The sequence below is a fragment of the Micromonospora sp. NPDC047548 genome, from assembly GCF_040642975.1.
Lineage (GTDB): Bacteria > Actinomycetota > Actinomycetes > Mycobacteriales > Micromonosporaceae > Micromonospora.
Genome location: NZ_JBEYTI010000002.1, coordinates 114,075 through 226,056, shown reverse-complemented (window position 1 = coordinate 226,056; position 111,982 = coordinate 114,075). Strand labels below are relative to the sequence as shown.

Here is a 111,982-nt window from a genome sequence, read left to right as displayed (position 1 = left end):
CAGCGCCCGGGTGATCCGGGGCAGCACCAGGTACGTCATCAGCGGGGTCAGGCAGAGCGTGATGCCCAGCGTCCGCACCGCCAGCGGCAGCCCGCCGACGAACCGGGCGGTGAGCAGGGTGGCGGCCAGGCTCAGCGGGAAGAACGCCAGCCAGATCGTCACCGCCTGTTTCCAGCGCGGCGGGGACGGCGGCGCGGCCGGCTCGCCGGCGGCCGGCACCAGGGTCTCGACCACGTGGTCGACCGGCGGGTCGAACCACCCCTCGATCCCGGTGCGCCGCTCGACCCGGGTGTGCTCGACGATGCCCTGCGCCGAGGTGAGCCACCAGTGCCGCTGCGGGGACTCCTCCCAGCGGCGCAGCGTCTCGTGGTCGGCGAAGCGGTAGAGCATGTGCCACTCCGGTGAGCCGGGGCCGCTCTGCACCCAGCCCACCCCGAGGAATCCCGGGAAGCTCTCGGCCAGCGCGCTGCCGGCCCGCATCCAGGCGACCATCTCGTGGGCCCGCGCGGGGTCGGCTCGTCGGGCGATGGCGACGGTCACCGGCACCGCGTGGGTCATGGTCATGCCCCCATCCTTCCCGCCCTCGCCGGTGTCGGCCCGGTGGCTCCGCACCGGTGTAACGCAACCCACCGCCGCCTGCACGGCATACCCGCCCCGTGGCCGTGCTCACCGCCCCGTGCTCACCGCCCCGTGCTCACCGCCCCGTGCTCACCGCCCCGTGCTCACCGCCCCGTGCTCACCGCCCCGCGCTCGTCGGCCCGCGCGGTTTGCGGCATGTCGCGGTGACGTGGCGGCGGGAGAGCGCGACATGCCGCAAACGGTGGCCGGGCGGCGGTCGGGCGGTGGTCGGGCGGTGGCCGGGCGGCGGTGGGGTGGCGGCCGGTGGCCGCGACGGCCGGTTAGGGCCGGTCCTGCGGGGGTAGCCCGGAGGAATGACGAGATCGCAGCCCCGGCGCGCCCGTGGCACGGTCGGCCACGCGTACAGCGCGCTGAACCTCCGGCTCGCGCTGGCCGTGTTCGGCCTGATCAGCATGACCGTCTTCGCGGTGCTGGCCTTCCTGGCCGACGTGATCTGGCTGGGCGTGGCGTGCGCGGTCTTCGCCGCGGTCGCCGTGGTCGACCTGGCCGTCATCCAGCGCCGCCGCGCCGCGCGCCACCGTGAGGAGCCGGGCGCGCGGCACTCACTCTTCGAGTGACAGGAGTACGAGATGCCCATCGCCACCACCAGTCCCGCCACCGGCCAGGTGCTCAAGTCGTACGACCCGATGTCGGCCGAGCAGATCGACGCCGCGATCGAACGCGCCGACGTGGCGTTCCGGGACCTGCACGGCACCACGCTCGCCCAGCGGGTGCAGTGGATGAACAAGGCGGCCGACCTGCTCGACGCCGACCGGGACTCCACCGCCCGGCTGATGACCACCGAGATGGGCAAGACGTACGCGGCGGCGAAGGCCGAGGTGACCAAGTGCGCCACCGCCTGCCGGTTCTACGCGGCCAACGCGGAGCGGATGCTCGCCGACGAGCCCGCCGACGCCGGCGCGGTCAAGGCGAAGCGCGCGTTCGTGCGGTACCAGCCGATCGGGCCGGTGCTCGCGGTGATGCCGTGGAACTTCCCGCTCTGGCAGGTGATGCGGTTCGCCGCTCCGGCGCTGATGGCCGGCAACACCGGCCTGCTCAAGCACGCCTCAAACGTGCCGCAGACCGCCCTGTACCTGGAGGAGTTGTTCCGCCGCGCCGGCTTCCCCGAGGGCGCCTTCACCACCCTGCTGGTCGGCTCCGAGGCGGTGGACCGGATCCTCAGTGACCCGCGGGTACGCGCCGCCACACTGACCGGCAGCGAGGGGGCGGGCCGCTCGATCGCCCAGATCGCCGGCCGGGAGCTGAAGAAGACGGTGCTGGAACTCGGTGGCAGCGACCCGTTCGTGGTGATGCCCTCCGCCGACCTGGACCGCGCCGCCGAGGTCGCCACCACCGCCCGGTGCCAGAACAACGGCCAGTCCTGCATCGCCGCCAAGCGGTTCATCGTGCACACCGACGTCTTCGACGCCTTCGCCGAGAAGTTCGCCGTCGCCATGTCGGCGCTGCGGGTCGGCGACCCGATGGACGCCGACACCGACGTCGGGCCGCTGGCCAGCGAGCGCGGCCGGGACGACATCCACGCCCAGGTGCAGGACGCGATGGACCACGGCGCCACCGTGCTCTGCGGCGGTGAGAAGCCCGCCGGCGATGGCTGGTACTACCCGCCCACCGTGGTGACCGACCTGAACCCGCAGATGCGGATGTGGTCGGAGGAGGTCTTCGGGCCGGTCGCCGGCCTCTACCGGGTCTCGTCGTACGCCGAGGCGATCGAGGTGGCCAACGGCACCGCCTTCGGCCTCGGCTCGAACGCCTGGACCACGGACCCGCAGGAGCAGGAGCGCTTCGCCACCGACCTGGACGCCGGCAGCGTGTTCATCAACGGGATGACGACGTCCTATCCCGAACTGCCGTTCGGCGGGGTGAAGAACTCCGGGTACGGCCGCGAGCTGTCCGCGGTCGGCATGCGGGAGTTCTGCAACACCAAGACCGTCTGGGTGGGGGAGGGCGCGGCGTCGGCCGGCGCGGGCGCGCACGCCGAGTAGTGCGGCCCTTGACCGGGCGCTGACCTCGTCCCGCCGGCGCGCCCCATAGGCTCGTACCCCATGGAGCCTCTGTTCGAGGTCGTGGTCATCCTCGCGATCGCGACGTTCGGCGCGGCGCTGGCCCGGCGGCTGGGCCTGCTCGCGCCGATCCTGCTGGTCGTCCTCGGTCTCGCCCTGTCCTTCCTGCCTGGCTTCCCGCAGGTGCGTCTCGACCCGAACCTGGTCCTGGTCGGCATCCTGCCGCCGCTGCTCTACGTCGCGGCCCTGGAGACGTCGGTGCCGGCGTTCCGGCTCAACCTGCGGCCGATCCTGCTGCTCGCGGTGGGGCTGGTGCTGTTCACCGCGTTCGTGGTGGGCACCGTCGTGCACCTGCTCCTGCCGCACCTGCCGTACGCGATCTGCCTGGCCCTCGGCGCGGTGGTGGCGCCGCCCGACGCGATCGCCGCCACCGCGGTGGCCCGGCGGGTCGGGCTGCCCCGCCGGATCGTCACCATCCTGGAGGGCGAGAGCCTGGTCAACGACGCGACCGCGCTGGTGCTGCTCCGCGTCTCGATCATCGCCGCCACCGCGAGCGGCGGCCGGGTGGAGTTCGGTGAGGTGGCCCGGGAGGTGCTGGTCGCCACGGGCGGCGGCGTCCTGGTCGGCCTGCTCGGCGTGCTGGTCTTCGGCTACCTGCACAAGCGGATCACCGACGCGGTACTCGACAACGCGCTGTCGCTGATCGTACCGTTCGCGGTGGTCTTCGCCGCCGAGGAGATCCACGCCTCCGGGGTGGTCGCCGTCGTGGTGACGGGGCTCGGCATCGGCCACCGGATGCCGCTGCTGATGTCGGCGGCCTCCCGGCTCCAGATCGGCGCGTTCTGGCGGCTGGCCCGGTTCCTGCTGGAGGGGCTGGTCTTCCTGTTGGTCGGCCTGCAACTGCGCGACGTGGTCCGCTCCCTCGACGAGCCGCTCGGCTGGCTGGTCGGCGTCACCGTCGCGGTGCTGCTCGCCGTCGTCCTGTCCCGGTTCGTCTGGCTCTTCCCCGCCACCTACCTGGCCCGGCTGGTGCCCCGGGTGCGGCTTCGCGAACCGGCGCCGCCGGTGCGGGTGCCCATCGTCATCGGCTGGGCCGGGATGCGCGGGGTGGTGACCCTGGCCGCCGCGCTGGCCCTGCCGCTGACCCTGGCCGGCGGCCGGTCGTACCAGCGGGAGCTGTTCATCTGGCTGGCCTTCGCGGTGATCGTGGTGACCCTGGTGGTGCAGGGCGCCACCCTGCCGCTGGTGGCCCGCCGGCTCAAGCTGCCGCCGGACGACCCGGTGCAGGACGCGCTCTCCGCTGCGGCGGTGCAGCAGCAGGCCAGCAAGGCGGCCCGGGACCGCCTGTACGAGCTGGCGCCGAGCGCGCCGACGACGGTGGTGGAGCGGTTGCGCGGGCTGCTGGAGGCGCGCACCAACCTGGCCTGGGAGCGGTTGGGTGGCGCCGACCAGGAAACCCCCTCGCAGGCGTACGGCCGGTTGCGGCAGGAGATGATCGACGCGGAGCGGGAGGTGTTCCGGAACGCGCGCGATTCCGGGCGGATTCCGCAGGAGGTGCTGGTGCGGGCATATCGTGACCTGGATCTGGAGGAGTCGTTGCTGAGCCGGGAGGCCGACGAATGAGTTGCCAGCACCTCGCCGAGGCGGGTGACGCCGAGCCGCAGACCCGGGATGCCTGCCCGGACTGCGTCGCCGTCGGCAACGACTACTGGGTGCACCTGCGCGCCTGCCTGACCTGCGGGCGCGTCGGCTGCTGCGACTCCTCGCCGTACCAGCACGCGACGAAGCACTTCGAGTCCAGCGGCCACCCGGTGATGCGCTCGATTCAGCCGGGGGAGGCCTGGCGCTGGTGCTTCGTCGACGAGGAGATCGGCTGAGTCGCCGGGCTACCGCAGGCGGCGGGCGAGCACCTGGCCGGGCCACGGCTCGCGGCCGGGGCGCTGCACCGTGAACGGGTCGGTGGCGGTGAAGCCGCAGCTCTCGTAGAAGCGGACCAGCGCCCGGTCCGCCCCGGCGTAGCAGTCCACCCGCAGCAGGTCCAGGCCGCGTTGGCGGGCCAGTTCCGCCGCGTGCGCCAGCAGCCGGGCCCCGATCCCCCGACCGGCGTACGTCCGGTCGGTGACCAGCAGGTTGACGTACAGTTCCGGCTCGGTGGGCGGTGGAACGTAGTCGGTGGCCGCGCCGACCACCAGCGCGCCGACCGGGGTGTCGCCGAGCCGGGCCAGGTGGAGTCCCCCGCCCGCCGCCCAGCTCTCGGCCTGGGCGATCCGGCGGCGATCGGCGGAAGCGGGCTCGGTGCCCCACTGGCCGGTGCGGCCCCGGGCCGCCAGCCAGGCGGTCGCGGTGTCGAGCAGCCGCAGCACGGTGGTCGCGTCGGCCGGACCGCCGGGCCGGACAGTGAGGGTCTCCTGATCGGTCATGGTCGACATGCTGCTACAGCGACGCGGGTCGATGCGCGGCGTGCCCGCTGGCACCGGGGACCGCTCGACGGTCCCGGGTGGCGACCGCCCACTGCGTCAGCGCCGGGACGAGCAGCCCGACGGCGGCGAACAGGGCGGCCACGCCGATCCACCCGGCGACCCCGCCGTCCAGGACCGCCCAGGTCAGCAACGCCGGGCCGGCGGCCCGGGCGAGACCGGCGAACACCCCGTCCACCCCCTGGTATGCCCCGATCGCGTCCGGCGCGGCCAGGCCGTACGCGAGGCCCGCCCCGGCGGTGCCGTGCCACAGGTCGCCGAAGGTGTAGACGGCGGTGGCGAACAGCAGCAGCCCGGTCGCCGCCACGGCCGGGAGGCCGGCGGTGGCCGCGTACAGCAGCATCGCCGCGGCCAGGACCAGGCCGGCGCGGCGCATCGCCCGCGCGGCCGGGGCGGCGGCCTCCGCGCCCCGGCCGAGCCGCACCGCCAGCAGCACGGTGAGCGCGGTGTTGGTCAGCAGCACCGCCGACACGACGACCGGCGGGGCGCCGGTGCGGCTGACTGTCCACAGCGGCACGATCAGGGTGAGCACCGTCCAGTGCAGGGCCAGCACGGCAGAGGCCCCGCTGACCGCCAGGAACGGCCCGTCCCGCAGCGCCCGCGTCCGGCGCGGCGCCGCCGCCTGCGTCCCGGCGGCCGCGGGCGGGTAGGCCGGCAGCCGCAGCAGCAGCGCGGCGGACACCAGGTAGGTGGTCGTGTTCCCGACCACCAGCACCTGGTACGCCAGGTGCGTGTCGGCCGCCAGGGCGAACCCGGCGAGCCCGGCCCCGGCCGCGATACCCAGATTGGCTACCGCGCGCAGGGTGGCGAACGCGGGTATCCGCCCCTCGGGTCCGCCGACGGCGGCGACCAGGGCGGCGCGGACCGCCAGGTTGCCGGAGGTCAGCAGCGCGTCCAGCACCGCCACCGCGAGAAACCCCGGGAACGAACCGACCAGCAGGTACGACGCGGCGACCGCGGCCTGAAGCAGTTGCAGCAGCGCGCGCAGGGTGCGCGGGTCGCGCCGGTCGGCCAGGCCGCCGAGCGGTACGGCGGCGGTCAGCCCCAGCAGCCCGGCCACGGTCAACCCGAGTCCGACCGAGGAGGCGCTGAGACCGATGTCCTGGGTCAGGTAGATGGGTGCGCCGGCCAGCCAGAGCCCCGAGCCGAGCGTGTTGGCGAGGGTGGCCATGGCCAGGGTGCGCAGCCGGCCGGGTGGCGGCAGCGGCGACCAGCGGGTGAAAGAGGCCATCGGGTCGACCGTATGGGCCGGGGCGTTGTCCCAGGGTCCCGGCGCGGGCGACGCCGGTCACACCTACGCCCACCAACTGACGATTCCACTATTCCACCGACAGTCATCGATATGTTCCGCCCCGTACGCCCGGCAACGTCACCGTCTACGTCGACGACGGCTGGCCGCGCGCGCAGCCGACCGGGCTCGGCTCCGGCCGGGTGTGGATGGGGTGGTAGGCGGTGGACCAGGGCTATGACCGGACCCGGATCGCCACCCACGAGATGGGCCACATCCTCGGCCTGCCCGACAAGCGCACCGGGCTCTGCTCCGACCTGATGTCCGGCAGCAGCGCGCCGGTGTCCCTGCAAGAACGCGTACCCGAGCGCGGCCGAGGCCTCCCGGGTCATGCGTCGCCCGGTCTGACCGGCCCGCGCCGGCGGAAACTGGACGTGGCGCGCACTCGCTGCCGCTGTCGTCCAGTCGTGCCCGCCACTCTCCTCCGTGCCGGTGGCCCGCAGGGCTCCTTGCCGGTGGCCCGCAGGGCAACGGGAAGTGATGGCACGTGGGTCCAACCAAGATCGGTTACGCTGCGGCGATGTCGTTTGAGCCGGGACAGGTCATCACACGCCGATATCTGCGCGGGCGATGGTGCACGTGGGTGCAGCCGATGCGGGTGGTTGCCGATGACGAGGAAGGTCTGCTGCTCTGGCATCCGGCCGGGAGCGACTTCGCGCGGCTCGTCGACGCCGATGGCAACACCCAGCACGAGGTCACCGTCGATCAGATGCGCGATCCGAAGCTGACCGTGCTGACCTGGCAGGGATACGACATCCTGGTGCTCATGCCGCCGCAGGCGGCCTACTCGGTGTGGTGGTTCTTCCAGGAGGGCCTCTTCGCCGGGTGGTACGTCAACCTGGAAGAGCCGTACGTCCGGCGACCCGACGGCGTGGACACCAACGATCTCATCCTCGACATCGTCGTGACGCCGCAGCGGCAGTGGGAGTGGAAGGACACCGACGAGTTCGACGAGCGCATCGGAAATCCGCTCTACTTCGACAGCGTCACCGCTGCCGCCGTCCGGGCTGAGGGCGAACGGCTGATCAAGCTGGTCGAAGCGGGGGACTTCCCGTTCGACGGCAGGTACACCGACTTTCGTCCGGATCAGCGTTGGCCGGTACTACGGCTGCCGGCAGACCTCGACCGATAGTCAGGCCCGATGGCGCTGGGGATCCGGTCGACCTTCCGCCGGGTCGGGAGCGGGTCGCCCGGGGACGTCAACGGCAGTGAGATTCGCCGCGCCACGACCCGCGGTCCTGATCTCCTAGAGACAACAGCGCCCTCGGCCTGGCAGGCTGCCTCCCATGACCCTGAAGCTTCGTTCCGTCGGGACGAGCGACCGTGGGCTGATCCGCAGCGGAAACCAGGACGCCCTGCACGCCGGTGCCTGGCTCGTCGCCGTCGCCGATGGCATGGGCGGGATGGCGGCCGGCGACCTGGCCAGCCGGATCGCCATCGACGCGATCGCCCCCCTGGACGTCGAGACCCCCGAGGACGCCCTGGTGGCGGCGCTGCAGAGCGGCATCGAGCTGGCCACCGCGCGGATCCGCCAGGCGGTCGCCGAGGATCCGGAACGGCAGGGCATGGGCACCACCCTGACCGCCCTGCTCTTCGCCCGCACCGGCAGCTGCCTGGCCCTGGCCCACGTCGGCGACTCCCGGGCCTACCTGTTCCGCGAGGGCACGCTCAAGCAGGTCACCCGGGACGACACCTTCGTGCAGATGCTCGTCGACCAGGGCCTGATCAGCCCCGAGGAGGCCGCCAGCCACCCCCGGCGGGCGGTGGTCACCCAGGCCCTGCAGGGCGAGGACGTCTCCCCGGCGTACGCGACCATGGTCCCCTGGGCCGGCGACCGCTGGCTGCTGTGCAGCGACGGCCTCTCCAACGTGGTCCGGCCGGACACCCTCGCCGAGGTGCTCGCCGAGACCCCGGACCGGGAGCTGTGCGCGCGCCGCCTGATCGACCTGGCGCTGCGGGCCGGCGGGCCGGACAACGTCACCGTGCTGATCGCCGACATCGTCGAGGAGTGAGCCGGGCTCAGCGTCGCCGGGGTGTGGCGTGCCGGGTGGGCGCGGCGCTGCCCGGGTCCTCCGGCCACGGGTGACGCGGGTAGCGGCCGCGCAGCTCCGCGCGGACCTGCGGGTACCCGGTGCGCCAGAACGACGCCAGGTCGGCGGTGACCGCCACCGGCCGGCCGGCCGGGGAGAGCAGGTGCAGCAGCACCGGCACCCGGCCGTCGGCGATCCGCGGCGCCGCCGGCCAACCGAAGGTCTCCTGGAGCTTCACCGCCAGCACCGGCGTCGCCGGGTCCGCGTAGTCCACCCGGATCTTCGAGCCGCTGGGCACCTCGATCCGCTCCGGGGCCAGCTCGTCGAGCCGGGCCGCCTGCCGCCACGGCAGCAGCCGGCGCAGCGCGGCGGTCACGTCGACCCGGGTCAGGTCGGCCCGGCGCCGGGCGGCGGCCAGCTCCGGGCCCAGCCAGTCGTCGGCGGCGTCGAGCAGCGCGGCGTCGCTGACCTCGGGCCAGTCCCCGCCGAGCGCCCGCCGGCAGAACGCCATCCGCTCGCGTAGCGCCCGGGCCTGCGGCGTCCAGCTCAGCATTGCCAGCCCCTCCTGGCGCAGCCCGTCGCGCAGCGCCGCCGCCAGCAGCGCCGGCTCCGGCCGGGTCAGCGGGCGGGTCAGCAGCTCGATCGCGCCGAGCCGGACCACCTCCCGGGCCACCACGTCACCGTCGCTCCAGCCGACCTCCCGCGCCTGGCGCAGCAGCGGACCGCCCGCCTCCCGGGCGGTCGCCTCGTCCAGCCCGGCGGCGAGCCGTACCCGGGCGGCCGGCGCGCCGGGGGAACGGTCGGCCGCCGCGACGGCCAGCCAGTCGAGGCCCGCCAGCCCCGACCCGGGCGCCAGCTCCGCCGCGGTCCCGCCGGCCATCAGGTACGACGTCCCGCCGGCCCGGCGCACCCGGGCCAGCCGCTCCGGGTACGCCAGCCCCACCAGCAGCCCGGCGGCCAGGTCGTCGGGCAGGTGGTCCCGGCCCCCCGCCCGGCGGTCGGCGGCGCCCTGTCGTGCGGTGCCGGTCGGGCCGATCCGGGCCCCGGACGGCCTCGCGCCGGCCGGGTCGCCGGCGGTCCCGGCCCCGCCGGTGGGCAGGGCGCTGTGCAGCCGGCGCGCCTCGGCCCGCCAGCGGGCGGTCATACCCGGGTCAACGCCGCCGCGCAGCCGCCGCCAGCCGGCGACCAGGTCGTCGTCCCGGCCGGTCAGGCCATCTTCGGCCAGCAGCGCGACCAGCTCCGCCGCCCGGTCCGCACCGATCCGTGCCGCGCCGTCGAGCAGGGCCCGGCCCAGCCGGGGATGGGCGCCGGTGGTGGCGATCGCCCGGCCGCGGGCGGTGATCCGGCCATCGGCGTCGACCGTGCCGAGGCTGGCCAGGGTCTCCCGGGCCACCGCCAGCGCCGCCGGCGGCGGCGGATCGGGCAGCGCCAGCCCAGCGCCGTCCGGGCTGCCCCAGGCGGCCAGCTCCAGGGCGAAGCCGGTCAGGTCGGCGGTGGCGATCTGCGGCTCCGGCTGCGGGGCCAGCCGCTCGTGGGTGGCAGCCGACCAGCAGCGGTAGACGTGGCCGGCGGCCTCCCGCCCGGCCCGGCCGGCGCGCTGCGTGGCGGCGGCCCGGGAGACCGGGACGGTGACCAGGGCGCCCAGCCCCCGGGACAGGTCGGTGCGGGCCACCCGGCTCAGCCCCGCGTCCACCACCACCCGCACGCCGGGCACGGTGAGGCTGCTCTCGGCCACCGCGGTGGCCAGCACCACCCGGCGGCGGTCGGCCGGGCGCAGCGCGGCGTCCTGCGCGGGGCCGGGCAGCCTCCCGTGCAGCGGCAGGACGGCCACCCGATCGGTCAGGTCCGCCAGCCGCCGGGCCACGCCGGCGATCTCGCCGGCTCCCGGCAGGAAGACCAGCAAATCCCCGTCGCGTTCGTGCAGCGCCCGCCGGACGGTGGCCGCCACGTGGTCGAGCAGGGCCGGGTCTACCCGGCCCGCGCCGGGAGGCGTCACCGGCCGGGGCGGGGGCGCCCAGATCCGGGTGACCGGGTGCAGCGCCGCCTCGGCCCGGACCACCGGGGCCGGCCGGTCGGCGCCGAGCAGCGCGGCGAACCGGTCCGCCTCCGGCGTCGCGGACATCGCCAGCAGCCACAGGTCGGGGCGGAGGGTGGCCCGGGACTCCACCGCGAAGGCCAGCGCCAGGTCCGCGTCGAGCTGCCGCTCGTGGACCTCGTCGAGCAGCACCGCGTCGACCCCCGGCAGCTCCGGGTCGTGGTGCAGGCGGCGGACCAGCAGGCCGGTGGTCACCACCTCCACCCGGGTGGCCGGACCGACCCGCCGCTCGCCGCGCACCGCGTACCCCACCCGCCCGCCCACCCGTTCGCCGAGCAGGTCGGCCATCCGGCGGGCCGCGGCGCGGGCGGCCACCCGGCGCGGCTGGGCGACCACCACCCGGCCGTCGACCTCGTCGGCCACCGCGAGGGGCGCGAGCGTGGTCTTGCCGGTGCCGGGCGGCGCGACCAGCACCGCGCTGCCGGCCTCCGCCAGCGCCGCGACCAGCGCCGGCAGCACCGGACTGACCGGCAGTTCGAGGGGTACGTCGGAGAGCATGGTGCCCACTGTGGCACCCGGCGGTCAGCCGGGGCGTACCGCGTCGACGCCGGTGACGAAGGCGGCCCAGGTCTCGGACGGGAACACCAGCACCGGCCCGCCCCGGTCCTTGCTGTCGCGGACGGCGACCCGATCGTCGACGGTGGCGACCTCCACGCAGTTGCTGGTGACCGAGATCGCGGTGATCCTCGTCTACGACCTCGGCCAGCTCACCCATCCGGCCGGCGGTGAGGTCAGCGTGTCCGCGCTGTCGCCGGAGAACTTCCTCGTCCCCGGCGCCGGGGCGGTGCTCGTGCTCGCCATCACCGGCTTCGTCGGCTTCGAGTCCTCGGTGGTCTTCAGCGAGGAGAGCAAGGACCCGCGCCGGACGGTGCCGATGGCCACCTACCTCTCGGTCGCGATCATCGCCGGGCTCTACGCGCTGTCGTCCTGGACGATGACGGTGGCCACCGGACCGGACCGGATCGCCGAGCGGGCCGGCCAGGACAGCGTCCTGCTGATCTTCAACCTGGCCGAGCAGCGAGCGCTGCCGCGACCTGTACGCCCGGTACGGCTACCGGGGCACCGAGCCGTTCCGCCTGCCCGACGGCACCCCGTTCTTCCCGATGTGGCGGGAGCCGGCGGGCCGCTGAGCACGCGCGACAGGGGCCCGGGCCGGTGCCCGGGCCCCGGTCCGTCACCTCACCTCGACGGCCTCGTGGCGACGCTGCGCCGGGCGGCGGACACACCCGCCGCTGCCTAGTACGTTCCGTCGAGCTGACCCCGCAGCTTGGTCAGCGCCCGGGCCAGCAGCCGCGAGACGTGCATCTGCGAGACGCCGATTTGCTCGGCGATCTGCGACTGGGTCAGGTTGCCGTAGAAGCGCAGCGTAAGGATCTTCTGCTCGCGCTCGTCGAGCGTGGCCAGCGCCGGGCCGAGGGCGACCCTCAGCTCGGCCAGCTCGAACTCGCTGTCCTCGCCGCCGAGCATGTCGCCCAGCTCGGTCGCCCGGTCGCCGTCGCCGGTCGGGGTGGACAGCGAGACCGCGTTGTACGCGCGGGCGCCCTCCAGGCCCTCCAGGACCTCCTCCTCGGTGAGCTCGAGGTGGGCGGCGATGTCGGCGACCGTCGGCGAGCGGCCGAGGGTCTGCAGCAGCGAGCTGTTGGCGTCGGAGATGGCCAGCCGCAGCTCCTGGAGGCGGCGGGGCACCCGGATGTCCCACGTGCGGTCGCGGAAGTGGCGCTTGAGCTCGCCGATGATGGTCGGGATGGCGTAGCCGGCGAAGTCGACGCCGCGGGAGGGGTCGAACTTGTCGGTCGCCTTGATGAGGCCGACGGCGGCGGTCTGCGCCAGGTCGTCGGTGGGTTCACCGCGGCCGCTGTAGCGGTGGGCGAGGTGGTTGGCGAGTGGCAGCCACGCCTCGATCGCCCGGTCGCGCATCGCGGCCCGGGACGGGTGGTTGGCGGGCAGCGCGGCCATCGCGTTGAGCAGGTCGGCGGCGCTGTCGGTGAGCGCGCGCGGGTCCAGCTTCTCGGTGGTCGCGGTGGTGGCCGGCTGCTCGGTGGTCGCTGGCGCGGTCATGGGTGGCCCTCCCTGCACCTCGTCCGCGGATAAAGAGACGTGACGCTTTGGTTTAGCTCCAGATGGTCCGTTCGGGACTCACCCTAGCCTGATCGGCTCGGCGAAATCTAGCCGAAAGTACGATGTGCTTAAGTGATTTTGAGTCATGAATCCCGTAATAGCGAACATGACGCTGGCCGGTTTGTGATCCGCATGCCGGGTCGCTCGTCCGATGGGCCGTCGGACGCACGCCCCCATCGCCCGGTCCGGTCGGCCACCCCGGCCCGACCGACCGGTCAATCGCCGACCCGACACGGCGAAGGACTCTCGGCTTTCCGTCCTTGTCCCGTTGACAGGACCGCACGTACCGTCGCCCTAGACCCATCGGTACGGAGGCGTCGTGCTGGACCCCGCGGATCCGCAACTCGTCGTCGACAGTCCCACGCTGCACTTCAGCTGGCTGCCGGCGGATCCGGACGCCGTCGCCGCGCTCGTGCCGCCCGGGCTGCGACCGCGCCCGGACCGGCAGGTCTTCATGAACCAGCACGTGGTGGAGGACGACGCCCAGACCTCCGGCTTCGGCGCCTACTCGCTGACCTACCTCGGCGTGGGCCTGGACGGGGTGGACGCGCCGGACGGGGTGACGCCGGGCGGCTGGTGGACCCACTACGTCACCTCCAGCCCCCGGATGCGGGAGTACGCGGTCGTCCGCGGCGCCCCCGCGGTGCTCGGCCGGACCACCATCGACGTCCGGGGCGAGGCGCTGGTCGCCGAGACCGTGGCCGACGGGGTGCCCCTGATCCGGGCCCGCGCGCGGGTCGGCGCGACCGGGCACGTGGTCCGCGCCGGGCACCACCGCTACTTCACCCACTGCGCCGGGCAGCTGCTCAGCGCCGTCTACCCGTTCATCGCGGAGCCGGTCGACCCGTTCGAGATCGAGTCGGTGGAGTTCCTGGAGCCCGGGCACCCCGCCTACGCGCTGCGCCCGCAGAACCCGCTACTGATCAACTGGGGCTTCTACGCCCCGCGCACCTCGTTCGCCTACCCGGGTGGGCTGACACCGTACCCTGGCGGGCAGCAGGCCCGGGCGGAGCACGTGGCCACCCCTCACCAGGTGCCGGTGCGCCGGGCCCGCAGCGGCCTGCCGTCGTAGCCGAAGTACGCGGAACCGTGAATCAACGGCTCGGCGGGGTTTCCGGTCGTCCAGACGGGTAACTCTGACACCGGGTTGGCGCGTTCCTCAGCGGTCAGGAACCAATCCTGCATCGCCCAGCCCCCAGAGGTCGTCGACAACGCCCTCTCGGTAGGTGCCCCGCCACCGGTCCGCACGTCGGGTCCGTCCCGAGTGCCCTGGTGGCGGCCCAGCGCACCCGAGACGCGAACACACGAGGAGGCCACAGCATGCCCGCCGAGACGACGAACACCGTGACCGAATACCGCGAGCAGGCGGTGGAGGGGGAGCGGGGTGCGCTGTTGGCGGTCCTGTTGATGGTGATCCTCGGCGTGGCCGGCATCTTCGCCGTCTCCTGAATCGTCGGTGGGCGCCCCGGATGTGCCCGGGACGCCCACCGCGTACGGGACCGGTCAGGGCTGGGCGCCCTCGCCGCCGGTGTGCGGCAGCGGCCCGGCCGGGATCACGCCGAGCCGGCCGGCCTCGAAGTCCTCGACCGCCTGGATCAGCTCGTCCCGGGTGTTCATCACGAACGGGCCGTAGTGCGCCACCGGCTCCCGGATCGGCTGCCCACCCATGATGTAGAGCTCCAGGGCGGGAGTGTTGCCGTCCTGCCTCGCGTCCGCGGTGACCCGCAGCGCGTCGCCCGGGCCGTGCACGGCGAGCTGACCGAGGTGGATCGGCCGCCGGTCAGTGCCCACCGTGCCCCGGCCCGCCAGCACGTAGACCAGCGCGTTGTAGTCCGGCCGCCAGGGCAGGCTCAGCTCCGCGCCGGGCTGGAGCGTCACGTGGGCGATGGTGATCGGGGTGTGGGTCGAGCCCGGGCCCTGGTGCCCGGCGACCTCCCCGGCGATCACCCGGATCAGCGCGCCGCCGTCGGGCGTGGTCAGCAGCGCCGACTCCCGGCCGCGGATGTCCTGGTAACGCGGCGGATTCATCTTCGCCACCCGGGGCAGGTTGACCCAGAGCTGGAGGCCGTGGAAGAGGCCGCCGCTCACCACCAGGTGCTCCGGCGGCGCCTCGATGTGGAGCAGGCCGCTGCCGGCCGTCATCCACTGCGTGTCGCCGTCGGTGATGGTCCCGCCGCCACCCTGCGAGTCCTGGTGGTCCATGATCCCGTCGATCATGTAGGTCACCGTCTCGAAGCCGCGGTGCGGGTGCCACGGGGTGCCCTTCGGCTCGCCCGGGGCGTAGTCGACCTCGCCCATCTGGTCGAGGTGGATGAACGGGTCCAGCTCGGTCAGCGGGACGCCGGCGAAGGCCCGGCGGACCGGGAAGCCCTCGCCCTCGAAACCGCTCGGCGCGGTGGTCAGCCGGCGGATCGGACGGAAGGTGGTGGACTCGTCCAGCTGCGGCAGGCGGGGCAGGACGAGGACGTCGTCGACGGTGATGGCGGGCATCTCGGGCTCCTTACTTGTTGTCCGGGGTGGACGACGCGTCGCGGTCGGCGCGCAGGCGCCGGCCGAGCCGCTCGAAGACCCGGGTGAGGCAGGCGACCTCGGCGTCGTCGAGGTCGTCCATCAGGTGGGTGCGCACGGAGCGCAGGTGGTGCGGCGCGGCCTCGCGCAGCGTCAGCAGGCCGGCGGCGGTCAGCACGGCCTCGCTGCCGCGCCGGTCTTCCGGGCAGGGCTGTCGGGCGACCAGGCCGCGCCTCTGCATCGAGGAGATCTGGTAGGTCAGCCGGCTCGGCAAGAACACCAGCCGGCTGGCCAGCTCGCCCATCCGCAGCCGCTGCCCCGGTGCCTCGGAGAGCAGGACCAGCAGGTGGTAGTCGGCGAAGGTGAGGCCTGTCTCGGCACGCAGGTCCTCCTCCAACTGTATGAACAGCCGCTGACTGGCCTCGATGTACGCGCGCCAGGAGGCCATCCGCTCGCTGTCCAGACTCTCCGTCACGACTGCGACAGTACCACTCTTTCAAATTTCAACAAAGCGCCCGTTGTCCTGGCGGTGCCTATGGTGGGGAGGAGCGCCGGGTTCATCATTTCGATTTGAACGACCGCCGGGAGCAAAAAGCACGGGCGTGCCGCGCCGCCCCGTGGCAGACTCCGGCCCGTGGATCTCGTCGAGCTCACCGCCACCGGCCTGCTGCTGCGTCCATGGCGGGCGGAGGACGCCCCTGCCGTGCTGACGGCATTGTGCGAGTCCGCGGTGGAACAGTGGAACCCGCAGGGCGTACGGGACGAGGCGGGGGCCCGCGAATGGCTGCGCCGGCGGGCGGACCGCACGGCGGTGGGCCAGCTGTCGCTGGCGGTGACCGACGCGGCCGAGGGCACCCTGCTCGGCGGGGCCTCGCTCTTCCAGATCCACGACGGCAATGCCTCGATCGGCTACTGGACGGCCGCCCCCGCCCGTGGCCGCGGCGTGGCATCCCGGGCCGTCACCGCGCTGACCGCCTGGGCCTTCACCGACCTCGAACTGCACCGGATCGAGCTCTGCCACGCGGTCGCCAACCCCGCGTCGTGCCGGGTCGCGGCCCGCGCCGGATATCCCGACGAGGGCACCCTGCGGGAGTCGCACCGGTACGGCGACGGCCGCCGGTACGACGAGCACCTGCACGCCCGGCTGGCCACCGACGCCTGATCCGCACCCCGGTTAGGCTCGGCGGGTGGACGATCTCGACCTGCTCGACTGGCGGGAGCGGGTGGCCCGGCTCCACCTCTCCGACCTGGACCTGGCCGGCTTCCGGGCGGCCCGCGACGAGCTGTTCGCCGGGCACCCGGCCAGCCCCGTCCCGGCCGCCGACCGGGCGGCCTTTCCCGGGCTCGGCTGGTTCCCGCCCAACCCGGACGCCGTCGTGGAGGCGCCGCTGCGCCCGGCCTCGGGCACCGCGAGCATCGACACCGGCGGCCCCGACGGCGTCGTGACCTACCGGCGGGTGGCCGTGGCGCAGACCCCGTGGGGCCCGCTCACCCTCTGGTGGATCGAGGCGTACGGGGGCGGGCTCTTCGTGCCGCTGCACGACGGCACCAGCGGCCGGGAGAGCTACGGCGGCGGGCGGTACCTGACCGACACCGTCAAGGGGACGCACGGCCGCGGGCTCAGCGTGCTCCCCAGCGGGCGGGTACGTCTGGACGCCAACTACCTCTACAACCCCAGCTGTGCCTACGACGACCGGTGGGCCTGCCCGCTCGCCCTGCCCGAGAACCGGGTGGACGTGCCGATCCGGGCTGGCGAACTGGCGTACCGGCGGCCCTGACACCCGCCGCGACGCCCCGGCGCGCGGTGCGCCGGGGCGTCGGGGGACCGGTTCAGCGGGCGGTCGTGCCGGTCGGGGTGAGATGCATCCGACCCAGCAGTTGGCGCGCCTGGTCGGCGAGGTTGGCGTCCACGATCACCGCGTACTGGCCGGCGCGCAGCGAACTGGCCGAGGTGAAGTCGCGCTGGCCGCCGGACATGGCGTGCGCGACCGCGCCGAAGACGGCACCCCAGATCGCGCCGATGACCAGCCCGACCAGGATCACCGCCACCCAGTTGCCGGCCGTGAAGATGCCGAACAGCAGGCCGATGAAGAGCCCGAACCAGGCGCCGGTGCCAGCGCCGAGCAACGCGGCCCGCCCGGTGGTCAGCCGACCGAGCACCGTCTCCACCAGGGTCAGATTCGTGCCCACGATCGCGGTGTGCTCCACCGGGAACCGGTTGTCCGCCAGGTAGTCCACCACCCGCTGCGCGGACGGATAGTCCGGGTACGACCCGATCGTCACGGTGGGCGCCCCGGCCTCCGGTCCGTGCCCGTCGCCGCCGGGCATGGCCGGCCGGCCGGCCGGGCCGGACGGGAGGTTGCCGCCGCCCGGCATCCCGGGTCGCCAGGCCGCAGCCGGGTTCGAGGGTCTGGTCATCGCTTCCTCCTTCGTCGACCATCCGTCTTCCCGGCGGTCCCCACCGGTAACGCCCATCCGCCGCCGGCGTCGAGGAATGCTGCCGTCCCGGCCCGGGTAGGCATCGGCGTGCAGAGCGGACGGATCAGTGAGCATGGGTTCCTGGCCGACGGTCGCAGCGCGGTGCTGGTGGACCGTGCCGGCTCGGTGAACTGGTGGTGCCCCGCCCGGTTCGACGGGCCGTCGGTGTTCGGGCGGCTGCTCGACGATCGGGCGGGGCACTGGTCGATCCGGCCGGAGGGCGGGCACACGACCGATCGCTCCTACCTGGACGACACGCTGGTGCTGCGTACCGTCTTCACCACGGCGAGCGGCGTGGTGGCCGTCACCGACGCCCTGGCGCTGGAGCCCGGGGCGCGTGGGCACGACATCGGTCGGCGCTCCCCACAGATGCTCGGCCGGGTGGTCGAGGGACTCTCCGGCGAGGTGCCGGTGCTGGTGGACTACCAGCCCCGGTTCGAGTACGGGCTGGTCACGGGGTACCTGATGGACTCCGGCGGGGTGATCACCGCGGCCGGTGGCGGCTGCCGGCTGCGGCTGCGCGCCGACGTCCCGCTGACCTGCGGGCAGGGCCGCGCCACCGCCCGGGTCACCGTCCGAGCCGGGGAGACCTACCGCTTCACCCTCGGATACGCCCCCGCCTCGGAGGACGAGGGGCCGGCGCTACCGGACGCCGACCGGGTGGTCGCCGACGCCGTGGCCGGCTGGCGCTCCTGGGCCGCGCTGCACGACTACCGGGGCCGCTACCGGGACGCGGTGCGACGCAGCGCGATGGTGGTGCAGGGCATGACCTACCAGCCCAGCGGGGCGGTGGTGGCCGCGGCGACCACCTCGCTGCCCGAGCTGCTGGGTGGCGATCGCAACTACGACTACCGCTTCGTCTGGGTCCGCGACTTCAGCCTGACCCTCCAGGCGCTCTGGCTGGCGGCCTGCCCCGACGAGGCGAACCGGCAGTTCTCCTGGGTGAGCCGGGCGATGGGCCGGATCGACGACGAGCCGGTGCCGATCATGTACGGCGTCGAGGGCGAGCGGGACCTCACCGAGCACACTCTTGGCCACCTCGCCGGGTATGCCGGCAGCCGGCCGGTTCTTGTCGGCAACGACGCCTGGCGGCAGCGGCAGAACGACGTGCTGGGGGAGATCCTCGACGCGGCCTGGCTGATGCGCGACTACCTGGACCCGATGTCGCCAGACGTACGCCACCTGCTGCGCGCGCTCGCCGACCGGGCGGTGGTGGACTGGCGACGGCCGGACGCCGGGATGTGGGAGGCGCGCGACGCGGAGCGGCACTACGTCTCCTCCAAGGTGCAGTGCTGGACGGCGCTGGACCGGGCGGTCCGCTTCGGCTCCCGGCTGGGCGATCCGTCGGACGTGGCGCGCTGGGTGGCGGCCCGCGACGAGGTGCGGGAGGTGGTGCTGGCGCGCGGCTGGAACGAGCGGCTCGGTGCGTACACCGGGGCCTTCGACTCCGACGAGTTGGACGCCTCGGTGCTGATCATGCCGCTGGTCGGCTTCCTGCCGGCGGCTGACCCCCGGATGCGCTCCACGATGGACGTGGTGGAGCGGCGGCTGTCCCACGACGGCCTGCTACGCCGCTGGGACGACGACCCGGCCGGCTTCGTCATCTGCTCGTTCTGGCTGGTCGGCTGCCTCGCGCAGGCGGGGGAGCGGGAGCGGGCGGGCAAGCTGTTCGAGCAGCTCGCCGCCCGGGTCAACGACCTCGGGCTGTACGCCGAGCAGATCGACCAGGCGACCGGCGAGCACCTGGGCAACTTCCCGCAGGCCTTCTCGCACATCGGTCTGATCAACGCGGCGGGCCACCTCACCGACGCCGACGAGCGGGCCCGGCAGACCACGGAACGCGACCGACAGCCCGTGCCGGCCGGTGCGGGACCGACGGAGGGAGCACGCTGATGACCGGACGACTGGCGGGCAGGACCGCCCTGATCACCGGCTCGGACTCGGGGATCGGACAGGCCACGGCGATCGAGTTCGGCCGGGAGGGCGCCGACGTGGTGGTGCACTACCTCCAGGACCACGCCGGCGCCAACCACACCAGGGCCGAGGTGGAGAAGGCCGGCCAGCGGGCCGTGGTGGTGCAGGGCGACATCAGCGTTGAGCACCAGGTGGAGGCGATGTTCGACGAGGCCCTCGCCGAGTTCGGCGCGCTGGACATCCTGATGAACGACGCGGGGGTGGACGCCTCCGGCATCCCCGTCGCCGACCTGGACACCGAGACCTGGGACCGGTGCATCCGCACCAACGTCTACGGGACGTTCTTCTGCTCCCGGCGGTTCGTGCGGCACCGCCGCGACCAGGGCGGACACGGGAAGATCATCAACATCACCTCGATCCACCAGGAGGTGGCCCGGGCCGGCGGGGCGGACTACGACTCCAGCAAGGGCGCCATGCTGGAGTTCGCCAAGAGCCTCGCCCTCGAGGTGGCGCCGATGCGCATGAACGTCAACAACATCGGACCTGGGATGGTGCTCACCCCGTTCAACCAGCGGGCCATCGACGACCCGCAGTACCTGGAGGAACAGGTGCAGTCCATTCCGTGGAAGCGGGCCGCCCAGCCCGGCGAGATCGCCAAGTTGGCCGTCTTCCTGGCCAGCGACGACGCCGAGTACGTTACCGGGTCGACGTACTTCATGGACGGCGGCCTGATGCAGAACCAGGGCCAGGGGGCCTGACCGCCCCGGCCGCGCCGGTCACCCGCCGGCCGCAGTGGCACCTGCGATCACCGAGTGGACTCGTACGATCACCGGGTGGAGGCGACGCGTTCGGCCGGCCCCGGGTGCAGAGCGCCTGGCGCTCCGGGCGGGACCTGGGCCGGGCCCTGGCCGAGCGGGTGCTCGCCGGGCCGCGCCGACGCCCGCGCTCACCCCGCCGGGATGAGGATCTCGAACCAGACCGTCGAACCACGGACCGTGGGGTCGGTCCCCCAGGCGTCGGAGAGCTGCTCGATCAGACCGATCCCTCGACCCCGGCTGCTCAACATGTCGGTCTGCGCGCGGGTGACGGTGCCCCGGGTGCCCGAGTCGGCGACCGACACCAGCAGGCGCTCCGGGCTCAGGTCGATCTCCACCCGGGCGGCCGTGCCGGCGTGCAGCAGCGCGTTGGTGGTCAGCTCGCTGGTGCAGAGCACCGCCGCGCCGATCACCGCGTCCGGCACCCGCCAGTCGGTCAGCTGCGCGGTCATCCAGTGCCGCACCCGGCTCGGTGCGGTCGGCTCGGCCGGCATCTCCATGCTCACCGAGCGGCTCGGCTTCAGCGCGTGCTCCACCGCCAGCACCGCCACGTCGTCCTCGGTCGCCCCGGCCACCGCACCGGTGGCCACCGCGCAGAGCGCGCGCGGGTCCCCGCTGGCCGCGCCGGCAACCGCCGTGGCCAGCCCGTCCAGCCCCGCGGTGAGGCTCTGCCGTCGCCGCTCGACCACCCCGTCGCTGTACAGCAGCAGGGTGTCCCCAGGGTGGAACGGCACGGTGGCGGTACGCGGCCGGCAGCCCAGCCCGAGCGGGGCGGCCGCCGGCAGCTCGACGAAGGTGGCCGTCACCGAGCCGTCGGGCAGGCAGCGCCGGACCAGTGGCGGCGGGTGCCCGGCGCTGGCCAGCGTGATCTCGCCCCGGCCCGCGTCCACCAGACCGAAGACCACGGTGACGAAGAGCTCCTGGGTGCCGGTCTCGGTGCCGAGGCTGGCCACCAGCCGGTCCAGCCCGGCCAGGACCGCGTCCGGGCGCGGGTCGGTCAGCGCCAGGGCGCGCAGCGCCGCCCGTACCTGCCCCATCCGGGCCGCCGCCTGCACGTCGTGGCCGGCGACGTCGCCGAGCACCACCCCCAGGTCGCCGGTGGGCAGCAGGAAGGCGTCGTAGAAGTCACCACCGGCGGCGTTGCCGTCGACACCGGGGTCGTACCGGGCGGCGATGCGCAGCCGGGGCGGCGCCGGCAGCCGCTCCGGCAGCATGCTGCGCTGCAGCAGCTGGGCCGTGCCGTGCTGGGTTTCGAACCGGCGGGCCCGCTCGGCCGCCTGGCCGACCAGCTCCGCCGAGGCGGCCAGCAGTGCCCGCTCCGCGGCGGACCAGCCGTGCGGCGTCTGGTGGCCGACGGCGAGCCCGCCCCGGATCACCGAGGAGCGCAGCTGCAGCGCCGCCAGCGCGCGGATCTTCTGGTCGTGCCGGTCCACCGCGCTCGCCCGCAGCGGCTGGCCGTCACCGACGAAGTACGGCACTCCGCTGCGGGCGGTCACCACCACCGGGGCGGGGGAGTCTGCGGGGATCGGCCGCCACAGCGGGGGCAGCCGCTCGTCGGCCTCGTCCAGCAGTTCGCCGCGGATGCGCCGGACCATCCGCCAGCCCGCGCCGTCGTCGACCGCGAAGGACACCCGGTCGGCGTCGAAGGAGTGCAGCGCGTACCGCAGGGTCACCCGGGCCACGTCGTCGAGGGTGAGCGTGCCGGAGAGCGCGGCGGCGAAGTCGCTGAGGCTCTGCAACTGCCGGGTGAGCTGGGCGGTCTGCGCGGCGACGGTGAGCACGCCGACGATCCGGCCGGCGCTGTCCCGCACCGGGGAATTGCCGCGGGTGAAGACCGCCTGGTCGCCGCTGGCCGCGAGGTGCGGGTCCAGCGGCAGCGCGGACTCCCGCTGGAGGAAGGACTCGCCCCGCCGGTACGCCCGCTCGATCACGTCGCCGGCCCCCGGCGTGTGCCAGAGGTCTGCGAAGACCTGGGCGGCCGGCCGGCCGAGGGCGTCCGGGTGCCGGTCCCCGATCAGTTCGGAGTAGCCCTGGTTGTAGAGCAGGACGAACTCGTCGCCGTAGTAGAGCGCCATCGGCACCGGGGAGGAGAGGATCACGTCAACCAGGGCGCGTACCGCCGGGTCCCACTGCTGCGGCGGCCCGAGTGGCGTGCCCGCCCAGGGGTGGGCGAGCACGGTCGCCGCCACCGGCGAGACCGGGGCCGGTCCGGGGGCGGCGGCTGCTGGCGTGGGGACTCGCCCGACCGTGCCTGGCATGTCACGCAGCCTAGCCGGAGCATCCCGCAGTCGTTTGGATCATGCCCTCCGGGCCGCTGCGAGCGGTTCGTCGACGATGGTGTTACGGCAGCTCAGGGCTCTTTCCGAGGACATGTCGGGAAATTGACCCCGCGTCGCGCGGCGTGCTGCCGGACCGACCGGGTACGCGGAAGGCGCAGTCCAGGCGACAGGAGGGACATCATGCCGGAAACCCTTGCGGTCAGGCAGGTCAGCATCGGCGACGCCCTGACCGACATGTGGAGGTCGGTGCTGCTCTTCATCCCGAGGGCGATCGCGTTCATCGCGATCCTCGTGGTGGGCTGGCTCATCGCCCGAGCGGTACTCAAAATCGTGGATACCGTACTCGAACGGGTGGGCTTCGACCGGGCGGTCGAACGGGGTGGCGTCAAACGCGCGCTCGAACGCACGAAGTACGACGCCAGTGACATCCTGGCGAGGCTCGCGTACTACGCGGTCCTGCTGTTCACCCTGCAGTTCGCCTTCGGGGTGTGGGGACCCAACGCGATCAGTGACCTGATCCGGGGCGTGGTGGCCTGGCTGCCCCGCGCGTTCGTGGCGATCATCATCGTGGTCGTGGCGGCCGCGATCGCCAACGCGGTCCGGGACCTGGTCACCGGCGCGCTGGGGGGCCTCTCGTACGGCAAGATCCTGGCCGACCTGGCGGCCATCTTCATCGTGGCGCTCGGTGTCATCGCCGCGCTGAACCAGGTGGGCATCGCCACCACGGTGACCACGCCCGTGCTGATCGCGGTGCTCGCCACGGTGGCCGGCATCCTGATCGTCGGCGTCGGCGGTGGTCTGGTGAAGCCGATGCAGAGCCGCTGGGACCGCTGGCTGGACCGGGCGGCCCAGGAGTCGCGGGCCATCCAGGAGCGCCGTCAGGCGCAGGCGGCCGGGCGGGGCGACATGAACCGGCAGATGGCCGACCGGGCCGGCGAGCGGACGCAGGCCATGCCGCGCGCCGAGGAGGCCCGGACGGCGGCCGGGGGCCGGGGGACGTACCAGTCCGGGAACGTGGGCGAGGAGACCCAGCAGTTCCCGCGTCCGGGCAGCTGAGTCTGAGGCGTACCGGTGGAGGGGGTCCGCGCACGGCGCGGGCACCCCTCCGTCGCGTCCCGCGTGCGGGACGGGTGTCTCGGGGGCGTTACGCTGCTTCGAGGTGGCGCGGGTCGAGCGTGCGGGCCAGCGCGCAGACCGCCAGCAGGCGGATGAGCAGCCAGTCCGGCTCCGTCCAGTCGACCGCGCGGGTCGGCGGGACCAGGCCGTGCTCTAGCGCGGCTGCCCGGAGGCCGTCGGCGTACCCGACCAGCGCCGCCGGGGACAGCGGACGCCGGTCTCCGTCGAGGCTGTCGCGTACCGCCGCGGCGTGCTGGTCGACCATGGCGAGCAGGCCGGGGTCGGCGGCGGCCGCGGCGAGGCCGGAGGCGCCCACCGAGGCGGAGAGCAGCGCGAGGGCGGACCGCGCCGCGCTCGCGGCGGTCCGGGTCGCGACCTGGGAATACGGCACACGCATGGGGACCCACGTTAATTCCCCGACGGCCCGACGGCCTCGGCCGCTCGGTCGGTCCCGGGTCCTCATCGGGTCGGCCACTCTCCGCCGCGGGGATTGACCCGGGCCAGGCCGGGCAGAGGGAGAACCGGGCGCAACCGGGCGCAGCCAGCACCACGGAGGGACGGATGGGACAGCACGAGGACGGCCCGGATCGGCGGCACCGCCGGCCGAACGGGGTGACCGACGAGACGGTGGCCGCGCTGGGCAAGCTCAGCGAGGCGCTGGAGACGGTGGAGCGGGCGCGCGGGCACCTCTACTCGCTGCACCAGATGATTGGGCACGCCGACCTGATGCTCGACGACGCGGTGGCCCGGTTCCGGGCCGCCGGCCACGACGACATCGCGGAGCGGGTCGCCATCGAGCTGCTCGGCCGCAACGTGATCGCCGGTCGCTGGACGTTCCAGATCGTTGAGGACTTCGACGACAACTACTACGCGCTCTTCCGCGAGTTGGACCGCGCCGCCCGGGACCAACTGGTCGACGGCCGGCGGCACCTGTACGAGGCGGAGATGAAGGAGCGGCGGCGCACCCCGGGCCGATCCGGGCACGAGGCCCGTCCCGGCGAGCCGGGCTCACGATGCGACTGAGCTGAGGCGGGCAGCACGGTCCCGGCGTCGGGGGGAGGGTGGCGAGGTGGGCGTCAGTCGGCGGAGGGCGGGTTCGCCGGTCGACGCCGGCCGGCGTCGCCCGGCGATGATCACCGTGGCCACCATGGGCCGACTCCGACGTGCCCACCCACCCGACGCCACGGCGGCGACCACGCGGCGTCGCCGCGGCCGGGAGTGGATCCACGTCGGGGTCGGCCAGGTGGGTGGGCGTCAGGTGTCGGGGCCGGTCCGGCCGGTGGTGGAGGGGCGGTACGTCCGCTCCGAGTCGGTCATCTCGCGCCGTTCGGCCTCCGGCCCGGCGCCCCGGTCCACCGCCTCGGGGCCGTGCCCGAAGGCGGCCTCCTCGCCGGCGTCGTTGCCGGTGACGTCGTCGCCCTGCCCGTCGATGGTCGACCGGGCGATCGCCCGGTCCAATTCCTCCAGCGGGGTCTTCTGCTCGTCCCGCCACATTCTGTCGTCGTTCTCCGTCATCCCCTTGCCGTACCCGGGGCTGATGATCGCAAACGGCCGCTGGGCGCGGGGCCCGGACGCGGCGATGGCCGCCGGGGTGCCGGCGGCCATCGGGATGCGTGAGTTCCGGGGGAATGGGTCACGGCTGCGGGCGGTCCACCTTGCCCCGCCAGGCGCCGGTCTCCTGACCGCGGCGCTCGATGAACTGCTTGAACCGCTCCAGGTCGCCCTTGGCGCGACGGTCGACCACGCCCAGCCTGTCGCCGGCCTGCTCGACCACGCCGTGCGGCTCGAAGTCCATCTGCAGGGTGATCCGGGTCTTGCCCTCGTCGAGCCGGTGGAAGGTGACCACGCCGGCCTGCTGGGTGCCGCCGGTCGACTTCCAGGCCACCCGCTCGTCGGGGAGCTGCTCGGTGATCTGGGCGTCGAACTCACGCTTGACCCCGGCGATCTCGACGGTCCAGTGGGTCATCGTGTCCGACAGTTGCCGGACCTCCTGCACCCCCTCCATGAAGTGGGGGAACTCCTCGAACTGGGTCCACTGGTCGTACGCGGTGCGGATCGGGACGGAGACGTCCACGTGCTCGGTAACGCCGCTCATGAAGATTCCTCCTCTGGCCGCCGGTGCTCGTCCGGATCGTGGATCGATCCGGTCACCAGCGCGTCGTCTCGTTCTTGTGACCGAGTGCGGCCCACACCTCGGAAACCGTGCGGTACCGCGTGCCGTCGGGCAGTCGCTCCAGCTCCGCGATCAGGTCGGCGGGCGCCGTGTTCTCGCGGGCGTTGGCGATCAGCGCCTCGCGGTCGCCGGGCAGGGCCGTCATGGTGATGTACCGCCCCAGCCGGCTGCGTTGCTCCACGTCCTGCGAGCTCATCCCCTGCGGGTTGCCGCTGCGCAGCGCGCCCCCCGGCGCCGTGGTGGCGCCCGGCTGGTCCTCGCCGGCCGGCTCCGCCTCGCGGAACTCCTCGACGCGTGAGCCACCGGTGCCCGGCCCCTGGACCAGGCCGGCGACCTCCCGGCTCATCTGCTCGTCGACCCTCGGTCCGTGTTTGCTGCTGCCACGTTCCATGCCTTGTGTGCTACCCCCGCCGGCCCTCGGGAAACACCGAACCCGGCACGTGGTCACGAATCGGCGCGCGAGTTTGCCGGCGGAGCCCCAGGGAACCGTCCGTGTGGAGGACATCGACGCGGAGGAGGACGAGATGCCCGGGCGCGAGGTACTGCCCAGCACGCTGCGGCGCTCCCCGGAGAAGGCGCAGCGCACCTGGGAGAAGACGCACGACTCGGCAGTGGAGACGTACGGCGAGGGGGAGCGGGCGCACCGCACCGCGTTCGCCGCGGTCAAGCACGAGTACGAGAAGGTCGGCGACCACTGGGAGCCGAAGGGACGCAAGGGACCCAGCGACCTGCAGGCGCAGGGCGGCGGGCCGGCCCGACGGGCCCCCACCGCGGGCGGGGTGGACGCCAACGCCACCAAGGACCACCTGATGGAGGTGGCCCGCAAGCTGGACGTGCCCGGCCGGTCCCGGATGACCAAGCCGGAACTGGTCAAGGCGATCGAGAAGGCCAACGACCGGGAGACCCGCCGCGCCCGCGGCGACTGACCGGGTACGCATGTGACCGGGGGCCGTCCCGTCCGGGACGGCCCCCGTCCGTGGCCGGTCACCAGTGGCCGCCGCCCGGGGCCTCGATGTGCACCGTCTTCACCGTGCTGAACTCGTCGAGCAGCTCCGGTCCGTACCCGAAGCCCTGGCCGCTGCCGCGGCGCGGCTGCGCGGCCCCGCCCGGGGCGCCGCCGAACACCGCGTTGACCTTGACCGTGCCCACCGGCAACTCCCGCCAGGCCCGCTGCGCGTGGCTCATCGACGCGGTGAGCACCGTGCCGGCCAGCCCGTACGGCGAGTCGGCGGCGCAGCGCAACGCCTCGCTGAACGAGTCCACCACCACCACGGGCGCCACCGGCCCGAATGTCTCCTCGCGGACCAGTGTCATCTCGTGCCGGCAGCCGGAAACCACCGTCGCCGGGTAGAACGCCCCCGGCCCCTCCGGCAGCACACCCCCGGTACGCAGCGTCGCCCCCTCGGCCACCGCCGCGGTCACCTGGCCGTGCACGTGGTCGCGGTGCCGCCGGTCCACGAGGGGGCCCAGCTCGGTCTCCGGGTCCCGGCCCGGCCCGGCCCGCAGCGCCCGGGCCCGCTCGACCAGCGCGTCGACGAAGTCCTCCGCCACGTCCCGGTGCGCGTAGATCCGCTCCACCGCGACACAGATCTGCCCGGCGTTGGCGAACGAGCCGATCGCCGCCTGCCCGGCCGCCCACACCGGGTCCACCCCGGCGTCGACGATCAGCGGGTCGCTGCCGCCGTTCTCCAGCAGCGCCTTCGCGCCGGTCCGGGCGCAGGCCGCCGCGATGGCCCGGCCGGTGGCGGTGGAGCCCACGTGGGCCACCATGTCCACCTCCTGCGCGGCCAGCGCCGCGCCCACCTCGCCACCGCCGGTCAGCAGGGAGAGGACCCCGGCGGGCAGTACGCCGTCGAGGATCCGGGCCAGCAGCCAGCCGGTGGCCGGGGTCCGCTCGCTCGGCTTGTAGAGCACCACGTTGCCGGTGACCAGGGCCGCCCCGAGCAGGCCGCAGGAGACCGCCACCGGGTCGTTCCACGGGGTGATCGCGGCGACCACCCCGTGCGGCTCCGGCGCCATGAAGTCGATGGAGTCCGTGCCGCCGTGCAGGGTCCGCCCACCCCGCACCGGACCCAACTCGGCGTACTGTCGCAGCGTGCCGATGCCCGCCTCCACACCGCCCCGGGCGTCGTCGAGCGGCTTGCCCATCTCCGCCGTCGTCGCCCCGGCCAGTTCGTCGGCCGCCCCGGCCAGCGCGTCCGCGGCCCGGTCCAGCACCGCCGCCCGATCCGCCGGGGCGGTCGCCGCCCAGTCCGCCGCCGCGCCCCGGGCCGCCTCGACCGCCTTGGCCACCTCGTCCGCCGTCGCCACCGGGACGGTGCTGACCGGCGTGCCGTCGGCGGGATCGTGCACGACCAGTTCACCGCCCGCGCCGCCCGCGCCCCACACTCCACCGATGAGCTGTTCAACCCTGTACATGCGGCGGTGGATGCCCCGGTCCCCGCGAGGCAAACGCGTTTCGCCCGGTTGGTGGCCGGGTAGGCGGATCGGATGATCGCGACCGGTACGGAGAGCGCCGACGCCGTCGTCATCGGCGCCGGGCACAACGGACTGGTGGCCGCCAACCTGCTCGCCGACGCCGGCTGGGACGTGCTGGTGCTGGAGGCCACCGGCGCCCCCGGCGGAGCGGTGCGGTCCGCCGAGGTGACCGCCCCCGGCTACCTGAGCGACCTCTACAGCTCCTTCTACCCTCTCGGGTACGCCTCACCGGTGCTACGCCGGCTGGGCCTCGACGCGTACGGGCTGGGCTGGACGCACGCCCCCGACGTGCTGGCGCACCTGATGCCGGACGGCCGGGCGGCGGTGCTCAACCGTGACCCCGACCGCAGCGCCGCGTCGGTGGAGGCGTTCGCGCCCGGCGACGGGCAGCGCTGGCTCGACACGTACGGCGAGTGGCGGGCCATCTCCCGGCCAATGCTGAACGCCCTGTTCACCCCGTTCCCGCCGGTCCGGGACGGGCTGGAGCTGCTGGCTCGGCTCCGCACCGCGGGCGCGCTGCGGCTGGCCCGCCGGCTGGTGCTGCCGAGCCGGCAGTTCGGGCGCGAGGTGTTCCGGGGCGCGGGTGCGCCCGCGCTGATCTCCGGCTGCGCCCTGCACACCGACCTGTCGCCGGACGACGCCGGGTCGGGCATCTACGGCTGGCTGCTCGCCATGCTGGGGCAGGAGATCGGCTGGCCGGTGCCGGTGGGCGGCGCGCAGCGGATCACCGACGCGCTGGTGGCGCGGCTGACCGCCCGGGGCGGCCGGATCACCTACTCCGCCCGGGTCGACCGGGTACTGGTGGCCGGGGGCCGGGCGATGGGCGTACGGACCGAGGGCGGGGCCACCTGGCGGGCCCGCCGGGCGGTGCTGGCCGACGTGCCGGCGCCCGCGCTCTACCTGGACCTGGTCGGCGCGGCCTGGCTGCCGCCCCGGCTGGTCGAGGACCTCGCCCACTTCCGTTGGGACGGCTCGACGGTCAAGGTCGACTGGGCGCTGGACGGGCCGATGCCGTGGACCAACCCGCAGGTCGCCGGGGCCGGCACCGTGCACCTGGCCACGGACGTCGACGGGCTCACCCGCTACGCCGCGGAGCTGGCCTGCGGGCAGGTGCCCCAGGACCCGTTCCTGCTGGTCGGTCAGATGACCACCGCCGACCCGACCCGGTCACCGGCCGGTACGGAGACGCTCTGGTCGTACACCCATCTGCCGTTCCGGCGGGACTGGCGGGCCGAGGACGTGGCCGCGCACGTGGACCGGATGGAGGCGGTGCTGGAGCGCTTCGCCCCCGGCTTCAAGGGGCTGGTCCGGGGCCGTTTCGTGGCCGGGCCCGCCGACCTGGAGGACCGCAACCCGAGCCTGGTCGGCGGCGCCGTGGGTGGCGGCACGTCCGCCGCGTACCAGCAGCTCTTCCTGCGCCCGGTGCCCGGACTCGGCCGGCCGGACACCCCGGTCGACCGGCTCTACCTGGCCAGCGCCTCGGCGAACCCGGGCGGCGGGGTGCACGGCGCGCCGGGCGCGAACGCGGCGCAGGCGGCGCTGAGCCGCAACCGCGCCCTGACCGGCGGCCTGTACGCCCGGGCGATCGGCGCCGCACACCGGGCGATCTATCGCTGACCTGGCCCGGTGCGCCGGCGTGCCAGGTCCGCAGAGCGGTCTGTCGGTGCGGCATTGTCATTCCGCACCGGCATGTTGCTCGGCCGGGTGTCCGCCGCCGTGGCTGTCACCTCATGTGACGGCCGGGCGCGGGAGACCGTCAGCGCTCCAGGTTGCGGTGTCGGGTACGCAGCTTGAACGGCATCAGGGCGCTCTCCACCTTGGTGGCCGTGGTCATCTTCGAGGCGCCGTCACGGCGCTCCTCGAAGCGGATCGGCACCTCCAGGATGGTGTGCCCGAGCTTGGTGGCGAGGTAGTGCATCTCGACCTGGAAGCTGTACCCGTTGGACTGCACCCGCTCCAGGCCGATGTCGCGCAGCGCGTCCGCCCGCCAGATCTTGAAGCCGGCGGTGAGGTCACGGATCCGCACCCGCAGCAGGGTGTGTACGTAGAGGTTGGCCCAGCCGCTGAGCGCGCGGCGGTAGAGCGGCCAGTTCTCGTCGAGCTCCCCGCCGGGTACGTAGCGTGAGCCGATGACCACGCCGGCCTGGGTGGAGAGCAGCGCGCCGAGCATGCCGGGCAGCGCCTCCGGCGGGTGGGACAGGTCGCCGTCCATCTGCGCGACGTAGTCGGCGCCGCCGTCGAGCGCCCGGCCGATCCCGTCGACGTACGCCCGGCCCAGGCCCTCCTTGCCGGCCCGGTGCACGACCTGGATCCGGTCAGGGTGTTCGATGGCGAGCTTGTCGGCCACCTCGCCGGTGCCGTCCGGGGAGTTGTCGTCCGCCACCAGCACCTTCAGGCCGGGCAGCGGCAGGGCGAGGAGCCGCTCGACCAGCACCGGGAGGTTGCCCGCCTCGTTGTAGGTCGGGACCACGACGGTCAAACGTGCTTCCCGCCACGGCGATGGCAGCTCCACGGGTTCGATCATGACGGACATCCTCTGGTTGCCGACGGTTTTCCCCCAAAGGGTAGCCAGTGCCCCCGCCGGGCCCCGTCGAGGTCCCCGTCCCTCAGCGCTGTCCCCGCTCGGCCGCCTGCTGGCGGGTCGCGATGTCGGAGAGCTGATTCAGGGTCTTCCTGTTCCGCTGGTGCAGCACCAGGTCGCTGAGCTTGTTGCGGACCCGGCGCAGCGGCCGGAGGCGAAGTCCTCGCCGATTTCTCCACAATCGCCACCGCGAGGCAGTACCCCGGTGGGCGACGTGCTGACTCCGGCGGCGGCACTCCGCGTTAGCTTCTCCGGGGCGACGGGTAAGGCCCGGGCGGCGACCTGTGGCACGGCCCGGACGGCGACCAGCCGTACCGCGGGTAGATGATGTTTACTCCCCAGGGCTCCGGGAACCCGCCGCCCGTGCGACGGGACCAGGTGGAGCCGGATCAGCGCAGGTCAGGCCGGGTTGACCCGGCTGTCGACCGGCCCCTGATCCGGCCGGTCCTGTTCGACGCGGTGCTGTTGGACCGGGACGGCACGTTGGTCGAGGACGTGCCGTACAACGGGGACCCGGAGAAGGTGCGTCCGGCGCCGGGTGCGCGGGAGGCCCTCGACCGGTTGCGGGCGGCGGGGCTGCGGTTGGGTGTGGTGACCAACCAGTCCGGCCTGGCGAAGGGGTTGTTCACCGCCGCGCAGATGCGGGCGGTCCACGCCCGGATCGAGGAACTGCTCGGCCCGTTCGACACCTGGCAGATCTGCCCGCACGACGACGGCGACGGCTGCGCCTGCCGCAAGCCCGCCCCGGGCCTGGTCCACCGGGCTGCCGCCGCGTTGGGCACCACTCCCGGCCGCTGTGTGATGGTGGGGGACATCGGCCGGGACATGACCGCCGCGCTCGCCGCCGGCGCCACCGGCCTCCTCGTCCCCACCCCGGTCACCCGGCCCGAGGAGGTGGCCGCCGCCCCGCACGTCGCCCGCGACCTGCCGGCGGCCATCGAGGGGATCCTGCGCCGCCAGGCCGCCCTGCGCCCCGCGGCACCCCGACGCACCGGCACCGTCCTCGTCGTGCGCAGCGACTCCGCCGGCGACGTCCTCGTCACCGGCCCCGCCATCCGCGCCGTCGCCGCCGGCGCACAGCGGGTCGTCATGCTCTGCGGCCCCCGCGGCCGCGACGCCGCCGCCCTGCTGCCCGGCGTCGACGAACTCATCGAATGGCCCCTGCCCTGGATCGACGGAAATCCCCACCCCGTCGACCCCGACGACATCCACCGCCTCACCGACCGCCTCACCGGGGTCCACGCCGACGAGGCCGTCATCTTCACCTCCTTCCACCAGACCCCCCTGCCCCTCGCCCTGCTCCTGCGCCTCGCCGGCATCCGGAGGATCAGCGCCATCAGCGACGACTACCCCGGCTCCCTGCTCGACATCCGACACCGGGTGCCCGACGGGCTGCCCGAGCCGGACCGGGCGCTCTCGCTGGCCGCCGCGGCCGGCTTCCCGCTCCCGGCCGCCGACGATCCGGCGCTGCGCATCCGGACCGACGGACTGCCGCCCCCACCGGCCCGGCTCGGTGCTCCCGGCTACGTGGTGCTGCACCCCGGCTCGGCGGTGGAGACCCGGGCCTGCCCGCCCGACCTGGCCGCCCGGATCGTCCAGGTGCTCACCGCCGCCGGGCACCGGGTGGCGGTCACCGGCGGCCCGGACGAGACGGAGCTGACCGCCCGGGTGGCCGGGGACGCGGGCGTCGACCTCGGCGGCCGGACCGGTCTCGCCGACCTCGCCGCCGTGCTCGCCGGCGCCGGCGCGCTGGTGGTCGGCAACACCGGCCCCGCGCACCTGGCCGCCGCGTTGGGCGTACCGGTGGTGAGCCTCTTCGCCCCCACCGTCCCGTTCGGACAGTGGGGGCCCTACCGGGTGCCGACCGTACGCCTCGGCGACGCCGCCGCGCCCTGCCGGGACACCCGGGCCACCCGCTGCCCGGTGCCCGGCCACCCCTGCCTGTCGGCCGTCGAGCCGGGCCGCGTCCTGGCGGCGGTACGCCTGCTCGGCGTACCCGCCGACCCGCCCCCGCCGGGCGGCGTGCCGGCCACCCCCGGCGCGGATCCGGTGGCAACCGGCGGCGGGAGCGCCCGATGAACATCCTGGTGTGGCACGTGCACGGCTCCTGGACCACGTCCTTCGTGCACGGCAAGCACCGGTATCTGGTGCCGGTCACCCCGGACCGCGGCCCGTACGGGCTGGGTCGGGCCCGCACCTACCCGTGGCCGGACAGCGCCGTCGAGGTGACCCCGCAGCAGCTGCGCCGGGAGGAGGTCGACGTGGTGCTGCTGCAACGGCCCGAGGAACTCGACCTGGCCTGCGACTGGCTCGGCCGGCGGGTCGGACGGGACGTGCCGGCGATCTACGTCGAGCACAACACCCCCAAGGGCGACGTGCCGAACACCCGCCACCCGATGGCCGACCGCGACGACCTGCTGCTCACCCACGTCACCGGATTCAACGAGCTGTTCTGGGACAACGGCGCCACCCGCACCGCCGTCGTCGAGCACGGGGTGGTCCCGCCGGCGGTGGAGTGGACCGGCGAACTGGACCGGCTCGCCGTCGTCATCAACGAGCCGGTGCGCCGCTGGCGGGTCACCGGCACCGACCTGCTGCCCCGCTTCGCCGAGATCGCCCCGCTGGACGTGTTCGGCATGAAGGTCGCCGGGCTCGCGGAGCACCTCGGCCTCCCCGCCGACCGGCTGACCAGCCACGACGACGTGCCGCAGCACCGGATGCACGCCGAGCTGGCGCGGCGGCGGGCGTACCTGCACCTGTGCCGGTGGACGTCGCTCGGGCTCAGCCTCGTCGAGGCCATGACGATGGGCATGCCGGTCGTCGCGCTGGCCACCACCGAGGCGGTCGAGGCCGTGCCGCCCGGGTCGGGTGCCCTCTCCACCCGGGTCGACACGCTGCTGGAGGCCGCGCGGCGGTTCGTCGCGCAGCCCGCCGAGGCCCGCCGCGCCGGCGCCGAGGCGCGCACCGCCGCCCGGGCCCGCTACGGCCTGGACCGTTTCCTCGCCGACTGGGACCGCCTGCTGGAGGAGGAAGTATGCGCATCGCGATGATCTCCGAGCACGCCAGTCCGCTCGCCATCCTGGGCGGTGAGGACGCCGGTGGGCAGAACACCCACGTCGCGGAGCTCTCCGCCGCGCTGGCGGCCGCCGGGCACGACGTCCGGGTCTACACCCGACGCGACGCCGTGGACCTGCCGGTCACGGTCCGCGTCCCGGACGGGTACGAGGTGGTGCACGTGCCGGCCGGCCCGGCCGAGCCGTTGGCCAAGGACGCCCTGCTGCCACACATGAAGGAGTTCAGCCACTGGCTGGTGCAGCGGTGGCGCGGCGGCGACTGGGCGCCCGAGGTGATCCACGCGCACTTCTGGATGAGCGGGCTCGCCGCGCTGGCCGCCAGCCGGCAGACCGGGGTGCCGGTGGTGCAGACGTACCACGCGCTCGGCACGGTCAAGCGGCGCTACCAGGGAGTGCAGGACACCAGTCCGGCGCGGCGGATCGCCTACGAGCGGGAGCTGGGGCACTCGGTCGACCGGGTGGTCGCGCAGTGCCAGGACGAGGTGGGCGAGCTGGTCCGGCTGGGCGTCCCGCGTTCCCGGATGACGGTCGTCCCGTCCGGGGTCAACCTCGCCAGCTTCGCCCCGCTCGGCCCGGCCGCCCAGCGGGAGCCCGATCGGCCCCGGATACTCACCGTCGGGCGGCTGGTGGAACGCAAGGGGTTCCAGACGGTGATCCGGGCGATGGCGCTGGTGCCCGACGCCGAGTGCGTGGTGGTGGGCGGCCCGCCGGCCGGCCTGCTGGAGAGCGACCCGTACGCCCGCCGGCTGCGCGCCCTCGCCGTCACCTGCGGGGTGGCCGACCGGGTCAGGCTGGTCGGCGCGGTGCCGCGGGAGGAGATGGGCCGCTGGTACCGCTCCGCCGACGTGCTGGTCGCCGCCCCCTGGTACGAGCCGTTCGGGCTCACCCCGCTGGAGGCGATGGCCTGCGGCGTGCCCGTCGTCGGCACCGCCGTGGGCGGGATCAAGGACACCGTGGTCGACGGGGTTACCGGGGACCTGGTCCCGGCCCGGGACCCGCAGGCCCTGGGCGCGGCGATCCGACGCCTGCTCGACGACCGGATCCGCCGGTTCGGGTACGCCACGGCGGCGCTGCAACGAGCCCGGCGCAGCTACTCCTGGGCGACCACCGCCGAGCGGCTGGCGGAGCTGTACGGCGAGGTGGCGGCGGTGCGCCGGCCGACCCGGGTGGTCGCCTGATGACGACGGCGACCGAGGGCCTGCTGGACGCGCACCTGACCCTGCTGGCCGAGGCACTGCTGCCGTACCGGTCCTCGGAGCAGCTGCTGGCCCGCTGGGGCACCGAACTGGCCGGCACCCTGGCCGGCGGGGGCCGGCTGCTGGTCGCCGGCAACGGCGGCAGCGCGGCCGAGGCCCAGCATCTCACCGCCGAGCTGGTCGGCAAGCTCCGCGACGACCGGCAGCCGCTGTCGGCGATCGCGCTGCACGCGGAGACCTCCGCGATGACCGCGATCGGCAACGACTACGGCTACGACGAGGTCTTCGCCCGCCAGGTGCGCGCCCACGGCCGGCGCGACGACGTCCTGCTGCTGATGTCCACCAGCGGCGCCAGCGCCAACCTGCTGGCCGCCGCCCGCGCCGGCCGGGAGGCCGGGCTGCGCTGCTGGGCGTTCACCGGCCCGGCGCCCAACCCGCTCGCCGACGCCTGCCACGAGGTGCTCGCCGTCGCCTCGCCCGAGAGCCAGGTGGTGCAGGAGCTGCACCTGGTCTCCACCCACGTGCTCTGCGAGTACGTCGACCGGGCCCTGCCGGCGGCGCTGGCGGTGGCCGGCGCGGCCACCGTCGGGCGGCCCACCGCGCCGGTCCGCGCCGGCGTCGAGGTGGTGCTCGACGGCGGCGACCGGCGGGTCGAGGCGGGATGAGGAGGCCGGCCGTGCGGGGACCCCTGGTGGTCATCGGCGACACCCTGCTGGACCGCGACGTCGAGGGCGTGGTGAACCGGCTCTGCCCGGACTCGCCCGTCCCGGTGCTGGACGAGACGACGCACGCCGACCGCCCCGGCGGCGCCGGCCTGGCCGCGGTCTTCGCCGCCGCCCAGAGCGCCGGGGAGGTGGCGCTGGTGACGGCGCTCGCGGACGATGCCGGCGGGGCCCGGCTCAGCTGCCTGCTCACCGCCGCCGGCGTGCAGGTGTACGCGCTGCCCCTGGCGGGGGCCACCCCGGAGAAGATCCGGTTGCGGGCCCGCGGCCGGGTGCTGCTGCGGCACGACCGGGGCGGCTCGGCGGCCGACCCGGGGCAGCCGAGCGAGGCGGTGCTCCAGTTGATCGCCGGGGCGTCCGCCGTGCTGGTCAGCGACTACGGCCGGGGCGTGGCCCGGCAGCCCGCGTTGCGCGCCGCGCTCGCCGCGACCCGCGCGCCGGTGGTCTGGGACCCGCACCCGCGCGGGCCGGCGGCGGTGCCCGGGGTCACCCTGGCCACCCCGAACGAGGCGGAGGTACGCGACCTGACCGAGGTCCCGCCCGGCTCGTCCCGGCTGGCCACCGCCTCCCGGGGGGCGCAGGGGCTGCGCGAGCGGTGGCGGGCCGGCGCGGTCGCGGTGACCCTGGGCGGTGACGGCGCGCTGCTCTGCCACGCCGGCGCCACCCCGCTGGTGGTGTCCGCCCCGGTCAACGCCGAGGGGGACACCTGCGGGGCCGGGGACCGGTTCGCCTCGGCGGCCAGCATCGCGCTGGCCCGTGGCGCGCTGGTCTCCGAGGCGGTGCAGGAGGCGGTGGCGGAGGCGTCGGCGTACGTGGCCGGCGGGGGGGTGGCCGCGGCGCTGCCGCCCGAGGTCCGCGCCGCCCCGCCGGTGCCGCTGGGCGGTGGCGGGGAACGGATCGGGGCCGCCGCGACCGGGGCGGTGGTGGCCGCGGTCCGCGCCGCCGGGGGCACCGTGGTCGCCACCGGCGGATGCTTCGACCTGCTGCACGCCGGGCACGTGGCGACCCTGCAGGCCGCCCGGCAGCTCGGCGACTGTCTGATCGTCTGCCTGAACTCCGACGCCAGCGTCGCCGGCCTGAAGGGGCCGGAGCGGCCGGTCGTGCCGCAGGGCGACCGCAGTCGACTGCTCGCGGCGCTGAGCTGTGTCGACGCGGTGCTGGTCTTCGACGAGCCGACCCCGGACGCGGCGCTGAGCTGGCTGCGCCCGGACATCTGGGTCAAGGGTGGCGACTACGCCACCGGCGGTGGCGGCCCGGCGAGCATGCCGGAGGCGGAGGCGCTGCGCCGCTGGGGCGGGCACACGGTGGTGGTGCCGTACCTGGACGGGCGCTCCACCACCGACATGATCGCGGCGGCCCGCGGCGAGCGCCCCGGGGCGTACCGCGCCGCCCCCACCGGAGCCGTCCGGCCAGCCGGTGCGCAGCGTCCGACGGCGGAGGGAACGCGATGACCAGCAGTCCACCCGGTGCCGGCCCGACCGTTCTGGTCACCGGCGGATCGAGCGGGCTCGGCGCGGCGGTGGTCACCGCGGTGGCCCGGGCCGGCGGCCGGCCCCTGGTGCTGGACCGGCACCGCCCCGGCGACGGGGTGCCCTGGATCGAGTGCGACCTGGCCGACACCCGGGCCGCCGAGGAGGCCACCCGGGAGCTGGCCGAGCGCTCTGGCGGCCTCGACGCGGTGGTCACCGCGGCCGGCACGGACGTGCCCGGCAAGCTCGCCGACGTGCCCCGGGATGCCTGGGAGCGGATCGTCACGGTCGACCTGCTCGCCACGGTGGCGGTGGTCCGCGCGGCGCTGCCGTACCTGGAGGCGTCCCGGGGCGGGATCGTCACGGTCGCCTCCACCCTCGGGGTGAAGGCGGTCAGTGACGCCACCGCGTACTGCGCGGCGAAGTTCGGGGTGGTCGGCTTCACCCGCGCGCTCGCCGCCGAGCTCGCCGGCCGGGTCAACGTGACCCTGCTGATCCCCGGCGGGATGCGCACCGCCTTCTTCGACGAGCGCGACCCGCAGTACCGGCCCGGCCCGGACGCCAAGCTCAACGATCCGGCCGACACCGCCGCCGCGGTGATGTTCGCCCTCTCCCAGCCGTCCGGCTGCGCGGTACGGGAGCTGGTGGTCTGCGCCGAGCAGGAGACCTCGTACCCGTGATCCTCGTGCTCCGTGCCCTCGGCGTGGGCGACCTGGCCACGGCGGTGCCGGCGCTGCGGGCGCTGCGGGCCGCGTACCCCGACCGGGAGCTGGCGCTGGCGGCCCCGGCCTGGCTGGGGCCGCTGGTCGACCTGGTCGGCGGCGTCGACCGGCTGCTGCCCACCGACGGCCTCGGCCCGCCGCCGTGGCAGCCCCCGCCGGTCGCGGTCAACCTGCACGGGCGGGGCCCCCACTCGCACCGGCTGCTGGCCGGCGCGGGACGGCTGCTGGCGTTCCGCTGCCCGGAGGCCGGCCACCTGGACGGCCCGCGGTGGCGTGCCGGGGAGCACGAGGTGCACCGCTGGTGCCGGCTGCTGGCCTGGTACGGCGTCCCCGCCGACCCCGGCGACCTGGCCCTGCACCGGCCGGCCGCGGGCCGGACGCCGACCGGTGTCACCGTCGTCCATCCGGGCAGCAAGGTCCCCGAGAAGCGCTGGCCGGCGGCCCGCTTCGCCGCCCTCGCCCGGGTGCTCGCCGAGCGGGGACACCGGGTGGTGGTGACCGGCTCGACCGACGAACGGGAGCTGGCGGAGCGGGTGGCCGCCGGGGCCGGACTGCCCCGGGCCGCTGTCCTGGCCGGCGGGACCGACCTGGGCGAGCTGGCCGCGCTGGTCGCCCACGCCCGCGTGGTGGTCAGCGGCGACACCGGCGTCGGCCACCTCGCCACCGCCTACGCCACCCCGTCCGTGCTGCTCTTCGGCCCGGTCCCGCCGGCTGAGTGGGGCCCGCCGGCGGACCGGCCCCGGCACCGGGTGCTCTGGAGCGGAGCGCGGGACTGGCCCTCGCGGGCCGGGGTAGGAAGTCCCCCGACGTTGGCGGCCCTGCCGGTGGACCGGGTGCTGGCCGCCGTGGACGAGGCCGAAGAGGCGGTGCGGATCTCCGGTGCGATTGCGGCGTAGTGATCCGGGCCGGGCCGGGTACGGGCGCCGCCGGGCCGGCCGGGGCTGGGTGTTCCTCGACGCCCGGGGCGAACCGGTCCGCGACCGCGCCGAGCTGGCCTGGCTGCGCGAGCTGGTCATCCCGCCCGCCTGGCAGGGCGTCTGGATCTCGCCGTACCCGAACGGGCACATCCAGGCGACCGGCGTCGACGCGGCCGGGCGCAAGCAGTACCTCTACCACCCGCAGTGGCGGCGCAAGCGCGACGAGGCGAAGTTCGACCACGTGCTGGAGGTCGCCCACCGGTTGCCGGTGCTACGCGAGCGGGTCGCCGACGACCTGGGCAGGCGCGGCCTGCACCGGGACCGGGTGCTGGCCACCGTCGCCCGGTTGCTGGACATGGGGATGTTCCGGGTCGGCAACGACCAGTACGCGGTCGGCGAGGACGCCACCTTCGGGGTCTCCACCCTGCGCCCCGAGCACGCCCGATTCCGGGGCGGCTGCGTGGTGTTCGAATTCCCCGCCAAGGGCGGCATCGAGCAGGTCCGTCGGATCGAGGACCCGGAGCTGTGCCAGGTGCTGACCAACCTGCGCCGGCGGCGCCGAACGGAGGAACGCCTCTTCGGCTACTGGGACGGGCGGCAGTGGCGCGACGTGCGCAGCGACGAGGTCAACGAGTACCTGCGCGACGCCAGCGGAGGGGAGATGACCGCGAAGGACTTCCGCACCTGGCACGCGACGGTGCTGGCGGCGATCGAGTTGGCCACCGTCGGCGTGCAGCGCTCCGCGACCGCCCGCAAGAGGGCGGTCGCCGGGGTCATGAGGGAGGTGGCGGAGTTGCTGGGCAACACCCCGACCGTGGCCCGAACCTCCTACGTGGACCCGCGCGTGGTCGACCTCTACCACGACGGGGTGGTGGCGCCGGTCCGGCCGGACACCCCGAAGCCCGAGGCCGAGCGGACGGTCCTGGAGTTGCTGAAGGAGGCCTGACCGGCCCCGTCGTCGGTCCTGGGGGGATTGAGCGGCGGGGCCGGGGTCGGCGCGGTCCGGGGGAGAGCCGCAAGGCGGCGCCGCCCGCGCGGCACCGGGGCGGCCGCCCGTGACACGGACGTCACGGGCGCCACGCCGCGGTCCCCCGTTACCGGTGGTCGAACGGGATTGCCGACCGCCGGTCCGCAGTCAGTATGTCGACGTCGAGTTGACGACGGACGCCGCGTCGTTGACGATCCGTGCCTGTTCCCGCCGGGCCGCGCGGTACCCCTGCGGCGTCTCCCCGTAGGCGCCGCGGAAGGCGCGGCTGAAGACCGCCTTGTCGCGGAAGCCCCAGCGGGCGGCGACGGCCTGGATGGGACGGTGCGCCTGCGCCGGGTCGGCGATGTCGCGGCGGCACCGCTCAAGGCGCAGGTCCCGCACGTACGACGCCACGGTCGTCTCCTCCGCCTCGAAGAGCCGGTGCAGGGTACGCACGGAGACGTGGTGCGCGTCGGCGATCGTCTGCGGGCTCAGCGTGGCGTCGCCCAGGTGTCGCTGGACGAAGCCGCGCACCTGGGCGAGCAGCGCCCGCCGGCGTACCTCCCGGGGCACCGTGTCCTCGGCGACCAGGTGCCGGCCGAGCATGGTGGCGATCAGGTCGAGACCGGTCGTGCCGAGCCGGTCGGCGTCCGCCGCGTGGTACTGCTCCGGATGGGTGGTGAGCTGGACCAGGTACTGCGCCAGCAGGGCGCCCACCCCGTCGGTGCCGGACATCCGGCCGGCGAGCAGGGGAGCGAGCCGGTCCGGGGGCAGCGGCAGCGCGCCGTACGGGATCAGGGCCACCACGGACCTGGCGTGCTGCCGCCCGCGCTGCTCACCCTCGTGGCTGACCTGGTGCGGGCGCGACCCGTCGTAGAAGGTGAACTCCCGCGGCCCGATCACGCTCTGCCGCCCGGCCTGCCCGGACGTCCCGGTGCCGGTGGTCGTCAGGGCGAGCAGGAAGTAGTCCACCTCGGTCTGCCGGGCCAGCTTCGCGGTCCGGACGGCGTCCAGCGAGGGGTAGCGGTAGTTCACCAGCTGGATCGGTCCGAGGGGGATGATCTCGGCGCGGGCGATGAAGTCCTCGGCGTGCGCGGACCGCATCCGCAGCGGCGAGGCGGTGCGGGCGACGAGGTCGAGCCACATCCCGAAGCGCTCGCTCGGCGGCAGCGCCTCGGTGTCGATGACGGTCCGGTCCAGCATCTCCCCGCCTCTCCCCGTCGGCCCCCGCGTGTCCGGTCCATTGTCGACGACGCCAGCGGCGACCGGACGAGGGGCCGGAGACGGCGGATCCGCGCGCCCGACGGGCGCGCGGATCCGCCGGCGGTGGGAGTCAGTCGTTGAGCACGTGCGAGAGCCGGTCCCGGAAGCGCCGTTCCGAGTCGCTGACCTGGTCACCGCCGAGGCCGAGGAGCCCGCCGCTGGGAGCGGCGACGACCACCTGCTCGGCGATCTCCACCAGCCAGTGCCGGTACGCCCCGGCCTCGCCCTCGTCCACCCGGGCGGCCAGCAGGGCCGAGGCCTGGCCGGCCCGGGCCAGCACGTCGTCGATCAGGCCCTGCGGGTCGGCCGGCTCGATGACCGGCAGTTCCTCGCCGGCCTCGGGGTCGCCCACCCGGGACACGATCTCCCCGGCGACCGCCGCGACCAGCGGGTTGGCCGACTCGCGGCCGGTGGAGATGGTCTCCAGCCCGGCGGCGTTCTCGGCCCGGGTGCGCCGGGTGCCGTCGGACTCCGCGGCGCTGGCCGCGGTCAGGACCGCCTGCGGCAGGCCGACCAGCAGCCCCCACTCCTCGTCGGAGAACCCGAACCGGGTGTACGCCGGCTGTTCGATCACGACTGAGCTCCTCTCGCCCTGGTCAATGTCTGTTCGGTGGTTGCGCGCGGGGTGCCGGCGCCCGGCCCAGGCTAGTCGAGCTTGAGCAGGCCCTGTTCCGACACCACGGGCACGGAGAGCGTCTGGACCGGGTGCTCGACGTCGGCTGCGGCAACGGGCAGCTGACCCGGCTGCCCGCCGGCCCGGCTGCGCCGGGTCAGCGCAGGCGGGGCAGCACCTCGCGGTGGTAGAGGTCGAACAGGCCCTGGGTGTGCGGGCCGGTGTTGGCCACGTAGACCTCGTCGAAGCCGGCCCTGGCGTACTGGTCGATCATCTCCAGGTGCGCGTCGGCGCTGTTGCCGCAGACGAACGACTCCTTCATCATCTCGGGCCTGACCAGCTGGGCGGCCTGCTCGAAGTGGCGCGGGGAGGGGAGCACCTGGGACAGCTCGCCCGGCATGCCGGAGTTGGGCCACTTCTCGTACGCGAGCCGCGCCCCGGAGTCCTCGCTGTCGGCGTACGCCGCCTTGAAGCCGGCCTGGCACGGTTTGTCACCGCCGCCGTTCTCCCGGAACCGGCGGACCAGCTCGCCGTCGGGCATCGTGCTGACGTAGCCGTCGCCGATTCGGGCAGCCAGGTCCACCGCCTTCGGGCCGAACCCCGAGACGTAGACCGGCGGGGGCGTGTCGGGCAGCGTGTAGACCCGCGCGTGCTCGACGGTGTAGTGCTTGCCGTGGTGGTTGACGAACCCGCCTCGCCACAGCTCGCGCATCACCTCGACCGCCTCCTCCAGCATTTCCAGCCGGACGTCGGCCGGCGGCCAGGCGTCGCCGAGGATGTGCTCGTTGAGCGCCTCGCCGGAGCCGACGCCGAGCACGAAGCGCCCGGCGTGCAGGACCGCGCTGGTGGCCACGGCCTGGGCGAGCACCGCCGGGTGGATGCGGACGGTCGGGCAGGTCACCGCGGTGGTGACGGGCAGTGAGCAGACCTGGCTGAGCGCGCCGACGGTCGACCAGACGAAGGCGCTCTGCCCCTGCGCGTCCACCCACGGGTGGTAGTGGTCCGAGATCCACAGCGCCTCGAACCCGGCCCGTTCGGCGCCGCGCGCCTGCTCCAGCAGTTCCGCCGGGGTGTACTCCTCACTGGACAGGAAGTAGCCGATCCTCATCGTTCCCCCTCGCCGTCGCCCGTCGCCGGTCGCGTCGGGCCGACCGGGGATGCCGTACCCCGGACGAGGACGGATCAGTCTCAGCGGCGGCCGAACATGGCCCGGATGGCGGCGAGCAGCAGCAGGCCCCCGACCACCACGCCGAGCAGGCGTACGCCGGGGATGTCGGCCGGTGAGGTGGCGTCGGCGAGCGGCAGCAGATCCATTCCCGCACTGTCGCACGCCGCCTCCGGCGGCACCAGGCGGTAACAGTAAGGTTTATTGACTATTCCAATGGCCGGTGTGACCATGGGCAGCACCGCGACGGCGACGGGCCGTCGGAGACCACACGGGGGTACGGGAGCCGCATGAGCGACCGGAGCGAGCGAATCATCGGGCACAGCGCCTCGGAGCCTCATGACGCCGCCAGCGTAACGGCTGCGGCGTCATGAGCGAGCGCAACCTGGCGGGCCTGGCGGCCGCCGTCCTGCAACCCGGCTTCGTTGGCACCACCCCGCCCGACTGGGTCAGCCGCTGGCTCGGCGAGGGGCTCGGCGCGGTGGTCCTCTTCGCCCGCAACGTCGTCGACCCCGGCCAGCTAGCCGCGCTCACCGCCACCCTGCGCGCCGAACGCCCCGACGTGCTGGTCGCCATCGACGAGGAAGCCGGCGACGTCACCCGGATCGAGTCGGCGCTGGGCAGCTCCCGCCCGGGCAACTTCGCCCTCGGCGCGGTCGACGACCCGGAGCTGACCGAGGAGGTGGCCCGGGACCTCGGCGCCGACCTCGCCGCGCTCGGCGTCACCCTCAACTACGCCCCGGACGCCGACGTCAACAACAACCCGGCCAACCCGGTGATCGGCGTACGGTCCTTCGGCGCCGACCCGCAGCTGGTCGCCCGGCACACCGCCGCCTGGGTGCGCGGCCTGCAGTCCGCCGGCGTCGCCGCCTGCGCCAAGCACTTCCCCGGCCACGGCGACACGCGGGTCGACTCGCACCACGACCTGCCCCGCATCGGGGCCAGCCGGGCCCGCCTCGACGCCGGCGAGCTGGTCCCGTTCCGGGCCGCCGTGGCGGCCGGGGTGCAGGCCGTGATGACCGGGCACCTGCTCGTGCCCGCCCTCGACGAGGAGCTGCCGGCCACCCTCAGCCCCCGCATCCTCGGCGACCTGCTCCGCGACGAGCTGGGCTTCTGCGGCGTGGTGGTCACCGACGCGGTGGAGATGCGCGCGGTCACCGACCGGTACGGCTTCGCCGGCGCGGCCGTGCGCGCCCTCGCCGCCGGGGCCGACGCGGTCTGCGTCGGCGGCGAGCGGGCCGACGAGGACGCCGCCCGGCACCTGCGCGACGCCATCGTCGCCGCCGTCGTCGCCGGAGAACTGCCCGAGGAACGGCTCGCCGAGGCGGCCAAGCGGGTCGGTCAGCTCGCCGCCTGGACGGTGGCCGCCCGCGCCGACCGACCGGCCCGGGGCGTGCCGCCCGCCGACGGCTCGCCGGTCGGCCTGGCCGCCGCGCGCCGGGCGCTGCGGGTCAGCGGCGCCGCCGGTGACCTGCCCCTGGCCGCCCCCGCCCACGTGGTGGAGTTCGTCCCGCCCCGCAACATCGCCATCGGTCCGGAGACCCCGTGGGGCATCGCCGCGCCGCTGGCCGCGCTGCGGCCCGGCACCACCGGCGCGCGGTTCGCCGAGGCCGAGGTGCCGGCGGAGCCGATCGCCGGGGTCGACGGCCACCCGCTCGTCCTGGTCGTCCGCGACCTGCACCGGCACGACTGGATGCGGGCCGCCGTCACGCGGGCCCTCGCCGCCCGGCCGGACGCGGTCGTGGTGGAGCTGGGCGTGCCCGAGCTGGTCGTCGGCCGGGTGCACGTGGCCACCCACGGCGCCACCCGCGCCGGCGCGCGGGCCGCCGCCGAACTGCTCGCCGGCCCCCGCTGACCTCGCCGCCCGGCGGAAGATCCACCCCCGCTTGCGGCAGGTCGCGGTGTCCGGTGAGGCGGACACCGCGACCTGCCGCACCGCACGAGAATGATCGTCGGGCCCCGCCAGTGCTATGCCGGCTCGAAGACCAGGTCGGCGTACTCGGGGTGCCGTTCGATGAACGCCCGCACGAACGGGCACTGCGGCACCACCCGGCCGCCCTGCTCGCGCACCTGGTCCAGGGTGGCCCGGATCAACGCGCCACCGACCCCCATGTCCTGGAACTCCGGGCGCACCTCGGTGTGGGTGAACACCCGCACCCCACCCCGCGGCAGGTATGCCGTGAAGCCGGCCAGCGCGTTGTCGACCAGGATCTCGAAGCGGTGCTCGGCGGGATTCTCCTCGACCAGGAAGTTCACCGGCCCATTGTCTCCCGCCGCCCGGCCAACCGGTCCAGTTCGGTCACCAACCGGTCCACCTCGTCGGCCGTGTTGTAGTGGTAGAGGCTGGCCCGGACCGCCCCGCCGTCCGCCCGCAGCCCCATCGTCTGGAAGTACTCGTAGGCGTAGTAGTCACCGGAGGAGAGGCAGAGCCCCGCCTCGCCCAGCGCCGCTGCCAGCCCGGCCGGCGACCACCCGGCGAGCCGGAAGGACACCGTCGGGCAGCGCCGCGCGGCGGCCCCGTACCCGGTGACCGCGGGGTTGGCGGCCAGCCCGGCCAGCAGCCGGTCGAAGAGCGACTCCTCGTACGCCTGCGCGGCGGCCAGGCCGGCCCGGACCCGCTCCCGCCGGTCGCCGGTGGCGGTCGGGTCCAGCCCGGCCAGGTGGTCCACCGCGGCGGCCAGCCCGGCCAGCAGCGGGAAGCTCGGCGTGCCCAGCTCGAACCGGTCCGGCACGGCGTCGGCGGAGGGGAGCAGCTTGGCCGGGTGCAGTGACTCCCACCGGGCCGGGTCGGCCACCATCGCCGCCACGTGCGGGCCGGACCACTTGTAGGCGCTGGTGACCAGGAAGTCCGCGCCCATCGAGGCGAGGTCGGTCGGGCCGTGCGGCACCGCGTGCACCCCGTCGACGCAGACCAGCGCGCCGGCCGCGTGCGCGGTCTTGGCGATCGCGGCCACGTCCGGCACGGTGCCGATCGCGTTGCTGCCGGCGGTCACCGCGACCAGCCGGGTCCGCTCGCCCACCAGTTCGGCGTACTGGCCGGCGGGCAGTTCACCGGTGGCCGGGTCGAACTCCGCCCAGCGCACGGTCGCGCCAGCGGCCTCCGCCGCCCGCACCCAGGGCCGCACGTTCGCGTCGTGGTCGAGCCGGGAGACCACCACCTCGTCGCCCGGGCGCCAGGTGTCGCCGAGGGTCCGGGCCAGGGTGTACGTCAGGGCCGTCGCGCTCGGCCCGAGCACCACCCCCCGCGGTGCCGCGCCGAGCAGGTCGGCCACCGCGACGCGGGCGGCGTCGACCAGCTCCAGCGCGCGCCGGCCGGGCCCGAAGGCGGGGGTGCGGTTGCCGAGCGCGGTGCGCATCGCCCCGCTGACCGCGTCGATCACCGACTGCGGGGTCTGGGTGCCCCCGGCGCCGTCGAAGTGGGCGAAACCCTCGGTGAGGGCGGGGTAGGCGGCCCGGGTCCGGGCGATGTCGAAGGGCATGACCGGACCCTAACGCGGCGCCCCACGACGTTCGATGATCACTCGGGCGGTGCCGGTTCGTCGCCGTCTCGTACCCTTGATCGGGTGACGACGCGATTCGGTACTCCGCTGACCCCCACCCGCCGGGCTGCCGGCCTGCTGGCCGGCCTGGCGCTCGGCGTGGCCGTGCTGGCCGGATGCAGCTCAGAGGGGGCCGAGACCGACTGCGGCCTGGACGCCTGCACGGTCACCTTCGACCGGGGCGTCGAAGCCCGCGCCACCGTCCTCGGCGTCGAGGCCAAGCTCGTCGGCGCCCAGGGCGACCAGGTCACCGTCGAGGTCGCCGGCGAGCAGCTCTCCCTCACCGTCGGCCAGCAGGCCACCGAGGTGGGCGGCTTCGCGGTCAGCCTGGACAGCGTCACCGACCAGCAGGTGACGATCCAAGTGGCGCGCGGGTCCAGCAGCTGACGGGTGCCGCGCCACGTTTGGGGATCTTCGCATTCGGAGCTTGTGGCGCCATGTCTCTCACCCGGAACGCCGAAGCCACCGCCGCCCGCACCGCGGACAGCCGCTGGCTGGAACTCCTCGCCCGGGCCGGTTTCCTCGGCTACCAGGACGCGGGCCAGTGCTCCGCCCTTCAGGCCGGGGGGAAGGCCCGCGCGGGGAGGGCCGCCGAGCAGGGCAGGGAACGCGTCCGGGAGCGGATCGCCTCCGCCGGCCGGACGGTCGTCTACCTCTACTTCGCCTCGACCGCCGTCAAGGTCCTCAAGGACGCCGGCCCCAACAGCGCCGACCAGCAGGAGGCGTAGCCCAGGCAGCGACGACGGTGAGGCGCGCAGCGAGGCGTTCGTCGGGCCCGAGGAACACGCCGACGCCCGCCGCTGAACGACCCCCTCCGACCGCACCCGCCGACCGGCCTGCACGCCGGTCGGCGGGTGCTTCGTCGTACCGGCTTCCGCGTTTCGCCGGACGCTGCGGGCCCACCTGCGGTCAGATGTGGTTGGGTCACTGCGCGCAGGATTGACGGGCGGCGACTCCGGGCATACAGCGCGGTGATGATGAAAGGAGGACAGCATGGCTGACGTCGCGAACCACCAGACGTCCCGGACCGGGAGCGAGCCGTCCACCGCCGAACTGGTGCAGCGGGCCACCGAGCAGGTCTCCCGCCTCGTCCGGGACGAACTGGCGCTGGCCCGGGCGGAGTTGACCCAGAAGGGCAAGCACGCCGGGATCGGAATCGGTCTCTTCGGCGGGGGCGGGGCGCTGGCCCTGTACGGGCTCGGCGCGCTGGTCGCCGCCGCGGTGCTGCTGCTCGCGCTGGCGATGCCCGCGTGGCTGGCCGCCCTGATCGTGGCGGTGGCGCTCTTCCTGCTCGCCGGCGTCCTCGCCCTGGTCGGTAAGAAGCAGGTCAGCCGTGCGGTCCCGCCGGTGCCGGCGTCGACGGTGCAGAGCGTCCGGGCGGACGTGGACGTGGTCACCGCCGCCGTGAAGGACAGGGGACGGGCATGACGGGCAACGGGACCGGCGACACCGAGGCGCTCCGCGAGGAGATCCGGCGCACCCGGGTGGAGTTGGGCGAGACGATGGAGCTGTTGGCCGCCCGGGCCGACGTCAAGGCCCGGCTGCGGGAGTCCGCCGGCCAGGCGAAGGAGCGGATGCGCGAGCAGGCCGCGCTGACGCTGGCCCGGGTGCGTGGGCAGGCGGCGCAGAAGGCTGACGTGGCGCGGGCGCAGGCGTCCGGGAAGGGGCAGGCGGTCCGGCGCAGCCCGGTGCCGTGGGCGACGGTCGCGGCCGGCGCCGTTGCGGCGGTGGTCGTGCTGCTGATCGTGCGAGGGAGGCGCAGGTGAGCAAGGGCATCAGCAGGGCCGCGTACAAGCCCGTCGGGGTGCTGCTCGGCCTGGCCGCCGGTACGGTCGCCGGGGCGATCTTCCGGCAGGTCTGGAGGGTGACCGCCGGTGACGGCGATGCGCCCAGCGCCACCGACGAGGACCGCCGCTGGGGCGAGATCCTGGCCGCGGCCGCGTTGCAGGGCGCCATCTTCGCGGTCGTCCGGGCCGCTGTGGACCGGGGCGGCGCAGTCGGCGTACGACGGCTGACCGGCCGCTGGCCGGACTGAGCCGCAGAGGTCGAATGCCCCCCACCCGCATCGACGGGTGGGGGGCCTTTCGCACGGCCGGAGACACCCAGCCAGCGGATCATCGGCATCCGTCAGGTCACATGTCGGAGAATTTCGTCGGGTAGGCTGTGCAGAGTTTTTGCGTACGTGGTTTGCTGTCCCCGCTGTTGCGAGATGGCGTGGGTTGAGAGAAGTCTCCTTCGTGGGGGCCGCCTCAGGCGCCGCTGCTCGAAAACGGCCAATCGGCCGCACGGCGTGCTCGGCCGCCAGTTTTAGAAGGAGATTCACATGGCGCAGGGAACCGTGAAGTGGTTCAACGCTGACAAGGGCTTCGGCTTCATCACCGTCGACGGCGGGGGTGCTGACGTGTTCGTCCACTTCTCGGCCATCCAGTCCAGCGGCTACCGCTCGCTGGAGGAGAACCAGCGGGTGGAGTTCGAGATCGCCCAGGGTCAGAAGGGTCCGCAGGCCGAGCAGGTCCGCCCCCTCTGAGCAGTGCCGGTCGGCAGCCGCCGGCCCTGGTGATCCGGCCCCCCGGATCGACGAGAGAAGCCCCGTGTCCTGCAGGGACGCGGGGCTTTCCGCGTATCCGGGCCCAGGTGCGCCGGCGACCGCCGCCGGTTGGCCCGCCGCGCGGCCACCGGACGGGTCGGTCAGGTGCGGCGACGGGTCCGCAGGCCGCGCCAGAGCACCACGAGTCCGATCAGGATCAGCACCGGCCCGACCACCGCCCAGATCCGCTGGTCGGTCATCGCGCTGCCGCCGACATACCCGAGGCCCTGCACCGTCCACACCGCCCCGACCACCACGGCCAGCAGCCCGAGGGTGAGTGTCAGCCAGCCCCTCATGGTTCCTCCTCGCCTCCGCCGGTGGACCCGGCCCTCCGGTCAGCATGCGGCCCGCCGGGGCGGTACGCGAGCACCGCGCCGGTGCGGCTCACCGAACTGCCGCCAGGATGCCCCGTCCTTCAGGGCGGGGAGGAATGGTGGTCATGTTTGCCTCAGCCATGATCGGCCTTTCTGGTTAGATTGGTCCCTGTGAGGACGGCGTACAAGTGTCGGGCGTACCCGACACCGGAGCAGGCCGGCGTGCTGAACCGTACGTTCGGCTGTGTCCGTGTGGTCTGGAACCGCACCCTCGCCGCCCGCCACGCCCGCTACCACGGCGAGGGCAAGTCGACGTCGTACGCGGAGACTGACCGGGCGCTGACCGAGATGAAGCGGCTGCCGGAGTTGACGTTCCTCAACGAAGTCAGCTCCGTGCCGTTGCAGCAGACGTTGCGGCACCAGCACACCGCGATGACCGCGTTCTTCGCCAAGCGCGCCCGCTACCCCCGGTACAAGTCGCGGCACGGCCGCCAGTCCGCCTCGTACACCCGTTCGGCCTTCCGGATGCGTGACGGGCAACTGTCCCTCGGCAAAGCCCCGGGAACGCTGCGGGTCGTGTGGTCGTGGCCGGATGTGGACGTGACCGCGCTGGACCCGTCGACGGTGACCGTGTCGCGTGATCCGGATGGCCGCTGGTACGTCACCTTCGCCGTCGACGTCGACGTCGACGCCTCGGACGGCCCCGAACCGGCCGGTCGGGTTGTCGGCGTCGACCTCGGCCTCACGGACTTCGCGGTACTGTCCCAGCTGGTGCCGGGCCTGACCGACGATGAGGGCAGGATCGCTCACCCGAAGCACATGGAGCGCCGCGAACGCCGGTTGAAGCGGTACCAGCGGATGATGGCCCGCAAGCGGAAAGGTTCCGCGAACCGGGCCAAGGCCAAGCAGAAGGTCGCCCGCGCGCACTCCCGGGTGCGGGATGCCCGCCGTGACTTCCTCCATAAGACCGGCACAGCCTTGGTGCGCCGGTTCGACGCCATCGCGGTTGAGGATCTGGCGGTGGCGAACATGGTCCGTAACCGCAGCCTCGCCAAGGCGATCTCCCGCACCGGCTGGGCCGAGTTCCGGACCCTGCTGGCCTACAAAGCGCACCGCGACGGCCGGCACCTCGCCGTCGTGGACCGCTGGTATCCGTCCAGCAAGACCTGCTCGGCGTGCGGGCATCTGCTCGCCACACTCTCGCTCGGCACACGTCACTGGACGTGTCCGAGTTGCGGCACCCGGCATGACCGGGACGTCAACGCCGCCAAGAATCTCGTTGTCGCCGCCGGGCTGGCGGAGACGAAAAACGCCTGCGGAGCGGACGTCAGACACGAGGGGCAACCTTCCGTGCAGTCTGCGATGAACCAGGAACCCTCCCGGGTGACCGGGGGAATCCCCCGCCTTTAGGCGGGGGAGGATGTCAACATCGGTCGTGCACCCGGGGACGGACCAGTTCGTCGTAGACCGCCCGGACTGTGTCCCGATCGGCGGCCGTCAGCGGCGGCAGGTCGGCCGCCGCAGCGTTGCCCCGCGCCTGCGCGGCGTCCCGCGCGCCGGGGATGACCACCGTGACGCCGGGCTGGTCGATGATCCAGCGCAGCGCGAACTGGGCCATCGTCCGGTCCGAGCCGACCAGTGGGGCGAGCCGCCGGACGACCGTCAGGCCGAGGTCGTAGTCGACCCCGGAGAAGGTCTCGCCGACGTCGAAGCTCTCCCCATGCCGGTTGAAGGTGCGGTGGTCGTCGGCGGGGAAGGTGGTGTGCTCGTCGTACCGGCCGGAGAGCAGGCCGCTGGCCAGCGGCACCCGGGCGATGACGCCCACCCCGGCTGCGGCGGCGGCCGGCAGCACCTGCTCCAGGGGCTTGAGCCGGACCGCGTTGAGGATGATCTGCACGCTCGCCACCCCGGGCCGGGCGATGGCGGTGAGCGCCTGGTCGCAGGTCTCCACGCTGACGCCGTACCCGGCGACGCGGTTCTCGGCGACCAGCGTGTCGAGGGCGTCGAAGACCCGGTCGTCGGCAAAGACGGCCGTCGGGGGGCAGTGCAGCTGGACCAGGTCCAGGGTGTCCGTCCCGAGGTTGGCGCGGGACCGGTCGGTCCAGGCCCGGAAGTTGTCCAGGGTGTACGCCTCCGGCGTCTGCTCCACCCGGCGGCCCATCTTCGTGGCGACAGTCAGGCCGTGCCCGGGCCGCTCGCGCAGGAACCGCCCGATCAGCTGCTCGCTGCGTCCGTCGCCGTAGACGTCGGCGGTGTCCAGGAAGGTGACCCCGGACTCCACGGCGGCGGCGAGGATGGCCAGGGCGGCGCTCTCGCTGACCTGGCCCCAGTCGGCCCCGAGCTGCCAGGCGCCGAGGCCGACGACGCCCACCCGCCGGCCGAGTCGGTCGAAGCTGCGCTGTTCCATCCGACCGAGCCTAGTGATCGCCTTGCCGGGTCGCCGCACGGGCCGTAGGGTCATAGCAAGACGTACGTACGGTTTGGAGGCTGTGATGTGGGACCCGACGACCTACCTGCGCTACGGCGATGAACGGTCCCGGCCGTTCCACGACCTCGTCGCCCGCATCCCGGCCGACCGGCCGCGCACCGTGGTCGACCTCGGTTGCGGGCCCGGCACCCTGACCGCCACTCTCGCTGCCCGCTGGCCGGCCGCCGAGGTCCGCGGCATCGACTCGTCCCCGGAGATGATCGCCCGGGCCGCCGCCCTCGACGCCCCGGTCGAGTTCACCGTCGGTGACGTCCGGGACTGGCGGCCCGCACCCCACGTCGACGTGCTCGTCTGCAACGCCGTGCTGCAGTGGGTCCCGGACCATCGGGACCTGCTCGCCCGCTGGTCCCGCGAGCTGCCGACCGGCGCCTGGCTGGCGTTCCAGGTCCCCGGCAACTTCGACGCCCCCTCGCACCGGGCGCTGCGCGAGGTCGCCCGTCGGGACCGCTGGGCCGCCACGCTGGCGCCGCTGCTGCGCGACGCCCCGGTCGACGACGCCGTCGAATACGCCGCGTCGCTGGCCGCCGCCGGCTGCGCGGTCGACGCCTGGGAGACTGTCTACGTGCACCTGCTGCCGGCCGACCCCGTCGCCGACCACCCGGTGCTGGCCTGGATGGAGGGCACCGCTCTGCGTCCGGTCCGGGCCGCGCTGGACGCCGCCGGCTGGGCGGCCTTCCGGGCCGAGCTGGGCGCACGCCTCGCCGAGGCGTACCCGGTGCGGCAGGGTCAGGTGTACTTCCCGTTCCGCCGGATCTTCGTGATCGCCCGCACGGGCGCCCGTGCAGAGGAGAACCTGTGACCGATCTGCCCACCTTCATCGCCGGACTGCCCAAGGTGGAGCTACACGTGCACCACGTCGGCTCCGCGTCACCCCGGATCGTCGCCGAGCTGGCCGCCCGGCACGAGGGGCGCAGCCCGGTCCCGGCGGACCCGGAGGCGCTCGCCGACTACTTCGCGTTCCGCGACTTCGCCCACTTCATCGAGGTCTACCTCAGCGTCGTGGACCTGATCCGGGACCCGGAGGACGTCTGGATCCTCACCCACGAGGTCGCCCGCGAGCTGGCCCGCCAGCAGGTCCGGTACGCCGAGCTGACCGTCACCCCGTACTCGCACGTGCGCCGGGGCATCCCCGCCCCGGCGTTCTGCGAGGCGATCGAGGACGCCCGCAAGCGGGCCGAGGCCGACTTCGGCATCGCCCTGCGCTGGTGCTTCGACATCCCGGGCGAGGCCGGGCTGCCGGCGGCGGAGGAGACCCTGCGGGTCGCCCTGGACCAGCGGCCGGACGGGCTGATCAGCTTCGGCCTCGGCGGACCGGAGATCGGGGTGCCCCGGCCGCAGTTCAAGCCGTACTTCGACCAGGCCCGGGCGGCCGGGCTGCGCTCGGTGCCACACGCGGGCGAGACCACCGGCCCGCAGACAGTCTGGGACGCCCTGCGCGACCTGGGCGCGGAGCGGATCGGGCACGGCATCTCCGCCGCCGAGGACCCGGAGCTGCTGGCGTACCTGGCCGAGCACCGGATCGCCCTGGAGGTCTGCCCGACCTCCAACGTCCGTACCCGGGCCGTGGCGCACCTTTCCGAGCACCCGCTTCGGCGGCTGGTCGACGCCGGCGTGCTGGTCACCATCAACTCCGACGACCCGCCGATGTTCGGCACCACCCTGAACGACGAGTACGCGGTGGCAGCCCGGCTGCTCGACCTCGGCCCCGACGGGCTGGCCGGGCTGGCCCGGGACGCGGTGACCGCCTCGTTCCTCGAACCGGCGGAGAAGGCCCGGATCAGCGCCGAGATCGACGCCTGGTCGGCAGCCGCGACGCGCTGAGCGGGCGCGGCCGGGCGACACCAACCGGCCAGCGCCGGCGGGCGGCCTGTCGGGTCGGTGAGAGGTGGGGCGCGCGGCGGGGGCGGGTGTGGGGGGACCGTACCCCCGCCGCGCGCTCGGGCTCCACCGGCCGGCAGTTGTCAGGGGCGACAGACCGGTGGAACTGATGGGATCCCCTTGATCCTCGCAGCGCGCGACGGGTCTGCGGCCCGCGTTAATCCGGATCTAAGGAAGACTTGCGCCGCCCCACAAGGTGGGCCCGTCCCTCGCCGGCAGGTGTCAGTCGTCGGAGGAGCGCTGGCGGGACCACCGGCGCCCGCCGGTCTTCTGCTCCCGGGCCTCCCGGGCCATCCGGCCGACCAGCCCGAAGCGGTTGACCTGCCGGGGCGTCGCCTCCGGGTCGACCAGCAGCATCACCACGCTGGCCCCGCCCAGCCGGGCCCGGTCGATGCTCACCGAACCGTTGGCCTGCAACGCCACCCGCTTGGCGATGTCCAGCCCCAGCCCGGTGGAGCCCTGGTCGCTGGTGCCCCGGCGCAGCGCCCGGTCCGGGTTGGCGATGCCCGGCCCGGCGTCGTCGATCCGGATCGCCACGTACCCGTCCCGGCGGGAGACCGCCACCTCGAACGCCGTCCCCTGCGGGGTGTAGCGGAACACGTTGCCGATCACCGCGTCCAGCGCCGCGGCCAGCTCGGCGCGGGGCACCAGCGCCGGGATGCGCAGCTGGGCGCCGCTGACCTGGTGCGGCCGGTTCTGGTCGCCGGCGAGGGCCGCCCAGAACACCATCCGGTCCCGGACCACCTCGCTGACGTCGCACTCCGCCGGCCCGGCCTCGTGGGCCACCGCCTTGCGGGTGGTCTTGATCAGCACGTCGATCTCGCCCTCCAGGGTGACGATCGCCTGCCGGATCCGGCGGATCGTGCGGCGCCGGTCCAGCTCCGCCGGGCTGAACGCGCCGACGCTGGTGTCGTCGGAGTCCAGCCCCTCGGCGTCCAGCCGCAGCACGGTCAGCGGGGTGCGCAGCCGGTGCGACAGGTCCGCCACCAGCTCCCGTTCGTCGGTGCGGGCGGCGACGAGCCGGTCGGCCATCCGGTTGAACGCGTACCCGGCCTCGGCCAGCTCCCGGGGGCCGCTCGGTTCGACCCGGACGCCCAGGTCGCCGTCGCCGACGGCCAGGGCGGCCTTGACCAGCTCCCGGGTGGAGTCGACCGCCCGGGCCGCGACCCGGTCCACCACGATCACGGTGGCCCCGACCAGGGCCACAGCGACGGCGGTCAGCAGCAGCCAGGTGCCGCCGGAACCGTCGTCGAGGTCGGCCTCGGGCACGAAGACCTCCACCACGACGACCCGTTCGTCGAGCACCACCGGGTCCAGCCGCAGCACCCCGCCGGAGACCTCGGTGACCACGGACCGCTTCTCGGCGCGGGCCCGCTGCAGTTCCGCCTCGGAGGCCCGGCCGGCGGTCTCGTCCGCGCCCAGCCCGTGTACCACCGGCCGGGTGGCCGGGTCGTCCCCGCTGGCCTCCACGGCCCGCCGCACGGCCGCCGGTTCGGTGCTGACCGCGAGCGCCCCGGTGACCAGCGCGCTGCGCCGCGCCGCGTCGGCCAGCGCCGTGTCGCGGACGTCGTCGCGCAGGCTGAACCCGAGCGGAACCAGGAACGCCAGCGCGACCAGCGCGCACATGCCGGCCGTGAGGTAGGCCAACGCCAGCCTCAGTCCGGGGCCACCAGCCGGAAGCCCACCCCCCGCACGGTGCGCAGGTAACGCGGCTTCGCCGCGGACTCGCCCATCTTTCGGCGTAGCCAGTAGAGGTGAACGTCGATGGTCTGATCCTCGCCGACCGACGGCTGCCGCCATACCTCCTCCAAGAGCTCCCGCCGGGAGACTACCCGGCCGGGTCGTGCGGCGAGATACGCCAGCAGGTCGAATTCCTTGCGGGTCAGCGCCAGCGGCTCCCCGTCGAGCACCGCGCTGCGCTCGCCCACGTCCACCCGCAGACCGCCCACCGCGTGCACCGCCGGCTGCACCGTACGGCTGGCCCGGCCGACCCGCCGCAGCACGGTGGTGATCCGGGCTTCGAGGTGGGCACCGGTGAACGGCTTGACCATGTAGTCGTCCGCGCCGGCCCGCAGCAGCCGGACCACCGACTGCTCGTCGTCGCGGGCGGTGGCGATGATGATCGGGACGTCGGTGATGCCGCGCAGCATCCGCAGCGCGTCCGAGCCGTCGAGGTCGGGCAGGCCGAGGTCCAGTACGACGAGGTCGGGGGTCTCGGCGGCGACCCGGCGCAACGCGTCCAGCGCCGTGCCGACCGCGTGCACCGAGTGGCCCCGCTCGCTGAGGGAACGCAGCATCGCGCCGCGTACGACGTGGTCGTCTTCGACCAGGAGCACGGTGGCCACCTCAGCACCGTACTGCTCGTGGCAAGTTGATCGCGTTGCGGCGGGCCCGCCGACCGGGCAAGCTGGCACGACGATGACGTTCACGCTGTTTCCCGACACCCGGCTGGCCCTGGCCCGGGACAGTCTGGCCGGCCTCTCCGTCGGCGACGCCCTGGGTTCGCAGTTCTTCGTTCCGGGCCGCCGACCGGACGACATGGCCGCCGGCCGGCTCCCACCTCCGCCCTGGCAGTGGACCGACGACACCGAGATGGCCTGCTCGGTCGTGGCGGAACTCGCCGAGCACGGGGACGTCGACCGGGACCGCCTCGCGTTGGCCTTCGCCGAGCGGTGCGAGCCGTACCGGGGTTACGGGCCGGGCGCGGTGGTGATCCTGCGGCTGATCCGCACCGGCACGCCGTGGCCGGTGGCCGCCGCGTCCGCGTTCGACGGGCAGGGTTCCTGCGGCAACGGCGCGGCGATGCGGGTCGGGCCGCTCGGCGCCTGGTTCGCCGACTCCACCGCCCGGGCGGCGGCGCGGGCCCGCGCGTCCGCCGAGGTCACCCACGCCCACCCCGAGGGGATCGCCGGCGCGGTGGCGGTGGCCGTCGCCGCCGCGCTCGCCGCCCGGGCCCGCCTGGACGGCGACCGCCCCGACCCGCTCCGGCTGCTCGCCGCGGTCGCCGCCACGCTGGACCCCGTCGCCGAGGTCCACCGCGGGATACGCCGCGCCGCGGGGCTGCTCGGCCGGGGCCTGCCGGAGGTCGTCGAGGCGCTCGGCAACGGCTCCCGGGTCACCGCCCAGGACACCGTGGCGTTCACCCTCTGGGTCGCCGCCACCCATCTCGACGACTACCCGGCGGCGATCCGGGCCTGCGTCGAGGCGGGCGGGGACGTCGACACCACCGCCGCGATCGTCGGCGCGATCGTGGCCGCCCACACCGGGGTCGGCACGACGGGCGGGGTACCGGACGGCTGGCTGGCGGCGCGGGAGCCGCTGCCCGACTGGGCGCGCTGACCTCAACGCGACCCCACCGGCTCGCCCCGGACGCCGGCGGCCGGGCGCTCGCCGTCGGGCTGCTCCCGCGTCGACGGCTCGCCCTCGGGCTGGTCGCCCTCGACGTCGTCGGCCGGGTCGGCCCGGTGCCGCCCCCGGCTGACCGCCCAGCCGACCAGGGCGCCGCCGCCGAGGCCGATCAGCAGACCGCCGCCGAGCAGGACGTCCGCACTCGGTCCGCCGTCCCCCGCACCGGGCTCGGCCGGCGCGGCGTCGTCCCGGCCCCCGGCCGGCGCGGCGGCGTCCGGGTTGCCGTGGTCGTGTCCGGTCGCCGCCTCAGGGGCCGCCGGGAGCAGGGCCAGCGCCCCGGCCACCGCGGCGGCCAGTGCGAGGCCGGCCCGGCGGCCGCCGTTCCGGGTGATCGCCATCTGTGTCCCCATCCGTCTGCACGCGGCCGGCACGGCTTCCGGCCACACCCGGTAGTTCGGATCGGGGAATGAAAGGTTCAACGGGACTTAGCGAGGAATCCCGGTCCTTCAGGGCCGGGAGGAATCGCGTCACGAGCCTGGACGTTTCTGGTTTTCGATGTACTCGCGGATGACGGCGAGGGGTGCCCCGCCGCACGATCCGGCGAAGTACGACGGCGACCATAGGTGGCCGTGCATGATGTGCCGGTTGATCCGGCCGGTGAACTCCTGCCGCAGGTAGTGCGCGGAAACACCCTTGAGTCGGTTGACCAGGGTCGAGATCGGCAGTTTCGGCGGGTAGTGGACGAGCAGGTGGACGTGGTCGTCTTCGCCGTTGAACTCCCGCAGTTCCGCGCCGAGTTTGGCGCACACGTCGGCCATGATCTGCCCGCACCGGGTGAGCATGATGTCGTTGAGCACGTCTCGTCGGTACTTGGTGATGAAGACAAGATGCACGTGCAGGTTGTGGACGACGCTGCGGCCCCGCCGGACGTCGGGGTCTGGGGTCCACCGTGGTGACATAGACAAGCTGCTATATTGTGGACGTGAAGATCGTCGTTCGGGTTCGGCTGTACCCGGACACCGCCCAGGGGGTGGCGCTTCGGGCGACGCTGGATCTGTGCAACGAGGCCGCTGACCTCGCCTCGGCTGAGGCGTTCCAGCGGCGGATCTACTCGAAGCAGGCGCTGCAGCGACTCACCTACGGCCGTCTGAAGGCCTTGGTTCTGTCGGCCCAGCCGGCGATCCACGTTGCCCGCAAGGTTGCCGGCGCGTACGCCACCCTGAAGGCCAACATCCGTGCTGGCAATCTCGGCAAGCCCGGGTCGAAGCGGCGCGCCAGGGTCGAGTCGAAGCCGATCAGGTTCCGGGCGGACGCGGCTCAGCCGTTTGACGACCGCTGCCTGTCGTGGCAGTTCGCCGACCGTACGGTGTCGATCTGGGCCGTCGGCGGCCGGTTGAACCGAGTCCGGTTCGGCTGCTCGCAGCAGCAGTACGCGACCCTGGTGGTGCACCGGCAGGGCGAGTCTGACCTGGTATGCCGTGACGGAAAGTGGTTCCTGTACGCCACCTGCGACATCCCCGACGCCGAGGTGAAGGAGCCTGAGGGGTTCCTCGGCGTCGACCTGGGCATCGCCAACATCGCCACCACCAACGACGGCACCCGACACTCCGGCAAGGGCCTCAACCGGGTCAGGCATCGTAATCAGCGGCTGCGGGCGAAGCTTCAGCGCATCGGCACCAAGTCCGCCAAGCGGCTGTTGAAGGCCCGCCGCCGTAAGGAAGCCCGGTTCGCGGCCGACACCAACCATCGCATCGCCAAGCAGATCGTGACCGAGGCCGAACGCACCGGCCGTGGTATCGCCCTGGAAAACCTCACGGGCATCCGCGACCGGGTACGGCTCCGACGGCCCCAGCGGGTCACCCTGCACTCGTGGGCATTCCACCAACTCGGCCAGTACATCGCCTACAAGGCGACCCGGGCCGGGCTGGCGCTCGTCCACGTGGACCCGGCGTACACCTCGCAGGGCTGCTCCGCCTGCGGGCACATCGCCAAGGCCAACCGGCCGAACCAATCCACCTTCCGGTGCACGTCGTGCGGCTTCGCTGAACACGCCGACGTGAACGCAGCCCGCAACATCGCCACACGCGGTGTCGCGGACTGGGCAGCAGTCAGCCTGCCGAACGCGGCGTGACCGGTGCAGCCAGCATCGAGCACGATCTGCAAGCTCGGCCCTTCAGGGCCGAGAAGCTGACTCCGCGCCGACACGAGCTGCCGCGCGGGCGACACGCGGTCCCATCCTTTCCCGACGTCCGGGCGGAAAGGGGCGACCGATAGCATCGCAGGAGCCGGAACCGGCACCATCCGTACCGTCTGCAGCTGAGGAGTCACCGTGTCCGCATCCCGTACCCCCGTCGTGGCCGACCCCGTCGTCGTCGCCGCCGGGACGACGGCGGCCGATGCGGTGGCCGCGGCTGGGCTGCCCGTGGCCGGGCCGAAGGCGATCGTGGTGGTCCGCGACCCGCAGGGTCAGCTGCGCGACCTGGACTGGAAGCCGGCCGAGGAGACCACCGTCGAGCCGGTCACCCTCGATTCACCGGACGGGCTCAACGTGCTGCGCCACTCGACGGCGCACGTGCTCGCCCAGGCCGTGCAGGACGTCTTCCCGGAGGCCAAGCTCGGCATCGGCCCGCCCATCGAGAACGGCTTCTACTACGACTTCGCGGTCGACAAGCCGTTCCAGCCCGACGACCTGGGCAAGCTCGAGAAGCGGATGCAGGAGATCATCAAGTCCGGCCAGCGGTTCCGCCGCCGCCGCTTCAACAGCATGGACGAGGCGAAGGCCGAACTGGCCGCCGAGCCGTTCAAGCTGGAGCTCATCGACGTCAAGGGGGAGGGGCTGGACTCCTCCGAGGTGATGGAGGTGGGCGGCGGCGAGCTGACCATCTACGACAACCTCGCCGCCAACGAGGAGAAGGTCTGCTGGTCGGACCTGTGCCGCGGGCCGCACCTGCCCAACACCCGGCTGATCGGCGCCTTCAAGCTGATGCGCTCGGCCGCCGCCTACTGGCGTGGCTCCGAGAAGAACCCGCAGCTCCAGCGGGTGTACGGCACCGCGTGGCCGACCCGGGACGAGCTCAAGGCGTACCTGAAGCTGCTGGAGGAGGCCGCCCGGCGCGACCACCGCAAGCTCGGCGCGGACCTCGACCTGTTCAGCTTCCCCGACGAGATCGGCTCCGGCCTGGCGGTCTTCCACCCCAAGGGCGGCATCATCCGCCGGGAGATGGAGAACTACTCGCGCCGCCGGCACGAGGCAGCCAGGTACGAGTTCGTCAACACCCCGCACATCACCAAGGCGCAGCTCTTCGAGACCTCCGGCCATCTGCCCTACTACGCCGACACGATGTTCCCGCCCATGCAGTTCGAGGGCGCGGACTACTACCTCAAGGCGATGAACTGCCCGATGCACAACCTGATCTTCAGGGCGCGCGGGCGGTCCTACCGGGAGCTGCCGCTGCGGCTGTTCGAGTTCGGCACGGTATACCGGTACGAAAAGTCCGGCGTGGTGCACGGCCTGACCCGGGTGCGCGGCCTGACCCAGGACGACTCGCACATCTACTGCACCCGCGAGCAGATGCCCGGCGAGCTGTCCGCCCTGCTGTCGTTCGTGCTGGACCTGCTGCGCGACTACGGCCTGGACGACTTCTACCTGGAGCTGTCCACCCGCGACGACTCGCCGAAGTTCATCGGGTCGGACGAGGACTGGGCGGAGGCGACCGAGGCGCTGCGCACCGCCGCCGAGTCTTCCGGGCTGGACCTGGTGCCCGACCCGGGCGGTGCGGCCTTCTACGGCCCGAAGATCTCGGTGCAGGCCAAGGACGCCATCGGTCGGACCTGGCAGATGTCCACCATCCAGGTCGACTTCAACCAGCCGGAGCGGTTCGGTCTGGAGTACCAGGCGGCGGATGGCACCCGGCAGCGGCCGGTGATGATCCACCGGGCGCTCTTCGGCTCGATCGAGCGCTTCTTCGGCGTGCTCACCGAGCACTACGCGGGCGCGTTCCCGGCCTGGCTGGCCCCGGTGCAGGTGGTCGGCATCCCGATCCGGGAGGACCACACCGACTACCTGCACGGCTTCGTCGCGGCGCTGCGCGCCGAGGGGATCCGCGCCCAGGTGGACGCCGGTGACGACCGGATGCAGAAGAAGATCCGCACCGCCCAGCAGCAGAAGATCCCGTTCATGGTGATCGCCGGCGACGACGACGTGGCCGCCGGCACGGTCTCCTTCCGGTACCGGGACGGCTCCCAGCGCAACGGGGTGCCGATGGCCGAGGCGGTCGCGCACGTGCTGGACGTGGTCGGTTCCCGCACCAACTCCGGGCCGTCCGCCAAGAGCTGACACCCGCAGCTCACCGCCGGGGAGGCGGCCCGGCTCACGCCCCGCGCCTGGCTGGCCGGTGCGGACGGGTGGGACCCGCTGCGGTGACCGTAGGATCGGCGTGTGACTGGGGCGGCGCGGCACACTGACGACGGCACGGACATCACCGGCGACACCGGCCTGACGGACGGGTTGGAGCGGCTCTGGACGCCGCACCGGATGACCTACATCTCCGGCGAGGACCGTCCCGAGGGCGGCTACGAGAAGCCCACCGGCTGCCCGTTCTGCCTGGCCCCCGGGCTGCCGGAGGGGGAGAGCCTGGTCGTGGCGCGCGGCGTGCACGTCTTCGCCGTGCTCAACCTCTACCCGTACAACCCCGGGCACCTGCTGGTCTGCCCGTACCGGCACGTGGCCGACTACACCGACCTGGACCCGGCGGAGACGATCGAGCTGGGCGTGTTCACCCAGACCGCGATGCGAATGGTCCGCAAGGTCAGCAACGCGCACGGGTTCAACCTCGGCATGAACCAGGGCGGTGTCGCCGGCGCCGGCATCGCCGCGCACCTGCACCAGCACGTCGTGCCGCGCTGGGGTGGCGACGCCAACTTCATGCCGGTGATCGGCCGGACGAAGGTCCTGCCGCAACTGCTCGCCGACACCCGCGACCTGTTCGCCAAGGCCTGGCCGGCCTGACCCCCGGCCCGGCCCTATGATCTTGCGCATGGCCCTGCTGCACCGCGCCACGCTGCGCCCCACGAAGCTCGAACTGCTCACCGGGTGGCTGCCCGGCCGTGGCTGGTACGACGGACCGGCCGGCGTCGACGTGATGCGCGTCGCGGGCTACCGGTTCGACGACCCGGCCGGTGCGGTCGGCATCGAAACCCTGCTCGTCCGGGCCGGTGACGGGCCGATCCATCAGGTCCCGCTCACCTACCGGGGCGCACCGCTCGATGGTGCCGACCGGTGGCTGATCGGCACCATCGAGCACTCGGCGCTCGGCCGGCGTTGGGTCTACGACGCCTGCGGGGACCCGGTCTACGCCGCCGCGCTGGCCGCCGCGATCCTGGCCGGGACCGGTCAGGCGGAGGAGTACTTCGAGGTCGACGGCGTGCGGGAGCAGCGCCCACCGATGATGGTCATCGACAGCAGCGGCGCCGACGACGCCGACCTGCCCCAGGTGGGTACGCCCCGCCAGGTGGTGGACGCCGACCCGGCGCTCATCGTGGCCGACGCCGTCGAGCTGGCGGTCGTCCGCCGCCTCGACCGCGGCACCTCGTCGGCCGGCGCCGCGCTGACCGGCACCTGGGAGGGCCAGCCGACCCCGGTGCCGCTGGCGTACGCCGCCCGGCGCTGACCGCCGCCACCGCGACGGCGGCAACCGCCCGATGGACCAGCCTCCGCCAGCGGCTCCGCGGCGAGCGACCCCTGGCCGGGCGCCGCAGGCCGGTCACCGCAGGCCGGCGGTGACGCCTCCGCCGCGCGCGGAGATCAGCGCCACCAGCTCCGGCCAGCTCTCCACCCGCTGTACGCCGGCCAGGTGCGCCCGGTACGCGGCCACCTCGTCCGCCCGGGGCCGCAGCAGGTACCGGTGCGGCACCGTGTCGAGGTAGCCCAGCACCTCCAGCCGGTCGTCGACGAAGTGGGTCAGCCCCAGCCGCGCGGCGATCGGCCCCTTCTCCGGCCGGGTACGGCAGAAGCGCAGCCGGTGCGGGCCGATCCCGGTGCGGGCGTGGAAGTCGTGGTGGGCCAGCCAGTCCCGGGTCCGCCGCTCGGTCGGCTCGGCGCACTTCGACACGACGTACACCTCGTCGAAGAGCGGGACCACCTCGGCCAGCGCCTCGAACACCCAGTCCAGCGGGGGCGTACGCAGATAGTTGTCGCCGAAGAACGAGGTGTCCTCGTCTCCGTCGCTCCGCTCGATGATCACGCCGCCCACGTCCACGCCCAGCCGTCTCATGTGGTCGATCATGCACGATGCGTGACGTTCCGCGCGTCCCGGCGATCGAGGTGACAGGATGCGGCGATGGCAGTGACGACGCGGACGTTCACGGAAAGAGTGGGTATTCGGCGGGGAATGGCCACTCTTTCTCGGAAAGTGCGGGGCTGAGGACGGGTGCGGGGGCGTGGGTGGGTGAGTGAGGGTCAGGTCTGGGTGGTGTGTTCCTTGCGGGTTTGTTCGGCGAGGTGGGCGGGCATCGGGTCGTAACGGGCGAACTCGCGGCGGAAGGTGCCGGTGCCGGAGGTCATCGAGCGCAGCTCGACCGCGTAGCGGAGCAGCTCGGTGGCGGGCACCTCGGCGCGGACCAGGGTGCGTCCCTCGGCGTCCGGGTCCGGCTCGGTGCCGAGCACCCGGCCGCGGCGGCCGGACAGGTCGCCCATCACCGCGCCGACTGAGCCGTCGGGCACCCGGATGGTCACCTCGTCCACCGGCTCCAGCAGCGCCGGCTGCCCCTTCTCCGCCGCGTCGCGCAGCGCGAGGGCACCGGCGGTCTGGAACGCCGCGTCGGAGGAGTCGACGCTGTGCGCCTTGCCGTCGACGAGGGTGACCCGCAGGTCCACCACCGGGTGGCCGGCGACCAGGCCGCGTTCCATCTGTGCCCGGACGCCCTTCTCGACCGACGGGATGTAGTTGTGCGGCACGGCCCCGCCGACCACCCGGTCGACGAACTCGAAGCCGGCCCCGCGCGGCAGCGGCTCCACCTCGATGTGGCAGACGGCGTACTGGCCGTGGCCGCCGGACTGCTTGACGTGCCGGCCGTGGCCCCGGCCGCCGACGGTCAGCGTCTCGCGCAGCGCCACCCGCACCGGTTCGGTCTCCAGCTCCACGCCGCCGCTGCGCAGCCGGTCGAGCACCACGTCGGCGTGCGCCTCGCCCATGCACCAGAGCACCAGCTGGTGGGTCTCCGGGTTGCGCTCCAGGCGCAGCGTCGGGTCGCCGGCGACCAGCCGGCCCAGGTTGCGGGCCAGGGCGTCCTCGTCGGCCCGGCTCTTCGCCACGATCGCCACCGGCAGCAGCGGCTCGGGCATCGCCCAGGGGGCGACGAGCAGCGGCTCCTCCTTGGCGGAGATGGTGTCGCCGGTCTCCGCGCTGCCCGACTTGGTGATCGCGCAGAGGTCGCCCGCAACGCAGGCGCCCACCTCCCGCAGCGTCGCGCCCAGCGGGGTGTAGACGTGCCCGACCCGCTCGTCGGCGTCGTGGTCGGGGTGCCCGCGTTCGGCCATGCCGTGCCCGGAGACGTGCACCACCTGATCGGGGCGGAGCGTGCCGGAGAAGACCCGCACCAGCGACACCCGGCCGACGTGTCGGTCGACGGTCGTCTTGACCACCTCGGCGACCAGCGGGCCGTCCGGGTCGCAGTTCAGCGGCGGCCGGGGCGAGCCGTCCACCCCGGTGATCGCGGGCAGCTCGTGCTCCAGCGGGGACGGGAAGGCGGCGACCAGGCCGTCCAGCAGCACGTCCAGGCCGACGCCGGTCTCCGCGCAGACCGGCACCACCGGGTAGAAGTGGCCCCGGGCGACCGCCTTCTCCAGGTCGGTGATCAGCACCTCGGTGTCGATCTCCTCGCCGCCGAGGTAACGGTCCATCAGGGTCTCGTCCTCGCTCTCGGCGATGACCCCCTCGATCAGCTCGTTGCGGGCCTCCAGGATCGCCGGCAGGTGCTCCGGGTCCGGCTCGCGCACCGCGGCGGGCAGCCCGGCGGAGTAGTCGAAGACTCGCCGGGTGATCAGCCCCATCAGGCCGGCCACTGACTCGCCGTCGTCGCCGAGCATCGGCAGGTAGAGCGGGAGCACGTTGTCGCCGAAGACCCGCTGGCACAGCGCCACCGCCTCGTCGAAGTCGGCACGCGGATGGTCGAGCCGGGAGACCGCGACGGCCCGCGGCATGTCCACCGCGGCGCACTCCTCCCACAGGGCGGCGGTGGCCATGTCCATCCCGTCGGCCGCGGAGACCACGAACAGCGCCGCGTCGGCGGCCCGCAGGCCGGCCCGCAACTCGCCGACGAAGTCGCCGTACCCCGGGGTGTCCAGGAGGTTGACCTTGACGCCCTGGTGCATCAGTGGGGCGCAGGCCAGGCTTACCGAGCGCTGCTGGCGTACCGCCGCCGGGTCGTGGTCGCAGACGGTCGTGCCGTCGGAGACGCTGCCGGCCCGGCCGATCGTGCCGCTGGCCGCGAGCAGCGCCTCGACCAGGGTCGTCTTGCCCGCCCCGGAGTGCCCGACGAGCACCACGTTGCGAACCCTGCCGGGCTCGGTCACCACCGGCGCCGCGCCGGTGACACCCTTCTCCTGGTTCTTCTGCGCCATCGCGGCGCACCTCCCTCAGCCGTGGTTGGTGGCGACCGCCGCGCGCGACGGGGAAGCGGGCCCGGGTGGGTGCCGCGGCGATATCCTCCGGTGCTCTCCTGGACGACAGGTACTCAGACGGGTGGGTCGGTGAGCTGGCTCACCTCCCACCCCGATCTCACACCCGATGCCGACCCGGCACAAGCCTCCGCCACGCGGGTCGGACGACCGGCTGTGTCGCCGGCCGCTGTCGGCCGTTATCGTGGGACCCCCATGGCGAAGATCTTCCAAGTGACGGCCCGCGCGGGGATGACCCGCGTCGTGGAGCCGGTCGCGCGCGGCCTGCTCCGCGCCGGCGTGTCCCCCAATGCGGTCACCGTGACCGGCACCCTCGGCGTGCTCGTCGGCGCCCTCGGCTTCGGCGCCCGGGGTGACCTGGTCGCCGGCGCCCTGATCGTGACGGTGTTCGCGCTGACCGACCTGCTCGACGGGACGATGGCCCGGATGAGCGGCGGCTCCACCCGGTTCGGGGCGTTTCTCGACTCGAGCATGGACCGGGTCGCCGACAGCGCCGTCTTCGGCGCGGTGGCGTACTGGCTGGCCACCGAGGGCAACCACGCCGGGGTGGCCGCCGCGCTGCTCTGCCTGGCCGCCGGCGGGCTGGTCTCCTACGTCAAGGCCCGGGCCGAAGGGCTCGGCATGACCTGCAACGTGGGCATCGCCGAGCGCACCGAGCGGCTGCTGATCGTCGGGGTGGGCGGCCTGCTCACCGGCCTCGGCGTCGACCTCGCCCTGCCGATCGCGCTCTGGCTGCTCGCCGCCGTCTCGATCTTCACGGTGGGGCAGCGGATGCGCCACGTGTACCGGCAGGCCCAGCTGGTCGGCCAGGAGTGAACCTCACCGAGCTCGGCTACGTCGCCGGGTGGCGCCTCGCCCGCGCGCTGCCCCGGCCCGTGGTGGCCGCGGCCTTCCGGGTGGGCGCGGACCGCGCCCACCGCTCGGGCGGCGCGGGTACGGCCCGACTGCGCGCCAACCTGCGCCGGGTGGTCGGCCCCGACCTGCCCGAGGTCGAGCTGGACGCGCTGGTCCGGCGCGGGCTGCGCTCGTACGCCCGGTACTGGATGGAGGCGTTCCGGCTGCCCGCGCTGAGTCGTCGGGAGATCCTCGCCGGTTTCCGGCTCGACGGGGCGGGAAAGCTCGCTGCCGACGTGGCCGCCGGCCGGGGCGCGGTGGTCGCCCTGCCGCACGCCGGCAACTGGGACGCCGCGGGCGCCTGGGTCGCCGCCACCGGCTGGCCGATCACCACGGTCGCCGAGCGGCTCAAGCCCGAGGCGGTCTACGAGCGCTTCCTCGCCTTCCGGCAGGGCCTGGGCATGGAGATCCTGCCCACCCACGGCGGCGAGCGGCCCGCCTTCGACGTGCTGGTGGACCGGGTACGCGCCGGCACGGTGGTGCCGCTGCTCGCCGACCGGGACCTCTCCGCCCGGGGCGTGGAGGTCGACTTCTTCGGCGGTCGGACCCGGATGCCGGCCGGCCCGGCGCTGCTGGCGCTCCGCACCGGTGCCCCGCTCTACGTCACCTCGATGTGGTACGAACCGGATGCCGCGTGCGCCTCGATCGAGGGCCCGCTGCCGCTGCCGGACCCGGACTCGGCGCCGCTGGACCAGCGGGTCCGGTTGCTGACCCAGCGGATTGCCGACGGTCTGGCGGCGGGTATCGCACGGCATCCGGAAGACTGGCACATGCTGCAGCGGATGTGGCTGGACCAGCAGCCGAGCACAGGCAGCGGCGCGGCACCACCCGCGCCGGTCACCGGCCAGGCCTGACGGGAAGGGCGCTTACGTGCGGATCGGCATCGTGTGCCCATACTCCTTCGACGTGCCCGGTGGGGTGCAGAACCACGTCATGGACCTCGCCGAGGCGCTGATCGGGCTCGGTCACGAGGTGAGCGTGCTCGCCCCGGCCGACGAGGAGTCGACGCTGCCGCCGTACGTGGTCTCGGCGGGGCGGGCGGTGCCGCTGCCGTACAACGGGTCGGTGGCCCGGATCGCGTTCGGCCCCGTCTCCACCGCCCGGGTGCGCCGCTGGATCACCCGGGGCGACTTCGACGTGCTGCACGTGCACGAGCCGCTGACGCTGAGCCTGTCGATGCTCGCGGTGCTCTCCGCCCGCGGGCCGGTGGTGGCGACCTTCCACACCGCGATGACCCGGTCCCGGGTGCTCGCCGCCGCGCAGGGCGTCCTGCAGATCGTGCTGGAGCGGATCACCGCCCGGATCGCGGTCAGCGCCCTGGCCCGCAAGGTGCAGGTCGAGCACATGGACGGCGGCGCGGTGGAGATCCCCAACGGGGTGGCGGTGGCGAAGTTCGCCGGCGTGGCGCCGCTGCCCGGCTGGCCGGGGGAGTGCGCGCCGGGCACCGGCGGCACGGTCGGCTTCCTCGGCCGCTTCACCGAGGCCCGCAAGGGTTTCCCGATCCTGCGCGACGCCTTCGTCGCGCTGGCCCCGCACCGGCCCGGACTGCGCCTGCTGGTGGCCGGCCCCGGTGACCCGGACGACCTGTTCGGGCGGTTCCCGGCCGAGCTGCGCGACCGGGTGACGTTCCTCGGCATGGTCCCCGAGGAGGACAAGGCCCGGATGCTGCGCAGCCTGCACCTCTATGTCGCGCCGAACACCGGCGGGGAGTCCTTCGGGATGATCCTCACCGAGGCGCTGGCGGCCGGCACCACCGTGGTCGCCAGCGACCTGGACGCGTTCCGCCGGGTGCTCGACGGCGGGCGGGCCGGCCGGCTCTTCCCGACCGGGGACGCGGTCGCGCTGCGCGCCGCCCTGGCCGAGCTGCTCGACGACCCGCAGGGCCGGGCCGCGTTGACCGCCTACGGCGAGCAGGTGGTGGCCCACTACGACTGGCCGGTGGTCGCCCGCCGGGTCCTGGAGGTGTACGCGGCGGCCATCGAGGCCACCGATGGCCGGGTCATCGACCAGGAATGGGTGGGGCTGGGCGGGGCGGTGTGACCACTACGATGCCGCACATGTGGTGGGTGGTGGGTGCGACGACGGTCGTCGCCCTGGCCGCGGCGTACCTGGTCTGGACGGCCGGCCGGGTCGAGCGGCTGCAGGCCCGGGCGGAGTCCGCGGCCCGGGCGCTCGACGCCCACCTGCTGCGCCGGGCGGCCGCCGCCGCGGTGCTGGCCGAGCGGCGCTACGGCGTCGAGCTGTACGCGGCGGCGCGGATCGCGCTGGACGCCCCGCCGGAGGAGCGGGAGGCCGCCGAGAACGACCTCACCCGGCAGTTGCGCGCGGTACGGCTGGACCCGGCCGACCCGGTCTGCGAGGCGGTGATCGCCGCCAGCCGGCGGCTGGCCCTGGCGCGGCAGGTGCACACCGACCTGGTCCGCGACGCCCGCGCGGCACGCAACCGCCCGCTGGTGCGGCTGTGCCGGATGGGGCGCCGGCACCCCTGGCCCCGCTACTTCGACGTCGACGACCCGAACCTTGCGGTCGCCGCCGAGGCCCCGGCGGGCTGACGTCCGCTTCGGGCGGCGGTCGACCCCGGTGCCCGGTTCCGGCCGGTCTGCGCGGGGGGTCCGATCCCGGGTGATGACTGCCACAGTGCAGGCCACCAGGGGTCTGATTGGCTGTCGGACCGGTGTTGACCCCGTCGTAGCATCAGTCGAAGCCACCCCCCGAGCACGTCCGAGGAGCGATAACCCGTGCCCGAAGCCACCTCCCAGAACGCCAGCGCAACCTCCGTCGTCGGCACCGCCCGGGTCAAGCGCGGCATGGCCGAGATGCTCAAGGGCGGCGTGATCATGGACGTGGTCACCCCCGAGCAGGCCAAGATCGCCGAAGACGCCGGCGCCGTCGCCGTGATGGCGCTGGAGCGCGTGCCCGCCGACATCCGCGCCCAGGGCGGCGTGTCCCGGATGAGCGACCCGGACATGATCGACGGCATCATCGAGGCAGTCTCCATCCCGGTCATGGCCAAGGCCCGGATCGGCCACTTCGTCGAGGCCCGGATCCTCCAGGCGCTCGGCGTCGACTACGTCGACGAGTCCGAGGTGCTGACCCCGGCCGACTACGCCAACCACATCGACAAGTGGGCCTTCACCGTCCCCTTCGTCTGCGGCGCCACCAACCTCGGCGAGGCGCTGCGCCGGATCACCGAGGGCGCGGCCATGATCCGCTCCAAGGGTGAGGCCGGCACCGGTGACGTCTCCAACGCCACCATGCACATGCGCAAGATCCGGCAGGAGATCGCCCGGCTCAGCTCGCTGCCGGCCGACGAGCTGTTCGTCGCCGCCAAGGAGCTCCAGGCGCCGTACGAGCTGGTCAAGGAGGTCGCCGAGACCGGCAAGCTGCCGGTGGTGCTGTTCACCGCCGGTGGTATCGCCACCCCGGCCGACGCCGCCATGATGATGCAGCTCGGCGCCGAGGGCGTCTTCGTCGGCTCCGGCATCTTCAAGTCCGGCAACCCCGCCCAGCGCGCCGCCGCGATCGTCAAGGCCACCACCTTCCACGACGACCCGGACGTGCTGGCCAAGGTCTCCCGCGGCCTCGGCGAGGCGATGGTCGGCATCAACGTCGACGAGATCCCGCAGCCGCACCGGCTGGCCGAGCGGGGCTGGTGAGCATGAGCGGGCCCACCATCGGTGTGCTCGCGTTGCAGGGTGACGTGCGCGAGCACGTCGCGGCCCTGACCGGTGCCGGTGCGGACGCCCGCCCGGTACGCCGTCCGGCCGAGCTGGACGCGGTCGACGGGCTGGTCATCCCCGGCGGCGAGTCCACCACCATCAGCAAGCTCGCCGACATCTTCGAGATGCGCGAGCCGATCGACAAGCGGATCGCCGGCGGGATGCCGGTCTACGGGTCCTGCGCCGGCATGATCATGCTGGCCACCGAGGTCCTGGACGGCCGGCCCGACCAGCGCGGCTTCGCCGGCATCGAGATGACGGTGCGGCGTAACGCGTTCGGCCGGCAGGTCGACTCGTTCGAGGCCCCGGTGCGGATCGCTGGGGTCGAGGGCGAGCCGTTCCACGCGGTGTTCATCCGGGCGCCGTGGGTCGAGCGGGTCGGTGACGGCGTCGAGGTGCTGGGCCGGGTCACCGAGGGCCCGGCCGCCCAGCGGATCGTCGCGGTCCGGCAGGGCAACCTGGTGGCCACCTCGTTCCACCCGGAGCTCACCGGCGACCTGCGGCTGCACCGCTACTTCGTGGACCTGGTCCGCGCCGCCTGAGCCGGTGCTGGCAGGGCCCCCTCCCGACCGGGAGGGGGCCCTGCCGACGCCTGGCGGCGGTGCGCGTGTGACACCGCCGGGTCCCACCTCGGTAGGATTGCCGCGGTTCGGCAGGGCTGACCGCCCGCCGCAGCCCTCCATCCGACCGGCCACCGGCCCAGGTGTGGAGTTGGCGCGGACAGTCGACGCAGGCGTGGGTCAACAGACGGAGGTATGACATGTCCGGCCACTCAAAGTGGGCGACCACCAAGCACAAGAAGGCGGTCATCGACGCCAAGCGCGGCAAGATGTTCGCCAAGCTGATCAAGAACGTCGAGGTCGCGGCGCGCACCGGCGGTGGCGACCCGGCCGGTAACCCGACGCTCTACGACGCCATCCAGAAGGCCAAGAAGAACTCGGTACCGAACGACAACATCGACCGCGCGGTCAAGCGGGGCTCCGGCCTGGAGGCCGGCGGCGCCGACTGGCAGACGATCATGTACGAGGGCTACGGCCCGAACGGCGTGGCGATGCTCATCGAGTGCCTGACCGACAACCGCAACCGGGCGGCGACCGAGGTGCGTACGGCGCTGACCCGCAACGGCGGCTCGCTCGCCGACGCCGGCTCGGTGTCGTACATGTTCTCCCGCAAGGGCGTGGTGATCGTGCCCAAGGCCGGCACGACCGAGGACGACATCATGATGGCCGTCCTCGACGCGGGCGCCGAGGAGGTCAACGACCTCGGTGAGGCGTACGAGGTGGTATCCGAGCCGACCGACCTGATCGGAGTCCGCACCGCCCTGCAGGACGCCGGAATCGAGTACGAGTCGGCCGAGTCCTCCCTGATCCCCAGCGTCAACGTGCCGCTGGACGCCGACGGCGCGCGCAAGGTCTTCAAGCTGATCGACGTCCTCGAGGACTGCGACGACGTGCAGAACGTCTACGCCAACTTCGACGTCTCCGACGACGTCATGGCCGCGGTGGACGTCTGATCCCGGTGACCGGACCGCGATTCCCGTCGGGCGGGGTGGTCGTCCGGCGGGAGATCCTGCGCGGCGAGGTGTGGTTCGGCTGCCCGACCATCTGCGTCGAGGACTCCGCCGACCTGCTCGCGCTCTACCTGCCGCCGGGGGCCGAGTTCGGCTTCCCGGAGGGCGGCTCCTTCCCGTGTGGACGGCACCCGTGGCAGACCGCCGGCCACACGGCCTGGTCGGGGCACGGCAAGCTGATGCTCCAGCGCCCGGGCGAGGCACACTCGGTGGACGTCTTCTGGACGGGCGCGGACCGCGCCTTCGCCGGCTGGTACTTCAACCTCCAGGATCCGTTCCGGCGTACCCCGATCGGGGTGGACACCCTCGACCACGAGCTGGACCTGTGGTGGCCGGCGGGCGCCGGCCGATACGTCTGGAAGGACGTCGAGATGTTCGCCCAGCGCCTCACCGAGGGGCGCTACCCGGGGATGGCGGACACGATCCGCGCGGAGGGGGACCGGATCGCCGCCCTGCTCGACGCCGGCCGGCGCTGGTGGGACGAGGGCTGGGCACACTGGCGGCCGGATCCGTCCTGGGGTGTGCCGCGCCTGCCGGCCGGCTGGGACACCGTCGCGTGCCCACGTGGCGAGGCGACGCCGGCGAAACCCGGCTGACGGTCCACCTGCTTCCTGGCCGCGGCCACCGCCGGCACCCTGCGCCCCCGCGACGACCAGTGACGCAGACGCGGACGTGCCGCGGCCCGGCACCCCCGTGAGTGCCGGGCCGAGACGGTTGATGCGGATCAGTGCCGGCTGCGGTACGCCTTGACCCCGCTGTCGACGATGTCCCCGAGCACGATCAGGATCGTGCCGACCACCGTCACGGTCGCGACGGTGTCGAGGTTCTCGGACCGTCCGAGCCACTCGAAGCGCGCCACGAACTCGGGATTGAGCAGCCGGTCGGTCAGCAGCAGCCAGGCCACCGGCACCGCGAACGCCAGGTCCAACAGCGCGTTCACCGCTACCAGCGGCCAGGTCCAGCGCCCGGCCCGGTACTTGGCGATCTCCAGGCCCACGGTGGCGACCAGCACCGCGATCAGGAATGGCAGCCAGAAGCTCCACAGCGCCGGGTCGAGGATCGGCAGGTTGTCGCCGTTCCCGGCGGGGACGAACGAGTGGAAGTGCTGCACCGGCAGGTACGCGATCACCAGCACGAGCCAGCCGATCGTGGCGGCGGCGTCGGTCAGCGTGATCTGCTGGTTGGTCTGGTCCTCCGGAAGCTGGTCGACGGACCACTCGGGCAGGTTCAGCGAGGTGTTGGTCCGCTCGAGCACCGCGAAGACCAGCGTGACCCAGAAGGCGATCTGGACCGCCACCTGGAGGGCCGCGGCGATGCCGGCACCGACCGCTCCGCCCGGGTTCTTACCGTCGGTCGCCTCCACCAGGCCGACCACGACGCCCACCGTGGCCGGTACGAAGGAGAGCAGCAGCTTCAGCAGCCGCTCCCAGATCAGGTAGTAGGTCGGGCCGATGAGCTGCAGGCGGCGGTCGGCGTAGCGGGCGGCGAGCTGCGCCGGGTTGCCCAGCTCGGTGAGCACCTCCCGTTCGGCCGTGGCGGTGTCCTGCCCGCCGGCCGAGCGTCCCTCGATCATGTCGTCGATGGAGGCACGCAGTTCGGTGGCGATCTCCTCGCGGCGCGGGGCCGGCACCGATCGCAGGGTCGCGGCGAGATAGCGGTCGGTCAGGGAACTCATCGGTCGGCTCCTTCAATCAGCCCGGTCACGGAGGTCTGCACGGCGGCGAGGTCGTCGAGGAGCCGCCGGAGCACCGACTCGCCGTCCTCGCTGGTGCGGTAGAACTTGCGCGGTCGGCTCTCCTCGGTGTTCCACTCGCTGGTCAGCAGGCCCTGCTCCTCGAGGCGCCGCAGCAGCGGGTAGAGCGTGTTGGCGTCCACCGGGAAACCGTGCGCCGCGAGTCGCTGGAGCAGCGCGTAGCCGTAGTCGGGCCGGCGCAGCGCGACCAGGCTCGCCACCACCACCGTGCCGCGGCGCAACTCCTGAAGATGGGTCCGCAGGATCTCCTCGCTCACCATGCGTCACACCATACTGTGTGCCACACAGTGTTGTCCAACTCTATATTGTCGTGCAGCGTCGGAACAATGTGTCGCCTCGGGATGAGGGGTGCCGGCGTGGTGCCGGCGCCCCTCATCCTGGGCGGGGTCAGGCAGGAGCGGCCCTGCCGGAATCCGCGTTCGACGGCGAGCGTCGCCGGTCCGGGCGGTCCGGACGCGCTCGGCGCGGCGGGGGCGACGGGGTGGCCGCCGGGGTCGGCGGCCGCACCGGCAGCGGCGCGACCGGCATCTCGCCGCAGGCCGCCGGCGGGCCAGGTGGACGCGGGACTTCGCGGTCCCCTCGGGCACGTCGAGCAGGGCGGCGATGTCGCGGTAGGTCAGCCCGAGCACGTCGCGCAGCGTCACCGCCTCGGCGAGCCCCGGGCGCGCCGCGTCCAGCGCGTTGAGCAGGTCGAGCCGGGTGCCGGCGACCACGCTGGTCCGCCGGGGGCGGGCGGATCGGGCAGCGGCACGCCGCCGGACTCGACCAGCCAGCGCTGGCGCAGCGCCCGGCAGGTCGACCGGGCTCGATTGGCGGTGAGCCGGTAGAGCCAGGTGTGGAACGACGACCAGCCCTCGAACCGGCCGATGCCCCGGGCGAGCGCGAGCAGGGCGTTCGGGCACGCTTCCTCGGCGTCCTCCCGGCGTCCTCCCGGTAGGGCAGCAGGCGGGCGCAGCGCCGCAGTACCTTGGGGCGTGCGACCGCCAGCAGCGCGTCGACCCCGCCGACTCGGCCAGGTCGTCGATGTCGTCAGCGAGGCGCACTACACCGTCCGCTGTCCGCCGGTGTGCCGTGCGGTCCAGGTTACGGCCGTGCGGGCGTCTCTGGATCCGCCGAGTCGGCCAGCCGGCGGTCGGCGGCGCCGGCCCGGGAGAGATCCGCACCACTCGACGACTGCGCCACCTATCCGGGGCCGAGCGTCGCTTCATGATCGGCTAAGGCGCGAATGGGAGCTGTTGACTGGCACCCGAGTGCTTCCGGTTCTGCTGCTCGACTGGAGGCTTCGGAAGACAGGACGAGAAGTGGGCTGCCGCCGACCGGCGCGGTCGGTGCCGCTGACGGGTATCGAATCCGCAGGAAGCCTCCATCCAATTTCCGCAACCCAATGAATCTCGGATCCTCGCGGTGTCCTTCGGTGGAAATTCCGGTTCTCGATTTCCTGGGAGACTCGTCGTTTCAATTCGTCCGGCGCTGTCGCCCCCAGCTGATCCGTGCCGGAGTTGCCGCAGCCGCCCGCGAGGGTGGCGGTGTGAGAACCCGGTTGGGCTTGGTTGCGTTGAGTAGCTACTTCCCCGTCTGGCCTGATGATCGACTTTTGCAACCCATACGCACCGTGACCTTCAGTGCGTGTGTTGACACCACGTGTGTCGACTCTCTACCTTTATGCCACTTTCGAGCGGGGGGAGGGCGGCGTTGGCCGTCGCGGGTCGATCGGTAATTTTCGAAGCCGGTCTAGTGGGGTCTAGTGGTGGCCGGCATCGCGCAGTCGGTTCCTAGGTGCAGGCAGTAACGGCTGACGATGGTCGGCGCCCGGGTCATGGCCCGGTTCGCCACTACGGCGACGGCATGCCTTCGATCGATGGTCGGCCGGCCGTGTCGGAGATCTTTTGGCATCTTCCGGCGCTTCCTGCGGCTGTGGCGCACGTGGGCGGGCTCGGTGTCCTCTTATTCCCCTTCGGAACGTCGGGCTCCGCTTGATTCATTCCTAAAGCGGTCGAAGCAAATGCATCCGAAACATCGGAATTGCACGCGCTCTGTCTCGGTCAGAAAAGGCCGAGGCAGAGTTGCGAATTACGACTCCGGTCTCACGGAGCAGTTCGGCACGTCATGGGCCATTCCAACAGAACCCTTCAAGGAGGTACAAGTGGGTCGTCTTTCGTGGACAGCCCCCTTTCGATGGCGCGCAGGTGGCTCCGCTCTCGTGATGGCGCTCGTCGTCGCCAGCGCCCTTGCGCCCCCCTCCGATGCCGAGTCGCCGCCCACGGTCCCCCTGAGTAGTGCCCGGCCGGAGGGACTGTCGGAAGCCGAGGCCTTGATGGCGGCAAAGGGACGTGGTACGACGGTCGAGGTCACGAGCCTGAAATCGGAGACCAGCCGGGTTCTGGCAACCCCGAAGGGGACGCTCGTCCTGGAGTCGTACTCAACTCCACGCTGGACGAAAAAGGATGACGGCGCGGGCTGGCAGCCCATCGATACGCGGCTGGTTCGCGGTGGCGACGGGCGCGTCGCTCCCGTGGCGACCCTGACGGACGTCGCGTTCTCGACCGGCGGCACCGTTCCGGCCGTACGTCTGCCCGTCGGTGGAGGTGAATTCACCCTCTCCTGGCCTGGGACTCTCCCTGAACCACGGTTGGAGGGTGACACCGCGGTCTATGAGGCGGTCCTGCCCGACGTCGACCTGCGCTTGCGGGCCTTGGTCGACGGGTTCACCTGGGTGCTCGTCGTGAAGTCGGCCGCTGCGGCAGCGAACCCGGCTCTCGAGGAGTTGCGGTTCCGCCTGGACGCCGTCGGTCTGACGAAGCGTTCGCATGCCGGCGGTGGATTCGACGCCCTCGACAGTGCTGGCAAGGTGGTCCTCTCCGGGGGCAACGCCGTGATGTGGGACTCGTCCGGTCTCACCCCCGTCGCTCCATCAGCCAAGAACAAGGGTCTTGCGGCGCTCTCGCAGCGGGAGAGGCACGATCTCGTCCGGACGGTGCCGGACAGGGGACGCAAGGCGGAACTCGCCACGGGCGTCCAGGGTGACGACCTGATCATCCGGCCCGACCTGTCACTGCTGCGCGGCCGCAAGACGGTCTATCCGGTGGTGATCGATCCATGGACCACGCTCGAGAAGTCGATGTGGGGTTACGCCGGTCAGACCAATGCCACCCGTGACGACGGTATCGCCCGGGTCGGTCTGGACCCCGCCGGCTCCGGGGTCTACCGGTCCTTCTTCCGGTTCAACCTCAAGACGCTGGCTAACAAGAACATCCGCTCCGTGAAGTTTCTGGCCGAGCTGATCCACTCCTGGGATTGCGACAGCACTCCGGTCAACCTCTGGCGGTCGGCCGATCTGGGCACTGCGGGCAAGCAGAGCTGGGACGGACCCAACCTCGAGTTGTGGCTGGACGAGCGGTCAGGGCACGCACACAAGCCGGGGATCGGGGGTTGCCCCAACGATCCTCAGCCCAACGTGCCGATGGAGTTCGTGAACTCGAAGCTCACGAGCGACATCAGCTCCGCTCGCGGTCAGGACAACTACACCCTCGCCCTGTCCACCAGGCAGTCGGACGGGTCGTCGGAGTCCACCGGGAACTGGTGGAAGAAGTTCGACCCGGCCAAGACCAAGCTCTCGGTGGAGTACAACACCAACCCCAACGCCCCGACCGCCGCCCAGATGACTACACACGCCGACTACACGGCCCCCGCTCTTGCGTGTGTCTCCGGAGCGTCCCGTCCCGCGGTCCGTGGAGACCTTCCCTATCTGAAGGCGACGCTGACCGATCCTGACGGCACCAACGGTGGCAGCCTGTCCGGCGTCTTCACTCTGCAGAAGCTGGTGAACTCGACATGGACGCCGGTCACCGGTTGGCCGAGGACGGACTCGGGTGTCGCCCCTGGTGCCAAGGCCGAGGTGCGACTACAGGCCAAGGCGGTCAGCGGCGAGGTATACCGGTGGCAGGTGCAGACCAAGGACACCCTCGGGGGTGTGTCCGTCCTGTCGCCGTTCTGTGAGTTCGTCATCGACATGGTCGGCCCACGGAAGCAGCCAATGGTGGTGACGGCCGATCAGATGTATCCCGAGTCGCCGCCGCTCGGCACCAACCAGGAGGCCAAGGGCTCGCCGGGCTACTCGGGGCGGTTCACCTTCTCCGCCAACGGCCAGCCGGACGTCTACGACTACACCTACCAGGTCGGGGACGGGCCGCTGTTGACCGCGAAGCCGACGACCCTCGGCGGTTCCGTCACGGTCTGGGTCACCCCCATGACTGACGGGGACAACACGCTCACCGTCATCAGTCGCGACTCCTCCGGCAACCAGTCCGATCCCTACAACTACGACTTCGCGGTCAGCTTCCTCTCCCTACCCAAGGCCGTCTGGGCGATGAACGAGACGGGTGGCCCCTTGGTCACTACTCCGGCCGGTGGGCCGGACATCACCCTGACCACCCCTTCAAGGTACTCGATCCAGCGATCCGACAGCTGGTACCGGGGCACGCGCAACGGCACTCCGGAGACGGCGATCGACTTCAACATCTCGGGGGGCTGGGGGGCCACCAGCACCGGTGTCCCGATCGACTCCTCGCGCAGCTTCAGCGTGGCGGCCTGGGTCCGGGTTGATGCCACGGACACCTTCGCCTCCGCCGTGGCCGCTGGCGGAACCCACAACGGCGCGTGGCAACTGCAACGGGACAAGGGCGGGAAGTGGTACTTCCACACCTTCTCCGCGGACAGCCTCACTCATACCCGCACCTCGGTCGCGTCGAGCCAAAACGCGGCGGTGGGTGTCTGGCAGCATGTCGCAGGCGTCTACGACGCCGGTCTCAAGGAGATCCGCATCTATGTGGACGGCACGTTCCAGGCGCGCCAGCCACTGAGCTCCCTGTGGAACGCCACCGGCATTATGCAGATCGGCCGGGTGCGCTACAACGACACGGAACAGAACTACCTCCAAGGGGCGATCGACGACGTCCGGCTCTGGGACCGGACGCTCAACGTGGAGAGAGATCTCCTGCCGCTGGTGAAGCCGGTGTCGGTGGGCCACTGGTACTTGGACGACAACGACGGCGAGGCGCCGGTGCAGGCCAGTGACGGCTCAGGGTTCGGGCGGCCGTTGACCCTGACCGACGCCCCGTCGGCCACAATCTGCGAGAACGACATGGACTACTCTGCCGCGCTGTGTCTCGACGGTGCGAATGGCACGGCCACCACTGACCAGGCCGTCCTGAACACCAACGGCTCTTGGACGGTTGCGGCGTTGGTGAAGCCGTCGGCCTTCACCACGTACCACACCGTCCTGTCGCAGTGCGGGACGTGGCGCTGTGCCTTCTACCTCCAACGGCAGAACAACTCTCCCGCGAGCTGGGCGATCGTCGTGCCGGACAACGACATGCCGGATCCCTATGTCAGCTACACCACGGTGAAGTGGAGCGGGATACCGGCTCTGAACACCTGGGTACATCTCGCCGCGACCTACGACGCGGTCACGCGGACCCTGAAGCTGTTCGTCAATGGGCAGCCGGCCGGATCGAAGGCAGGCATTCCATCGACCATCCCCACCTGGGGAGGGCTGAGGGTTGGTTCGTCCGACAGCGGTGACAACTTCAACGGAGCCGTCGACGCGGTTCAGGTCATCCAGGGCGCCCTGCCGGACGATGCCGTCACCGCCTTGATGAGTGAGGTCTACGGGGTGTAGCAGCCCCGAGTGTCCGTCCGGTTGGAGCACCGGCTCCGGTGCTCCAACCGGACCACCGCATGCGTCGCCACCGTGAGGCCTGACCGGCTGATGCGGGCTGACTGGCGACAACACATCCGTACGGGATTCCGAAATACCGGCGCGAGCGCCGGCCTCTAGCGCGCGTCGGCATCCGCAGCCGGTCGAGCTGGATCCCCTCTTAGTGGAAGGAAACGATGAAACCCACCAGATCCGACCGGTCTGACCGCCGAGGGTGGCGCAGGCTGGTCGTCGCCGGAGTGCGCAGTCTTCGAGGGACCGCGGCTGCCGGCCTGGTCGCCGTGCTGGCGGCCACGCTCGTCGGTCAGACGCCCGCCCGCGCCGAGCAGGCCGAAGTGGCCAAGCCGTTGCCGGCGCAGCGCTACGAGTCCGTGCCCGTCCAGCCGGCCAGGACCACCCAGCCGGTACCGGACGCCGAGGAGGCGGCGGCGAAGGTCCGTCGCCCCGCCCCCACGTGGCCCCTGGCCGGCGTCTCCGAGGTCAGCCTGCCGACCACCGCGCCAGCGCGTGCCGTGGCGCCGCCAGCTGTCCGGGCCGGCTCGTTGCCCGTGACGGTCCGGGCGATGGGGACGGGCGTCGCGGCCCGCTCGGCGTCAGTCCCGCGCAAGGTACGCGTCGAGGCGCTTCCGCAGGCGAAGGCCGAAGCGGCTGGTTTCCGGGGCGGCCTGTTGGTGCGCGTGGGCCGCGTCGACGGCGTGACCTCTTCGGGCCAGCTCGAGGTGGCTGTCGACTACAGCTCCTTCGCCTACGCCTATGGGGCCGACTGGGCCTCCCGACTGCGACTGGTGCGGGTGCCCGAGTGTGCCCTGACCTCGCCCGCCGCTCCAAGCTGTAGCGTCGAGCCGCTCGAGTCGCACAACAACGTGCGGACCCGGACGGTCGCCGCCCCGGTCACGGTCTCGGCGGTTCGATCGGAGCTGTCGGGGAGCGAGGCGAAGCGACTCGGCGTGCCCGCGACGGCCGCATCGGCGGGCACCATGGTCGCGTTGGCCGCCGGCGCCACCAGTGGCGCCGGCAACCTCGGCGCATCCAGTCTCGCCCCCTCCTCGTCGTGGAGTCACGGCGGATCGAGCGGCGGCTTCCAGTGGTCGTACCCGATGCGGACGCCGCCGGGCCCGGGTGGTCCCTCGCCGTCGCTCGGTCTCGGCTACGCCTCCCAGTCGGTGGACGGGCGGCACGCGGCCACCAACAACCAGCCGGGTCCGATCGGGGAGGGCTTCGACTACTCGCCGGGCTTCATCGAACGGCAGTACAAGCCGTGCGCCGACGACATGGGCGGCACGGCTAACAACACCGTCAAGACGGGTGACCTGTGCTGGGGGTCGGGGAACGCTGTGCTCTCGCTCGGCGGCAGCTCGATGGAGCTGCTCAAGGGCAGCGACGGTAAGTGGCACCCGCGCACGGAGAACGGCTCGAAGATCGAGCTGCTGACGACACCGAACTACTCGAACGGCGACAACGACAACGAGTACTGGAAGGTCACCACCGCCGATGGCACCCGGTACTGGTTCGGCCGGCACCAGCTGCCTGGCTGGTCGACCAATCGCCCGGTCACCAACTCGGTGCTGACCGTTCCGGTGTATGGCAACAACCCGGGCGAGCCGTGCAACGCCTCCACCTTCGCGGCCTCAGAGTGCCAGGGCAAGCGACAGGCCTGGCGCTGGAACCTGGACTACGTCGAGGACGTCCACGGCAACACGATGTCGCTGTGGTGGGCGAAGGAGACGAACTACTACGCCCAGAACAACGTGACGACGGCGCCGAAGGTCTACGACCGCGCCGGCCACCTGACGCGGATCGACTACGGCACCGACAACCGGGACAACAACGAGTATGCGGCGACCAGTCCGTACGTCGAGGACGTCCCTGCCCGGGTGGAGTTCACCAACTCCGACCGCTGCCTGTCCAACTGCACCACCAAGAACTCCACCACCTGGCCGGACACCCCCTGGGACCAGGAGTGCCTGGCTACCACCAACCCGTGCCGGTACGGTTCGCCCACCTTCTGGTCGGGCAAGCGCACTACGGTGATCACCACCAAGGTCTGGAAGGCGGCGACCTCGTCCTACCAGCCGGTGGACTCCTGGACGCTGCGGCACAGCTTCCCTGATCCGGGTGACGGCACCCGTGCCGGACTCTGGTTGGAGGGGATCACCCACCGCGGCCTCAACGGCACCGCGGTCACCAGCCCTGAGGTCATCTTCTCCGGCATCCAGATGCAGAACCGGGTCGACGCGTCGGGCGCCGACTGGGCGCTGGCGATGAACTGGTGGAGGGTCAAGTCCATCAAGCTCGAGACCGGCGGCGAGATCTTTGTGACCTACAGCCCGCGGCAGTGTGCCGTGGGTGGCACGATGCCGTCCGCGAGCGCGCTTGACAGCAACACGTTGCGCTGTTACCCGGTCAAGTGGGCGCCCCCCGCCTACACCGATCCGATCACCGACTACTTCCACAAGTACGTGGTGACCGAGGTCCAGCAGATCGACCACACCGGTGGGTCGCGACCGGTGCGCACGGCGTACGAGTACGGCAACACCGGTAACCAGCCGTTGTGGCACCACGACGAGGACAACGGGCTCGTCCCGGCGAACCGGAGGACGTGGTCGCAATGGCGGGGTTACCCGACGGTCATCACCTACGTCGGTGAGGGTGCCGCCAGGACCAAGACCGAGACGCTCTACTTCCGAGGGATGTACGGCGACAAGCTCGCCGCAGGCGGGACCCGTACCACGACCGTGCAGGGTAGTGAGGGCGGCGCGACCAACGACTACGACCACTACGCCGGGATGCCGCGCGAGCAATTGGTGTGGCTGGGATCCACCATCATCTCCGCTTCGCTGAACGAGATGTGGCGTTCCGACCCGCCGACCGCGACCCGCGCGGGAACCCCGGTCGCCGAGGCCCGGTACTCGCGCGTCAGGACCGCCCGCACCCGCACCACCACGGACACCGGCATCCGCCGGACCGCCACCGTGACCTCCTACGACAACTACGGGATGCCGACCAGCGTTGACGACGAGGGGGACAGCGGCAAGACCAATGATGAGCGGTGTCTGAAGACGGAGTACGCCCGCAACACGACGAACGAGAACTGGCTGCTCACACCGGTTAAACGGACGCATGGCTGGGCGGGCAACTGCGCCACCGCTCCCAGCAGCAAGTCGCAGATCACCGGCGATACGAGGTTCTCGTTCGACTCACAGGCCTATGGGACCGCGCCGACAGCGGGACTCGTCACGGCGACCGAAACGATCCTCGACTTCGACGGCAACGCTCGTAGCTACCAGCTCACCTCGACCGGAATCTACGACGGTGCCGGCCGGATCAAGACCTCGACCGACATCGCGGGCGAGACGACCAAGACGGACTACACCCCGGCGAACGGCGGGCCGGTCACCAAGGTGGTGACCACCAACCCGCTGCTCTGGACCAACACCGTCGAACTCGACCCGGCGCTCGGACTTCCACTCAAAGCCACCGACCAGAACGACCGCTACACCGAGTACAGCTACGATGCGATCGGGCGCACGATGGCTGTCTGGCTGCCGGGCCGTCCCAAGGCCAGCTACCTGAACAGCCCGTCGGTCAGCTATGCCTACAACCTGTCCAAGTTGGCGCCCTCGTCGGTCACGACGAACACGCTTAACGCCAATGGCGGCTACAACACCTCCCACCTGCTGATCGATGCCCTCGGGCGCCCGCGGCAGACCCAGGAGCCGGGGTACAACAGCGGCCGCATCCTGACCGACACGTTCTACGACGCGGCGGGCCGGACCTACAAGACGAACTCGGCCTACTGGAACAAGGATCCGGTCGACACCTCGAAGCTCTTCTACGGCTACGACCAGGACGTGCCGAGCCAGACCCAGGTGCTGTTCGACGGCGCGGGGCGACCGACCACCAGCATTCTGTTCGGCTCCCAGAACAGCACGCAGGTCGAGAAGACGAGGACCACGACCGAGTACCACGGTGACCACGTCACGGTCCTGCCCGACGAGGGCGAGGCCGCGAGCGCCGCGTGGCAGGACGCACGGGGGCGGACGGAGAAGCTCTGGCAGTACCACGGCCGTACCGCCACCGGCGCCTACGACGAGACGCGGTACACCTATCACCCGTCCGGGGAACTGGCGTCCGTCACCGACCCGTCGGGCAACACCTGGTCCTACGACTACGACCTGCAGGGCCGTCTGGTTGGCGTGAGCGACCCGGACAAGGGCGACGCGCAGTTCTCGTACAACTGGAACTGGCAGTTGCAGAAGGCGGTCGACTCCCGGGCCGACACCCCGGATCTCTACTACGGTTACGACCGCCTCGGACGCCTACAGACCGTGACGGAGGGCAGCCTCACCGGACCGAAGCGGGTCGAGTACGCCTACGACTTGCCGGTCAAGGGCGTGACGAAGTCAGCTTCCCGCTGGATCGGCACCGACGAGTACCGCGACGAGGTCGTCTCGGTCGACGCCCAGTATCGACCGACCCAGACGAAGCTGACGCTGCCCGCGTCCCAGGTCAGCTTCTGCGGAGCAACGGCGACGACCTGCAGCTTCACCTCGAAGAGCACCTACAAGGCCAACGGCGCGCCAAGCACCGTCACCCTGCCGGCGGCGGGTGGCCTCAACCAGGAGGTGTTGTCGTATGAGTACGACACGGCGAACTCGATGCCGAACATCCTCAGGACGAACTACGGGGACCTTACCCACTACGTCGTCCAGTCGAACTACACCTCGCTGTTCGAGCTGAGCAGCACGGTACGAGCCAGCGCGCTGGTGGGCGCGCCGTTCCTTCAGTCGAAGCAGGACTACGACGCCGCCACCGGCCGGGTCGCCAGCAGCGTCATCTTCCGTTCCACTGCACCGGGGTACGTCAGCATCGCGTCCTACGACTATGACGCGAGCGGCAACCTCCGCATGATCGACGACAACCCGGGCAGCCGGCCGCGGGACACCCAGTGCTTCCGGTACGACCATCAGCGACGCCTCACGAAGGCGTGGACTCCGTCCTCCGCGGACTGCGCCTCCGATCCGACCCCGGCGTCGCAGCTGGGTGGGCCGGCACCGTACTGGCAGGAGTGGTCTTTCGGCGCGGCTGACGACCCGAAGGGCCGCGTCGGCAACCGACTCGGCATGACGGAGTACGGCACGCCGACCGGCACGGTCACCACCTCATACGAGCACAACGAGCCGGGTGTCAACCTGCCGCACGGGGTGAAGGGCTGGAGTCGGACCGACGACGCCGGCACCACCATCGGCAGCTACGACTACGACACCGCGGGCAACATGATCAGCCGGCCGGGAAATTCCGGCCAGCAGATCATGACCTGGGACGTGGAAGGGCACCTGGCGACGCTGACCGACAGCGCTGGCACGAACTCCTACGTCTACGCGGCCGACGGCAGTCGGCTGATCGCCAACGACCCCACCGGTAGCACCCTGTTCCTCGGCTCCAGCGAGGTGCGGCGCAACGCCACCACTGGTTCGCTGGACGCCACCCGGTACTACTCGTTCAACGACGAGACCGTCGCGCAACGAACGGTGACCGGGGTCACCTGGCTGGCGAGCGATCATCAGGGCACCGCCCAGGTCAGTGTCGGTACCGACGCCAACCAGACGATCACCCAGCGGCGGCAGGACCCGTTCGGGGCGCCACGGGGTGAGCACGTCAACTGGGTCAACAGGCAGGGTTTCCTCGGGGGCTACCAGGACCCGACCGGCCTGACCCACCTGGGCGCCCGGGAGTACGACCCGAAGATCGGCCGGTTCATCTCGGTGGACCCGATCAGCGACCCGGGCAACCCACAGCAGTTGCACGCGTACGCGTACGCGCACAACAACCCGGTGACCTTCAGCGACCCCAGCGGCGAGATCATCGAGGAGTACGACGACCCGAACCCGGCGGACGGCATGGGGGCGCTGCTGCCGGGCTGCACGGCGGCGGGTGTGAAGGGTTACGCCTGCCAGAACCTCACCGAGGGCACCCACGGCCTCGGCGAGGGCGAGAGTGACGGCGGATCCGGCGGCAAAACGCCGTGGCGAACCAGGTCCGAGCGGGCACACATGATCCTGGACGGCTGCGGCTGGACTGTCCTCGGTCCCGTTTGCGACACCGCCAACTTCATCCTGTACGTCAACGAGAAGGACTACATCAACGCCGCGCAGTCCGTCCCGGTCTTCGGGAAGGCCTGCAAGCTCAAGGCCGTCTGCGAAGCAGTCGTCCAAAAGGTGATGGGAAAAGCGCCTTCGCACAAGGTCGCCAAGACGGACGACGCTGCAAAGGTGGCCGACGATGCGGCCAGTGCGACGCATGCGCGCGGCGGGGACACTTTGCCAGACCCGAAGCTGCCGGAGCCCCCAAACAAGAGTCCGGTCTCGAAGACCAAGGGGAAGTCAGAGGGGGCGGGAGGCGGATCGCCGCCCAACTCCCAGCGAGAGGGTTGCAAGCACAGCTTCGATCCTTCTACCCCGGTACTGATGGCCGACGGTACAAACCGACCGATCGGTGAGGTGAAGCAGGGCGACAAGGTTCTGGCTCACGATCCCGAGACGGGTGCCACAACCGCTCAATCCGTTGAGGCACTGCACGTCAACCAGGACGAGGCTCTGACGGATCTCTCCGTCCGGACCGAGGATGGCAAGTTCGTCACCCTCAAGACCACCCAACACCACCCGTTCTGGAGTGAAAGCCGCAACGAGTGGGTGGATGCGGCGGACCTTCAGCCGACAGAGTGGCTGAAGACCAGCTCGGGCGATCCGGTGACCGTAGCCAAGGTCCACAACTTCCGCGGCTATAAGACGATGCGAGACCTCACCGTCTCTGACATCCACACGTACTATGTGATCGCCGGCGACACGCCGGTCCTCGTACACAACTGCGGGGAGGAAGAGGTCCGGGACGCGATTCAGAGTGCCTACCCTGAGCGGAATGTGCGCACTGGCGGCGATGTTCGTCGTCCAGATGGGACGCAATGGACCGATCATGACGTCTACGACGACGATTTTGTGTGCGAGGTGGCATGTGGCGGTGGAAAGGGTAAGGTGGCCCAGATGGAAGAGCGAATTCTTCCGAGCGCAGGCGGGCGACGCGTCGCGATCTACGGCCCGAATCTCAAGGGTAGCGTCGCGAAGGGGATTGAAAACCTTGGCGTTCCGGTCTTCAGGAATATGGACGATCTGATTGCTTGGGTCGGGCCAAAACCATGACGGAGACGGTGGTCCTGATTGTCGACGACCGAACAGTTGACCTGGGAATGCTGGCAGAGTTCATGCAACCGGTCGGCGACGTCTCAGTCAATGGTGCTGTCCTGACGCTTCAACGCGGCGACGAATACTGCTACGTAGTAGAGGTGTCCGATCCTGAGGTCGACGGCATTTTTGAAGATTGGCTGGAAGCTCGAATTCCGAAATTGCCGAGCGCCATTTTTAGCGTCGACTACCGCGCGCCTGATCTCGTTGTTGCACTGGTTTATTCAATCGCACAATGGCGTTCGTTGACCGTCGACACCAATTATGGTCAAGTTGTGTCGGGTAGAGACCTGACGCCCGACATGTTGCGTCCCATGTGAAAATTTCGAGCCTTCCCTATCCCTGTTGAGGCCCGCCCGCTTCGGTCACGGACCGTAGTGGGCGGCCATACAAGGGCGTTTTTGTCTGCACCGGTTGCCGTCACGGTTGCCGTCAGACGGGCGTACGACATCTCCATATGTCGATTTCATGCTGAAGATCCGGACGGCGGAGCCGCTCTGCTCGGTGCCGTGCCGCTTGCGGCGCGGCGTCAATCGCCGGAAGTGCGTCGCTGGTCGGCCAGCACTGCGATCGTCACGGCCTCAGGTGGTCGATGGCCAGCCAAGTGGACTTGCGTGCGTTCCGGTGTTGGTGGGCGTGCGCGCGGGCCGGAACGGCTGTAGTGCGTGCGCATGCGTCCGGCGTAGCCGGGCGCACGTGGGGTCGGCCAGCGGTGCGGTGCCGCGATTGCTCGTGGTCCGTTTCCGCTGGCCGCCCTCCCGAACCGTACGTGCGAGTTGTCCCCGCATACGGCTCTCCGTGTGTCTTGCCCGTTGATCACGCCGTCGTGGTTGGTGTGATGGTCCAGGGAGTGGGGATCTTGCTGCCGCGGTAGCGGTAGCGTTCGATCTTGACGCTGGATGCGCCGTAGAAGGTGATCCCGTTGTGGGCGTAGCGTCCGTCGTGGGTGAACCGGCGGCGGACCTCCCGCCAGGAGATGGGGTGGTGCTTGCGGCGGATCCAGGCGCAGATGCGTTTCCATGCGTGGTAGTCGACCTGCTGGAAATGGCGGCTGGACGAGCCGTGGCGGAAGTAGTTGGCCCAGCCTCGTAGCGACCGTCCGAGGGTCATGAGAATCTCGTCGAGTTCGCGGTAGAGGGCTGACCTGTTCTGGGTGCACGCGCGTGTTCGGTCCCGCACGCCTCGCATGGCCTTGCGGGATGGGTAAGTGAACACGTAGGTCTTGCGGCTTCCTCGTTTGATGCGCCGCACGATGGTGTGGCCGAGGAAGTCGAAACCTTGATCGATGTGCACCACGCGGGTCTTGTCGGGGGCCAGGCGTAGCCCGAGTGGGGCGACGACCTGGGCGATTTCGTCGAGCAGCGCCTCAGCGTGGTGTTGCTGGCCTTTGACGAGCACGATGAAATCGTCGGCGTAGCGCACGAGCCGCCAGGTGGCCAGCCCGCGTTTGCGTCGCCGGTCCCGCTGGTTGCCGTCGCCGAAGGATTTCCATTGCCGGTTGAAGTGCTCGTCCAGCGTGGATAAGGCGATGTTGGCCAGCAGCGGTGACAAGATCCCGCCTTGGGGTGTGCCCCGCCAGGTATCTTCCCGGTCGCCGGTGGTGGTCATGACTCCGGCCTTGAGGAAGGCCTTCACCATGGCCAGCACCTTCTTGTCCGCGATCCGGCCTCGCACGCGGTCCATCACCGCCACGTGGTCGATCTCGTCGAAACACGCGGCGATGTCGGCCTCCACGACCCACTCGTAGTCACGAGGACGGGAGGTGAACGCGTGGATCTCCGCGATGGCATCGTGTGCCCGCCGTCCCGGCCGGAAGCCGTAGGAGCAGGGCAGGAAGTCCACCTCGAAGATCGGTTCGAGGACAAGTTTCAACGCCGCCTGGACCACCCGGTCGGTGACGGTGGGGATGCCCAACTTCCGCAGCTTGCCGGACGCTTTGGGGATCATCACCTGCCGCACCGGCACCGGCCGGAACTGCCCGCTTTTGAGCAGGTCGCGGACGTGGGCCAGGAACGGGTGCACGCCGACCCGATTGACGATGTAGGACACCGTCACCCGGTCGACCCCGGCGGTGCGCGCTCCGGTGTTCGTGGCCACCCGTTGCCAAGCCACGACCAGGAACGCCGGATCACACACCAGGTTGAACAGATCACGAAACCGGCGGGAGCTATCGTCTCCCGCCCAACGGTGCAGTTTGACCTGCATCTTCCGTACCAGCGCCCCGGCGAGCATCTCGTCGGGCCAACTGACGCCGGTATTCACCGGCGTGTCTTCGGACATTGCAGCTTCTCCCTGTCTGACACACTGCCGCCCTTCCCGATGTAGCCGGCTTTCCCGACCTCGCAGTACTACGGCGGCTCCGCCCCAGCCACGCCCTTCAGCGGGCGACGCGCCTATCCCCTCCACCCGCCCTGGCCGGGCAGGCCTCGTGGATCGCGACGTGGCTGGTTCCCACGTTCACCGTCCTCCGGTCGACGGGTTAGGCACCCGGCTGTACCCCTGCGGCATCGTCACGGCTACGCCGTAGACCTTCACCGTGACATCCCAGGCCAGCAATCAAGAACCGCCCGGAAGTTCCCCCACCACTGACAGTGGGGTGCGCACCGCCTCCCAGCCCACATCCACCGGGTTGGAGCTGGTCATACATGAAGAGGCCTCAAACGCCGGTTCCTCGCGTATGCCTTCCCGTCTCGCTCCCCGAACCCGGCCCGTCCGGTAGTGCCAGACCGCCCCGGGTTTGTCGCGGCTGCTCCCACCCCGCCCACCGTCCCGTGAGCAGGGCTGCCGCCAGCTTCACCCAGCCACTACGATGACCAGGAGATAGATGGTCTTTCACCCCTATCCGGTAAGACGGCGCCTCGTGGCGCACTTGATCCTGTAGAGCAAGTTTTGAGCCAGTCGGATCTTGGCCCAGGACCTTGGTCCGGCTGGCTTACTGCTTTGGTGCGCGGTTGCGGCTACCGCGGGGGCGCTTGGCCGGTGGTGGAGCCTGCTCGTCGTTGCTGGGCTTTCGGAGGTGTTCGGGCTGTTGGGCCAAGTTGCCTCGGTCGGCCTGGTATTCGATCACTTTCGTCGATGCTGACACCCCCTACCTCGGATAGCGCCATCCATCGATGCCTCGGTCGCCGGAGGGCGCGGTCGTCTCTCCAGGTTGCCGTCACCGTCGCCGTCAACATCGATAGACATCGACCAGGAGGGGCGGCGCGATCCACGAAAGGCCAGGTGGGAGGCCAAGGACACGTAGGTCACACTGCGTGACGGGGTGAAAATCCCACACCTACTATGTGATCGCCGGCAACACCCCGGTCCTCGTCCACAACTGCGGTGAGGACATCTACGACACGCAAGGGCGCACTAAGCACGGTAGGCAAGCGCGCACGACCTCTCGAGGTCCCAGTGGTGCCGAGCCGATTGACGGACAGGCTGCGCTAAAGAATTCCGTCGAGATTACTCCCGACGCGCCGGGTCAGGCGCCTCGGCGGATTGGCGTCTCAAACGGTCAGCTTGTCATGCTCGACCGGACTCAGCAGATTCCTTGTGGATGTGGCAAGGTAGATGGCGGCGTGAACAATATCTGGCATGGCCATGTTCGAGAGTGGCGTGAATTCGAGCAAGGTGAACAATCTGCGCTCATTAAAGCCGGGCTCGTCACTCGTAAAGGAAAGGTGCGAGGGTGAGGCGCGATGACTGATAGTCTCGATCGAGGGGAAGATGAACGTTGGCGATCATCGTTGCTTCAGCTGATCTACGGTGACGATGTAAGAGAGGCGACTGATGCCTTGCTGGCGCTCTCGTTGGATGAGCCCGATCGTGAATGGATCGAAGATGTGCTACTTCGCCTCCTCGACGCGCCTGTCGACCGTCAGGTGAGAGAGCTTGCCGTCACGTGCATCGGTCATGTGGCGAGATTGCATCGTGCGATCTCTCAGAAAGTCATTGCTCGGTTGCATGAGTTGGCGGACGATCCTGAACTGAGATTGCGCGTGCCAAATGCTCTGAGTGACATTAGGGTATTTGTGAAGAACTCCTGACCCAATCCAACTCCACCTACTCAGCCCGCACCGACCCAGCTAACGCAAGGCCATTGACCTCCGAGCCGGCGCTGCTGCTGGTTGTCATGGAAAGAAGGGCGTGACTTCGCGGTCACGCCCTTCTTCGATGAAGAAATGTCACACCAGGCCCAGGCGGGCCCGTCAAGGGAAGCTGGGCGGTGAGGTGTACGCCTGGCTCACCGTTGCCCAGTGCCGAAGGTCTTCGACCGCTCCCGGCGACAGACCTCGTTGAAGCCCGCGTTGCGTGCGCTGACTGTGGACCCGTCCTGCGTGACGGTGGCCTTCCTGGCGGGCGTTTCTAACGGGAATCCGCGCCGGATGCGGTGCCGTTCGTTCGGACCCGGACGAGACGCGGGCCACCCCCGGCGCGGACGGTGGAGCGGGTCAGACCACCTGGGTAGGGTAGGTCCCGGTCGGCTGCGACCACCAAGATCCATACCGCCGGGGGGCGCCACGCATGGGCGATTCGTTCGCGCATCTGCACGTACACACCGAGTACTCGATGCTGGACGGGGCGGCCCGGCTCAAGGACCTCTTCGCCGAGGCCAACCGGCTCGGCATGCCGGCGGTGGCGATTACCGACCACGGCAACATGCACGGCGCGAACGACTTCTACAAGCAGGCCATGGCCGCCGGCATCACCCCGATCCTGGGGGTCGAGGCGTACGTGGCGCCGGAGTCCCGCTTCCACAAGGCGCGGGTCAAGTGGGGCCGGCCGGAACAGAAGAGCGACGACATCTCCGGTAACGGCGCGATCACCCACAAGACCATGTGGGCGATGAACGCCACCGGTCTGAAGAACCTCTTCACCCTCAACTCGCGCGCCTCCATGGAGGGCCACTACGTCAAGTGGCCCCGGATGGACATGGAGCTGATCGCCGAGCACGCCGAGGGGATCATGGCCACCACCGGCTGCCCCTCCGGGGCGGTGCAGACCCGGCTGCGGCTGGGCCAGTTCGACGAGGCGCTCAAGGTCGCCGCCAGCTACCAGGACATCTTCGGCAAGGAGAACTACTTCCTGGAGATCATGGACCACGGGCTCGAGATCGAGCGCCGGGTCCGCGACGGGCTCACCGAGATCGCCCGCAAGCTGGACATCCCACCGGTGGTCACCAACGACTCGCACTACACCCACGAGGCCCAGGCCACGGCGCACGACGTGCTGCTCTGCGTGCAGACCGGCAGCAACATCGACGACCCCAACCGGTTCCGGTTCGAGGGCGGTGGCTACTTCATCAAGTCCGCCGAGCAGATGCGCGCGGTCGACTCCTCCGAGCTGTGGCAGCAGGGCTGCCGCAACACCCTGCTGGTCGCCGAGAAGGTCGACCCGACCGGGATGTTCGAGTTCCACAACCTGATGCCGCGCTTCCCGGTGCCCGAGGGGGAGACCGAGGAGTCCTGGTTCCGCAAGGAGACCTTCGCCGGGCTGGCCCGCCGCTACCCGGGCGGCATTCCGGAGGGGCACCTCGTCCAGGCCGAGTACGAGCTGGGCGTCATCAACCAGATGGGCTTCCCGTCGTACTTCCTCGTGGTCGCCGACTTCATCCAGTGGGCGAAGAACCAGGGCATCGCGGTGGGTCCGGGCCGTGGTTCGGCCGCCGGCTCGCTGGTCGCGTACGCCCTGGGCATCACCGACCTCGACCCGATCCCGCACGGCCTGATCTTCGAGCGGTTCCTCAACCCCGAGCGGGTCTCGATGCCGGACGTCGACATCGACTTCGACGAGCGTCGGCGCGGCGAGGTGATCAAATACGTCACCGAGAAGTGGGGCGAGGACAAGGTCGCCCAGATCGCCACCTTCGGCACGATCAAGGCGAAGGCCGCGATCAAGGACTCGGCCCGGGTGCTCGGCTACCCGTACGCGGTGGGTGACCGGATCACCAAGGCGATGCCCCCGGCGGTGATGGGCAAGGACATCCCGCTCACCGGCATCTTCGACCCGAAGCACCCCCGGTACGCCGAGGCCGGCGAGATCCGCGGCCTATACGAGTCCGACCCGGACGTGCGCAAGGTGATCGACACCGCCAAGGGCATCGAGGGGCTGATCCGGCAGACCGGCGTGCACGCCGCCGGCGTGATCATGTCCGCCGAGCCGATCATCGAGCACATCCCGCTGATGCGCCGGGACGCCGACGGGGCGATCATCACCCAGTTCGACTACCCGACCTGCGAGTCGCTCGGGCTGCTGAAGATGGACTTCCTCGGCCTGCGCAATCTGACCATCATCGACGACGCGGTCAAGAACATCGAGCTCAACCACGGCAAGCAGCTGGACCTGCTGTCCCTGTCGCTGGACGACCAGGCGGCCTACGATCTGCTGGCCCGGGGTGACACCCTCGGCGTGTTCCAGCTCGACGGCGGGCCGATGCGCTCGCTGCTGCGGCTGATGAAGCCGGACAACTTCGAGGACATCTCCGCCGTCCTGGCGCTCTACCGGCCCGGCCCGATGGGCGTCGACTCGCACACCAACTACGCGCTGCGCAAGAACGGCCTCCAGGAGATCACCCCGATCCACCCCGAGCTGGAGGAGCCGCTGCGGGAGATCCTCGCCCCCACCTACGGCCTGATCGTCTACCAGGAGCAGGTGCAGCGCGCCGCGCAGATCCTCGCCGGTTACACGCTCGGTCAGGCCGACTTGCTGCGCCGGGCGATGGGCAAGAAGAAGAAGGAGATCCTCGACAAGGAGTTCATCCCGTTCCGGGACGGCTGCCGCGAGCGCGGCTACTCCGACGAGGCGATCCAGGCGGTCTGGGACGTCCTGGTGCCGTTCGCCGGCTATGCCTTCAACAAGGCACACTCCGCCGCCTACGGGCTGGTCTCCTACTGGACCGCCTACCTGAAGGCGCACTACCCCGCCGAGTACATGGCGGGGCTGCTCACCTCGGTAGGCGACGACAAGGACAAGATGGCGCTCTATCTGTCCGAGTGTCGGCGGATGCGGATCCAGGTGCTGCCGCCGGACGTGAACACCTCCGCCGGGCCGTTCACCCCGGTCGGCACGGACATCCGCTTCGGCCTGGCCGCGGTGCGCAACGTCGGCGCGAACGTGGTCGCCTCGATCATGCGGTGCCGGGGGGAGAAGGGCGAGTACGCCGACTTCTACGACTTCCTGTCGAAGGTGGACGCGGTGGTCTGCAACAAGAAGACCATCGAATCACTGATCAAGGCCGGCGCGTTCGACTCGCTCGGGCACCCGCGCAAGGGCCTGCTCGCCGTGCACGCCGACGCGATCGACGCGTACGCCGATGTCAAGCGCAAGGAGGCGGTCGGCCAGTACGACCTCTTCGGCGCCGGCTTCGGCGAGGCCGACACCGGCGGCAGCACCACGGTCATGCCGACCATCGGCGAGGGGGAGTGGGACAAGCGCGACAAGCTCGCCTTCGAACGCGAGATGCTCGGCCTCTACGTCTCCGACCACCCGCTCTTCGGATTGGAGCACGTCCTCGGCGCGGCGGCGGACACCACGATCGCCGCGCTCGCCGAGGAGGGCGGGGTGCCCGACGGGGCGGTGGTCACCCTCGCCGGCATCCTCTCCGGCGTGCAGCGCCGGGTCACCAAGCAGGGCCGGGCCTGGGCCTCGGCCACGCTGGAGGACCTGGCCGGCGGCGTGGAGACGCTGTTCTTCCCCAACACCTACGAGGTGATCGGGCAGTACATCGCCGAGGACGCGATCGTGGTGGTCAAGGGGCGGGTGGACCGCCGGGACGACACGCCGCGGATCATGGCGATGGACATGTCCATGCCGGACGTCAGCACCAACCCCGCCAACAAGCCGGTCACCCTCACCATCCCGGTGCACCGGTGCACCCCGCCGCTGGTGGAACGGCTCAAGGAGACCCTGGTGCTGCACCCCGGCGACACCGAGGTGCACGTCAAGCTGCTCAACGGTGGCAAGACCACCACGCTGCGGCTCGGGCCGTTCCGGGTGGCGGCGACCACCGCGCTGATGGGTGACCTGAAGAGCGTGCTCGGCCCGGCCAACGTCAGCTAACTGTCCGCTCCGCTGCCGACTTGCCGGATTCGCCGCCCATGAGGCGACTTCGTCCAATACCGTCGGCTGGTGCCCACCCGACGCCTACGGCTCGCCGTCCCGGTGGTGATCATGCTGGCCGGGCTCGTGGCCTGCACCAGCCGCGGACCGACCCGGGAGGCATTGACGGGCCCGTCCTCCGCCGCCCCGCCCAGCGCGGCCTTCGAGCCGCGGGTGCCGGGCATGCCGGCGTACCCGACGGCCGGCAACGTCTACGCCGCGGCCGGCGCCAACCAGCTCGCCGAGCAGGTCCGCGGCGACCGGCCGATGGTCTACGTGCCGAACACCAAGAGCAACGACGTCTGGATGATCGACCCCGCCACCTTCGAGGTGGTGGGGAAGTTCCCCGGCGGGCCCGAGCCGCAGCACGTCGTCCCCTCCTACGACCTGCGCACGCTCTATGTGGCGTCCAGTCAGATACCCCGGGGCGGGGTGATCCCGGTCGACGCCCGGACCGGGAAGCCGGGCAAGTTCGTCAACCTGGAGGACGTCTACAACCTCTACTTCACCCCGGACGGCAAACAGGCGATCGTGGTCGCCGAGGCGTACCAGCGGCTGGACCTCTACGATCCGACCACCTGGAAGCGGACGCGCTCGGTGCGGTTCCCCTCGTGCGGGGGAATCAACCACATGGACTACTCCGCCGACGGCGCGACGATGCTCTTCAGCTGCGAGTTCGCCAACCGGATGATCGTCCTGGACACCGCCACCCTCGACAAGGTGCGCGAGTTCCCGCTGACCAGAACGGCCGACGGCATGCCCCAGGACACCCGACTGACCCCGGACGGGCAGCACTTCCTGGTCGCCGACATGCACGCCCACGGGGTGTACGTCTTCGACGGCCGGGCCGAGCGCCAGACCGGCTTCATCCCCACCGGCCGCGGTGCCCACGGCATCTACTTCGACCGGGCCGCCACCCGCGCCTACGTCACCAACCGGGACGAGGGGAGCGTGACGGTGCTCGACCTGGCCACCCTGAAACCCACCACGACCTGGTCGATCCCCGGCGGCAGCCCGGACATGGGCGGCCTGTCCGCCGACGGCCGGCAGCTCTGGCTCTCCGGGCGGTTCCACGACGAGGTGTACGTGTTGAGCACGCAGGACGGCAAGCTGCTGGCCCGGATCCCCGTCGGCCGTGGCCCGCACGGCCTGACCGTCTGGCCGCAGCCCGGCCGCTACTCCCTCGGCCACACCGGCAACATCCGGTAGCGGGCCGCCGACCGTCGATTGGCCGTCCCCCGATGGGGTTCCGTCCCACTACCGTCGGCGGCATGGACCTGGAACAGGCGCAGAAGCTGTGGCAGCCGCAGCCCGGCTGGCTGAACACCGCCAGTTACGGACTGCCACCCGAACCGGGCTGGACGGCGGTGCAGGAGGCGCTGGCCGACTGGCGGGTGGGGCGTACGTCGTGGGAGGGGTGGGGCGAGGCGGTCGACCGGTCCCGGGTCGCCTTCGCCGGCCTGGTCGGCGTGCCGGCGGCGGACGTGGCGACCGGCAGCGCGGTGTCGCAGGTGCTCGCCCCCGTCGCTGCGGCCCTGCCGGCCGGAGCGACCGTGGTGGTGCCCGAGGTCGAGTTCACCTCCAATCTGTTCCCCTGGCTGGTGCAGGGCGAACGGGGCGTCACGGTGCGCACCGTGCCGCTGGCCGGGCTGGTCGACGCGATCGACGCCCGCACCGACCTGGTCGCGTTCAGCCTGGTGCAGTCCGCCGACGGCGCGGTCGCCCCGTACGACGAGATCGTGGCCGCGGCCCGCGCGCACGACGCCCTGGTGGTGGTGGACGCCACCCAGGCGTGCGGCTGGCTGCCGTTCGACGCGGGCCTGGCCGACGCGGTCGTGGTCGGGGCGTACAAGTGGTTGATGGCGCCGCGGGGCTCGGCCTTCGCCTACCTCGCGCCGTCCCTGCGCGACGGGATGCGCCCGGACGCCGCCGGCTGGTACGCGGGCCAGGACCCGCACGCCTCCTACTACGGCCCGCCGCTGCGGCTGGCCGACGACGCCCGGCGGTTCGACATCTCGCCGGCCTGGTTCAGCTGGGTCGGCACCGCACCGGCCCTGGAACTGGTCGCCGAGATCGGCGTGCCGGCCATCCGGGCGCACGACGTCGCGCTGGCCAACCGGTTCCTCGCCGGGCTGGACCGGCCGCCGGGGGAGAGCGCGATCGTGACGGTGGAGGTGCCCGGTGCGCGGGAGAGGCTGGAACGGGCCGGGGTGCGGGCGGCGGTGCGCGCCGGCCGGGTCCGCGCCTCGTTCCACGTCTACTCCACCGACGCGGACGTGGACCTGGCGCTCGACGCGCTGACGGCCTGACCGCCGCCGCCCCCGGCCGGGAAGCGACCGGGGGCGCGGCGCCGCGGCTCAGGCCAGGTGGCCGCCGATCTGATGCACGGGCTGGCCGCCGAGTACGAGCGGACCGTCGCCGGGCTGGAGCGCGTCGCCGGCACGGAGTAGCGCCCAGACTCCCAGTGCTAAATTCCGTGGGCCGGTGGTCCGACCTCGATCAGCGTGGCGTAGCCGTCCAGCAGCCGGCGCAGGCCGAACTCGAAGACCGTGTCCAGGTCCAGGTCGATCGCCTCGTCCAGCATCGCCAGCGTCGGGTACCGGCCGCCGCTCATCATCCGCTGGAACATCGCCTCGTGATTGTCCACCCACTGCTCGTCGGTGAGCCCGGTGTCCTGCACGGCGTGCGCCTGCGCCTCCAGGTTGGTGGCGATGCCCCGCACGTACGCCACCAGCGTCACCGCGGCGTGCCAGCGCAGCTGGGCGTCGAGCCCCAGCCCGGCCGTGGCGCGCAGCGCCCACTCGGTGTGCGCCATGCCGTTCGGCAACGGCTGCGGGCGGAACATCGAGATGACGTGTGGCAGCCAGCGGTGCCGCTGGTAGACCGCCCACTGTGTGCGGGCGAGCAGTTCCAGGCGGGCCCGCCAGCCGGCCGGCGGCGCGGCGGGTAGGGGCGCGTCGGCCAGCGCCGTGTCGGCCATCGCCAGGATCAGGTCGTCCCGGCCGCGGACGTGCCGGTACAGGGCCATGGTGGCGACCCCCAGCTCGGCGGCGATCTGCCGCATCGAGACGGCGGCCAGGCCGCCCGTGTCGGCCAGGCCGATCGCGGTACGCACCAGCCGCTCCCGGCTCAGCTCCGGCTCCGCGTCCGCCGGGCCACGGCGGGCCCGGGGCGCCGCCGGGCGGGGCGGGGCCACCACGGTGCCCGCGCCGGGTCGGGTCAGCACCAGCCCCTCGTCGCGCAGCAGGGCGAGCACTTTGGTGGCGGTGGCGATGGCCACGCCGTGCTCGCGGGTGATCCGCCGCGCCGACGGCACCGGGTCGCCGGGGCGCAGCTCCCCGAGCGCGATCCGGCGGCGGATCTCCGCAGCGATCCGCCGGTACGGCGGCTCCGACCCGGCCATGGCGGCACCTCCGGCGCGGCGTACTAGGACGAGGCTCCTTGGCGGGCCCTCGCCGAGGGAGCGTACTAGGTCACCACGAGCCCGGCGGGCCACGGCGGACCTACCGTCCAGGGCGGACCCGGCGCGGACCGGGTGGACGGTGTACGCACGAACTCGGGAGTGCTGCGATGAACGACAGGACCGTACTCATCTCCGGCGCCGGCATCGCCGGCCCCGCGCTGGCCTTCTGGCTGCGCCGGTACGGCTTCGCCGTCACCGTCGTGGAACGCTCGCCCGGGCTGCGCCCCGGCGGGCAGGCGGTCGACGTGCGGGGGACCGCCCGCGAGGTGGTCGACCGGATGGGGCTGACCGCCCGGATCCGCGCCGAGTGCGTCCGCCTGCAGGGCATGGCGTACGTCGACGCGCGGGGCGACGTCCGCGTCCGGATGCCGGTGGACGCCTTCGTCGGTGAGGGGATCGTCGCCGACATCGAGATCGAGCGCGGCGACCTGGCCCGGCTGCTGTACGAGGAGACCCGGGCCGACGTGGAGTACGTCTTCGACGACTCGATCGAGACGCTCACCCAGACCGACGACGGGGTGCGGCTCACCTTCACCCACGCCGCCCCGCGCACCGTCGACCTGGTGATCGGCGCCGACGGCTCGCACTCCCGTACCCGGGCCCTCGCCTTCGGCCCCGAGTCGGCGTACGTCCGGCCGCTCGGGGCGTACGTGGCGTATTTCACCACCCCGTACCCGGACGAGACCGGCTGGTTCCAGATGCACAACGCCCCCGGCGGCCGGGTGGTGGGCACCCGCCCCAACCGGCACGGCCGGTCCAGCGCCTTCTTCAGCTTCGCCTCGCCGGCGCTGGAGGTGGACCGCCGGGACCGGGCGGCCCAGCAGCGCCTGCTCGCCGAGCGCTTCGCCGACGTGGGCTGGCGCGCCGCCGAGCTGCTGGCCGCGATGGCCGACGCCCCGGACTTCTACTTCGACCGGTACGCCCAGGTGCGGATGGGCGCCTGGAGCACCGGGCGGGTGGCGTTGCTCGGCGACGCCGCCTGGTGTCCCTCCCCGCTGACCGGGCAGGGCACCAGCCTCTCCCTGGTCGGGGCGTACCTGCTGGCCGGGGAACTGGCCGCCGCCGGCGGCGACCACCGGGTCGCGTACCGCCGCTACGAGGAGGTGCTCCGGGCGCACGTGGCGCGCGGTCAGGACCTGCCGGGCGGCGGCATCTCCGGGTTCCTGCCGGCCAGCCGGGCCGCGATCCGGATGCGGGACGCGTCCATGCGGGCGATGGCCTCCCGCCCGCTGCGCGGGCTCGCCACCCGGCTGTTCTTCAGCCACGCCGACGGCCTCACCCTGCCGGATTACGCCGTCACCCGGTGACGGTGGCGGCCCACATGTCGACGCGCGCCGATCCCGGTCGGGCCCGGTCGACGAGGGTGGGCGGGCCCGTCCCTATGGGGGGCGGGCCCGTCCGGCGCCGGCCGAATGTGTGGGTAATCGACATGGCTCGACCGCTTCGGCGCACCGTAGGTTTCCTGCACGCGATGGCCCTGTGACCTCGGTCACCGACCCGGTCGTCGCCAGTGACCTGCGGAGGATGAGGCGATGGCCGGGCAAGCGCTCCTGTCGGCGCGCGGGCTGACCCGTGACTTCCGGGGCTTCCGCGCGGTCGACCACGTCGACCTCGACATCGCCCCGGAGAGCGTGCACGCGCTGGTCGGCCCGAACGGCGCCGGCAAGACCACGCTGTTCAACCTGCTCACCGGCTTCCTGCCGCCGACCGACGGCCGGATCGAGCTCGACGGCCGGGACGTCACCGGCCTGCCCCCGGAGCGGGTGGCTCGGCTCGGGGTGGCCCGCTCGTTCCAGATCACCAGCCTCTTCCCGCAGCTGTCCGCCCGCGAGCACGTGGAACTGGCGTTGCAGAGCCCGAGTGGGCTCGGCTGGCGGTTCTGGCGGTCGGCCACGCTGATGGGCCGCTACCGCGAGCGGGCCGACGAGCTGCTGGACATGGTCGGGCTCGGCGCGCTGGCCGAGGCCCCGGCCGAGGCGTTGGCGTACGGGCGCAAGCGCGCCCTGGAGTTGGCCATCGCCCTCGCCCTCGACCCGAAGGTGCTGCTGCTCGACGAGCCGACCGCCGGGATGGGGCTGGAGGACGTCGACCGCACCGTGGAGCTGATCGCCCGGGTCCGGGCCGGCCGGACCGTGGTGATGGTCGAGCACAACATGAGTGTCGTCGGCCGTCTCGCCGACACCGTCACCGTGCTGCAGGCCGGCACGGTGCTGGTCGAGGGCCCGTACGAGCAGGTCCGCGCCGACGAGCGGGTCATCACCGCCTACCTGGGAGCCGCTGATGCTGCGCATTGACACCCTCTCCGCCTTCTACGGCGAGGCGCAGGTGCTGCGGGAGGTGAGCCTGGACGTCGCCGCCGGCGAGGTGGTCACCCTGGTCGGGCGCAACGGCGCCGGCAAGTCCACCCTGCTGCGCTGCGTGATGGGGCTGCATCCCGGCCAGCGCGGCACCGTCGAGCTGGCCGGGCGGGACGTCAGCCGGCTGCCGGCGTACAAGCGGGCGCGGCTCGGGCTCGGCTGGGTCCCCGACGACCGTGGCGCGTACGCCACCCTCACCGTCACCGAGAACCTGACCCTGCCGCCCCGGGTCGGCCCCGACCCGTGGCCGCTGGAGCGGGTGTACGAGGCGTTCCCCGCCCTGTACACCCGCCGCGACTCGGCGGCGACCATGCTCTCCGGCGGCGAGCAGCAGATGCTCGCCCTGGCCCGGGTGCTGCGGATGGGCGCCCGGCTGCTGCTCTGCGACGAGCCCACCGAGGGGCTGTCGCCGCTGCTCGTGCAGCAGGTCGGCGACCTGCTGCGGGAGGCCAAGCGGCACGGGGTGACCGTGCTGTTGGTCGAGCAGAACCTGCACTTCGCCACCGGCGTCGCCGACCGGCACTACCTGCTGGCCGAGGGACGTGTCGTGGAGGCGATGGCCAACTCCGAGGTGCGCTCGCGGGAGCGCGAGCTGCTGGCGTACCTCGGGATCTGAATTTTCGACGGCTGACCCGCGCGGTGCCCGCGCGGTACGAAGGGGATGGATATGCGTAGGAGCGTGGGTGTGGCCGCCGCGTCGGCGACGGTGCTGCTGGCCGCGGGGTGCGGCGGCGGTGGGCCCCAGTCCGGCGGCGACCAGAAGCTGACCGGCGACAAGATCGTGCTGGGCGTCCTCAACGACCAGTCCGGGGCCTACTCGGAGCTGTCCGGGAAGAACTCGGTCAAGGCCGTGGAGATGGCCATCGCCGACTTCAAGGCCAAGCACGGCGACCAGGCGGTCACCAAGGACATCACCGTCGAGACCGCCGACCACCAGAACAAGCCGGACGTCGCCAACGCCAAGGCCCAGGAGATGTACGACCGCAAGGCCGTCGACCTGATCCTCGACGTGCCGACCTCCTCGGCCGCGCTGAAGGTCGCCGACGTGGCGAAGGAGAAGAAGAAGCTCTACTTCAACATCGGCGCGGCGACCACCGACCTGACCGGCAAGAGCTGCAACAAGTACACGTTCCACTACGCGTACGACACCTACATGCTGGCCAACGGCACCGGCAAGACCACCACCGAGCAGGTCGGGAAGAACTGGTACATCCTCTACCCGAACTACGCCTTCGGGCAGGACATGGAGAAGAGCTTCTCCACCGCCATCACCGCCGCCGGCGGGACGGTCGTCGGCAAGGACGGCGCGCCGTTCCCGAACACCAGCGGTGACTACTCGTCGTTCCTGCTCAAGGCTTCGACGATGAACCCGAAGCCGCAGGTGCTCGGCACCATGCAGGCCGGCGCGGAACTGGTCAACGTGGTCAAGCAGTACAACGAGTTCAAGCTCCGGGAGAAGGGCATCGGGCTCGCCGTGGGCCTGATGTTCATCTCCGACATCCACTCGCTCACCCCCGCCGCCCTCGCGGGCACCACCTACACCGACGCCTGGTACTGGAACTTCGACCAGCAGAACCGGGAGTTCGCCGACCGGTTCCAGAAGGAGACCGGCACCCGGCCGTCCTTCGCGCACGCGGCCAACTACTCCGCCGCCACCCAGTACCTGGAGGCCGTGCAGGCCGCCGGCACCGACGAGGCGGACACCGTTGTGAAGGGCCTGGAGGGCAAGAGCGTCAACGACGTCTTCCTGCGCAACGGCAAGATCCGCGCCGAGGACCACCGGGTCATCCACGACGCGTACCTCGCCCAGGTGAAGCCGCAGGCCGAGGTCGCCGAGCCGTGGGACTACGTGAAGGTGCTCAAGACCATCCCCGCCGCCGAGGCGTTCCGCGCCCCGTCCCCGGACTGCAAGCTGTGACCGGTTTCCTCCAGAACACGTTCAACGGGTTGGTGAGCGGGGCGTTCTACGCCCTGCTCGCCCTCGGGCTCGCGGTCATCTTCGGCATGCTGCGGGTGGTGAACTTCGCCCACGGCGCGTTCTACATGCTCGGCGCCTTCGGCGCGTACGTGCTGCTGGCTGAGGCGGGCGTGCCGTTCTGGGCGGCCCTGGTGATCATGCCGGTCGCGCTCGCCGTGGTCGGCATGATCCTGGAGCGCGCCGTCATCCACCGGCTCACCCGGCTCGACCCGCTCTACAACTTCCTGCTCACCTTCGGCCTGACGCTGATCCTCCAGGACCTGGTCAAGACCCGCTACGGCGTGCAGTCCAGCCCGTACGCCACCCCGGCCGAGCTCAGCGGCTCGGTCGACTTCGGGCTCTTCGACTTCCCGACGTACCGGGTGTTCATCCTCGGCTTCGCGGTGCTGCTCTGCGTCGCGGTGTGGTGGGTGCTCACCCGTACCCGGATCGGCATGGTGGTCCGGGCGGCCACCGAGCGGCCGGAGCTGACCCGGGCCTTCGGCATCGACGTCGGGCGGTGGGTCACCCCGGTCTTCGGCTTCGGCATCGGCCTGGCCGGGCTCGCCGGGGTGCTCGCCGCGCCGATGCGGGCGGTGAACCCGCTGATGGGCGCCGACCTGATCATCGTGGTCTTCGCGGTGGTGGTGATCGGCGGCCTCGGCTCGATCTTCGGCTCGGTCGCCGCCGGCTTCGGCATCGGTCTGGTGCAGGCGTGGGGCGAGGCGTACCTGTCGGAGTTCCCCATCGTGTCCCAGACGATCGTTTTCGTCGTGATGGCCGCCGTGCTGCTCTGGCGGCCGGCCGGGCTGTTCGGCCGTGAGGAGGCACCGGCATGACCAGCACCGTCGACACCCCGGCCGACGCGAACCGGCCGGCGCCGCCGTCCGGGCTGCTCGCCGTCGCCCGCGCGCCCGGCTGGGTCCGGTACGCGCTGCTCGCCGCCGGCCTGGCCGCCGCGCTCTGGCTGCCCAACGGGCTCTACCCGGCGGTGGCCGTGGACATCCTCTGCTGGGCGCTCTTCGCCGTCTCGGTGGACCTGCTGCTCGGCTTCACCGGGCTGATGTCCTTCGGGCACGCCGCGTTCTGGGGCACGTCGGCGTACCTCACCGGGCTGGTCGCCATCCATGCCGGCCTGCCGTTCCCGCTCGCCGTGCTGGCCGGGGCGCTCGGCGCGGCGGCGCTCGCGCTGCCCATCGGCTACCTGGCGGTGAAGCGGACCGGCATCTACTTCGCCATGGTCACGCTGGCCTTTGCCCAGATGGTCTACTACGTGGCCAACGAGTGGCGGTCGGTCACGAAGGGCGAGAACGGCCTGCAGGGGGTGCCCCGGTCGCTGTTCGGCCTCGACCTGACCGACGACTACTACTTCTACTACGCGATCCTGCCGATCGTGCTGCTCGGCCTGGCCGCCGCCTGGCGGATCACGCACTCGCCGTTCGGCCGGGTACTGGTCGGCATCCGCGACAATCCGGCCCGCGCGCGGGCGCTCGGCTACCCGGTGCACCGCTACAAGCTGACCGCGTTCGTGCTCTCCGGCTTCATCGCCGGGCTCGGCGGCGGGCTCTTCGCCGTCGGCCACCGTTTCGTCTCTCTCGACGTGCTGCACTGGACCACCTCCGGCAAGGCGGTCATCGTCGTGGTGCTCGGCGGCATCGGCACGTTGTGGGGCGGGGTGCTCGGCGCGGTGATCGTGGTCCGGCTGGAGGACTGGCTGTCGTTCTCCGGATTCGAGGCGATCGGCCTGGTGACCGGCGGCATCTTCGTCCTCGTCGTGCTGTTGTTCCGGCGCGGGGTGTGGGGCACCGTCGCCGCCCTGGCGCTGCGCTGGATGGCCGCCCGTCGCAGATAGGTCCAGCGCCGTCCCGGCCCCTGGAAGTGACCGCACACCGGGGGTACGTCTGGTGCGGACCGAACCTATGGCAGCCCACGCTGTCGAGGCCGCCCGCAAGCGGCTCATCCTGCCCGCTGCCCGCTGCCCGCTGCCCGCTGCCCGCTGCCCGCTGCCTGCTGTTCGTGGTGTGGTCTGTTGCTTGCTGTTTGTGGTGGGTGGGGTATGGCCCGCCGTGCCCGGCTCCGGGCGGTCAGGCTTGATCCCTGCGCCGGTCACGGCGGGCCACACCCCAGGTCTCCCGCCCCACCCAACGTTGATCATGAAGTTGGCGGCGGAGTTGATCTCCTCCACTGCCGCTAACCTCATGATCAACGTGGGGTGGAGGGGTTCCCGGGGTGGATGTGCCGCTGGCCGGCACCCCCTTGGGGTGCCGGCCAGCGGTTATGTCCTGCTTTGTGGTGGGTCAGCTGTTCCAGTGCTGGGCGACGAGGTCGGCGGCCTGCTGCTCCCACTGGGCGTAGGCGTCCGGGTAGGCCGACACCTGCACGGTCTGCGCGGCCTCGGTCAGCGGCATGTCCTTCCAGCCGTCGACCTGCTTCAGGCCCTTCTGGAACGCCACGGTGGAGTACTCGGGGTCGGTGATCTGCTCCGGCGTGCCCCAACCCGAACTCGGGCGCTGCTGGAACAGGCCCAGCGAGTCGTGGTCGTTGCGGTCACCCAGGTGACCCAGGTTCTCCAGCTTCGACTCCTGCAGGCTGGTGGCGATCGAGATCACGGCGGCCCGCTCGTCCAGGCCCGACTTCTTCGTCGCGGCGATGATCGCCTTGGCATTGTCGGTCTGCTCGCCGTTCAGGTCGATCCGGGACTGCGCGCCCTGCACACCGTGCGGGATCAGCTTGGCGTTGTCCACGGCCGGCTTGTCCGCCTGCACCGCAACGGCGACCGGCTTGGCGTCCATTGCCGGGGCGGCGTGGGCGCCGGTGGCCGGACCGGCGAACACGCCACCGGCGAAAGCCAGACCAGCAATACCAAGAACGCTCTTACGCATGATCGTATTCATGGGAGTTAGCTCCTTCGAGGGGGGATTGGCGACGCATCCGACGGGGGTCGGACACGCGCAAGCACCACGACAAGGCGCTCAACAAAAACAAGAAGAGGAAAGCTTCTGTCCGGCAGGCTTCACGAGCGGGGGCTCGTGGCGCCGGGACCGTGTGTAACGACCGGCTGCCCACCACCATTCCCGGGGGCCCGCACCCTCGGGCCGGCCACGCTATCGGGCCAGGCCAGCGGGGTTGCTGCCGCGATCGTCCAGGTGATGTAACCACCCCGGGCCGGCCACCATTCCGCCACCCGGGTGCCGCCGGTCACGGGACAGGCCGGCACTAAGCGGCCCAGACCGGGGCGTCTGGGCGCACCGGACCGACCACGGAGCCGGACATTCTCCGCTTTGACGTCCGTCTGGGGCTGGCATGGTCGAACCGGACATTCGCCGCCCAGGCGCCCTCGGGGTCCGGCGCGGTCGAACCGGACAGCGACCCGGCCGGGACCTGCGCGTGCCGGCGACGATCGACTCCGTGCCGGTGAGGTGGCGGGGGCCGCCGGCCCGCCGCGAAGCGGAGGCGTGACGCCCACCACATACGATACGATACGGTTCCGTATCGAAACTGTGGAGCTTACGCTCAGGCCTATTACGAGTCTGACCCGTATCGTATTGCGCGGCACGGGAGCCCCGGGGGGAGAACCGGACACATGGAACCGCACGAGAACACGGGACATCCGAGGCGGTGGACGATCCTCGGGGTGCTGGTGATCAGCCTGCTCGTCGTCGTCCTCGACAACACCATCCTCAACGTCGCGCTGCGTACCCTCGCCGACCCGGTGCACGGGCTCGGCGCCAGCCAGGGTGAGCTGGAGTGGTCGATCAACTCCTACACGCTGGTCTTCGCCGGGCTGCTCTTCACCTTCGGCGTACTCGGTGACCGGATCGGCCGCCGCCGGTTCCTGCTGATCGGCCTGGCGCTGTTCGGCCTGGCGTCGCTGCTGTCGGCGTCCGCGCAGGATCCCGGCCAGCTGATCGCGGCCCGCGCCCTGATGGGCGTCGGCGGCGCGGCGATCATGCCGGTGACCCTGTCGATCATCTCCAACATCTTCGACCCGCGGGAGCGGGGCCGCGCGATCGGCATCTGGGCCGGCGCGGTCGGCCTCGCCGTGGCCATCGGCCCGATCCTGGGCGGTGCGCTGCTGGAGCACTACTGGTGGGGCTCGGTCTTCCTGATCAACGTGCCGGTGGTGGCGGCCGGTCTGGTCCTGGTGGCGCTGCTGGTGCCGGAGTCCCGCGACCCCGAGCCGGGCCGGGTGGACCTGCTCGGCGTGCTGCTCTCCGTGGTGGGCCTGGTCGCGCTGACCTACGGCATCATCGACGGCGGCGAGCACGGCTTCGACCGGCCGATGGTCTGGGCGGCCCTCGTCGGTGGCCTGGCGGTGCTGGCCTGGTTCGTCGCCCACGAGCGGCGCAGCGACCACCCCTCGCTGGACGTCCGGCTGTTCCGGGTCCCGCGCTTCGCCGCGCCGGTGGCCATCGTCGGTCTGATCTTCTTCGCCGCGATGGGCGTCATGTTCTTCAGCTCGTTCTACCTCCAGCTCGTCCGCGGCTACAGCCCGCTGGAGACCGGTCTGCTCTTCCTGCCCTTCGCCGGCGCCCAGCTGATTTTCGCCCCGCACAGCGCCGCCATGGTCCGCCGGTACGGCGGCAAGGCGGTCGCGGCGGTCGGGCTGGCGCTGACCGTGGTGGCGCTCGGCGCGTTCGCCTTCGTCGACGCGAGCACGCCGATCTGGGTGGTCCTGGTCTTCTTCTTTCTCCAGGGTGCCGGGATGGCCAACATCATGCCGCCGGCCACCGAGTCGATCATGTCGGCGCTGCCCCGGGAGAAGGCGGGCGTCGGCTCCGCGGTCAGCAACACCGTGCGGCAGGTTGCCGGCGCGCTGGGGGTGGCCGTGCTCGGCTCGGTGCTCTCCGCGGTCTACCGCGAGGACATCGCCTCGACGGTCGGCGGCCTCCCCGCCCCGGCCCGCGACGCGGCCACCGAATCCATCTCCGGCGCGTACGCGGCGGCCGGACAGCTCGGGCCGGCGGCGCCGAAGCTGATCGCGGCGGCCAACGACTCGTTCGTCTCGGCCATGCACTGGGCTGCGGCGCTCTCCGCAGTGGTGGCCGCCCTCGGCATCCTCATCGTGGCGCGCTGGATGCCGGGCCGCGCCGCGGGCGCGCCCGCCGCCGTGCCGGTGGTCGGTGAACGGGAGTTGGCCGGAACCGCATAGGTTCGGCGACAATGTCTGACATGACTTCCGCCGCGGACGAGGCCATCATCGAGGCCACCCTCGACCTGCTCGCCGAGGGCAGCACCGTCGAGGCGCTGTCGATCGAGGCGATCGCCACCCGCGCCGGAGTCGGCAAGGCCACCATCTACCGGCGCTGGCCGGGCAAGGACGCGCTGCTGCTGGACGCGCTGCGCCGGCTCAAGGGCATCGTGCCGCAGCCGACCGGTCACTCCGTCCGCGACGACCTGGTGCTGCTGGTCGGCGCGGTCGGGCACAACATCGACCCCCGTGCGGCGAAGATCATGCCCTGCCTGGTGCCCGAGGTGAACCGCAGCCCGGACCACTTCCAGCTCTACCAGAACATCATCGAGCCGCGCCGGCAGCTGATGCGCGAGGTGCTGCGGCGCGGGATCCGCACCGGCGAGCTCCGCGCCGACCTCGACGTCGAGGTGACGATGGCGCTGCTCACCGGGCCGATGCTGATGCAGCGGATGCTGCGCTGGCACCCGGAGCTGGACGAGCGGATCCTCCCCGAGAAGGTCGTCGACGGGGTGCTGGAGGGCAGCCGCGCCCGCTGACCGGGCGGTCAGGCCGTGGCACGCTCCCCGTGCTCACCGGGACGAGCCGGGTCAGCTCGCGGGCGCGCGCAGCCGGTGCAGGCGCAGCGCCAACTGCACCTCCAGCGCCCGCTCCGGCTTCTGCCAGTCCGCGCCCAGCAGTTGCCCGACCCGCTCCAACCTCTGGGTGACCGTGTTGACGTGCACGTGCAGCTGCTCGGCGGCCCGGGCCAGGCTGCCGCCCACCCCGAAGTACGCCTCCAGCGTCCGCACCAGCGCGGTGCCGCGCCGCGCGTCGTAGTCCAGCACCGGCCCGACCGTGGCGGTCAGGAACCGGGCCACGTCCCGCTCGCCCTGGTCACCCACCGTGCCGAGGAGCAGCCCGACGAAGCCCAGCTCGGCGGTGCTCGCCCCCTCGCCGGCCCGGCCCAGCGCGCCGAGCGCGGTGAGGCAGCGGTCCGCCTCGGCGAACGTGGCGGCCAGCGTCGCCGGCCCGGACCCCGGGCCGCTCGCCCCGGCGGTCACCGGGCGGCCGGTCACCCGGGACAGGTCCCGGGCCACCGCGCGGGCGCTGCCGCCGGCGTCCCGGCCGGGCAGCATCAGCACCACCCGCCCGTCCCGGGCCGCGGCCAGGCCGCCCCGGGTCGAGGCGTACGTGGTGGCCCAGGAGAGCACCCGCAGCCGGGCGGACCCGGTCGCGGCGATCGCATCGTCGCCGACCGCCACCAGCACGTGCGGCGCGTCCAGGTCGACCCCGAGCCGGCGGGCCCGGCTGCGCAGCGCGTCGGTGTCCCGCAGCGGCCGGGCGATCAGGTCGTCGAGCAGCTCGCCCCGCACCCGCCCCTCGGCCTCGGCGACGGTACGCCGGAACAGCAGCAGCAGCGCCGTCACCAGCGCCGCCCGCTCCAGGATGCGCTGGTCGGCGTCGACCAGCTCGTCGCCCGGGCGCAGCACCAGCGCGCCCAGGTTCTCCGCGCCGGCGACCACCGCGGCGTACCAGAGCGGGCCCCGGCGCACGCTGCGCCCCTCGGTCCGCGACGCCGCCACCGCCTCCACCAGGTCCGCCCGGTCCGGCTCCTCGATCTCGCCGACCCGGGCCAGCAGCCGACCCTCCGAGTCCAGCGCGAGCAGCGGCCCGCCGAGCACCTCGGTGACCGCCGCGGCGACGTCCTCCATTCCGCCGCCGCGCAGCACCAGCGCGGTCATCCGGTCGTGCGCCGCCGCGGCCCGCTCCACCGAGCTGCTGTGCGCCCGGATGGTGGTGTTCGCCGCGGAGAGCTCGGCCAGCGCGGACCGGGTCTCGGCGAGCAGCCGGGCGGTGTCGATCGCGACCGCGGCGTGCGCCGCGAGCGACACCAGCAGGGACACCTCCTCGCGGGCGAACGGCCGGGCCGACCGGTTCGCCGCGTAGAGCACGCCGATCACGCTCGATCCGAGCCGCAGCGGCACGCCGAGGATGGCCACCAGCCCCTCCTCGCCGACCCCGCCGTCGATCTCCCCGGTGTGCCGGAACCGCTCGTCCTCCTGGTAGTTCGAGGTGACGTACGGGGTGCCGGACTGGGCCACCAGCCCGCCCAGCCCGTCGCCCATCTCCAGCCGCAGCCGCTGGAACTTCGCCGAGATCGAGCCGTCGGTGACCCGCATGTAGGTGTCGCCGCGCTCGTCGTCGTTGAGGGTCATGTAGGCGACGTCGGTGCCGAGCAGGTGCCGGGCCCGGTGCACGATGGCCCGCAGCACGTCGTCCAGGTCGCGCAGCCCGGCCAGGTCGCTGGCCGTGTCGTACAGGCCGGAGAGCTCGGTCTCGCGGCGGCGGCGCCGCTCCAGCAGGCCGCGCACCCGCAGCGCGAGCATTTTGGCGTGTTCCAGCTCGGCCAGCCGGTCGGCGGGCAGCCCGGCAGCCCGGGCGGCCACCAGCGGACCCTCGAACTCGACGGCCGCCGCCTCCCGGGCCAGCAGTTCCAGGAACTCGACCGGCGACGACATGACGCTCATTGTGCGTGGTGCCACTAGTTCGCCGTCCAGCCCCCGTCGAGGGCGATCGAGGCGCCGGTGATGAAGTCCGCCGGTGGCGAGCACAGGTACGCCAGCAACTCGGCGACCTCCTCCGGCTCGATCAGCCGCTTGATCGCGGCCCGGGCCAGCATGATCTTCTCGATCACCTCGTCCTCGCCGATGCCGTGGCTGGCCGCCTGGTCGGCGATCTGGCTCTCCACCAGCGGGGTGCGGACGTACGCCGGGTTGATGCAGTTGGCGGTGACCCCGTGCGCGGCGCCCTCCAGGGCGACGACCTTGGACAGCCCCTCCAGAGCGTGCTTGGCCGACACGTACGCCGCCTTGTACGGCGAGGCGCGTAGCCCGTGCACGGAGGAGATGTTGACGATCCGGCCCCAGCCCTGGGCGTACATGTGCGGCAGCGCGCGCCGGATGATCCGGAACGGCGCCTCCACCATCACCCGGTGCAGGTGGGAGAAGCGCTCGGTGGGGAAGTCCTGCACCGGCGCGACGTGCTGGAGCCCGGCGTTGTTGACCACGATGTCGACGTCGGCGTCGAGCCGGTCCACCGCCGCGAGGTCCGACAGGTCCATCCCCTCGGCGCGGGCGCCGGCCTCGGCGGCCACCGCCTTGGCTGCCTCGACGTTGCGGTCCACCACCAGCACCGCCGCGCCCGCCGCTGCCAGGCGCAGGGCACAGGCCCGGCCGATGCCACTGCCACCACCGGTCACCAGGGCGCTACGACCGGAGAGGTCGACGTGTACGACGTGGGGGACCGCCACGGGTTCTGCCGTCATGGCGCAAGAAGTTACGAGCTGTGTGGCCGGCGGCACATGGGGCGGCAACACATACTCCGGGGTCGTCCAGTGTGGGCCGGGGGAGCGGTACCGGCGGTAGCGCCGCGACGGAGGGGTAAGGTCGCCTCTCGCACCGCACCTCTCGCACCGCGTCCGCCGGCGATGACGGGTCCGGCGTGTCTGCTCCGGCGGCCGTCGGAGCGGACCAGTAGGGTGTCGAACACACGTACTGGTGGCGGCTGGGGAGGAGGCGGCGTGCGCGTGCTCGGCGTCGACCCGGGGCTGACCCGGTGCGGAGTCGGCGTGGTCGAGGGCGTGCCGGGCCGGCCCTGCACCCTGGTCGCCTACTACGTCGTCCACACCGACCCGGCCGACGACCTGCCGCTGCGCCTGCTGCACCTGGACCGGTCGCTCACCGACCTGGTCGCCGAGCACCGGCCGGACGCCGTCGCCGTGGAGCGGGTCTTCAGCCAGCACAACGTCCGCACCGTGATGGGTACCGCCCAGGCCAGCGGGATCGCCGTTCTCGCCGGGGCGCGCGCCGGGCTGCCGGTGCAGACGTACACCCCGAGCGAGGTGAAGGCGGCCGTGACCGGTTCCGGTCAGGCCGACAAGCGGCAGATGACGACGATGGTGACCCGGCTGCTGCGGCTGCCCGCGCCGCCGAGACCGGCCGACGCCGCCGACGCCCTGGCCCTGGCCATCTGCCACGTGTGGCGCGGCGGCACCCGGTCGAAGTTGGCCGCCGCCGCCGACCGGGCACGACGAGGAGGAGCAGCATGATCGCCAGCGTGCGCGGCACCGTGA

Annotated in this window: 105 protein-coding genes and 4 pseudogenes (2 of these 109 only partly in view); 68 read left to right on the top strand and 41 right to left on the bottom strand. The window is 72.3% G+C overall.

Going from position 1 to position 111,982, the window contains the following annotated elements; genetic code table 11:
* Positions 1-564, bottom strand: partial view of an antibiotic biosynthesis monooxygenase gene (locus tag ABZ807_RS02900; RefSeq protein WP_357151919.1) — the 5' portion only. 48 nt of this gene lie to the left of the window's left edge; only the first 564 of its 612 coding nucleotides appear in the window; it begins with the start codon at positions 562-564; its stop codon lies beyond the left edge, outside the window.
* Positions 565-932: 368 nt separating this feature from the next.
* On the opposite strand from ABZ807_RS02900, the gene ABZ807_RS02895 reads away from it, so the two are divergent.
* From ABZ807_RS02895 to ABZ807_RS02880, 4 genes are read left to right on the top strand one after another with little or no spacing between them, the layout of a single operon-like run.
* On the top strand, positions 933-1,196 hold the full coding sequence (locus tag ABZ807_RS02895; RefSeq protein WP_357151916.1) for a DUF6343 family protein: 264 nt from the start codon (positions 933-935) through the stop codon (positions 1,194-1,196).
* Positions 1,197-1,208: 12 nt separating this feature from the next.
* Positions 1,209-2,621, top strand: a complete 1,413-nt coding sequence (locus ABZ807_RS02890; RefSeq protein WP_357151913.1) for an NADP-dependent succinic semialdehyde dehydrogenase — start codon at positions 1,209-1,211, stop codon at positions 2,619-2,621.
* Positions 2,622-2,681: 60 nt separating this feature from the next.
* Positions 2,682-4,262 (top strand): Na+/H+ antiporter, encoded by a 1,581-nt coding sequence (locus tag ABZ807_RS02885; protein ID WP_357151911.1) that lies wholly within the window; start codon positions 2,682-2,684, stop codon positions 4,260-4,262.
* A complete protein-coding gene (locus ABZ807_RS02880; RefSeq protein WP_357151908.1) occupies positions 4,259-4,516 on the top strand; it encodes a UBP-type zinc finger domain-containing protein in 258 nt (85 codons plus the stop codon). Before ABZ807_RS02885 ends, ABZ807_RS02880 begins: the two co-directional genes overlap by 4 nt.
* Before the next feature lie 9 nt (positions 4,517-4,525).
* On the opposite strand, the gene ABZ807_RS02875 is transcribed toward ABZ807_RS02880, so the two are convergent.
* Both ABZ807_RS02875 and ABZ807_RS02870 read right to left on the bottom strand, forming a co-directional pair.
* Complete coding sequence (locus ABZ807_RS02875; protein WP_357151905.1) at positions 4,526-5,059, bottom strand: GNAT family N-acetyltransferase; 534 nt, start codon at positions 5,057-5,059, stop codon at positions 4,526-4,528.
* Between the two features lie 13 nt (positions 5,060-5,072).
* Complete coding sequence (locus ABZ807_RS02870) at positions 5,073-6,347, bottom strand: MFS transporter (RefSeq protein WP_357151903.1); 1,275 nt, start codon at positions 6,345-6,347, stop codon at positions 5,073-5,075.
* A 92-nt stretch (positions 6,348-6,439) separates the two neighbouring features.
* On the opposite strand from ABZ807_RS02870, the pseudogene ABZ807_RS02865 reads away from it, so the two are divergent.
* From ABZ807_RS02865 to ABZ807_RS02855, 3 genes and pseudogenes are all read left to right on the top strand, one after another.
* Positions 6,440-6,734 (top strand): annotated as a pseudogene (locus ABZ807_RS02865) (snapalysin family zinc-dependent metalloprotease); the annotation flags it as partial.
* Between the two features lie 262 nt (positions 6,735-6,996).
* Positions 6,997-7,536: a DUF402 domain-containing protein gene (locus tag ABZ807_RS02860; protein ID WP_357151900.1), complete on the top strand. Its 540-nt coding sequence runs from the start codon at positions 6,997-6,999 to the stop codon at positions 7,534-7,536.
* Positions 7,537-7,690: 154 nt separating this feature from the next.
* Positions 7,691-8,416: a protein phosphatase 2C domain-containing protein gene (locus ABZ807_RS02855; protein ID WP_357151897.1), complete on the top strand. Its 726-nt coding sequence runs from the start codon at positions 7,691-7,693 to the stop codon at positions 8,414-8,416.
* A 7-nt stretch (positions 8,417-8,423) separates the two neighbouring features.
* On the opposite strand, the gene hrpB is transcribed toward ABZ807_RS02855, so the two are convergent.
* Complete coding sequence (gene hrpB, locus ABZ807_RS02850; RefSeq protein ID WP_357151894.1) at positions 8,424-11,027, bottom strand: ATP-dependent helicase HrpB; 2,604 nt, start codon at positions 11,025-11,027, stop codon at positions 8,424-8,426.
* Between the two features lie 24 nt (positions 11,028-11,051).
* Complete coding sequence (locus ABZ807_RS02845; RefSeq protein ID WP_357152237.1) at positions 11,052-11,213, bottom strand: DUF397 domain-containing protein; 162 nt, start codon at positions 11,211-11,213, stop codon at positions 11,052-11,054.
* Between ABZ807_RS02845 and ABZ807_RS02840 the strand changes: the two are divergent.
* Positions 11,188-11,541 (top strand): annotated as a pseudogene (locus tag ABZ807_RS02840) (amino acid permease); the annotation flags it as partial. The gene ABZ807_RS02845 and the pseudogene ABZ807_RS02840 overlap by 26 nt on opposite strands.
* Positions 11,542-11,563: 22 nt before the next feature.
* Positions 11,564-11,659: pseudogene (locus tag ABZ807_RS02835) on the top strand (N-acetyltransferase); the annotation flags it as partial.
* A gap of 106 nt (positions 11,660-11,765) precedes the next feature.
* Here the strand turns inward: ABZ807_RS02835 and ABZ807_RS02830 are convergent.
* Complete coding sequence (locus ABZ807_RS02830; RefSeq protein WP_357151891.1) at positions 11,766-12,587, bottom strand: SigB/SigF/SigG family RNA polymerase sigma factor; 822 nt, start codon at positions 12,585-12,587, stop codon at positions 11,766-11,768.
* Positions 12,588-12,966: 379 nt separating this feature from the next.
* On the opposite strand from ABZ807_RS02830, the gene ABZ807_RS02825 reads away from it, so the two are divergent.
* Positions 12,967-13,719 (top strand): hypothetical protein, encoded by a 753-nt coding sequence (locus ABZ807_RS02825; protein ID WP_357151888.1) that lies wholly within the window; start codon positions 12,967-12,969, stop codon positions 13,717-13,719.
* A gap of 248 nt (positions 13,720-13,967) precedes the next feature.
* The gene (locus ABZ807_RS02820) at positions 13,968-14,096 is read left to right on the top strand and encodes a hypothetical protein (protein ID WP_357151885.1); all 129 of its coding nucleotides are present in this window, start codon (positions 13,968-13,970) and stop codon (positions 14,094-14,096) included.
* A gap of 54 nt (positions 14,097-14,150) precedes the next feature.
* On the opposite strand, the gene ABZ807_RS02815 is transcribed toward ABZ807_RS02820, so the two are convergent.
* Both ABZ807_RS02815 and ABZ807_RS02810 read right to left on the bottom strand, forming a co-directional pair.
* The gene (locus tag ABZ807_RS02815; protein WP_357151883.1) at positions 14,151-15,137 is read right to left on the bottom strand and encodes a pirin family protein; all 987 of its coding nucleotides are present in this window, start codon (positions 15,135-15,137) and stop codon (positions 14,151-14,153) included.
* 10 nt (positions 15,138-15,147) lie between these two features.
* Positions 15,148-15,630: a MarR family transcriptional regulator gene (locus tag ABZ807_RS02810; protein ID WP_357151880.1), complete on the bottom strand. Its 483-nt coding sequence runs from the start codon at positions 15,628-15,630 to the stop codon at positions 15,148-15,150.
* Between the two features lie 159 nt (positions 15,631-15,789).
* On the opposite strand from ABZ807_RS02810, the gene ABZ807_RS02805 reads away from it, so the two are divergent.
* Both ABZ807_RS02805 and ABZ807_RS02800 read left to right on the top strand, forming a co-directional pair.
* Complete coding sequence (locus ABZ807_RS02805) at positions 15,790-16,317, top strand: GNAT family N-acetyltransferase (protein ID WP_357151877.1); 528 nt, start codon at positions 15,790-15,792, stop codon at positions 16,315-16,317.
* A gap of 25 nt (positions 16,318-16,342) precedes the next feature.
* A complete protein-coding gene (locus tag ABZ807_RS02800) occupies positions 16,343-16,933 on the top strand; it encodes a DUF1684 domain-containing protein (protein WP_357151875.1) in 591 nt (196 codons plus the stop codon).
* Between the two features lie 52 nt (positions 16,934-16,985).
* Here the strand turns inward: ABZ807_RS02800 and ABZ807_RS02795 are convergent, their stop codons facing one another.
* Positions 16,986-17,573, bottom strand: coding sequence for a general stress protein (locus tag ABZ807_RS02795; RefSeq protein ID WP_357151872.1), 588 nt, complete (start codon positions 17,571-17,573; stop codon positions 16,986-16,988).
* Positions 17,574-17,681: 108 nt separating this feature from the next.
* Here ABZ807_RS02795 and ABZ807_RS02790 point away from each other — a divergent pair, with 108 nt between their 5' ends.
* Both ABZ807_RS02790 and ABZ807_RS02785 read left to right on the top strand, forming a co-directional pair.
* Positions 17,682-19,526 carry a glycoside hydrolase family 15 protein gene (locus ABZ807_RS02790; protein ID WP_357151869.1) on the top strand — a complete coding sequence of 615 codons (1,845 nt, stop codon included), beginning with the start codon at positions 17,682-17,684 and terminating at the stop codon, positions 19,524-19,526.
* Positions 19,526-20,305 (top strand): glucose 1-dehydrogenase, encoded by a 780-nt coding sequence (locus ABZ807_RS02785; RefSeq protein WP_357151866.1) that lies wholly within the window; start codon positions 19,526-19,528, stop codon positions 20,303-20,305. The genes ABZ807_RS02790 and ABZ807_RS02785 overlap by 1 nt, the downstream gene beginning before the upstream one ends.
* 188 nt (positions 20,306-20,493) lie before the next feature.
* On the opposite strand, the gene ABZ807_RS02780 is transcribed toward ABZ807_RS02785, so the two are convergent.
* Positions 20,494-22,620: a SpoIIE family protein phosphatase gene (locus ABZ807_RS02780; RefSeq protein ID WP_357151864.1), complete on the bottom strand. Its 2,127-nt coding sequence runs from the start codon at positions 22,618-22,620 to the stop codon at positions 20,494-20,496.
* A gap of 201 nt (positions 22,621-22,821) precedes the next feature.
* Between ABZ807_RS02780 and ABZ807_RS02775 the strand changes: the two genes are divergently transcribed.
* Positions 22,822-23,697, top strand: a complete 876-nt coding sequence (locus ABZ807_RS02775) for a hypothetical protein (RefSeq protein ID WP_357151861.1) — start codon at positions 22,822-22,824, stop codon at positions 23,695-23,697.
* 88 nt (positions 23,698-23,785) lie between these two features.
* Here the strand turns inward: ABZ807_RS02775 and ABZ807_RS02770 are convergent, their stop codons facing one another.
* Positions 23,786-24,154, bottom strand: a complete 369-nt coding sequence (locus ABZ807_RS02770) for a DUF6401 family natural product biosynthesis protein (protein WP_357151858.1) — start codon at positions 24,152-24,154, stop codon at positions 23,786-23,788.
* Positions 24,155-24,318: 164 nt separating this feature from the next.
* On the opposite strand from ABZ807_RS02770, the gene ABZ807_RS02765 reads away from it, so the two are divergent.
* The gene (locus ABZ807_RS02765; RefSeq protein WP_357151855.1) at positions 24,319-24,780 is read left to right on the top strand and encodes a hypothetical protein; all 462 of its coding nucleotides are present in this window, start codon (positions 24,319-24,321) and stop codon (positions 24,778-24,780) included.
* A gap of 231 nt (positions 24,781-25,011) precedes the next feature.
* On the opposite strand, the gene ABZ807_RS02760 is transcribed toward ABZ807_RS02765, so the two are convergent.
* The 3 genes from ABZ807_RS02760 to ABZ807_RS02750 form a co-directional block, all read right to left on the bottom strand.
* Positions 25,012-25,272 carry a hypothetical protein gene (locus tag ABZ807_RS02760; protein WP_357152235.1) on the bottom strand — a complete coding sequence of 87 codons (261 nt, stop codon included), beginning with the start codon at positions 25,270-25,272 and terminating at the stop codon, positions 25,012-25,014.
* 118 nt (positions 25,273-25,390) lie between these two features.
* Positions 25,391-25,852 carry an SRPBCC family protein gene (locus ABZ807_RS02755; protein ID WP_357151853.1) on the bottom strand — a complete coding sequence of 154 codons (462 nt, stop codon included), beginning with the start codon at positions 25,850-25,852 and terminating at the stop codon, positions 25,391-25,393.
* A 52-nt stretch (positions 25,853-25,904) separates the two neighbouring features.
* Positions 25,905-26,321: a DUF2795 domain-containing protein gene (locus ABZ807_RS02750; RefSeq protein WP_357151850.1), complete on the bottom strand. Its 417-nt coding sequence runs from the start codon at positions 26,319-26,321 to the stop codon at positions 25,905-25,907.
* A 133-nt stretch (positions 26,322-26,454) separates the two neighbouring features.
* Here ABZ807_RS02750 and ABZ807_RS02745 point away from each other — a divergent pair, with 133 nt between their 5' ends.
* Complete coding sequence (locus tag ABZ807_RS02745) at positions 26,455-26,856, top strand: ChaB family protein (RefSeq protein ID WP_357152232.1); 402 nt, start codon at positions 26,455-26,457, stop codon at positions 26,854-26,856.
* Between the two features lie 58 nt (positions 26,857-26,914).
* On the opposite strand, the gene ABZ807_RS02740 is transcribed toward ABZ807_RS02745, so the two are convergent.
* Positions 26,915-28,348, bottom strand: a complete 1,434-nt coding sequence (locus tag ABZ807_RS02740; protein ID WP_357151847.1) for an aldehyde dehydrogenase family protein — start codon at positions 28,346-28,348, stop codon at positions 26,915-26,917.
* A gap of 72 nt (positions 28,349-28,420) precedes the next feature.
* Between ABZ807_RS02740 and ABZ807_RS02735 the strand changes: the two genes are divergently transcribed.
* Positions 28,421-30,025 (top strand): NAD(P)/FAD-dependent oxidoreductase, encoded by a 1,605-nt coding sequence (locus ABZ807_RS02735; RefSeq protein WP_357151844.1) that lies wholly within the window; start codon positions 28,421-28,423, stop codon positions 30,023-30,025.
* 139 nt (positions 30,026-30,164) lie between these two features.
* Here the strand turns inward: ABZ807_RS02735 and ABZ807_RS02730 are convergent, their stop codons facing one another.
* Both ABZ807_RS02730 and ABZ807_RS02725 read right to left on the bottom strand, forming a co-directional pair.
* Positions 30,165-30,932 (bottom strand): polyprenol monophosphomannose synthase, encoded by a 768-nt coding sequence (locus ABZ807_RS02730; protein ID WP_357151842.1) that lies wholly within the window; start codon positions 30,930-30,932, stop codon positions 30,165-30,167.
* An 82-nt stretch (positions 30,933-31,014) separates the two neighbouring features.
* Complete coding sequence (locus ABZ807_RS02725; protein ID WP_357151839.1) at positions 31,015-31,170, bottom strand: hypothetical protein; 156 nt, start codon at positions 31,168-31,170, stop codon at positions 31,015-31,017.
* A 146-nt stretch (positions 31,171-31,316) separates the two neighbouring features.
* Between ABZ807_RS02725 and ABZ807_RS02720 the strand changes: the two genes are divergently transcribed.
* The 8 genes from ABZ807_RS02720 to ABZ807_RS02685 are packed head-to-tail and all read left to right on the top strand — an operon-like array spanning position 31,317 to position 40,035.
* On the top strand, positions 31,317-33,068 hold the full coding sequence (locus ABZ807_RS02720; RefSeq protein WP_357152230.1) for an HAD-IIIA family hydrolase: 1,752 nt from the start codon (positions 31,317-31,319) through the stop codon (positions 33,066-33,068).
* Positions 33,065-34,039: a glycosyltransferase gene (locus ABZ807_RS02715; protein WP_357151836.1), complete on the top strand. Its 975-nt coding sequence runs from the start codon at positions 33,065-33,067 to the stop codon at positions 34,037-34,039. Before ABZ807_RS02720 ends, ABZ807_RS02715 begins: the two co-directional genes overlap by 4 nt.
* The gene (locus tag ABZ807_RS02710) at positions 34,024-35,241 is read left to right on the top strand and encodes a glycosyltransferase (RefSeq protein WP_357151833.1); all 1,218 of its coding nucleotides are present in this window, start codon (positions 34,024-34,026) and stop codon (positions 35,239-35,241) included. The genes ABZ807_RS02715 and ABZ807_RS02710 overlap by 16 nt, the downstream gene beginning before the upstream one ends.
* Positions 35,241-35,924: an SIS domain-containing protein gene (locus tag ABZ807_RS02705; protein ID WP_357151830.1), complete on the top strand. Its 684-nt coding sequence runs from the start codon at positions 35,241-35,243 to the stop codon at positions 35,922-35,924. The genes ABZ807_RS02710 and ABZ807_RS02705 overlap by 1 nt, the downstream gene beginning before the upstream one ends.
* An 11-nt stretch (positions 35,925-35,935) precedes the next feature.
* Positions 35,936-37,432, top strand: coding sequence for a PfkB family carbohydrate kinase (locus ABZ807_RS02700; protein WP_357151827.1), 1,497 nt, complete (start codon positions 35,936-35,938; stop codon positions 37,430-37,432).
* Positions 37,429-38,130, top strand: coding sequence for an SDR family oxidoreductase (locus tag ABZ807_RS02695; protein ID WP_357151825.1), 702 nt, complete (start codon positions 37,429-37,431; stop codon positions 38,128-38,130). The genes ABZ807_RS02700 and ABZ807_RS02695 overlap by 4 nt, the downstream gene beginning before the upstream one ends.
* The gene (locus ABZ807_RS02690) at positions 38,127-39,068 is read left to right on the top strand and encodes a glycosyltransferase family 9 protein (protein WP_357151823.1); all 942 of its coding nucleotides are present in this window, start codon (positions 38,127-38,129) and stop codon (positions 39,066-39,068) included. The genes ABZ807_RS02695 and ABZ807_RS02690 overlap by 4 nt, the downstream gene beginning before the upstream one ends.
* The gene (locus ABZ807_RS02685; RefSeq protein ID WP_357151820.1) at positions 39,052-40,035 is read left to right on the top strand and encodes a DNA topoisomerase IB; all 984 of its coding nucleotides are present in this window, start codon (positions 39,052-39,054) and stop codon (positions 40,033-40,035) included. The genes ABZ807_RS02690 and ABZ807_RS02685 overlap by 17 nt, the downstream gene beginning before the upstream one ends.
* A gap of 189 nt (positions 40,036-40,224) precedes the next feature.
* On the opposite strand, the gene ABZ807_RS02680 is transcribed toward ABZ807_RS02685, so the two are convergent.
* The 4 genes from ABZ807_RS02680 to ABZ807_RS02665 form a co-directional block, all read right to left on the bottom strand.
* Positions 40,225-41,259, bottom strand: a complete 1,035-nt coding sequence (locus tag ABZ807_RS02680) for a helix-turn-helix domain-containing protein (protein WP_357151818.1) — start codon at positions 41,257-41,259, stop codon at positions 40,225-40,227.
* A 130-nt stretch (positions 41,260-41,389) separates the two neighbouring features.
* The gene (locus tag ABZ807_RS02675; protein ID WP_357151815.1) at positions 41,390-41,893 is read right to left on the bottom strand and encodes a hypothetical protein; all 504 of its coding nucleotides are present in this window, start codon (positions 41,891-41,893) and stop codon (positions 41,390-41,392) included.
* A gap of 196 nt (positions 41,894-42,089) precedes the next feature.
* Entirely contained in the window at positions 42,090-43,040 is a 951-nt protein-coding gene (locus tag ABZ807_RS02670) for a TIGR03557 family F420-dependent LLM class oxidoreductase (RefSeq protein WP_357151813.1), read from the bottom strand.
* A gap of 80 nt (positions 43,041-43,120) precedes the next feature.
* Entirely contained in the window at positions 43,121-43,246 is a 126-nt protein-coding gene (locus tag ABZ807_RS02665) for a hypothetical protein (RefSeq protein ID WP_357107854.1), read from the bottom strand.
* Positions 43,247-43,467: 221 nt separating this feature from the next.
* On the opposite strand from ABZ807_RS02665, the gene ABZ807_RS02660 reads away from it, so the two are divergent.
* The gene (locus ABZ807_RS02660; RefSeq protein WP_357151810.1) at positions 43,468-44,952 is read left to right on the top strand and encodes a glycoside hydrolase family 3 N-terminal domain-containing protein; all 1,485 of its coding nucleotides are present in this window, start codon (positions 43,468-43,470) and stop codon (positions 44,950-44,952) included.
* A gap of 113 nt (positions 44,953-45,065) precedes the next feature.
* Here ABZ807_RS02660 and ABZ807_RS02655 read toward each other — a convergent pair whose 3' ends face one another.
* Positions 45,066-45,353 carry a GNAT family N-acetyltransferase gene (locus ABZ807_RS02655; protein ID WP_357151807.1) on the bottom strand — a complete coding sequence of 96 codons (288 nt, stop codon included), beginning with the start codon at positions 45,351-45,353 and terminating at the stop codon, positions 45,066-45,068.
* A complete protein-coding gene (locus ABZ807_RS02650) occupies positions 45,350-46,576 on the bottom strand; it encodes a cysteine desulfurase-like protein (protein WP_357151804.1) in 1,227 nt (408 codons plus the stop codon). The genes ABZ807_RS02655 and ABZ807_RS02650 overlap by 4 nt, the downstream gene beginning before the upstream one ends.
* Positions 46,577-46,660: 84 nt before the next feature.
* Here ABZ807_RS02650 and ABZ807_RS02645 point away from each other — a divergent pair, with 84 nt between their 5' ends.
* The 6 genes from ABZ807_RS02645 (at position 46,661) to ABZ807_RS02620 (ending at position 49,163) form a co-directional block, all read left to right on the top strand.
* Positions 46,661-47,023, top strand: coding sequence for a hypothetical protein (locus ABZ807_RS02645; protein WP_357151801.1), 363 nt, complete (start codon positions 46,661-46,663; stop codon positions 47,021-47,023).
* Between the two features lie 50 nt (positions 47,024-47,073).
* Positions 47,074-47,364: a hypothetical protein gene (locus ABZ807_RS02640; protein ID WP_357151798.1), complete on the top strand. Its 291-nt coding sequence runs from the start codon at positions 47,074-47,076 to the stop codon at positions 47,362-47,364.
* Positions 47,365-47,629: 265 nt separating this feature from the next.
* Positions 47,630-48,064: a phage holin family protein gene (locus tag ABZ807_RS02635; RefSeq protein WP_357151795.1), complete on the top strand. Its 435-nt coding sequence runs from the start codon at positions 47,630-47,632 to the stop codon at positions 48,062-48,064.
* A complete protein-coding gene (locus ABZ807_RS02630; protein ID WP_357151793.1) occupies positions 48,061-48,402 on the top strand; it encodes a DUF3618 domain-containing protein in 342 nt (113 codons plus the stop codon). Before ABZ807_RS02635 ends, ABZ807_RS02630 begins: the two co-directional genes overlap by 4 nt.
* Complete coding sequence (locus tag ABZ807_RS02625; protein WP_357151790.1) at positions 48,399-48,671, top strand: DUF4235 domain-containing protein; 273 nt, start codon at positions 48,399-48,401, stop codon at positions 48,669-48,671. The genes ABZ807_RS02630 and ABZ807_RS02625 overlap by 4 nt, the downstream gene beginning before the upstream one ends.
* A 288-nt stretch (positions 48,672-48,959) precedes the next feature.
* A complete protein-coding gene (locus ABZ807_RS02620; RefSeq protein ID WP_067306996.1) occupies positions 48,960-49,163 on the top strand; it encodes a cold-shock protein in 204 nt (67 codons plus the stop codon).
* Between the two features lie 161 nt (positions 49,164-49,324).
* Here the strand turns inward: ABZ807_RS02620 and ABZ807_RS02615 are convergent, their stop codons facing one another.
* A complete protein-coding gene (locus ABZ807_RS02615) occupies positions 49,325-49,519 on the bottom strand; it encodes a hypothetical protein (protein WP_357151787.1) in 195 nt (64 codons plus the stop codon).
* A 189-nt stretch (positions 49,520-49,708) separates the two neighbouring features.
* On the opposite strand from ABZ807_RS02615, the gene ABZ807_RS02610 reads away from it, so the two are divergent.
* A complete protein-coding gene (locus tag ABZ807_RS02610; protein WP_357151785.1) occupies positions 49,709-50,947 on the top strand; it encodes an RNA-guided endonuclease TnpB family protein in 1,239 nt (412 codons plus the stop codon).
* A 13-nt stretch (positions 50,948-50,960) separates the two neighbouring features.
* Here ABZ807_RS02610 and ABZ807_RS02605 read toward each other — a convergent pair whose 3' ends face one another.
* A complete protein-coding gene (locus tag ABZ807_RS02605) occupies positions 50,961-51,944 on the bottom strand; it encodes an aldo/keto reductase (RefSeq protein WP_357151782.1) in 984 nt (327 codons plus the stop codon).
* 85 nt (positions 51,945-52,029) lie between these two features.
* On the opposite strand from ABZ807_RS02605, the gene ABZ807_RS02600 reads away from it, so the two are divergent.
* Positions 52,030-52,824, top strand: a complete 795-nt coding sequence (locus tag ABZ807_RS02600; protein WP_357151779.1) for a trans-aconitate 2-methyltransferase — start codon at positions 52,030-52,032, stop codon at positions 52,822-52,824.
* On the top strand, positions 52,821-53,846 hold the full coding sequence (locus ABZ807_RS02595; RefSeq protein WP_357151777.1) for an adenosine deaminase: 1,026 nt from the start codon (positions 52,821-52,823) through the stop codon (positions 53,844-53,846). Before ABZ807_RS02600 ends, ABZ807_RS02595 begins: the two co-directional genes overlap by 4 nt.
* Positions 53,847-54,125: 279 nt before the next feature.
* Here ABZ807_RS02595 and ABZ807_RS02590 read toward each other — a convergent pair whose 3' ends face one another.
* Positions 54,126-55,529 carry a HAMP domain-containing sensor histidine kinase gene (locus tag ABZ807_RS02590; protein WP_357152227.1) on the bottom strand — a complete coding sequence of 468 codons (1,404 nt, stop codon included), beginning with the start codon at positions 55,527-55,529 and terminating at the stop codon, positions 54,126-54,128.
* Between the two features lie 29 nt (positions 55,530-55,558).
* Positions 55,559-56,248, bottom strand: coding sequence for a response regulator transcription factor (locus ABZ807_RS02585; RefSeq protein WP_357151774.1), 690 nt, complete (start codon positions 56,246-56,248; stop codon positions 55,559-55,561).
* A 73-nt stretch (positions 56,249-56,321) separates the two neighbouring features.
* On the opposite strand from ABZ807_RS02585, the gene ABZ807_RS02580 reads away from it, so the two are divergent.
* Positions 56,322-57,242, top strand: a complete 921-nt coding sequence (locus ABZ807_RS02580; RefSeq protein WP_357151772.1) for an ADP-ribosylglycohydrolase family protein — start codon at positions 56,322-56,324, stop codon at positions 57,240-57,242.
* A 2-nt stretch (positions 57,243-57,244) separates the two neighbouring features.
* Here the strand turns inward: ABZ807_RS02580 and ABZ807_RS02575 are convergent, their stop codons facing one another.
* Entirely contained in the window at positions 57,245-57,649 is a 405-nt protein-coding gene (locus tag ABZ807_RS02575) for a hypothetical protein (RefSeq protein WP_357151769.1), read from the bottom strand.
* Between the two features lie 129 nt (positions 57,650-57,778).
* Positions 57,779-58,210, bottom strand: coding sequence for an IS200/IS605 family transposase (tnpA, locus tag ABZ807_RS02570; RefSeq protein WP_357151767.1), 432 nt, complete (start codon positions 58,208-58,210; stop codon positions 57,779-57,781).
* Between the two features lie 23 nt (positions 58,211-58,233).
* Between tnpA and ABZ807_RS02565 the strand changes: the two genes are divergently transcribed.
* The 4 genes from ABZ807_RS02565 (at position 58,234) to ABZ807_RS02550 (ending at position 62,920) form a co-directional block, all read left to right on the top strand.
* On the top strand, positions 58,234-59,382 hold the full coding sequence (locus ABZ807_RS02565; RefSeq protein WP_357151764.1) for a transposase: 1,149 nt from the start codon (positions 58,234-58,236) through the stop codon (positions 59,380-59,382).
* A 198-nt stretch (positions 59,383-59,580) separates the two neighbouring features.
* Complete coding sequence (gene thrS / locus ABZ807_RS02560) at positions 59,581-61,587, top strand: threonine--tRNA ligase (RefSeq protein WP_357151761.1); 2,007 nt, start codon at positions 59,581-59,583, stop codon at positions 61,585-61,587.
* A gap of 159 nt (positions 61,588-61,746) precedes the next feature.
* Positions 61,747-62,259: an HIT domain-containing protein gene (locus tag ABZ807_RS02555; RefSeq protein ID WP_357152225.1), complete on the top strand. Its 513-nt coding sequence runs from the start codon at positions 61,747-61,749 to the stop codon at positions 62,257-62,259.
* Between the two features lie 28 nt (positions 62,260-62,287).
* A complete protein-coding gene (locus tag ABZ807_RS02550) occupies positions 62,288-62,920 on the top strand; it encodes a hypothetical protein (protein ID WP_357151759.1) in 633 nt (210 codons plus the stop codon).
* 93 nt (positions 62,921-63,013) lie between these two features.
* Here ABZ807_RS02550 and ABZ807_RS02545 read toward each other — a convergent pair whose 3' ends face one another.
* Positions 63,014-63,523: a hypothetical protein gene (locus ABZ807_RS02545; protein WP_357151757.1), complete on the bottom strand. Its 510-nt coding sequence runs from the start codon at positions 63,521-63,523 to the stop codon at positions 63,014-63,016.
* A 185-nt stretch (positions 63,524-63,708) separates the two neighbouring features.
* A complete protein-coding gene (locus tag ABZ807_RS02540; RefSeq protein ID WP_357151754.1) occupies positions 63,709-65,871 on the bottom strand; it encodes an elongation factor G-like protein EF-G2 in 2,163 nt (720 codons plus the stop codon).
* A 252-nt stretch (positions 65,872-66,123) separates the two neighbouring features.
* Here ABZ807_RS02540 and pgsA point away from each other — a divergent pair, with 252 nt between their 5' ends.
* The 8 genes from pgsA (at position 66,124) to ABZ807_RS02500 (ending at position 72,707) form a co-directional block, all read left to right on the top strand.
* Positions 66,124-66,744, top strand: coding sequence for a phosphatidylinositol phosphate synthase (gene pgsA / locus ABZ807_RS02535; RefSeq protein WP_357151751.1), 621 nt, complete (start codon positions 66,124-66,126; stop codon positions 66,742-66,744).
* Positions 66,741-67,676, top strand: a complete 936-nt coding sequence (locus tag ABZ807_RS02530; RefSeq protein ID WP_357151748.1) for a phosphatidylinositol mannoside acyltransferase — start codon at positions 66,741-66,743, stop codon at positions 67,674-67,676. The genes pgsA and ABZ807_RS02530 overlap by 4 nt, the downstream gene beginning before the upstream one ends.
* 16 nt (positions 67,677-67,692) lie before the next feature.
* On the top strand, positions 67,693-68,862 hold the full coding sequence (locus ABZ807_RS02525; RefSeq protein WP_357151745.1) for a glycosyltransferase family 4 protein: 1,170 nt from the start codon (positions 67,693-67,695) through the stop codon (positions 68,860-68,862).
* An 8-nt stretch (positions 68,863-68,870) separates the two neighbouring features.
* Positions 68,871-69,374, top strand: a complete 504-nt coding sequence (locus ABZ807_RS02520) for a hypothetical protein (RefSeq protein ID WP_357152223.1) — start codon at positions 68,871-68,873, stop codon at positions 69,372-69,374.
* 186 nt (positions 69,375-69,560) lie between these two features.
* Positions 69,561-70,478, top strand: a complete 918-nt coding sequence (pdxS, locus tag ABZ807_RS02515) for a pyridoxal 5'-phosphate synthase lyase subunit PdxS (protein ID WP_357151742.1) — start codon at positions 69,561-69,563, stop codon at positions 70,476-70,478.
* A 2-nt stretch (positions 70,479-70,480) separates the two neighbouring features.
* Positions 70,481-71,083 carry a pyridoxal 5'-phosphate synthase glutaminase subunit PdxT gene (gene pdxT / locus ABZ807_RS02510; protein WP_357151740.1) on the top strand — a complete coding sequence of 201 codons (603 nt, stop codon included), beginning with the start codon at positions 70,481-70,483 and terminating at the stop codon, positions 71,081-71,083.
* A 218-nt stretch (positions 71,084-71,301) separates the two neighbouring features.
* Complete coding sequence (locus ABZ807_RS02505; protein WP_357151738.1) at positions 71,302-72,054, top strand: YebC/PmpR family DNA-binding transcriptional regulator; 753 nt, start codon at positions 71,302-71,304, stop codon at positions 72,052-72,054.
* Positions 72,055-72,059: 5 nt separating this feature from the next.
* Entirely contained in the window at positions 72,060-72,707 is a 648-nt protein-coding gene (locus ABZ807_RS02500) for a DUF402 domain-containing protein (protein ID WP_357151735.1), read from the top strand.
* 128 nt (positions 72,708-72,835) lie between these two features.
* Here ABZ807_RS02500 and ABZ807_RS02495 read toward each other — a convergent pair whose 3' ends face one another.
* Genes ABZ807_RS02495 through ABZ807_RS02480 form a run of 4 tightly spaced genes read right to left on the bottom strand, consistent with a single transcriptional unit; the run spans position 72,836 to position 74,732 of the window.
* On the bottom strand, positions 72,836-73,786 hold the full coding sequence (locus ABZ807_RS02495) for a permease prefix domain 1-containing protein (RefSeq protein WP_357151732.1): 951 nt from the start codon (positions 73,784-73,786) through the stop codon (positions 72,836-72,838).
* Positions 73,783-74,124, bottom strand: a complete 342-nt coding sequence (locus ABZ807_RS02490) for a PadR family transcriptional regulator (protein WP_357151729.1) — start codon at positions 74,122-74,124, stop codon at positions 73,783-73,785. The genes ABZ807_RS02495 and ABZ807_RS02490 overlap by 4 nt, the downstream gene beginning before the upstream one ends.
* Before the next feature lie 3 nt (positions 74,125-74,127).
* Positions 74,128-74,493: a sigma factor-like helix-turn-helix DNA-binding protein gene (locus tag ABZ807_RS02485; protein WP_357152220.1), complete on the bottom strand. Its 366-nt coding sequence runs from the start codon at positions 74,491-74,493 to the stop codon at positions 74,128-74,130.
* Between the two features lie 11 nt (positions 74,494-74,504).
* Positions 74,505-74,732, bottom strand: a complete 228-nt coding sequence (locus tag ABZ807_RS02480; protein WP_357152217.1) for a hypothetical protein — start codon at positions 74,730-74,732, stop codon at positions 74,505-74,507.
* Positions 74,733-76,067: 1,335 nt separating this feature from the next.
* Between ABZ807_RS02480 and ABZ807_RS02475 the strand changes: the two genes are divergently transcribed.
* The 3 genes from ABZ807_RS02475 (at position 76,068) to ABZ807_RS02465 (ending at position 87,138) form a co-directional block, all read left to right on the top strand.
* Complete coding sequence (locus ABZ807_RS02475) at positions 76,068-79,541, top strand: LamG domain-containing protein (protein ID WP_357151727.1); 3,474 nt, start codon at positions 76,068-76,070, stop codon at positions 79,539-79,541.
* Positions 79,542-79,819: 278 nt separating this feature from the next.
* Positions 79,820-86,776 (top strand): RHS repeat-associated core domain-containing protein, encoded by a 6,957-nt coding sequence (locus tag ABZ807_RS02470; RefSeq protein WP_357151725.1) that lies wholly within the window; start codon positions 79,820-79,822, stop codon positions 86,774-86,776.
* Positions 86,773-87,138, top strand: coding sequence for a hypothetical protein (locus tag ABZ807_RS02465; RefSeq protein ID WP_357151723.1), 366 nt, complete (start codon positions 86,773-86,775; stop codon positions 87,136-87,138). The genes ABZ807_RS02470 and ABZ807_RS02465 overlap by 4 nt, the downstream gene beginning before the upstream one ends.
* 496 nt (positions 87,139-87,634) lie before the next feature.
* Here the strand turns inward: ABZ807_RS02465 and ltrA are convergent, their stop codons facing one another.
* Positions 87,635-89,098 (bottom strand): group II intron reverse transcriptase/maturase, encoded by a 1,464-nt coding sequence (gene ltrA / locus ABZ807_RS02460; RefSeq protein WP_357151721.1) that lies wholly within the window; start codon positions 89,096-89,098, stop codon positions 87,635-87,637.
* A gap of 652 nt (positions 89,099-89,750) precedes the next feature.
* A pseudogene (locus ABZ807_RS02455) lies at positions 89,751-89,888 on the bottom strand (GntR family transcriptional regulator); the annotation flags it as partial.
* A gap of 214 nt (positions 89,889-90,102) precedes the next feature.
* Between ABZ807_RS02455 and ABZ807_RS02450 the strand changes: the two are divergent.
* The 5 genes from ABZ807_RS02450 to ABZ807_RS02430 all read left to right on the top strand — a co-directional run bounded on the left by ABZ807_RS02450 (position 90,103) and on the right by ABZ807_RS02430 (position 97,209).
* Complete coding sequence (locus ABZ807_RS02450) at positions 90,103-90,495, top strand: hypothetical protein (RefSeq protein ID WP_357151719.1); 393 nt, start codon at positions 90,103-90,105, stop codon at positions 90,493-90,495.
* 6 nt (positions 90,496-90,501) lie between these two features.
* Entirely contained in the window at positions 90,502-90,849 is a 348-nt protein-coding gene (locus ABZ807_RS02445) for a hypothetical protein (RefSeq protein WP_357151717.1), read from the top strand.
* A 478-nt stretch (positions 90,850-91,327) separates the two neighbouring features.
* Positions 91,328-94,861 carry a DNA polymerase III subunit alpha gene (dnaE, locus tag ABZ807_RS02440; RefSeq protein WP_357151715.1) on the top strand — a complete coding sequence of 1,178 codons (3,534 nt, stop codon included), beginning with the start codon at positions 91,328-91,330 and terminating at the stop codon, positions 94,859-94,861.
* Between the two features lie 69 nt (positions 94,862-94,930).
* A complete protein-coding gene (locus tag ABZ807_RS02435) occupies positions 94,931-96,109 on the top strand; it encodes a YncE family protein (protein WP_357151713.1) in 1,179 nt (392 codons plus the stop codon).
* A gap of 62 nt (positions 96,110-96,171) precedes the next feature.
* Positions 96,172-97,209 (top strand): aminotransferase class V-fold PLP-dependent enzyme, encoded by a 1,038-nt coding sequence (locus ABZ807_RS02430; protein WP_357151711.1) that lies wholly within the window; start codon positions 96,172-96,174, stop codon positions 97,207-97,209.
* A 158-nt stretch (positions 97,210-97,367) separates the two neighbouring features.
* Here ABZ807_RS02430 and ABZ807_RS02425 read toward each other — a convergent pair whose 3' ends face one another.
* Positions 97,368-98,303, bottom strand: coding sequence for a TetR/AcrR family transcriptional regulator C-terminal domain-containing protein (locus tag ABZ807_RS02425; protein ID WP_357151709.1), 936 nt, complete (start codon positions 98,301-98,303; stop codon positions 97,368-97,370).
* Positions 98,304-98,470: 167 nt separating this feature from the next.
* Here ABZ807_RS02425 and ABZ807_RS02420 point away from each other — a divergent pair, with 167 nt between their 5' ends.
* From ABZ807_RS02420 to ABZ807_RS02395, 6 genes are all read left to right on the top strand, one after another.
* Complete coding sequence (locus ABZ807_RS02420; RefSeq protein ID WP_357151707.1) at positions 98,471-99,670, top strand: FAD-dependent monooxygenase; 1,200 nt, start codon at positions 98,471-98,473, stop codon at positions 99,668-99,670.
* A 225-nt stretch (positions 99,671-99,895) separates the two neighbouring features.
* A complete protein-coding gene (locus tag ABZ807_RS02415; protein ID WP_357151705.1) occupies positions 99,896-100,657 on the top strand; it encodes an ABC transporter ATP-binding protein in 762 nt (253 codons plus the stop codon).
* The gene (locus ABZ807_RS02410; protein ID WP_357151703.1) at positions 100,644-101,336 is read left to right on the top strand and encodes an ABC transporter ATP-binding protein; all 693 of its coding nucleotides are present in this window, start codon (positions 100,644-100,646) and stop codon (positions 101,334-101,336) included. Before ABZ807_RS02415 ends, ABZ807_RS02410 begins: the two co-directional genes overlap by 14 nt.
* Positions 101,337-101,381: 45 nt before the next feature.
* Positions 101,382-102,638 carry an ABC transporter substrate-binding protein gene (locus ABZ807_RS02405; protein WP_357151701.1) on the top strand — a complete coding sequence of 419 codons (1,257 nt, stop codon included), beginning with the start codon at positions 101,382-101,384 and terminating at the stop codon, positions 102,636-102,638.
* A complete protein-coding gene (locus ABZ807_RS02400) occupies positions 102,635-103,516 on the top strand; it encodes a branched-chain amino acid ABC transporter permease (RefSeq protein WP_357113196.1) in 882 nt (293 codons plus the stop codon). Before ABZ807_RS02405 ends, ABZ807_RS02400 begins: the two co-directional genes overlap by 4 nt.
* Positions 103,513-104,529 (top strand): branched-chain amino acid ABC transporter permease, encoded by a 1,017-nt coding sequence (locus ABZ807_RS02395; protein ID WP_357151699.1) that lies wholly within the window; start codon positions 103,513-103,515, stop codon positions 104,527-104,529. Before ABZ807_RS02400 ends, ABZ807_RS02395 begins: the two co-directional genes overlap by 4 nt.
* 445 nt (positions 104,530-104,974) lie before the next feature.
* On the opposite strand, the gene ABZ807_RS02390 is transcribed toward ABZ807_RS02395, so the two are convergent.
* Positions 104,975-105,571 carry a hypothetical protein gene (locus ABZ807_RS02390; protein ID WP_357151697.1) on the bottom strand — a complete coding sequence of 199 codons (597 nt, stop codon included), beginning with the start codon at positions 105,569-105,571 and terminating at the stop codon, positions 104,975-104,977.
* A gap of 689 nt (positions 105,572-106,260) precedes the next feature.
* Here ABZ807_RS02390 and ABZ807_RS02385 point away from each other — a divergent pair.
* Positions 106,261-107,829 carry an MFS transporter gene (locus ABZ807_RS02385; RefSeq protein WP_357151695.1) on the top strand — a complete coding sequence of 523 codons (1,569 nt, stop codon included), beginning with the start codon at positions 106,261-106,263 and terminating at the stop codon, positions 107,827-107,829.
* A gap of 20 nt (positions 107,830-107,849) precedes the next feature.
* The gene (locus ABZ807_RS02380; protein ID WP_357151693.1) at positions 107,850-108,407 is read left to right on the top strand and encodes a TetR/AcrR family transcriptional regulator; all 558 of its coding nucleotides are present in this window, start codon (positions 107,850-107,852) and stop codon (positions 108,405-108,407) included.
* 51 nt (positions 108,408-108,458) lie between these two features.
* Here the strand turns inward: ABZ807_RS02380 and ABZ807_RS02375 are convergent, their stop codons facing one another.
* Both ABZ807_RS02375 and ABZ807_RS02370 read right to left on the bottom strand, forming a co-directional pair.
* Positions 108,459-110,378, bottom strand: coding sequence for a helix-turn-helix domain-containing protein (locus ABZ807_RS02375; protein WP_357151691.1), 1,920 nt, complete (start codon positions 110,376-110,378; stop codon positions 108,459-108,461).
* Positions 110,379-110,392: 14 nt separating this feature from the next.
* Positions 110,393-111,175, bottom strand: a complete 783-nt coding sequence (locus ABZ807_RS02370; protein WP_357151689.1) for a 3-hydroxybutyrate dehydrogenase — start codon at positions 111,173-111,175, stop codon at positions 110,393-110,395.
* 255 nt (positions 111,176-111,430) lie between these two features.
* Between ABZ807_RS02370 and ruvC the strand changes: the two genes are divergently transcribed.
* Both ruvC and ruvA read left to right on the top strand, forming a co-directional pair.
* The gene (ruvC, locus tag ABZ807_RS02365; RefSeq protein WP_357151687.1) at positions 111,431-111,958 is read left to right on the top strand and encodes a crossover junction endodeoxyribonuclease RuvC; all 528 of its coding nucleotides are present in this window, start codon (positions 111,431-111,433) and stop codon (positions 111,956-111,958) included.
* Positions 111,955-111,982: the 5' end (the start) of a Holliday junction branch migration protein RuvA gene (gene ruvA, locus ABZ807_RS02360; protein ID WP_357151685.1), read on the top strand. It continues 575 nt past the right edge of the window; the window shows 28 of its 603 coding nt (coding positions 1-28); the start codon lies at positions 111,955-111,957; its stop codon lies off the right edge, out of view. The genes ruvC and ruvA overlap by 4 nt, the downstream gene beginning before the upstream one ends.

What these genes read in the sequence shown, in the direction of transcription:
- ABZ807_RS02870 (WP_357151903.1), bottom strand. Translation starts at nt 6,347, where the DNA reads ATGGCCTCTTTCACCCGCTGGTCGCCGCTGCCGCCACCCGGCCGGCTG.
- ABZ807_RS02705 (WP_357151830.1), top strand. Translation starts at nt 35,241, where the DNA reads ATGACGACGGCGACCGAGGGCCTGCTGGACGCGCACCTGACCCTGCTG.
- ABZ807_RS02385 (WP_357151695.1), top strand. Translation starts at nt 106,261, where the DNA reads ATGGAACCGCACGAGAACACGGGACATCCGAGGCGGTGGACGATCCTC.
- ABZ807_RS02750 (WP_357151850.1), bottom strand. Translation starts at nt 26,321, where the DNA reads ATGGAACGTGGCAGCAGCAAACACGGACCGAGGGTCGACGAGCAGATG.
- ABZ807_RS02895 (WP_357151916.1), top strand. Translation starts at nt 933, where the DNA reads ATGACGAGATCGCAGCCCCGGCGCGCCCGTGGCACGGTCGGCCACGCG.
- ABZ807_RS02620 (WP_067306996.1), top strand. Translation starts at nt 48,960, where the DNA reads ATGGCGCAGGGAACCGTGAAGTGGTTCAACGCTGACAAGGGCTTCGGC.
- ABZ807_RS02425 (WP_357151709.1), bottom strand. Translation starts at nt 98,303, where the DNA reads ATGGCCGGGTCGGAGCCGCCGTACCGGCGGATCGCTGCGGAGATCCGC.
- ABZ807_RS02590 (WP_357152227.1), bottom strand. Translation starts at nt 55,529, where the DNA reads ATGTGCGCGCTGGTCGCGCTGGCGTTCCTGGTTCCGCTCGGGTTCAGC.
- ABZ807_RS02375 (WP_357151691.1), bottom strand. Translation starts at nt 110,378, where the DNA reads ATGAGCGTCATGTCGTCGCCGGTCGAGTTCCTGGAACTGCTGGCCCGG.
- ABZ807_RS02660 (WP_357151810.1), top strand. Translation starts at nt 43,468, where the DNA reads ATGAGCGAGCGCAACCTGGCGGGCCTGGCGGCCGCCGTCCTGCAACCC.
- ABZ807_RS02445 (WP_357151717.1), top strand. Translation starts at nt 90,502, where the DNA reads ATGACTGATAGTCTCGATCGAGGGGAAGATGAACGTTGGCGATCATCG.
- ABZ807_RS02640 (WP_357151798.1), top strand. Translation starts at nt 47,074, where the DNA reads ATGTCTCTCACCCGGAACGCCGAAGCCACCGCCGCCCGCACCGCGGAC.
- ABZ807_RS02765 (WP_357151855.1), top strand. Translation starts at nt 24,319, where the DNA reads ATGGGACAGCACGAGGACGGCCCGGATCGGCGGCACCGCCGGCCGAAC.
- ABZ807_RS02395 (WP_357151699.1), top strand. Translation starts at nt 103,513, where the DNA reads ATGACCAGCACCGTCGACACCCCGGCCGACGCGAACCGGCCGGCGCCG.
- ABZ807_RS02755 (WP_357151853.1), bottom strand. Translation starts at nt 25,852, where the DNA reads ATGAGCGGCGTTACCGAGCACGTGGACGTCTCCGTCCCGATCCGCACC.
- ABZ807_RS02780 (WP_357151864.1), bottom strand. Translation starts at nt 22,620, where the DNA reads ATGCCAGGCACGGTCGGGCGAGTCCCCACGCCAGCAGCCGCCGCCCCC.
- ABZ807_RS02415 (WP_357151705.1), top strand. Translation starts at nt 99,896, where the DNA reads ATGGCCGGGCAAGCGCTCCTGTCGGCGCGCGGGCTGACCCGTGACTTC.
- ABZ807_RS02735 (WP_357151844.1), top strand. Translation starts at nt 28,421, where the DNA reads ATGATCGCGACCGGTACGGAGAGCGCCGACGCCGTCGTCATCGGCGCC.
- pgsA (WP_357151751.1), top strand. Translation starts at nt 66,124, where the DNA reads ATGGCGAAGATCTTCCAAGTGACGGCCCGCGCGGGGATGACCCGCGTC.
- ABZ807_RS02600 (WP_357151779.1), top strand. Translation starts at nt 52,030, where the DNA reads ATGTGGGACCCGACGACCTACCTGCGCTACGGCGATGAACGGTCCCGG.
- ABZ807_RS02465 (WP_357151723.1), top strand. Translation starts at nt 86,773, where the DNA reads ATGACGGAGACGGTGGTCCTGATTGTCGACGACCGAACAGTTGACCTG.
- ABZ807_RS02370 (WP_357151689.1), bottom strand. Translation starts at nt 111,175, where the DNA reads ATGACGGCAGAACCCGTGGCGGTCCCCCACGTCGTACACGTCGACCTC.
- ABZ807_RS02880 (WP_357151908.1), top strand. Translation starts at nt 4,259, where the DNA reads ATGAGTTGCCAGCACCTCGCCGAGGCGGGTGACGCCGAGCCGCAGACC.
- ABZ807_RS02730 (WP_357151842.1), bottom strand. Translation starts at nt 30,932, where the DNA reads ATGATCGAACCCGTGGAGCTGCCATCGCCGTGGCGGGAAGCACGTTTG.
- tnpA (WP_357151767.1), bottom strand. Translation starts at nt 58,210, where the DNA reads ATGTCACCACGGTGGACCCCAGACCCCGACGTCCGGCGGGGCCGCAGC.
- ABZ807_RS02630 (WP_357151793.1), top strand. Translation starts at nt 48,061, where the DNA reads ATGACGGGCAACGGGACCGGCGACACCGAGGCGCTCCGCGAGGAGATC.
- ABZ807_RS02890 (WP_357151913.1), top strand. Translation starts at nt 1,209, where the DNA reads ATGCCCATCGCCACCACCAGTCCCGCCACCGGCCAGGTGCTCAAGTCG.
- ltrA (WP_357151721.1), bottom strand. Translation starts at nt 89,098, where the DNA reads ATGTCCGAAGACACGCCGGTGAATACCGGCGTCAGTTGGCCCGACGAG.
- dnaE (WP_357151715.1), top strand. Translation starts at nt 91,328, where the DNA reads ATGGGCGATTCGTTCGCGCATCTGCACGTACACACCGAGTACTCGATG.
- ABZ807_RS02575 (WP_357151769.1), bottom strand. Translation starts at nt 57,649, where the DNA reads ATGGCGATCACCCGGAACGGCGGCCGCCGGGCCGGCCTCGCACTGGCC.
- ABZ807_RS02770 (WP_357151858.1), bottom strand. Translation starts at nt 24,154, where the DNA reads ATGCGTGTGCCGTATTCCCAGGTCGCGACCCGGACCGCCGCGAGCGCG.
- ABZ807_RS02820 (WP_357151885.1), top strand. Translation starts at nt 13,968, where the DNA reads ATGCCCGCCGAGACGACGAACACCGTGACCGAATACCGCGAGCAGGCG.
- ABZ807_RS02420 (WP_357151707.1), top strand. Translation starts at nt 98,471, where the DNA reads ATGAACGACAGGACCGTACTCATCTCCGGCGCCGGCATCGCCGGCCCC.
- ABZ807_RS02875 (WP_357151905.1), bottom strand. Translation starts at nt 5,059, where the DNA reads ATGACCGATCAGGAGACCCTCACTGTCCGGCCCGGCGGTCCGGCCGAC.
- ABZ807_RS02380 (WP_357151693.1), top strand. Translation starts at nt 107,850, where the DNA reads ATGACTTCCGCCGCGGACGAGGCCATCATCGAGGCCACCCTCGACCTG.
- ABZ807_RS02745 (WP_357152232.1), top strand. Translation starts at nt 26,455, where the DNA reads ATGCCCGGGCGCGAGGTACTGCCCAGCACGCTGCGGCGCTCCCCGGAG.
- ABZ807_RS02540 (WP_357151754.1), bottom strand. Translation starts at nt 65,871, where the DNA reads ATGGCGCAGAAGAACCAGGAGAAGGGTGTCACCGGCGCGGCGCCGGTG.
- ABZ807_RS02390 (WP_357151697.1), bottom strand. Translation starts at nt 105,571, where the DNA reads ATGAATACGATCATGCGTAAGAGCGTTCTTGGTATTGCTGGTCTGGCT.
- hrpB (WP_357151894.1), bottom strand. Translation starts at nt 11,027, where the DNA reads ATGCTCTCCGACGTACCCCTCGAACTGCCGGTCAGTCCGGTGCTGCCG.
- ABZ807_RS02650 (WP_357151804.1), bottom strand. Translation starts at nt 46,576, where the DNA reads ATGCCCTTCGACATCGCCCGGACCCGGGCCGCCTACCCCGCCCTCACC.
- ABZ807_RS02715 (WP_357151836.1), top strand. Translation starts at nt 33,065, where the DNA reads ATGAACATCCTGGTGTGGCACGTGCACGGCTCCTGGACCACGTCCTTC.
- ABZ807_RS02635 (WP_357151795.1), top strand. Translation starts at nt 47,630, where the DNA reads ATGGCTGACGTCGCGAACCACCAGACGTCCCGGACCGGGAGCGAGCCG.
- ABZ807_RS02615 (WP_357151787.1), bottom strand. Translation starts at nt 49,519, where the DNA reads ATGAGGGGCTGGCTGACACTCACCCTCGGGCTGCTGGCCGTGGTGGTC.
- ABZ807_RS02710 (WP_357151833.1), top strand. Translation starts at nt 34,024, where the DNA reads ATGCGCATCGCGATGATCTCCGAGCACGCCAGTCCGCTCGCCATCCTG.
- ABZ807_RS02830 (WP_357151891.1), bottom strand. Translation starts at nt 12,587, where the DNA reads ATGACCGCGCCAGCGACCACCGAGCAGCCGGCCACCACCGCGACCACC.
- ABZ807_RS02505 (WP_357151738.1), top strand. Translation starts at nt 71,302, where the DNA reads ATGTCCGGCCACTCAAAGTGGGCGACCACCAAGCACAAGAAGGCGGTC.
- ABZ807_RS02720 (WP_357152230.1), top strand. Translation starts at nt 31,317, where the DNA reads ATGTTTACTCCCCAGGGCTCCGGGAACCCGCCGCCCGTGCGACGGGAC.
- ABZ807_RS02795 (WP_357151872.1), bottom strand. Translation starts at nt 17,573, where the DNA reads ATGACCAGACCCTCGAACCCGGCTGCGGCCTGGCGACCCGGGATGCCG.
- pdxT (WP_357151740.1), top strand. Translation starts at nt 70,481, where the DNA reads ATGAGCGGGCCCACCATCGGTGTGCTCGCGTTGCAGGGTGACGTGCGC.
- ABZ807_RS02885 (WP_357151911.1), top strand. Translation starts at nt 2,682, where the DNA reads ATGGAGCCTCTGTTCGAGGTCGTGGTCATCCTCGCGATCGCGACGTTC.
- ABZ807_RS02580 (WP_357151772.1), top strand. Translation starts at nt 56,322, where the DNA reads ATGACGTTCACGCTGTTTCCCGACACCCGGCTGGCCCTGGCCCGGGAC.
- ABZ807_RS02670 (WP_357151813.1), bottom strand. Translation starts at nt 43,040, where the DNA reads ATGAGGATCGGCTACTTCCTGTCCAGTGAGGAGTACACCCCGGCGGAA.
- ABZ807_RS02860 (WP_357151900.1), top strand. Translation starts at nt 6,997, where the DNA reads ATGCGGGTGGTTGCCGATGACGAGGAAGGTCTGCTGCTCTGGCATCCG.
- ABZ807_RS02695 (WP_357151825.1), top strand. Translation starts at nt 37,429, where the DNA reads ATGACCAGCAGTCCACCCGGTGCCGGCCCGACCGTTCTGGTCACCGGC.
- ABZ807_RS02760 (WP_357152235.1), bottom strand. Translation starts at nt 25,272, where the DNA reads ATGACGGAGAACGACGACAGAATGTGGCGGGACGAGCAGAAGACCCCG.
- ABZ807_RS02495 (WP_357151732.1), bottom strand. Translation starts at nt 73,786, where the DNA reads ATGAGTTCCCTGACCGACCGCTATCTCGCCGCGACCCTGCGATCGGTG.
- ABZ807_RS02490 (WP_357151729.1), bottom strand. Translation starts at nt 74,124, where the DNA reads ATGGTGAGCGAGGAGATCCTGCGGACCCATCTTCAGGAGTTGCGCCGC.
- ABZ807_RS02550 (WP_357151759.1), top strand. Translation starts at nt 62,288, where the DNA reads ATGGCCCTGCTGCACCGCGCCACGCTGCGCCCCACGAAGCTCGAACTG.
- ABZ807_RS02605 (WP_357151782.1), bottom strand. Translation starts at nt 51,944, where the DNA reads ATGGAACAGCGCAGCTTCGACCGACTCGGCCGGCGGGTGGGCGTCGTC.
- ABZ807_RS02405 (WP_357151701.1), top strand. Translation starts at nt 101,382, where the DNA reads ATGGATATGCGTAGGAGCGTGGGTGTGGCCGCCGCGTCGGCGACGGTG.
- ABZ807_RS02680 (WP_357151818.1), bottom strand. Translation starts at nt 41,259, where the DNA reads ATGCTGGACCGGACCGTCATCGACACCGAGGCGCTGCCGCCGAGCGAG.
- ABZ807_RS02520 (WP_357152223.1), top strand. Translation starts at nt 68,871, where the DNA reads ATGCCGCACATGTGGTGGGTGGTGGGTGCGACGACGGTCGTCGCCCTG.
- ABZ807_RS02475 (WP_357151727.1), top strand. Translation starts at nt 76,068, where the DNA reads ATGGCGCTCGTCGTCGCCAGCGCCCTTGCGCCCCCCTCCGATGCCGAG.
- ABZ807_RS02740 (WP_357151847.1), bottom strand. Translation starts at nt 28,348, where the DNA reads ATGTACAGGGTTGAACAGCTCATCGGTGGAGTGTGGGGCGCGGGCGGC.
- ABZ807_RS02545 (WP_357151757.1), bottom strand. Translation starts at nt 63,523, where the DNA reads ATGAGACGGCTGGGCGTGGACGTGGGCGGCGTGATCATCGAGCGGAGC.
- ABZ807_RS02775 (WP_357151861.1), top strand. Translation starts at nt 22,822, where the DNA reads ATGCCGGAAACCCTTGCGGTCAGGCAGGTCAGCATCGGCGACGCCCTG.
- ABZ807_RS02430 (WP_357151711.1), top strand. Translation starts at nt 96,172, where the DNA reads ATGGACCTGGAACAGGCGCAGAAGCTGTGGCAGCCGCAGCCCGGCTGG.
- ABZ807_RS02665 (WP_357107854.1), bottom strand. Translation starts at nt 43,246, where the DNA reads ATGGATCTGCTGCCGCTCGCCGACGCCACCTCACCGGCCGACATCCCC.
- ABZ807_RS02855 (WP_357151897.1), top strand. Translation starts at nt 7,691, where the DNA reads ATGACCCTGAAGCTTCGTTCCGTCGGGACGAGCGACCGTGGGCTGATC.
- ABZ807_RS02815 (WP_357151883.1), bottom strand. Translation starts at nt 15,137, where the DNA reads ATGCCCGCCATCACCGTCGACGACGTCCTCGTCCTGCCCCGCCTGCCG.
- ABZ807_RS02785 (WP_357151866.1), top strand. Translation starts at nt 19,526, where the DNA reads ATGACCGGACGACTGGCGGGCAGGACCGCCCTGATCACCGGCTCGGAC.
- ABZ807_RS02410 (WP_357151703.1), top strand. Translation starts at nt 100,644, where the DNA reads ATGCTGCGCATTGACACCCTCTCCGCCTTCTACGGCGAGGCGCAGGTG.